Raw genomic sequence first — 112986 nt, forward strand, 5'->3', positions numbered from 1 at the left:
TTCGATGTCGCGTACCGCCCACAGTCGGTCGGCGTGCACACCCCGCTCGTCGATCCGCAGCTCGTCGACGCGGGTGCCACCCATCGACTTGACCGGAAAGCGCCAGAGCTCAGTGACTTTCATGCATTTCCCTCCGCGAGATGATCCGCAAGTGCGATACCGAGGCGCTGCCCGGACAGCCACGCCGCTTCGACACGTGGCGCGCCGGACGGGCACCAGGAATCACCACACAACCCGAGGGGCCGTGCGGTGGTGTCGAGGTGGAACTCGGCGTCGGCGTGGGTGTCGGCGGGCTTGGCGAACGTCCACCGGTGGACGTGGGTCCAGTCGGGGTCGCCCGCGATGTCCAGAAGTCGGCGCATGGCCGCCACCATCGGCGCGACGGCCCGCTCGGGGTCCTCGAGGTGCCGGCGCGCCCGGTCTGCCGTGCTGTGCGCGACGAGCACGGCGGCGCCGTCGCCGCGGCGCGATCCGTCGTCGGCGAGAAACGACAGATCCGGGTCGTCGTTGACGAAGGCAGCGTCGGTCGACCAGCTGCGCTGCGGCCAGCCGGCGGCGACGGCGATGACGGGGTCGTAGGCCACCCAGTCGCCGGGCGGCGCGGCGATGAGCCGCGCGGCCTGCGGATCGGGCATTGCCAGCACCACGGCGTCGTGGGGTAGGTCGTCGAGGGTCTCGATCAGGGTCTCGTAACGGACATCGTCGGGCAGCAGGTCGCCGACGAGTGAGCGCAGTCCCCCGGCGGCGGCGAAGCGCATCGGGCCGGAGGTGCTGTTGCGGGCACCGGGCGCGAGCACGTCGAAGGTGTCGGTCCAGGGTCGGGCAAGTCCGCGGCGCTCCCAGTCGTCGACAATGGCGTGAAACGCCGGCTCCTTGACGGTGAAGTACGCCGCCCCCAGGTCGACGCGGCGCCCGTGCACCGTGGGTGAAGCCATCCGGCCGCCGGGGCCGCGGCCCCGCTCGACGATCTCGACGGTGATGCCGCGTTCGCGTAGCGCCTGCGCGCAGGCCGCCCCGGAGAGTCCCGCTCCGAGCACGGCGACGCGCGAGCGGGGCATCTCGGTCATCAGGCCACGGTAGCCCGGCCACGCGCTCGACACCCGAGTACCTCACTACGCATGTGTGCGGGCCGGGACCGGCGTTGGCTGGAGCCGACGGCCCACACGGGGCCGGGGATCAGGAGCAGACATGACTCACATCGCCGCCCGTTTCGCGCGGAGCACAGATGTCGACATCACCGACACGTTGAGCGACGAGACGGTCCACGACGACTTCTCGCTCGGGCACGACATCAGCGACATGTTCGGTCTCGATCACCATCCGGAGCGCAGCGCCACCACCAAGACGATCAAGATGCGCGACCGCGACATCCTGGCCACCGACAACACGGTGCTCGCGTCGCTGACCGGGATGTCGACCACAGTGACGAAGATGACCGACCCGCACGATGGGACGCACTGGTTGTTCATCGCGTTCGGCTATCGGGTGACCTCACGCGGCTGGCGGACCGGCCGGGGCTCGCTTGCCGGAGAGACGCTGGGGGTGCCGCACGGTCTCCATTTCCTCAATCGTGACGGCGGCCCGATGTTTTCGTGGGGCTTTCCCTATCAGGACTTCACCACCGACTGCGGATGGGACAACCACGAGGCCTACTACGTGATCCGCGACCGCGACTACGTGTCGTGGTTCGAGAACTGGCGCAAGGTGTCGTGGCGGTTGGCGGGCGGCGGCTTCTTCTACCCCTGCTGACCACGCGCCGGCGCGGGTCGGTTTCTGCGTCCCGCGGCGTGGGCATACCTGGGCGCATGGGTGACAGATCCCGGCTGGTGTGGCCGCTCGCGGCCGTGGCGGCCTCTGTGGTCGGCGGGGTGGTGTGGTCTGCGCGTCGCCGATCAGCCGGTGGTCGTCACGAGATGCCGGATCTTCCCGGCGCCCACGAAGACGGCACGGTTCACGTCACCCCGGATGGTGAGATCACGCCGTCGTGAAACGCTCGGTTAGGAAACCGGTTCAGCGGGCCGTCACCTGACGGGCCGGCCGGGGGCGGACGTTCTGCGGCCACCAGAACCACCGGCCCATCAACGCCGCGATCGACGGCGTCATGAACGACCGGATGATCAGAGTGTCGACGAGGAGTCCGAGCCCGATCGTGGTCCCCACCTGAGCCATCACTTTGAGGTCGCTGATCGCGAACGACATCATCGTGAACGCGAACACCAGGCCGGCCGAGGTCACCACGCTGCCGCTACCCGCGATGGCACGGATGATCCCGGTGTTGAGTCCCGCGTCGCGTTCCTCCTTGAACCGTGAGACGAGCAAGAGGTTGTAGTCCGACCCCACGGCCAGCAGGATGATCACCGACATCGCCAGCACCAGCCAGTGCAGTTCGAGCCCGATGATGTGCTGCCACAACAGAACTGCCAAACCGAACGACGCGGCGAGGGACAGCACCACCGTTCCGACGATGACCAGCGCCGCGATCGCCGACCGGGTGATGATCAGCATGATGATGAAGATCAGACAGATCGCCGAGATCGCCGCGATGACGAGGTCGTAGTTCGAGCCGTCCCGCATGTCCTTGTAGGTCGCCGCGGTGCCGCCCAGGTAGATCTTGGAGGTCTCCAGCGGGGTGCCCTTGATGGCCTCGAACGCCGAGTTCTTGATCTGGTCGATGTGCGAAATGCCTTCTGGCGTTGCCGGATCCCCCTGGTGGGAGATGATGAACCGCACCGCCTTGCCATCGGGTGAGACGAACTGCTTCAGACCACGCTTGAAGTCGGGGTTGTCGAACACCTCGGGAGGTAGGTAGAACGAGTCGTCGATCTTCGACTGGTTGAACGCTCGGCCCAACGCGGCGGGGTCGGACTGCTGCCGATCCTGCAGATCCTGTTGATCCTTCTGCGTCGCATAGTTCGTCATGATCTGATCGCGGTTGCGTTCCTGGCTGGCGATCTGCGGCGGGATCAGCGCGAGCAGCTTGGGTTGGAGGGCATTGATCTTGTCGAGGCTGATCGTGGTCTCGGCGAGGAGCCCGGAGAGTTGATCGATACCGTCGAGCGCGTCGAACAGCGAGCGCAGGGCGTAGCACGCGGGGATGTCATAGCAGTGCGGTTCCCAGTAGAAGTAGTTCCGGATGGGCCGGAAGAAGTCATCGAAGTTGGCGATCTTGTCGCGCAGTTCGTTGGTGACCGCGACCGTCTGCTTCAGGACGTCCGTCTGCTCCTGCTGCGCGTTGGCGCTCTGCTTCTGCAGCTCCAGTTGCCGGCGCAGGACGTCGATCTGATTGTTGATGTCGCTCGCCTGCCGGAGCAGGTCGGCGGTGCGCGCTTCGGCGTAGGACTGCGTGAGCTTCTGATTCACGCCCTGCTGACCGACGATGTACGGAATCGAGGAACCTTCGATCGGCGTGCCGAGTGGTCGCGTGATCGTCTGCACCCGCGCGATTCCCGGCAGGTGGAAGACCTCCTTGGCGACGCGGTCGACGATGAGCATGTCGGTCGGATTGCGCAGATCGTGGTCGGCGACGAGCATCAGCACCTCGGGATTGAGCCGCGCCTGTGGAAAGTGTTTGGCCGCAACCTGATAGCCCACGTTGGCCTCGACGTCTGACGGCAGGTACTTCTTGTCGTCGTAACTCGTGGTGTAGGACGGCAGGGCGAGTAGGCCGACCAACGTCACTGCGAGCGAGGCCACCAGGATCGGTCCGGGCCATCGGACGACGGCGGTTCCGACGCGTCGCCATCCCCGGGTCCGCTGGCTGCGCTTGGGATCGAGGAGCCCGAACCGGGAGGCGACCGTGATGATCGCCGGCGCGAGCGTCAGCGCAGCCACCGTGACGACGAACATGCCGATCGCCAGCGGAATGCCGAGGGTCTGGAAATAAGGCAGCCGGGTGAAGTGCAGGCACAGCGTTGCTCCGGCAATCGTCAGACCGGACCCCAGGATCACATGCGCGGTGCCGTGATACATGACGTAGAAGGCGCTTTCCCGGTCATCGCCGGCGCCGCGCGCCTCGTGATAGCGCCCGACCAGGAAGATGGCGTAGTCGGTCGCCGCGGCAATGGCCAACAGTGTCAACAGGTTCACCGCGAACGTCGACAGCTCGATGATGTGGTGATAGCCCAGGAACGCCACCACACCCCGCGCCACCGCGAGTTCGAGCACGACGGTCACCAGCACGATGAGGACGGTGACGATCGAGCGGTAGACGAGGAGCAGCATCGTGATGATCACGAGGAACGTCAGTGCTGTCACGAGTTGCAGGCTCTTGTCGCCGGCGTGTTGCTGGTCGGAGAGCAGCGGTCCGGCGCCGGTGACGTAGACACGCAGACCTTGTGGTGGCGGGTTGGCGGCGACGATGTCGCGCACCGCCTCGACGGACTCGTTGGCGAGCGTCTCACCCTGGTTGCCGGCGAGGTAGAGCTGGACGTAGGACGACAGGTTGTCCGCCGACTGCGAGCCCGACGACGTGAGGGGGTCACCCCACAGGTCCTGGATGTGCTGGATGTGCACCGTGTCCTTGCGCAGCGCGGCGATCAGCCCGTCGTAGTACGTGTGCGCTTCGGCGCCCAGTGGCTTGTCGCTCTCGAGCACGATCATCGCCGAGCTGTTGGATGTGTACTCCCCGAACAGTTTTCCCACCAACTGCGTGGCCTGCAGCGACGGCGCGTCATTGGGTGTCAGCGATGTGGAGTTGGCCGCCCCCACTGCTTCGAGCTGGGGAACGACGACGTTGAGAAGGGCGGTCAACGCGAGCCAGCCCAGCAGGACGGGAACGCAGAAGAGTCGCAGGAAGCGGGGAATCCGGGCGTGGCCGGTGTGCGGCGCGCTCACAGTGACTTCACCAGGCAGGAGGTCTGGGCGTTCACGCCGTCGTAGGTCTGTTGGTCTCGGACTTCGTTGTCCACCAGGATCTTGCAGCTGATCGAGGCACCGTCGCCCTGGGCGATGATCGTGGCGGCGGCTGAGGGCTTGGTGGTCTCCAACGTGAGCGACCACGGCAGCGGAGCATCGTCGACGCGGTGCGGATTGGCGTCCAGGTCGAGGTAGTTGATGGTCGCGACAGCACCTGAGTCGCCGGTGATCTCGTAGGTGACAGCCTTCGGGTTGAACGGTTCGGCATCCTGGGCCAGACCTGCCCCGGGCCGGGTCGTCTCGTTGTTCGATCCGAAGAACCCGTGCATGCGGTACACCACGGTCGCTGCTATCGCGATCACCGCCACGATGACGAGTGGTATCCAGGCCCGCTTCAAGATCCCGACCATGCACGCCCCTTATGCGCCGCGCGACACCATGTGTGTCGGCCAGGCAAACATAGATGTACTGAATAATTTCAGCAAGCCGATCGGCTAGCTCTAATTGAGTGATCGGTATAGGACGAAGAGGGAGCGCGGGTAAGCTGGGCGTTTATTGTGAGGCGCGTCTCGCGGCGGGACGGAGAGGGTGAACGGATGGCACGACCGACGGCACCACGCGGCCTGGCCCGGCAGCGGGTACTCGACGCCGCTCTGGCGCTGTTCGCCGAGCACGGCGTCCACGGAACGTCGCTGCAGATGATCGCGGACCGTATCGGCGTGAGCAAAGCGGCCGTCTACTACCAGTTCCGCTCGAAGGAAGACATCGCTCTGGAAGTCCTGCGGCCGTCGATCGACGACATGGCCCGGGTCATCCGGATCGCTGAAGTGCTCCCCGATATGCAGCGCCGCCGCGAGGTCTTGGTCAGTGGCCTCATCGAGATGGTGGTCCGACACCGTGAGTTGTCGGTCCTGTTCTACGGCGATCCGGGTATCGACCAAATGGTGCGTGACGAACCAGAATTCAGCGTCGTCACCGGCCGCCTGCAGGAGCTGCTCGAGGGACCGCAACCATGCGCCGCCGACCGCATCGCCCTGCGGGTGTTCCTCTCCGGCGTCTGCAGGGTCGCCGCAGATCCCGACATGTCCGACATCGACGACGGCGAACTGCAGCGAAACCTCGTCGAGCTGTCGACCCGCCTTCTCGCGCCGGCACCCGTGCCCTGATCCAGGCGTAACGGCGGCGTGACGCCGTTTTACCAGCTCAACACACGCGATCGCGATACTCGAGGGCATGCCGGAACTGAACCACGTCCCCGCCACCACCCCGCCCGAGGAGATGTCGGATCTGCTTCGTCGCGACGGCTACGTGATCGTCGACAACCTTGTGCCCACCGAGTTGATGGACGACATCGGCCGCGAACTCGCGCCTTACCTCGATGCCACCCCGCTCGGCTACAACGCGATGATCGGACGGCGGACGCGTCGCACCGGCGCGCTGGTCGCGCGGTCTCCCGCGTGCCGCACGCTGATCCAGAACCCCACGATGATGGGCGTCTGCGCCGACTTCCTCGGCCACGCGTCGGCCTTTCAGCTGATGCTGACGCAGGTGATCTCGATCGAACCCGGCGAGTCGGCGCAAGCACTGCACCGCGACCAGAACGCGTTCGACTTCTATCCCTTCCCCGACGACTACCACGTGCAGTGCAACACGCTGTGGGCGCTGTCGGACTACACCGCCGAAATGGGCGCCACCCGAATCGTTCCCGGCAGTCAGGTCGGCGACAAGAAACCCACCGACTACCGCGACGACGAATGCCTGCAGGCCGAGATGACACGCGGTTCGGTGCTGATCTACACCGGCAAGATCGTGCACAGCGGGGCCGCGAACCGTTCCGATCGGGTTCGGCGCGCGATCAACGTCAACTACTGCGTCGGCTGGGTGCGCCAGGAGGAGAACCAATTCCTCTCGGTGCCCATCGATGTGGCGCGGACCCTCGACGACGATCTGCTGAAGCTCATCGGCTACCAGGAGGGCGCCTGGGCGATGGGATACTTCCGGGACTTCGAGGATCCGCTGCGTGCAATCCGCGGTGACGCTGTCGAGTACGGCTTCGACGACAGCCGACTCAACGGCGCGGCGAACGCGGCCTTCACCGACTCGCTCACGCACAGCGAGTAATCGTCGTCCTCTAGTCCGCGTCCGTGGGGTGTGGTTCGTAGGGCTGGTACCACCACCAGTTGGCGCGTTCGCCGGTGGGCCCGGAACAGGGTGCGACGTCCGGTGGGGGTTGGGTGGGTGGTCGGGCCAGGGAGGCTGAGGTGAGGGTGTGGCCGGCGGCGTCGGTGACGACGAGGTGGTCGGCGGGCCCGGTGATCGTGACCAGGCCGCGGTGATGCGCCCGGTGGTGATACGGGCAGACCAGCGCGAGATTCCACAGTTCGGTGGGTCCGCCGTCCTCCCAGTGCACCAGGTGATGGGCGTGCAGTGCGCGGGTCGCCCCGCACCCGGGGACCACGCAGACACGGTCGCGATGCTCGAGCGCCCGGCGTAGGCGCCGGTTCACCGTCCGGCTCGAACGCCCGGCCCCGATCACCTGCCCGCCGCGGTGAAACCACACCTCGCAGGTGGCATCACAGATCAGATACCGGCGCTCCGCGTCGGTGAGCACCGGGCCCAAGTGCAGGCTCGCGACTCGGCTGGCTACATCGACGTGCACGACCACGGTGGTGCGTTGCCCGTGCGGACGCGCCGCTGCCTCGGCGTCCCAGCTCGCGTCGACCAACCGCAGGAACGCCGCGGCGTTGCCGGGCATCGGCGCGCGCCCGTCGGGGTCGGTTGCCTTCCAGTCGGTGATCAGTGCATCGCGATGCGAGGCCAGCGCCGCCTCGAACGCGGCGGCCTCGACATGGGGCAGCGCGATCTGCCAATAGGTGTACTGCTCATCGGAGGTCGAGCTGATCGTGGGCTGCGGCCCCGGATCGACGGCAGGCGCGTCCCCGTCCTCGTCGTCGTCGTCGTGGTCCGGCTCGGGCACACGGTCGCGGGTGGGTTTGGGTTGCATCTTCAACGCGGTCCGCAACTGAGACACCGTCGCGCATCGGGCCATGGTCGCGAAATGGGCGTCGGAGCCGGGAAGACCGTGTTCGGCGATCACCCCGACCTGATCCACGGAGAACCGACCCTGTGCCAGACCCTCGACACACTGCGGGAATTCGTCGTAGCGGGCCGCAATCGCGGCGATCGTCTGCGCCCGCGATGGAGACACTGCGGCTTTCCACGCCGCCAGACCAGCGGTCGATTTCGCCCCGGCCGCCGCCCACAACTGATCACGGTCGACCTCGGCGAAGATCTCCACGATTCGCCCGTCGATCGCGTTACGCTGACCGGTCAGCTCGGCAAGCTCGTCGAAGAGCACCGACAACCGCTCATCGATGGCCAACGAACTGCTCGGGAACATGACCCCACAGAACCACAAGGCACCGACAACTCGGCTCCTCGGACTCAGCGCACCCGAAAATCGTTGCCGCCCAGCACTGTCGGCAGCTGCTCGAGATCCTGCTCGTGCGGCTGACCCAGGCTGATGCGACTGACGTCGTCGAGGCTGTCGTAGCGGGTTCCGAGATCGAGATCAAGCGCTGCCAGGTAATCGTCGAGCTGCTCGACGGTGCGCGGACCGATGATCGGCACGATTCCGGTACTCGACCGCCGCGCCCGTTCGACGAGCCACGCGACCGCGACCCGTGCCGCCGGCACCCCCAACTCGTCGGCCGCAGCGAGCACCGCGTCGACCACCGCGGCCTTGCGCGGGTCCTCGTCGGTGTGCACCACTCGATTCCAGGCCTGTAACCGCCCGGATTCACCGCTGCGATACTTGCCGGTGAGCAGCCCTCCGCCCAGAGGAGACCACAGCGCGGCACCCAATCCGAGCGCCTCGACCATGGGGAGGTTGTCGCGGTCTGCGCTGCGCTCGACGAGGCTGTACTCGATCTGTACGGCTGCGATAGGCGCCCACCCCCGCACCTCGGCCAGCGTGGCGCCTCGGGCGGTCAGCCACGCCGGGAAATTCGACAGCCCCGCGTAGAGCACCTTCCCGGACGCGATCAGATCCTCATAGGCACGCACGATCTCCTCGATGGGTGTCACGAAGTCAGGCCAGTGAACCCAGAGCAGATCGATGTATTCGGTATCGAGTCTGCGCAGGCTGTTCTCCACGGACCGCACCATCGCTCGGCGGTTGTTACCGGTCTGCAAGACACCGCTGCCCTCAGCAGTTCCGCCGACGGCGAATTTCGTGGCGATGGTGAAGTCATCACGCCGGCCCGCCAGGATGCGACCCAAGATCTCTTCCGACTCGCCGACCTGGTAGGTGGCTGCGGTGTCGATGAAGGTGCCGCCGGCCTCGGCGAAGCGATCCACGATCGCCCGCGCGGCCGGTTCTTCCGCGCCATAACCCCAGCGGGTACCGAAGTTCCCCGCACCGAGCGCAAGCGCCGAGGTGCGGAGACCGTTGTTGCGGCCAAAGGTGAAGTGCTCCATGGAGAGCACAAGTCACGATACGAGGGCTTTATTTCACATCAGCGCCGCAGTCGCCACCGCGTGACACCGGCGAAGGTCGCCGCAAGCGCCAGCAGCACAGCCATGTTCGTCAACCACGTGCTCGCGGTGTGGTGCCAATGCGCGTCGTCGGCGATCCCGGCGACCAAGCGCGTCAGGTCCGCCGTCGACGCGGTGGCCGCGAAACCCCACCGCCCCGGGGCGAACCAGGCCAGCGCCTCCATCAACGGCCGGCCTGTCACCGGGATGAACCCGCCGGCGAGCACCAGCTGCGCCATCAGCGTGATCGCCAGCAGCACGATCACCTGATCACCCGTACGCGCGATCGCCGAAATGGCCAGTCCCATCAGCACAGCCACGCACGCCGTCACTGCGATGCCGACGAAGAACTCCACGGGGGCGCTGCCCAGAACGACCGCACTCGCCGGACCCGGCTTGCCGATGCCGGGCGACAGAACGATCGCCACGAGGACCGCCGACTGCAGTACGGCGATCGCGCCGAACACCACCGCCTTCGCCGCCAGGTACGCCGAGGCGGACAGCCCCGCCGACAGTTCGCGCTGATACACGCGCCGTTCGCCAACCAGATCGCGCACGGCCAGCGTCGCGCCCATCAGGATCGCCGCGAAGCTCGTCAACGCGACCACGTGCTTGGCCTCGAATGGGGGCGCGCCAGGCGCCGGCACCCCAGCCAATCCGGCGTCGCCGGCCACCGTCAGCGGCAGCAGGCCGACGAGAAACGGAAGCACCGCGAGGAAGGCGAGATATCCGCGGTTGGCCAGAAGCAACACGATCTGGCGGCGCAGGAGCGTCGCCGTCTGGCGCCACAGCCCAGGGCGCCCGCTGAAGGTCGGCGGCACCGCGTCGAAGCAGACCGTCTCGGCCTCCGGTCGACGATGACGCTGCAGAAATCGCTGATGCAGGCCGTCGGGGTCAGTGCAGACGGCAGCGAAGATGTCCGCCCAATCCGACCCGCCCAGAACGGAATTGACCTCACCAGGTGGTCCGACGAACACTGTCTTGCCGCCGGGTGCGAGCATCACCACCTGGTCGCAGACGTCCAGGAACGCCAGTGAGTGCGTCACCACCACGATGACACGTCCGGCGTCGGCGAGGCGGCGAAGCATCGCCATGACCGCGCGATCGAGGGCGGGATCGAGACCGGTGGTCGGTTCGTCGAGCACGAGAAGGCCGGGATCGGTGAGCAATTCGATGGCGATCGACACACGCTTGCGCTGTCCGCCCGACAACGACTCGACGCGGGTATCCGCGTGCGGCACGAGTTCGAGCTCGTCGAGCACCGCTGCGATCGCCCAGGCCCTGTCCCCCGCCCCGGCGGGCATGCGCAGTTCCGCGGCGAACCGAAGTGCCTCTTCGACGGTGAGGCGGCCGTGGACGACGACGTCCTGCGGCACCATCCCGATCTCGTTGCGCAGGCCGCGCACGTCGCGGGCGTGGAATGCTGCCGTGCCGGTGGTAGGTCGCATCGCGCCGGCGATGACCGCAGCCAGCGTCGACTTCCCCGCACCGGACGGGCCGATCACCGCAGTCAGTGTTCCGGGCCGGGCCTGCAACGAAACCTGTTCGAGCAGAACGGTTTCGTCTACGACAACGGTGACGTCCCGGACGTCGAGGCCGCGGGTGGTCACCCGGCGCATCATCACACAATCGGTCATGGCAGTTCTCTCATCCGAGGACAAAGGCGAGGGGCAGAACGACGAGCAGGGAATCGATGCGGTCGAGCAAGCCACCGAATCCGGGCAGCCAGCCACCGGCGTCTTTGACCCCGGCCTGGCGCTTGAGCATGGACTCGAGCAGATCGCCGAAGAGCCCGCCGAGCGCGACCGCCATGAGCAACCCGACCGTCACAGTGCCGAGCAGCGTGAGGATCAGAAAGGCACCGATGATCGCGCCCACCATCCCGCCGACCGTCTTGTTGGGGCTCAGCGGAGACAACGGCAGGCGAGCCCACCGCATGCGGCGCAATCCTTTTCCGCCGCACCAGGCGGCGACGTCGGTCGCCGCGACGGCCAGGCACAGCAGGTAGGTGTCCGGCCACACCATCACCAGGTGAGCGAGCGACCAGCAGACCCACACCGATCCGAACGCCGCGAAGGCCGTTCGGCGCGAACCGTTGTCGACGTCGCCGGCCAGGACCGACGGCACCGCGCACAACAGCATCAGGACGGGCGCGACGTACAGCAGAGACGGGCGCAGCCACGCTGCCAGCGGGTACGCCACGGCCAAGGCGAGCAACACCGCGGCGTCGGCCCGGCCCAACTTCACCAGCCGGGCGTACTCGAGGACGGCGACAGCAGCCAGTGCCGCTGCCAGCACCGCCGTGGTGCCGGGCCCGAACCAGACGGGCAACCCGACCGCGGGGGCAATGAGCACCCAGGTCCGCCACTTCTGCACCAATTCCGTTCTGCGGGAGGCGATCAACGCGACACCGGCCACAGCGAGGACAGCCACCGTCACCCACATCAGGAACACGGCGCGCGAGTACAGGTGCACCTGCAGGGGGCCGAGATCGATGTCGAGCGCCATCCGGCGATCGAGATGCAGGAACCACAGGTAGTGGTCGACGAGTGTCATGACGTCAGGCCGTCAGTGCGTAGCGGTCGGTGACGACGTCGCCCCGCAACTCGAGCACGTACTCGCGTAGGTGCGCCGCTGTGACGAAGAAGGGGTCGACGGGCGCACCGAGGCGCACGTGCATCGGCGCGCGGGAGAAGTGCCCGTCCTTGGGCAGCACGTCCGCCGTTCCCGCGATGGCGACGGGGACGATCGGCACGCCGCAATCGCGTGCCAACCGCACTGCACCGGAGCGGAATGCGCCGATGGTGCCGTCGGTCGACCGGGTGCCCTCGGGGTAGAGGACGACGGTACGTCCCGCGCGCAGGGCCGGGCCGGCGGCGGCGAGTAGCGCGTCGTAGGTGGCGTCGCCGGTGCGGCGCACCGGCAATACGCCGATCAGGGAGGTCGCGACGACGCGACGCGACGGGACCGCGAACCAGTAGTCGGCGGCGGCACCGAAGACGGGGCGGGCATGGGCGGGAAGCGCGGCCACCAGGACCGCGGTGTCGGCGTGCGAGGCGTGGTTGGCGACGACGACACAACCACCCTCGACGCTCCACTGCCCCGTGACGGTGAGCCCGCCCGAAGCAGCGCACACCGTGCGCCAAAGCCGGTGCCGCAGCATGCTTGCAGCGGTCATGCGCCGACCTCCGCCATCGGCCGGGTCACGGCGTCGCGGGTGGGGACGGCGATGCGCTGGGTCACCGCGGTGAACCTGCGATGCGCGACGGTGAAGGGTGCTGTGATGGCGTCGAACTGGGCGTCGACGAGTTCCTGGGCACGCTGGGCTTTGAGCTCTCGGTGCGCGGCCCGCAGCCGCAGGATCGTGGTGAGCACCGAGCCGTTCACGAGTTGCGTCAACAGGATCGGCATGATGACGGGGAGAGCGGTCGCGAGCACCAGGAACAGGCAGCGCTCGGTCTTGCCGAGCGGGCCGCCGTTGCGGCGCGTGAGTCCGGCGGCCGCCACGGCCAGCGAGGCGAAGGTCGGCAGGGTCGCGGCCAGGGCGGCCAGCAGCACCTGCAGGACCGGCCAGGACAACCAGTCGAATTCCGGCCCGTGCAGGCGCGCGGCCCACACTGCGAGGCCGGCGAAGGCGAGCAGGTCGGCGGTGCGGTCACCGAGTTCGTTGACGACGAAACCCCACGGCCTGCTGACGCCGCGGGCGCGGGCGACGGCTCCGTCGAGATTGGCGCCGGCCAGTCGCAGCACCATGAAGAGCGCAGCCAGCGGCCAGGAGCCGAAGGCGATCGCGGTTCCCGCCGCGCCGGCCGCGACGACTCCAGCGGCGGTGAACACGTCCGGGGAGATGCGTCGAGCGACCGCGGTGTCGATGACCGGGGTCAACCGTGCCGTGAACCACGGCTTCAGCGCGTAGAGCCCCGTGAAGCGGGTGCCGCGGACCGCCCTGGGGAGCAGGGTGCGGCGGATGGAGGTGATGCTCATGCGCCGAGTACATCGAGGCCGACGAGCTACCGATCCCAACTCCGCGCTCGGTACGTCAGCACACGCGCCGACCCCCTCCCCGCCATGTGACACCATCGTCTCAGCAACGAGCGGAGGGTCATGCCGGTATCGATCTCGGTGGTCAGGGCGACGCAGCCCGGCACGCTGGTCGATGCGGCCACCGAGCTGGGTAGCCAGTACGCCGAGGTCCAGACCGTCATCGCCGGCGAACGGGAGACGCTCTCGCATCTGCAGGATCACTGGACCGGGGCGGCCGCCGCGGCCGCCATCGCCCGCGGGCTCAAGGACATCGCGATCCAGGAGCGGACCGCGATGCGCCTGCAACATCTGCAGTCGGCGCTGCAGAACGCGGGCCTGCAGATGGGCGCGCTGCGCGACACGTTGCTGAACCTGGTCTCGTCGCTGGAGAACATGGGTTTCTCGGTCGCCGATGACGGCACGGTGACCCCCCACCAGTGGCTGGTGGGCCGGTTCCTCGACAGCATCGCCGCCAACTGCAGCACCGTGCTCAAGAAGATCTTGCAGCTGTTCACCGATCTCGACGAGAACACGGCGGCCGCGATCGATCAGGCCGACGGCCCCAATCTGGACAACCCGACCGTGAACGTCGGCGGGCAGGACGTACAGATCCCGTCGATGGACACCGCTCCCGCGGACGTCAAGCAATGGTGGGACAGTCTGACCGAGCAGCAACGCCAGGAGCTGATCGCCAAGCATCCGCCGATCCTGGGCAACCTCAACGGGCTGCCGGCCGAGGTGCGCGATCAGGTCAACGTCGCGGTGATGGACGACGATCTGGACCGGGTCGAGCACACCGCCCAACAGAACGGCGTGTCCGTCGACGACGTGAAATCAGACCCGAGCAGGTTCGGACTCTCACGTGATGACGTCGTGCGTTACGACAACGCCAAGAAGACGCAGGACGGTCTGCTGCACCAGATGGGCATCGACGGCGACGAACGCAACAATCGCCGCTACAGCGATATCAGCCCGCAGGAGCGGATGGACCGCAACCTCCGCCCGACGATGTTGTGGGCATACGAGCCAACGGCTTTCGACGGCAAGGGGCGGGCGGCGGTCTCGATCGGCAATCCGGACAAATCCGCCAACACCGCGGTCATCGTTCCCGGCACCGGCTCGAGTGTGCGCGACGGGTGGCTTTCCGACGGCCACAACGACGCCCGCAACCTCTACGACCAGGCGCGGGCCGCCGACCCGAACAGCCCCACCGCGGTGATGTCGTGGATGGGTTACGACACCCCCGAGAGCTTCACCGATCCCAACATCGCTACTCCCGGCCTGGCACGCACCGGCGGCGACGCGCTGGCCTGGGACGTCAACAGCTTCGGGGTCACCCACGACCCGTCGGTGCCGCAGCACACGACGGTCATCGGGCATTCGTACGGCTCGACGACGGTGGCGGATGCGTTCGCGCGCAGCGGGATGCAAGCCAACGATGCGGTCTTGCTCGGCTGCCCGGGCACCGACGCCGCCCGCAGCGCCGCCGACTTCCACCTCAACGGTGGCCAGGTCTACGTCGGGGACGCCTCGACCGATCCGGTCGGCATGCTCGGCGAAGCCGGGCCGGGACTGCCGAACGCGCTCAACGACAAACTGGGCAACATGATGGGTGTGTCCGCCGGCCTGGGCACCGATCCTGCGGGGCAGGACTTCGGGTCAGTGAGGTTCCGGGCCGAAGTCGCCGGCGCCGACGGGATCGACCCGGCCGACCACTCGAACTACTACAAGGTCGGCAGCGAATCATTGCGCGGCATCACCGACATCGCGTCCGGCAACGCGGATCGCCTGGTCACAGACAACCTGATCGCCGAGCACCGCCACCCGATGACCGTGAGTACTCCCCGCGAGGTCGACGTGCCCATCATCGGCAAGGTGCCGATCCCGGGCGTCGACGTCCAGACCCCGATCATCTACGACCCAGAATGGGACCGAGAGAACGTCACCAATGACCACAGATACTGATAAGCGGTTACGCGTCTGCGCGGCAGCGTTGTTCAGTGCCCTTGCTGTCCTCGCCGTCTCAACAGGAGGTTGCTCATCGATGTCTCCCCCACCCAAGGACACCGCGTCCGCAGGCCCGACGGCGCAAAGCCTGCCCGACGATCAGGCCCGAGCACAGGTCGTCGATGCTGCCAAGGAGATCGCCCGGGCGGCGAATCTTCGCGTCACCTATGCCACATTCGAGTGGGAGTGGTGCAACGACCAAGGAGAGCCGCCGTATCACGGCCGTGTCGACGTGGCGTACGAAGTGCCGAGGAGCACCGACAGCGCGACGATGGCCAAGCAGGTCGCGGCGGCGGCAGCACAGCAGCCGGGCTGGGCGCCCGGTCCGCCGCCGGGGCTCAACCCGTACGGCGAGGTCGCGCACAAGGGCGGTGTGATGGCCATTGCTGCGCCGGGGAACTATCCCGAGCGGGGTTCGCTGCAGATCTTCGGTGAGTGCCGGAACATGACCGACCACCGCGACGACAGCGCGCTGCACGACATCACCGGTGAGGTGCGTGACCGCTGAATACGCGCTGCTCGATCTGACCGCGCCAACGGCGAAGCGGCGCGATGGATCGACGAGTCAGCGCCGGAAAAGCCTTGTCCTGGAGCGCTTCTGGTCACCCTCGACACCGATCCACTGCGTCGCGGTGTAACTCAGAGTTTCGGCACCGGTACGAAACACCTCGAGACGACCGTCGGCGTGCTCGGTGTACGTGTCGCCGAATCGCATGTAGTCGTCGAATTCATTGTTGGGCAACGCGACTTTGACAGTCATCGGATCAGCGCACCTTTTCCGGAATGGTGTTGATCGTGTGCAGGATGTGAACGGCGAGCTCGCGCGCGGCGTCATTCTTGAGTTTCGTGTGCTCGGCGATGGTTCCAGCGACGAGGTCGACGCGGGCGTCATAGGGTGAGCGGATCGACTGTTGCGATGCCATGGGAATCCCTTTTCAGCCGGGCCTGTTTCGCTCGTTGACCGAGGCGCCCGACGTTCGTCAGCGTACGCGCAATCGGCCGCCCCCGGAGTCGAAGTGAGTCCAGCGCACATTCGAGGAGTACGGTCGGGGCGATCGGGACCATCGAGGCCTCGCGAAGCAAGGGGCTCGTCATGTCCGATAAATCTCCCCGGCAAGCCATGTCCAAGAGTTCGGGCAAGTCGCTCAAGGAGAAACGTGCGGCCAAGCACGCCAAGGAAGACGCGAAGAAGTCGACGACGGAGGCGGCGTTCGACAACAAGAAGCGCTGAGGCGAGATCCCCTCTCGCTATGTGATGCGCATCACTTAGGCGTACGTTGGGGGTCTGGGTTTCCATCGGCGTTAGAGGTCCCCCGTGAACGCGACACCCACCCTGAAGAAGGCGCTCAACCAGCGCCAGCTGACGATGATCGCGATCGGCGGTGTGATCGGAGCGGGCCTGTTCGTCGGTTCCGGCGTCGTCATCGGCGCCACCGGACCCGGGGCCTTCCTCACCTACGGCATGGCCGGCGTGCTGATCATCATGGTGATGCGGATGCTGGCCGAGATGGCCGTCGCCAATCCTTCCACCGGATCGTTCGCAGACTATTCGCGCACCGCATTGGGGCACTGGGCGGGATTCTCTGTCGGCTGGTTGTACTGGTACTTCTGGGTCATCGTGGTCGGCTTCGAAGCCATCGCCGGCGCGAAGATCATCCAGTACTGGATCGATGTCCCCCTCTGGCTGTCCGCCCTCGTCTTCATGGTGCTGATGACGGCGACCAACCTGTTCTCCGTCGCCTCCTACGGCGAGTTCGAATTCTGGTTCGCCGGAATCAAAGTGGCCGCCATCATCGCGTTCATCGCGCTGGGCGGCGCGTACGTCTTCGGGCTGTGGCCGGACAAGTCAGCGGACTTCTCGAATCTGACCAGTCACGGCGGGTTCACGCCATTCGGATTGAGCGCGATCACCGTTGGAATCGTCACGGTGATCTTCTCCATGGTGGGCGCCGAAATCGCGACGATCGCCGCCGCGGAGTCCTCCGATCCAGAGCGCGCGGTGGCCAAGGCCGCCAACTCGGTGATCCTGCGCATCCTGATCTTCTACGTCGGCGCGGTGTTCCTGCTGGTCACCATCTTGCCGTGGAACGACGACGCCGTGTCCGCATCACCATTCGTCGCCGCGTTCACCCAGATGGGGATTCCCTACGCCGATCACGTGATGAACGCGGTGGTGTTGACGGCGGTGCTGAGCTGCCTCAATTCCGGGATGTACACCGCGTCGCGGATGTTGTTCGTGCTGGCGGCGCGGCGGGAGGCCCCGCCTGCTCTGGTCAAGGTGACCCGTCGCGGCGTGCCGGCGAACGCCATCCTCGCGTCGTCGGTCATCGGGTTCCTGTGCGTCATCGCCGCTGCTCTGTCACCCGACACGATCTTCGCGTTCCTGCTCAACTCCAGCGGCGCGATCATCCTGTTCGTGTACCTGCTCATCGCGATCTCGCAGATCGTGCTGCGCTACCGAACCCCGGATTCCGAACTGCGCGTGAAGATGTGGCTCTTCCCGGTGCTGTCGATTCTCACGGCTGTGGGGATCGTGGCCATCCTGGTCCAGATGTTCATCGACACAGCGCTGCGGTCGCAGCTGGTGCTCAGTCTGCTGTCGTGGGCGGTCGTCATCGTGCTGTTCGCGGTGAACAAGTGGTTCGTGAAGAAGCGTCCGCTGTCGCCCGCCGAGGCACCCTCCGCCGCGCCGCATCGCGTACTCGTGCTGGCGAATCAGACCCTCGATTCACAGGAGCTGCTTGCGGAGCTGTCCCGTATCGGTGCAGATCGCGACGCGCAGTACCTCGTGGTGGTGCCTGCCAGCCCGGTCGACACGGGAGCTGCGGCCACGCACGGACCGCGTGACGTCACCGAGGCCACAGAGGAGGCGGCGCAGGCTCGGCTCGACGCCACGTTGGCGACGCTCCGGAGCGAGAACCTCCAAGCCCAAGGCGAATTGGGTGACTATCGCCCCCTGCGGGCACTCGATCACGCTGTCAGCACGTTCGATCCCGACCAGATCGTGATCGCTACGCTGCCGCCCGAACTGTCGATCTGGCAGCGCTTCGACGTGGTGGACCGCGCCCGGGCACAGTTCGAAGTGCCGGTGACACACGTCGTCGCCAAGTCGATAGCGGGAGAACAGGCTCGGAGATGACGATCGTCGCGGGCGTCAACCCCAGCGGTCAGGCGTCGGCGCCGCTGCATCTGGCGGCCCAGCTGTGTCGATGCACGGGTGACCGGATGGTCGCGGTGGCGATCGTCGAGCGGCCGTGGCCCCCGAAGCTGGATCCCGTCGAGAACGAGTACCTGAATTACGTTGCAGTGCAGGCGCAGAGATCTCTCAAGCAGATGGTCGACCAACTGCCCGCCGACGTGGACGTGTGGCAGGTGGTACACCACGCCGCGTCGGTCCCCAAAGGCCTGACTGAGCTCGCCATCGAATGGAGCGCTGAGGTCGTGGTGGTCGGCTCGTCATCGACGGGCCTGCTCGGCAGGGTCGCGCTGGGTAGTGTGACCGATCGCCTTGTGCACACCGCTGCGGTTCCGGTCGCCATCGCACCGAGGAGCTATCCCGCGCAGCGCGGACGTATCGAGCGGTTGACGGCGGCCTACGGCGGGCAAGCCGACGCGGTCGGATTGGTCGCCACCAGCGCAGAGATGGCACGCGAATGGTCGGCGCATCTGCGCATCGCGTCCTTCACGGTCCGCCCGGTCACCATGTTCAGCGGCGCCATCGAGACCGGCGCTGAGGACCTCGTCGTCACCCAGTGGGCCCGGCGCACCCAGGACCAGATTGCCGCTCAACTGGAGAAAGCACGCTCGGACATCGACGTCGTCGACGCCGACATCGTCATCGGCGCCGGGGCGACGTGGCGTGACGCGGTGGATGCTGTCCCGTGGGCGGCCGGCGACATCCTGGTGCTCGGCTCCGGTGCGGCAGGACCCGCTGCACAGGTGTTCCTCGGCTCGGCTGCGGCCCGCATCCTTCGGCACGCCCCGGTGCCGACAATGATCGTGCCGCGACGGCAAGCTGCCTGACCGAGAGGACTAGGCTGTGCGGTATGGCTGGCAGGATGTCCGACAGGAAGACCGCGGATGTGGTGTCGAACTTCCTTTCTGCGCAACGATATACGCGCGACGAGGTGTTCTCCGACGCTGATCCCGTGCCGGCTCAGCCGGGAGCGCACGGATGGTGGTTCCGGGAGATCCCTGGCGCAATCGACGTCTCCGGATGCGAAGAGCGCGACGGCTGGACCCTGCTCTACGTCGGGGTGAGCCCCGGCCCGCCGCGAGCCGACGGAAAGCCGCAGACTCCGCAGGATCTGCGTAAGCGCATCAGATACCACTTCGGCGCGGGGACCGCCGGCGCGGACGGCTCGACGTTGCGCAAGTCGCTGGGCGTGCTGCTGGGCGGAGAACTGGGCTTTGGGCTGCGCAGGGTCGGGTCGGGTAAGCGGCAGACGTTCGCCGGTGGAGAGGCGATCCTGACTCAGTGGATGGCGGAGAACGCGATGGTGTCCTGGGTGCTGCACCCGGAGCCCTGGCACATGGAAGCCAGGCTGCTCACCGCGTTGGTGCTGCCGTTGAACCTGCAGGGCAACGAGCGCAACGCTTTTGCGCCGGAGTTGAAGCGGCTGCGGCGGGACGCGGCGGTCAAGGCCGGCAAGATGCGGGTGCTCGCGGAGTGGTCCTGAGCGGTTCTGCAGCATCAGCGCGCTATGACGCGGTGCTCTTCGATCTGCTGACCGCGCTGCTGGATTCGTGGACAGTGTGGAACGACGTCGCAGGCGATCCACGCACCGGAGCCCTGTGGCGGAACAAGTATCTCGAGATCACCTACGGGCAGGGGTCGTATCGCGACTACGAGACCCTCGTCGGCGAAGCGGCCGAGGCGCTGCACCTCGATCGAGGCGTGGTCGCCAAGCTCTCCGCCCGCTGGGCTGAACTGCAGCCGTGGAGTGAAGCTCCCGGGGTCCTGACCGAGTTGGCCTCGGCCGGCGTCAAGCTCGGCGTCGTCACGAACTGCTCAGAACGTCTGGGACAACTCGCCGCCGCGCGGATGGGCGTTCCCCTCGACGTCGTCGTCACGGCCGAAGCGGCTGGTGCATACAAGCCGCAGCCGGCGCCCTACCTGCTCGCCGTGCAGCAGCTGGGGCTCGAACCGCATCGCGTCCTCTTCGTTGCCGGCTCACGCTTCGACATCGCCGGCGCGGGCAACGTCGGCATGTCCGTTTGGTGGCACAACCGAGTGCACATGGACCGCGGTGACCAGCCCGCGCCGATGGCCGAACACAACACCCTCATACCGCTCGTCGGCGATGTCCTGAGAAATCCGTGATCTTTTGCAACAGCAAAAATTTCGAATGCCATTTTACGATGGCGGCGGCAACAGTGTTCGGACGAATACACGTCGAATACGCCAATAACCTGGCGATCGCCACGTCAGAACTTATCCTGGATCAGCGGCACAGGACTCCGCTCACCGGCCGCGCGAGGGGACAGCAGACATGAACACATTCGCAGATCGACTGAACAGGCTTTTCGACACCGTGTATCCGCCTGGACGCGGACCGCACACGTCCGCCGAAGTGGTCACGGCGCTGAAGGCAGAGGGGTTGACGATGTCGGCTCCCTACTTGTCGCAGCTGAGATCGGGAAACCGGACCAATCCATCCAGTACGACTATGGCCGCCTTGGCCAACTTCTTCCGCATCAGACCCGAATTCTTCACCAATGACTCCTACTACGCGAAGCTCGACAAGGAGCTGACCCTGCTGGCCGGCCTTCGCGACGAGGGGGTACGACGTGTGGCCGCACGGTCCATCGGACTGTCGCCCCAAGCGCAGCGCGATGTCGTGGAGAAGGTGGACGAATTGCGGCGCAGGGAACACCTCGCCGACGATGGATCGGTGTGATCGGGACGCATCGAGCCACCTAGCCCGGATACAGCTATGGCGCCACCAGCGGGGAAGCCCAGTAACCGCACCGTGCCCACGTGGCGGTACGTCGCCGCGGGCGGCGCAATCTCGTCGATTCTCGTCGTGTTCGGCGGAGGCGGAGCCACCGCGTACGCCGACGATCGAGCACCGAACACCGCCGACTCGGGCAGCCGGGACAGTTCCTCCATCACGAACCGCCCGGAAAGCACGCCACCCCGGGAACCGGACACGGAGGCGCCACCGACGTCATCGTCGTCATCGCGGACAGAGACCGTGGCCGCGGACGGCGACGACGCTGATGGTTCCGATGAGTCTCCGCGGACCGCGGATGCTGAGGTTTCGCCTGGAGAGCAGGGCACTCCCACGGACAGCACTGTGGATCCGTCGCCTGAGGTGCCAGGCGATGCAGCGCCAGAGGACAGTCCGACAATCGACCCACCCGCCGAGGACACCGGGTCCGAGACCACGCCGTCGACGACGACACCAGATTCGCCCTCGGATTCGCAGTCCATCGCCACCCCGATCATTGCTACCCCGATCACTACTGAGCCGACTGCAGGCGACGCAGACCCGGTCAGCACCGATGCGCCGATCACCTCCGCGCCCGCTGTCGACCCCGACTCAGTCGCCAGCGCTTCCCCCGTCGTGGACAACTCCCCCGTCACCGTCGATGCACCGATTGCTCCTGTCGCCGAACCGAACACCGTTCTGGCCGTGCCGGTTCCGGCAGCCACGACCACGGTCCCGCTCGTCTCGGTGGCAGCGGCGATCGCACCCCCCAGCATTCTGCAGTGGTTCGTCTTGTTGACGTGGGTCCAGCTCCAGTGGCTGTTGCAACAGCAGCTGAGCGGCCCGGGTACGACGCCCGTTCTGGGTCGCCTCGGCGCCGCAGAGTCGCGGCTGATGAGCGCGGCGCTCCCGAATTCCTCCACGACGGCTTACCTGCCGACGCAGTCTCAATGGCTGAGAGACGCCCTTGAGGGGATGCGACTACTCGGCCTTCCGATCGATCCTGCTCTGCTGGAGAGGACGTCGGCGACCTTGGCGGCCGGGACGGCAACGCTACCTGCGATCGTGAAGGCGCTCACCGATCAGGTGAGCGCTCGCTCGGGACTTCCGTCGGGCTCCCCCTGCGTCGGCGCGTTCATCCGCCACGTTTCGGTCTGGGCGCTGTTCACCGCTGCCGCCCTCGGAATTTTCGGCATGATCGGCATGACCGGTCTCGGCGCCATGGTCGGCTTCCGCCAGGCCAAGGCGAGCTACGCCCTGAGGGCAGCCGGCCTGGCTCGGTTCAGCGGCCCCGGCCCATTGGGACTCGTGCGGGAAGCGGGATTCGTTCAGATCGGGTCGCGGCGCTCCAGTGCTGGACCGTCGCCCCTGCGCGCCGTGGCCACGCATCTGCGGGACAGCGCCTGACACGGGGCAGCTTCAGCTCTTGTCCAACCGCGTCGTCTGCGCCTGATAGAGAGCCGGAAGCTGTTCTGCCAGAGTAGAATCGAAGGCACCACCGTGTGGCCCCGGGGTGTACTCCGCCGTCACCAACAAGCCACGGTGGGTGCCGAGGATCATCGCGATGTCCCACGCCAGCGACTGCGTCGTGGTGGTCGTCCGCGTGTGCAGCTGCACGCTGATCGCGTCGGGCGGGATCGGACCGAAGTCGGCGGTCTCGATGAGGGCGGCGGACTGCAACTCCGGTGTGGCCAGTGAGAACGACGCGCACTGCTCGGCGAGGCCGTGCACATGGACCGGCTGTGGTGTGACGGCGAGTTCGATGCCGATTGCCGCACCGCCCGAGGAGCGCATCGCGAGCGCCTTCTGACTGACCTCACCTTGGGAGAGAAACACACCGCACTGCGGCGGCTCCACCGGGGCGGGGCCGCCCTGGGGAACGGCGATGATCGTGCCCCACCGCGTGCCGGGCAGCGGCGGCACAGCGCTCTCGTCGACGGGCATCGACTCGGTGAGGACGTGGAGGTCGGGCAACACAGGCGGTCCGGCGGCACGGGCTTCCCGCCGCGTCAGGTCGGACGCCACCAGCGAGCCGACGACGACGAGGACGACGTTCACCAGCGCAAGGAGGAGTCGCAGCCTGTCGAGGCTACCCAAGCGATTCGCCACCAAAGGCATTCGGTGCGAACCCTGAGGCGGACTGCGTGTCATGCCGGATGGCGGTCGACCCGCTCGACGAACACCGGGACACTGACGCTGCCGCCGCCTTCGATGCTGGCGATCAACGCCATGCGTCCGCCCGCCCTGGTGGTCAACCCGAAGTCACTGATCCAGAAGTGATTCTCTCCGTCACGGTGCCCGCCCGGAATCTCCTGGTCGCCCAGCACGATGATGTCGCCGTTGGACGAGACCGCCTCCAGCTTCATTCGGTAGGGCCGCCCCTCGTCATCAGGCCCGGCCTGCATCAGCGTCACCAGGCTCAGCGGGAGGGCCAACTGCTCACCGTTCTCGTTCGTCAGGCCCACCGCCGGAGCCTTGACGACGTCGAGAACGCCTCCTGTCACGTTGAGCTTGCCGTCCACGATCTCAGCGTGCTCGGCGAGAAAGGCGCCTGTGATCTGCATATTTCGAGAGTAGCGATGGACTCGGCCGGCGTTTCGTTCGATTTCGGCCACTACTCGTGGCCGGCGAACACCTTGCGATAACTCGACGGCGACATACCCAGGCCGCGGCGCAGGTGATGCCGGAGATTGCCCGCGGAACCCAGGCCTGATCGTCGGGCGACCTCGTCGACACTGAGGTCATGGCTCTCCAGGAGTTCGCGAGCACGGTCGACGCGGCGGTGGCGGATCCATTCTCCGGGCGGCTGGCCGGTCTCCTCGCGGAAGCGACGGATGAACGTGCGGGTGCTCATGCCCGCGTGCTCGGCGAGCCGATGGATCGTCAGTGGCTCCTGCAGATTCTCGGTGACCCAGTGTCTGGTCGCCGCTGTCGACGCGAAATCGTCGACGGGGACATGACTTTCGATGAACTGGGCCTGGCCACCCTCACGCCAGGGCGGCACGACGCAGTAGCGCGCGACCGCGTTCGCGACCTGCGTTCCATGATCGCGCCGGATCATGTGCAGGCACAGGTCGATGCCTGCGGCGAGGCCCGCGGAGGTCAGCACGTCGCCGTCGTCGACGAAGAGCACGTTCTCGTCGACCAGCACCCGCGGATACATCGCGCGCAGCGTGTCGGCGTGCTGCCAGTGGGTCGTGGCAGGGCGGCCGTCGAGCAGCCCCGCGGCAGCGAGCACGAAGGCGCCCGTGCAGATCGAGACGACGCGGGCCGTGGACGGGATCGTGGCCAGCGCCGCAGCGACGTCTGGTTCGAGCCGGCCATCGACGCGGGCGGGCCGATATCGCGTGCCGGGGACCACCACGGTGTCAGCGGTGGCCAGGGCGTCGACTCCTGCCTCCGGGATCATTGCGAATCCGGCCGTGGTGGGGACCGGGTCGCTGGTGACCCCGCACGTGATCACGTCGTACAGCGGCTCGCCGTCGGGGTTTGCGGCCGCGCCGAACAGCATCGGGGCGATCGTCGCATCGAAGCCGATGACCGGCTCCAGCAGCAACACGGCGACGCGGTGAGCGGACACGACGCCATGATGGCATGTTTTTGACGAACAACGGCAGTCTTGCCACTGGCCACGGCGGCACGATGACGCCATAGTCGACCGGTGACCGTGACCGACCGCTCTGCGCGCCGCATCGTCCGCCTGCACTGGGCGTGGGTCGTGGCGGCCGTCAGCTTCGTCGCTCTGCTCGGCGCCGCCGGCTTCCGCTCCGTGCCCGGCGTGATGATGAACCCACTGCATCACGAGTTCGGCTGGTCTCACGGCACGGTCGGGTTGGCGATGTCGGTGAACATGACGTTGTTCGGCCTGACCGCGCCGTTCGCGGCGGCGCTGATGGACCGCTTCGGTATCCGCCCGGTGCTGACCGTCGCGCTCGCGATGATCGCGACCGGCAGCGCGCTGAGCGTGACGATGACCGCGAGCTGGCAGTTGATCCTGCTGTGGGGAGTACTCGTCGGCGCCGGGACCGGCGCGATCTCGATGGGATTCGTCGCGACGATCGCCACCCGGTGGTTCGACGCACATCGCGGACTCGTCACCGGTGTGCTGACCGCTGCCAGCGCGACGGGTCAGCTCATCTTCCTGCCCGTGGTCGCCGCCATCACGACGGATCACGGGTGGCGATGGGCCTCGCTGCTGGTGGCCGCCGCCGCGCTCATCGTGATCCCCCCGATCCTGCTGCTGATGCGAAACTGGCCGCAGGACAAGGGCCTTGGACGCTATGGCCAGGAACCGTCCGCCGATGTCGGGCCGGCGCCACGTCCGCCCGGCAGCAGTTTCGGCGCGGCCTTCTCGGGACTGGTACTCGGTGCGCGGGTGCCTGCCTTCTGGCTACTGGCGGGCAGCTTCGCGATCTGCGGCATGACGACAAACGGGTTGATCGGCACCCACTTCATCCCCGCGGCCAACGACCACGGGATGCCGACGACCGTGGCCGCCGGCCTTCTCGCCGTGGTCGGCGTCCTCGACGTCGCGGGCACTGTGTTCTCGGGATGGTTGACCGACCGCGTGGATGCCCGCCTGCTGCTGGTCATCTACTACACGGGGCGGGGGCTGTCGCTGCTCGCCCTCCCGGTCCTGCTGTCCCCACACGCCGAGCCCGGAACGTGGGTGTTCATCATCTTCTACGGCCTGGACTGGGTGGCGACGGTGCCACCGACCATTGCGCTGTGCCGCAATTATTTCGGCGACAGGGCGCCGATCGTCTTCGGCTGGGTGTTCGCCTCGCATCAGCTCGGCGCGGCCGTCGCCGCGGCGGGTGCCGGCTGGATTCGCGACCTGCGTGGCGACTACGACCTCGCCTTCTACATCGCGGCCGGCCTTTGCGCCGTCGCGGCGGTCATGTGCCTGTCGGTGCGGCCGGTGCGCGCGATGACGGCAACCGAGATAGCCGTGACACATATACGTCGACCCTGACGCCAGGTTTCGCTTTGCTGTTGACGGGCACTCCGACGGGAGGCAGCGAGCGAAGCAGGTGACGCGGTGACTGACGACTCGAGGGTGAGCGACTCAGCAGAGACCGAGAGCTGCGACCTGTGCATCGTCGGAGCAGGTCTGGCCGGGATGAACGCACTCGCGGTGGCGTCCGAATACCTGGGCCGCGGGCAGCGGGTGATCCTCGTCGACCGGCGCCAACGCGTCGGCGGCATGTGGGTGGACGCCTACCCGTACGTCCGCCTGCACCAACCACACCCCTGGTTCACCGCCGGCGACATCGGGTGGGCCCAGGGCCATGACCGCAGCCATCTCGCCACGCGCTCCGAGGTGCTCGACCACTTCGCCCACTGCTTGGATGTCGTTCGGCGGCAGGTCACGGTCGACACCCTCTTCGGCTGGGAGTTTGACGGCTTCACTGAGGCCGACGGCATGGCCACACTGCATGTGAGTTCCGCAGACGGCCGCACGCGCACGATCACCACACCGCGGCTGATCAACGCGGCCGGCTTCGCCGTCACCCCGAACAACCCGCTGCCCGTTCAGTCCGAGCAGGTGCGCTCGGTCTCGCCGAACTTCTGCGACGTCGACGAGATCGCCTCAGACGGTGCGCCTGTGTGGGTGATCGGCGGCGGAAAGACCGGGATGGACACCGCCCAGGCGCTGCTCGCCGCCGACCCGCGCCGAGAGGTGTCGATGGTCGCCGGATCCGGGACCTACTTTCTCAGCCGCGACGAGACCTTTCCGCGCGGCCGCAAGCGGTGGTGGTCGGGCACCATGGCGAGCGTCTCGGGAGCGCAGATGCTCAGCCACTTCGACGGCACCAACGAGAACGAGGCGAACCGCTGGTTTCGCGACACCTACGGCGTCTGGCCCACCGAGCGCGCCGACACCTACGTGTTGGGCATCATGTCGGGCGAGGAGAGCCGGGCCATCGCGGCGGGTCTGCGAGAGACCGTGATGGACCGCTTCACCGACGTGACCGATGGTCCGGACGGCCCGGTGATGACGTTCGCCCGTGGCCGCAACCGCGGGGTCATGCCCGGCAGCTGGATCATCAACTGCACAGGCTACGTCCTACGCGACGCGGGGCCTTATCAGCCGTACCTCTCTCCCGGCGGGTCGGTGCTGTCCATTCAACCCCGTTCGGCAACAATGCATTTGACGTCATTCATGGCGTACTTCATGACGCACATGCTCTACCGCGACCGGCTGGTGGACGCTCCGCTGTATGAGATGGACGCCATCGACCTACGGGCGAAATCGAAGGTCATCCTGCCGTTCGGCATCCTGTGCCTCTCGCAGTACAACCTCAGCGTGATGTTCGAGTGCTTGCCGAATTCGGTATTCCTGCGGTGTGGGTCCAACGTCGATTCCTGGTATCCGCTGACCCGCCGGTTGCGGGGATCTGTGACCTTCCTGCTGCGGCACCGCCGCGACCGCGACAGCGCGCGCCGGACGCTGGACACGTTGCGCGAGCGCTTCGATCTACGCTGCGGCCCGTTAGCCGCTTCACCTGTTCGGTGAGCGCAAGCCATCAGCTCGGCCGGGCTGCCGCCGAGGCAATCGGCCTCGTGGTGATTTGCTGTGATTGCGGCAAAGTGCCGAACTGACTGCATCGTCGGACGTAGCATCCTGTCGGGCAGTTGTCGGCCGTTGGTCGGGGACGCAATCGAGGGGGATGAGTAGATGTTCGATCGTATGGGGTTTGCCGCAGGCTGCCTACTTGCCGCCGGCGCGCTCGCCGTGTGTGCGCCAACGGCTCTTGCTGACGATCCATCGTGCGATCAGCAGCCGCCAGATCAGCAGCAGCAATGTCAACAGCAGCAGGGGCCGGGTGTTCCGCAGCTGCCGCAGAACCGTGATTCCGGCAACGGCAGTTCCCCACCGCCACAGCAGCCCAATCAACCACCCCAGCAGCCTCCCCAGGCCCCGCAGAACAACCCCCAGCAGAACGGGATTGATCTCTCGGACAAGAACTGCTGGGTGATCAACGGCGTTCCCGTCATGTGGAACCCCGCGCTCGCCACCGGTCCCGGTGACGTCGTCGGATGGTGCCCGCAGGTCTACGGCCTCCAGCCGCATTGAGGACCTTGCTGCCAATTGTCCTTCTCCCCCGGCGGGTGAGTGAGCGACGTCGACACGATGCGAGGACACTTGCCACCAGTGCACCGACTCCGGAGATGACCGGCCTCAGCCGACCGCGGTGGGTTCAGGTGTGACGTCCGAGGTTTCCGGCGGATCGTCGGACGGCGTGCGGGTCTCCGGAACGGCGAGCACCAGCAGGACCAGGGCCGCCACGGCGATTCCCGTTAGTGCCCACATCGCGGCGCCGTACCCGGCGGCGGCGTCGATGGCACCGGCCAGCGTGGGGCTCAGCGCGCCGCCGATCCCCTGCACCATCGTGGCCGCGCCGAACGCGATGTTGTAGCGGCCGCTGCCGCGGGTCAGGTCGGCCACCATGATCGCGAACAACGCGCCCTGCAGGCCGGCGCCGATACCGTCGAGGGCCTGCACGGCGATCACCTCACCCGGGTACTGCGCCAGGATGAACAGCACGCCGCGCACCGGTAGTACCGCAAAGGCCAGCACCATCAACGGTTTTCGTCCCCAGCGATCGCCGCGACGGGCCACCAGCATGGCCATCGGGATCATCACGACCTGCGCGACGATGATCAGCGCGGCCTGGTACAGCGCACCGTTGTTGGCGTCCCCGACGGCCAGCTTCTGACCCGTGATCGGCAGCATGGCGCCGTTGGCGAGCTGCCAGAGCCCCACGACGGCCGCGAGAATGAGCAGTGGGCGATTACGTAGCAGCACAGCAAAACCCGACGGTTTGTCGTCGCCGCCGTCGGTGTCGTCTTTGGGTTTCATCCCGCGGGCCACATCGTGGTTGATCAGGTTCGGTTTGATCATCAGTGTGGAGAGGACCACGAAGATGCCGAACAGGCTGGCCAGCCAGAAGCCCAGCCTCAGGCTGATGAGGTAGCCGGCCAGCCCGGCGACGGCGGAGCCCACCACATTCCCGGCGTGGTTGAACGCCTGCATGCGACCGGTCTGCGCGGCATACCGTTTCGGCCCGACCATGCCCAGCGCGATGGCGGCGATGACGGGACCCAGGACCACCCCGGCTACTCCGGTCAGCAGCTGGGCCGCGGTGACGACCGCGAACGTCGGCTTCAGCGTCACGATGAACGTGCCGAACGACGTCAGCGCGGCGGCCCCGGCCAGGAGGGCCCGCTTGTACTTCGTGGCGTCGATCAGGGCGCCGGCCGGGGCGTTGAGCAGCAACCCGACCGCGCCGCCGAGGGTGAGGATGAAACCGATGTTGGCCGGGTTCCAGGTCTCCTTGTTGATCAGGTAGACCCCGAGGAACGGGCCGAGGCCGGCCTGGACGTCGGCGAGGAAGAAGTTGACGCCGTCGAGCGCCCAGAGCGACCGCGTGAGTTCGGGACTGTCGGAGGTCACACCGGATCCCCGGTCAAGGTGCAGGAGCCGTAGCGCCGGGTGGTCACGCAAGTGATGTTGACCGCGCGGCCTGAAGCCAACCTGAAGAAGCCGGGATATCACCTGTGAGTTTGGCTGACAGTTGCTGTGAATGGGGTTGCGTCGCAAACGGATCTGACACGGGTCGCTGTAACGAGGCAGATGCGGCGACCGACTTCACCTGTGACTGCTGTGGCCAAAGGTGCCGCAGCTCGTGATTCGCGGAGGTCGCTGATGACGCGCCACAGCAGCTATCTGACCTCGTTCGCGCGAACGCACTGCCTCCGGTTACCCCCGCCGACCGAGGACGCGTGGAGCTGGCAGTTGCAGGGAAGGTGCCTCGGATATCCGGCAGAGGTGTTCTTTCCGGAGGACTCGTCACGGGCGGTGGTCCACAGAAAAGAGAAGGCCGCCAAGGTGATCTGTCGCCAGTGCCCGGTCCTCCAACAATGTCGTGACCACGCGCTGCGGACACCCGAGCAGCACGGAGTGTGGGGCGCGATGACTGCCGGTGAGCGTGCACGTCACCTTCTCCACCGGTCCGCTGTCTGAGCGACCGCGAGCGGGCACAGGCACGGCCTACCGCGGAGCATTCTGGCAAGTGCACAGCTAGCGTCGCCACGATAGAGGGATGCCGCCGCCGACGCCGACGCCGCCACCACCCTTGCCGCAGCTCCCGGCTCCCGACTTTCACGAATTCCAGCGAGGGATCTCGCTGCTCGGCGGCTGGTTCCCGCTCACCGTCGAGATCGTCGCCGTCGTGGTGTTGATCGCCGTCATCGGCTGGCGGACCCGACGGTGGCGGGTGATCTGGGTGCCGATCTCGATCATCGTCGGGATCCTCGTCGCGCTGGCGGCCCGCACCTACATGAATTCCGAGGGGCTGGCCTCGGACCCCGCACCGTTCGTGCTGTGGGTGTGGACGGCGGTGTTCGGGGCGGCGGTCGCGATCGCGGTGCTGGGCTGGCGCAACACCAGATGGTGGCGGCGGGGGCTGTCCGTGCTCGCCGTACCGCTGACGTTGTTGACCGCGGCGATCTCGCTGAACCAGTGGGTCGGCTACTACCCGTCGCTGCAGTCGGCGTGGGGGGCGATCACCGCGGGGCCGCTCCCGCATGAGGTCGACGTCTCGGCGCTTCCTTCCCTACGCAACACCACGCCAGATTCGGGGAAGCTGGTGAAGGTCGACATTCCCGACACGGCAAGCGGTTTCACGCATCGGAGCGAGTACATCTATCTGCCGCCCGCTTGGTTCGCCGGTGACACCCCGCCACGACTGCCGGTGGTCATGATGATCGCCGGAGAGTTCAACACTCCGGCGGACTGGATGCGTAGCGGTAATGTCATGCCGATCCTCGACCAGTTCTCCAGCCAGCACCACGGTCAGATCCCGATCTTCGTGTTCGCCGACGTCGGCGGCAGCTTCAACAACGACACCGAATGCGTCAACGGGCCACGCGGCAACGCCGCCGACCACCTCACCGAAGACGTGCGCCCCTACCTCGTCGCGAACTACGGAGCATCCGACGCCGCGATCAACTGGGCGGTCGTCGGCTGGTCGATGGGCGGCACGTGTGCGGTGGACCTGACCGTGATGCACCCCGATCTGTTCGCGACGTTCGAAGACATTGCGGGCGACCACGGCCCGACCGCGGGTACCAAGCAGCAGACGATCGACCGGCTCTACGGCGGTGACGCCGCGCAGTGGGACGCCTTCGATCCGCGCACGGTGATGGCCGCGCACGGCCCCTACACCGATGTCGCGGGCTGGTTCGAGGACACCGTTGCACCGGCGAACGCCGACCAACTGATGAAGAACGCCGGGCTGCACCGGCCACAGTCGAATTCCCCATCGGGATTCGGCGGCCATGACGGTGAACGCGACACCGATGAGTTGGGCGCGGCCGAGGACCTGTGCGCGGCAGGTCAGGCCGTGAAGATCTCATGCTCAGTGCACAAGATCATCAGCTTTCACACCTGGCAGTTCGCCGAGCGGTCGTTCTCCGACGCGCTGCCTTGGCTCGCTGAACGGGTGCAGACGCCTGGAACCACGAATTCGTAACCGGAATTTCGGCGGGGCCGCTAGGGAACGAGTTCGTGAATGTCGTCGAGCGAGGCGTCGCGCGTCTCGCGCATCACCAGGAGCGCGATACCGGTCAGCGCGGCGGCGCACATCAGGTAGACGCCGACCCACGCCACGCCGTAGGTGGTGGCCAGCCACGTCGCGACGAACGGTGCGATCGCCGCGCCCAGGATGCTGGAGACGTTGTAGGCGACGCCCGACCCGGTGTAGCGCACATTGGTCGGAAAGAGTTCGGGCAGCACGGCACTCATCGGCCCGAACGTGAGTCCCATCAGCGTCATGCCGATGATCAGGAACGCCAGGGTCGAGGTGGTCGTCGCCGACGCCGGGTTGAGCAGCAGCCCAAAGGTGGTGCCGTAGATCATGATCGCCACCGTGATCACCAGCAGCGTCACCCGGCGGCCGAACTTGTCGGCGAGCAGCCCGGTGACCGGGAGCATCGCCGCGAAGAAGAGCACCGAGATCAGCTGCAGCTGGAGGAATTCGAGGTACGGAATGCCCAATCCCCCACCGGTGGGGGTCTTCTTGCCGGTGCCGAAGCTCAGTGCCCACGTCGTGACGACGTAGAACAGCGTGTAGGTGGCCAGCATGACGAACGTGCCGATGATCAGTTGACGCCAGTGGTTGCGGAACACCTCGGCCAGCGGTGCGCGCACCCGCTCGCCGCGGGCGATCGCGCGGGCGAACACGGGGGTCTCGGTCAGCCGCAACCGCACGTAGAGCCCGATGGCCACCATCACCGCGCTGAGCAGGAAGGGGATGCGCCAGCCCCATGTGAGGAATGCGCCGTCCAGGTCGGGGCTGGCGGTGTTGAAGCCCAGCCACAGCACCAGGATGAGGAAGACGCCGTTGGCCAGCAGGAATCCGAACGGGGCGCCGAGCTGCGGCCACATCGCCGCCCACGCGCGCTTGCCGGGTTTGGCGGTCTCGGTGGCCAGCAGCGCCGCGCCGCTCCATTCACCGCCCAGCGCCAGGCCCTGGCTGAATCGCATGATCGCCAGCAACGCCGGGGCGAGCAGCCCTACCTGGTGGTAGGTGGGCAGCACGCCGATGAGGAAGGTCGCGATGCCCATCACCAGCAGCGAGGCCACCAGCGTGGTCTTGCGTCCGATCCGATCACCGAAGTGTCCGAACAAGATCGACCCGAGGGGACGCGCCACGAACGCGAGGCCGAAGGTCGCCAGTGATGCGAGCAGCGCCGTCGTCGGGTCGCCCTTGGGGAAGAAGAGATGCGGGAAGACCACGACCGCGGCGGTGGCGTAGGCGTAGAAGTCGTAGAACTCGATCGTGGTGCCCACCATCGAGGCGACGACGATCCGCCCGCGGGGCACGCCGTCGACCAAGTCCGGTTCGCGTGTGGTCATGGGTGAACATCCTTGCATTCGCCGCGCGTGACCGGAGCGTGTCCGGGCCCGTGGCTACCCTCGGCGAAGTGGAGTCGTTCGCGGTGTCTCGGCAGGACGTGCTGGAGCGGGTGTCGCGAATCGATGCCGCGCGCTATGCGCGGACGCGCAATTTCACCGACGGCGGCACGCAGCTCTCGCCCTACCTGACCCGTGGATTGGTGACGTTGCCCGAGGTGCGCGAGCTGATCCTCGAGCGGCACACGCCGGCGCAGGCGTACAAGTTCGTCTTCGAGTTGGCGTGGCGGGAGTACTGGCAGCGGGAGTGGACGTTCCTCGGTGACCGCATCTTCACCGACGTCAAGCGGCCACAGCACCCCGTCAGCTCGCGGCGGATACCCCGGGCCGTGCGCGACGGCGACACAGGAATCGACGCGCTCGACGCCGCCGTCGGAACGCTCTACGACACCGGCTACATGCACAACCACGAACGCATGTGGTTGGCGGGCTTGACGTGCAATCTCGGCCGCACCCACTGGTGGGAACCCAGCCTGTGGTTGTACTACCACCTGCTCGACGGCGATCCCGCCAGCAACAGCCTGTCGTGGCAGTGGGTGGCGGGCACCAACAGCCACAAGAAATATGTGCCGGCCCAGCAGAACGTCAACAAGTACTCACCGCTGACGCAGCACGACACCGTCATCGACCACGGCTACGGTGTGCTCGCCGAGATGGCGGTTCCCGACGTCCTCACCGAACGGGTGGAGCTCGACCTCAGGTGGACGCCGCCGCCGAGCGACGAGTCGGTGGTCGACCCGGCCAAGCCCACGGTGCTCTATCACTCGTTCTGGCTGAACGCCGCATGGCGCCAGGACGTCGACGCCAACCGGATCGTCCTGCTGGAACCCAGTTGGTTCGACCGCTTCCCCGTCTCGCCGATGGTCACCGACTACGTGCTCCGCTGCGCGCGGGAGATCCCGGGCGCCTGTGTGGTGGTCGCCGAGTTTGACGACCTCGACCTCGGAGACGACGTCATCTATATGCGACATCCCTCGGTGCCGCACTGGCGCGGCACCGCCGACCAGATGCCGCGGATGTTTCCCGACGTGCCGGAGAAGTCGTACGCGTCGTTCACCAGCTTCTGGAAGCAGTGCGAGCGAACGAGCGGTAGGCATCCGCGTCACCAGCGGTAATCGAGGAATTTTCCGTCCAGGGTGACCACAACACGGTCGCCGTCTGGATCCGCGCGGCGTTTGATGTCGACCTTGAAGTTGATGGCGCTCATGATGCCGTCACCGAACTCCTCATGGATCAGCTCCTTGAGCGCGGGCCCGTAGACAGCGAGCGCCTCGTGGAACCGGTAGATGGTCGGATCGGACATCAGCGCGGGGTCCAGACCACGGCTGGGTTGCAGCTGCAGGCTCTCGGCCACCGCACCGTCGAGGTCGAGCAGCGCGCACACACGCTCGGCTTGAGCAGCCTGCATGGGGTGCTGGCCGAGTAGGGCTGCCACACACCACACCAGTGGCGCGTCGATCTCCGCCGCAATCTCGGACCATTCGAGCTTCTTGCGGATGCGAGCGGCCTTGATCAGTTCTGCGGCCTCACCTTTCGGCATGATTGGGGTCATCGCGCACTCCTATCTGTCATCGACTCGCCAGCGTCGATCACCGTGCCGACGAACTCGTTCGGGCTCATATAGGGCATACAGAAACTTCCGGGAGGACCGCTGCCCGAAGGTTTCCCGGATCGTATTGCCGATTCGCAACAGCGCATGAACAGTCGTGTTGCCGCCACCTCACAGCCCCCAGATTGTGTGAGGGCGCGTCAGCGGGACGGGACGGCTGCCCTTTCGATGGGGAAATCGAAAAATGTGTCGGGGTACGGCTCGTCGGCGAGGGTGAAGTGCCACCACTCGCTGTCGTAGAACTCGAACCCCTGTGCCTCGAGCGAATCCTTGACAAGGAGTCGATTGGACAGTTGCGCGCCCTGAACGCGTGGGTCGAAGGTGTGACTGAGCGTGTCGAAGCAGTCGAAGCCGGTGCCCATGTCGATGCTGTTGTCGGGGAAGCGAACCGCTTGTGGTGCAGCACAATCCACCAGGGGTTGGCCGACGACGTAGGGCGCGGTCGTTGCTGCCGGCAGCCGGACCAACGTCAGGTCGACGGTGCTGCCGCGGCTGTGACCGGATTTGTCGGCGATGTAGCCGTCGGCGAAAAGGGTGGTCTTGTCCACCCGGGGGTAGAACTCGGGCTTCATCCGCTGATCAGGGATGTCCTGGGCCCAAGAGACGAAATCGTTGACGGCGCGCTGGGGCCGGTAGCAGTCGTACACCTTCAGCGAATAGCCCTGCGGCAGCAGGACCTGCTGCGCTCGGGACAGCGCGTCGGCGGCCGCTCGGGTCAGGATGCACAGCGGCTCCGTGTAGCCGGTGACCGGTTCACCCGTGAAATTGTGCGGCGTCGAGTAGCGGATGTCCTGCAGGATCGTCGGGTCGACGTCGGAGAGCACGACGAAATCGGCTGGCGCGGTAGGGCCCTGCGGAGTGCCGGGCTGCGCTGCGGTTGTCGCGGGCGACGCGACGGCGGCGATGACGAGTGCCGAACATATGGCGAGGAAGCGGATCATGAGGCCGGGGTACCCGCGGAGGGGTGGATTCCCTCCGCTGACGACATGTGCTGGTGGGGCGGGCCGGCGCTGCCCACCGTTCGAGCTATCGTCGCTCTCGGAGGCAGGCCCCCGTCCGTGCCCCAGTCGGACTCGAACCGGCGCGAATGCCCGCGGAATCAAGCGTTCGCGACCGACTTCACTTTGCGGTGCTCGTTGCACCGCCAACAGTCGAAGGCCCTGTCTGCGTTCGGCACGTCGTTCTCGGCGCCGCAACGCAGGCACACAAACCGTTGTCGACCAGGTGCCGGAAACGTGTTCGCATGCACCGACGCTGACACGGGCACGCCGCCGTCCTCGCGCTGCGCTGGAAGTGCGAAGCCGGGACCGAGTGGGCCAAGAAAGAAGAACGTCACGGCGAAGAAACCGCCCGCGCTGCGGCCCCGGTGATACGCGATGGCGGCTGCCACGCCAGCGCTGATCAGCCAAATGAGGAGCAAATGATCAGCGGGATTAAGCCCAGCCCTAGCAGGAGCCACCCCGTCCCCTCGCTTTCGCTCACATCGCCTCCCCCGGTTTGCGCCTGAGTATCCGAATTATCGTCGCAGCCCCCACCGACAGCGCCGCGCCGACGCGGCCTTAAATGCCTGCCGATGCGAGGTTCATTGGCGGGGGCTGCCAGGGCGACGGGTTTACGGTGAGCTGTCACAGCTACTCCCCATTCTGGTTCGTGGGCGTAAATACCAGCGCTGCGCGCAGAGCGGCAAACCATCCTTTGCGCCAGGCCCCCAGTCGGACTCGAACCGAAACTTGGCGGATCTGGGAAACCTACAAGCGGCCAATTCGACCTGCAATGAACAATCGATAGATTGGTGAACTACCCAGCTAGAGAGGCGCTCTGGCGACATCAGCTACCGAAGCAGGCGACACCCTTTCAGGGCTAACTCCCTCAGGGATGCACAACGAATGAACAACTGAAGCGCCTCGGATAACCGCTTGCTGTCTGCACGTAGCACGGTCCAAGAAAAGGGGAACTATCACAGCGGTCGCGCCGTAATGCGAATTGCGCGCAGAACGCAATGCCGCAGAGACCAGGGATGCGCAATATCCTGGTGGTAGCGCATGGGATGCGCGCGGGATTACCGCGACCCGAAAGACTGGGCAGATCCGCCCAGTAGCGACGTCCACCGCTGTGCAGCAGCTTCGCTTCTTAACGCAGGTGCCGCCGATGACGACGATTTCCAGAACACGCTTCACCATTTCGGACGCGACAGAGCAGATGGGTAGCTACGGTTCGCCGACGGCATCGGCGTTGCAACCTCATAAAATCTTATGGGCCTCTGTAGACAGCGGCGGAGCTCAGCGTTTTCATGCGCGACATTGTGGATAGACGAGAGTTGGCTTTCAGCAAGCGATGACCGGTAGCTGTCACCTGTTCTTCTTAATCTGCTCGAACATCTCCTCGGCCTGCCTACGGCGCTCGCGGTCGCGCTCACCATCGCGCGGTTCCCGGATGCCTCCTTCACGTGCGCGGACGAGGTCTCGGAAGCCGTAAACCGCCCGCTCAATACGCGGCCATGGGTCAGGCGGCTGGCTGCGGTCTGGTTCGACAATTATCGGAATCTGTACGTCCCGAAGATTCCAAATCAGCTCGATCATCGCCGCGTTGTCTCGTACGAGCGCCTGATCCTCTGTGCTGTCGGGGAACCAGCCTTCGAATGGCCACTGGTTCGTTCCCCAGAAGTCACGCGGAACGTCGACTGCGTATCCGATCTCGCGTGCGAAGTTGGTCGGGAGTGCTCCCACGATTGCTTGAACACGGATCTTGTTTCCCGAACTCGGGTCCACTTGATAGCTGGCCCACGCTTCGGCCAGGTCTATGAGCAGCCGCCTGCACTCGGCGCGGTAGCGATCAGTTGCGGCGCGGTCCGCCGCGTATCGCTCATCCAACTTCGTCCGTTGATTGGCTTCGTACTCGGCGATGCGATCTGGCGTTGGCTGTACGACATCGTTGTGCAGTTGACGCTCGGTCTCGCCCTCCGGGAGCCAGTCCACCTGAATCTCGGTCCCACGACTGGACCATGGGAAGTTGGCACGGAAGCCCTTGGACTGATTCGGTCTGATCGTCGGTCCGTTGGCACCGTCGTGTTGTAGAAACGCTGCGGCAGCGTGCTGCCCGGGGACTACGAGTTTGACGTCAGTAGCGTTGAGCGTTCCTGTGTTCCGCAAAACGTACGAACCGCCATCCGGGTGCAGCACGATCGACCAACCGTATTTCTTCCGATCCTCATTCATCTGGGCGAGTCCGGTGTTGATCGTTGTGGCAGACAGAGAAATCCAGTTCTGCACTAGCGCGACCAAAGCAATCGCACCGACACCTAAGGTCATGTAGTCACGCAGCTCGGCGGAGGTGTACAGCCCCAGCAACAGTGCGATCAGCACGGCGAGCAAGACGATCAGAATCGTTACTAGTCTTCGGTGCTGCTTCGCGAACTCCACTGCGGGGCGTCCCCTTAATTGCTGTTACCGCGTGCACAACGAGCTTATCGACTAGTACCTGCGTTTCGAGGCAGTCCTCCAGTTCAGGATTCGCTTGGTGGCTTAGATGTGCCTAAGGCGAGGCCAAGCCGGAACTACGAAGCGGTAATCCGTTCAGGCGTTGGCTGTGTATCAAAGTACCGGTACACGTGGCGCGAGAGGCCCCGTGCATCTTCGCGATGTCGGTCGCGTTGATGCCCTCCTCCCGCATGCTGCGTGCCTTCGCGGCGTCGGTGTCGTCGACCTTGCGGAGCGCCAACGCTTCGCCTATCAGGAGGGCAAATCTCGCTACGAAGAACGCCGATGTAATGAAGCGGGCGGTGGAGGGCGAGCAGGAGCCGTCTGCGCACAAGCGTCGCGCGGCGCCGCTGCATCGCGTTTGTCCTCGAATGGCACGGCCCGGGTGCGTCGGACAGCCGCCGTAGACTTCCGCTAACAAGATTCCGGGAGGGGCGATCGTGCCGAAACGATCCAACGAGTTCCAGCGCCTGGTTGCGATGCTCACCCAGATGTCCAGTGGCGACGCCATTGTTGGCGAGTCTGTCGAGCTGTTGGAGATCGTGTCCGGCGAGCCGCGTGAAGTCGATGTTGTAGCGGTGGGCAAGGTCGCTGGACACGGGACCATCGTTGGCATCGAATGCCGAGACTGGAAGCGAAAGCAAGACGTCCAATGGGTCGAGCAGGCTGACAACAAGTTCAGGGACCTCGGTGCGAACGTGAAGGTGCTTGTCTCGTCAAGTGGGTTCACGAAGGGTGCGCTTGCGAAGGCTATCCAGTACGGCATCAAGGCGATTACCCCAGGTGATGTCACCTCGGAGTTCGTAGGGCGACTAGTCAATAATGCTGAGCGGCTTGAGTACCACCACTGGGTCTCCCTGACGTTGAAGGCGGAGGCGGTCATTACCCAAGACGGCCTTGAACAACGGCTGGAACTTCCCGGCAACGTCCCGGTTCTACTTGCGGACGGCTCGCAGGCCTCCATGTTCGAGGACTTGGTGAACCACGTCATGCGTAGCCATACGCGGGTGCACGACGACGAGTGGAACGAGATATTTCGGAAGGGCGAGGAGACCTACGGCAAGGGCAAGGTGAAGTACGTCGCCACCGGCGATGGTCCGCAGCCGCTGTTCGACGGTCAGAAGGTCTACCTGGAGGGCGTCTCGTACAAGACTGGCGAGAAGGAACTATTCGAGATCGCCAACGTGATCGTCGAATTCGAGACGCATCGGACCATTGCGGACGTACCCCTGACGCATGGTGAGTACGACGGCAGCTACTTCGCAACCGGCACCGCTGCAATCGGTGAAGGCAACACGTTGCAGCTAGCGTCCAGGGAAACCGCCGACGGTGAGTTCGACTTGATGGGTCGGATAGACGGTACGGTCGGCTCTCTTGCGCCGCTGCTCACGGTCACCACCGATGCGGGTGGAACGGAGCCACCGAAGCCGCAGAAGCTTGTCGACTGAGATGACCAAGGACGTTGGTCCGCCGGAGGTCACGAGCACCGCCAAGCAGACTAAAAAGCGGTCGAGCCGCTCGGCAAACAGCTTCCGGCTTTTGAGGCTATTGTAAAGTACGTGAGGCTATGCGTAGACTGATATCCTGAAGGCGACAGGAGGTCAGGATGAGTGATCAGCCATCTACAGTCACGGTAGCGCCGAAGAAGCGCGGTATCGGTTTTCCGCAGCTCGCATTAGAACCGTCGGTCGAGGCGATTCTCGCTATGGGCCAGCACGGCGCGGACCATAGTCAAGATGCCGCTGCCGCTTACATGGGTCACTCCACTACGAATAGTGGAGCCTTTCGCAATAAGCTGGCGGCGTTGCGGGACTGGGGTCTGATTGTCCGCGGCGAGAAGGATCGCGTAGTACTAAGCGAGCTCGCGAGAGAACTGGTCTTGGCGGGGGCAGCCAACGAAGAAACGCGACCGCTTCTGTTGGAGGCGTTCAGGTCTTGCCGGGTCTTCGATCAGCTCTACGAAGACAGCGCGAAGAGCATCCCTCAAGAGTTGCAGCGGTTCAGGACCGTAGTGGTCATGCGGCACGGGGTAGCCACCGACCAGGCCGACAAATTTCTCGACTCTTTCGTCGAAAGTGCAGTCTTCGCGGGATTGGCGACTGTCGAAGGGAATCAAGTCACGCTTCTCCCTCGCAGCGAAAGCGTTCCCGTCCCAAGTGAACCGCCGTCAGAGCGGCCTGACGTCTACGCGGCCTTCAGGGTGCCTGATGCGAAGCCGCCGATTCCCCCGCTGGAACAATTGGAGCGTGAGGCCGCAATTGCCGAGGCCGCTCTAACTCCCCAGCGGCTGGGCACCCCTACAGCGTTACGGCAAAGCTGGCCTATCGACGGCGGCGAGATCGAGTTTATCATCAGAACCCCGAAGGCGCTGCCGCCCACCATTTACGCCATGGTCGCAGAGATGGCCGAGGTCGCGGCGAAGATGGAAGCCCTGCTGAAACCCGCAACTGTCGACGCGTTCGCGGCAGCGCCGGTCGGCGACGACTAAGTCCAGGAAACAAGAGACTAGTGGAGGCCGCGATGTGGCTGGGGTTGGCAGCGGCAGCTGTGCCGGTGACGGCTGGTCTCTGCTTCCTCGCTTACCTCGCGTTCATGTCGTTCGTAGTGATCAAAACCGGCAGCACGGAGGGGTTGAAAGACGTGGCTACGGCTATGCGCGCCTACAAGGTTCCGCTACTCAGCCGCACCGGCAAGCGACCCACCATCGAGAGCAGAGGCGCAGGTTAGCTAGCGGCGGGCATCGCCGCCTGGCCACCGGGATTTCACCGGGTTTTTCGGTCCGCCGAGCGAGCGCCTCGCAAAGAAATAGCCTCTCAGCAGGACAAATAGAGTGCCCCCAGTCGGACTCGAACCGACACTGTGCGGATTTTAAGTCCGCTGCCTCTGCCAATTGGGCTATGGGGGCGTATGCCTTCAGAACATACTTCAGGCCGCCTTTGGCCTTGATGGCGCGCTCCGATGTAAGACTGGTCAACATGGCGGCGAGCTCGTATCACCACGGCAATCTGCGTCAGGCCTTGCTCGAGCAGGCCGTCGAACTCGCCCGCGTCGGCGGCCCCGACGCCGTCGTCATGCGCGACGTCCAGCGCGCCGTCGGTGTGAGTAATGCTGCGGCATACCGGCATTACTCCGACCGTCACGCACTTCTCGCCGCCGTCAAGGAGTACGCGATGGGCCTTCTCGGCGACGAGATGCTAAACGCGCTATCCCAAGTACCCAATCGCGGACCCCGCGGTCCCCGCGCCCTGGCCCGGCTGCGCGCGACCGGTCAGGCCTATGTCGATTTCGCGCTCGCCGAACCGGGCCTGTTCCGCGCCGCGTTCACCCCCGGCGGGCCGACCCGCACCGACGACGTCATCCCAATGAGTCGCCATCCATTCCGCATCCTCAGCGGCTGCATCGACGACCTCGTGACTGTCGGCCTCCTCGACGAGCGCAAGCGCGACGGGCTGGACGAAGCCGCGTGGGCCTCGGTTCACGGCCTCTCCGTCCTCTATCTCGACGGACCGTTGGCGACGACCGACGACGCACGCAAGAACGTGATCACCGACCGCCTGCTCGAAGTCATCGGGGCGGGCCTCCGCTAGCCACCCACCGCTTGATGTTGACATCGATAACTTCCACTGCCATGCTCGACAAAGTTATCCGCGTCAACATAAGGCGGCTCTTCCATGGCTTCTCACACGCTGGACCGTTCCACGGCCTCCCACCGGTTGAAACGTGTCCGACCCGGCGCAGTGCTGGCGGTCGTCCTCGTCGCCGCTCTGGCGATCAACATCGAGACCACCATCGTCAATGTCGCTCTCCCCACGCTGAATTCGTCCCTCGACGCATCAACGCGCGGCCTTCAGTGGATCGTCGACGCCTACAACCTGGCGTTCGCAGCACTGGTCCTGGCCGGGGGCACCATCGGCGACAAATTCGGCCGCCGCCGCACGCTGATCGCCGGCCTCGTCCTCTTCGCGGTAGCTAGCATCGGCGCGGCACTGTGCACCACCACCAGCGAACTCATCGCGATGCGGGTGGTGATGGGCGTGGCCTCGGCGATGATCTACCCCACCACGCTGGCGATCATCACCGACACCTTCCGCGACCCCCGCCAACGCGCTGCAGCGATCGGGCTGTGGGGCGCCGTCACCGGCCTCGGCGTGGCCATCGGCCCGATCCTCGGCGGCGCTCTGCTCGAAGTGTTCTGGTGGGGCAGCCTGTTCCTCGCGCTCGCCCCGATCGCTCTCGCAGCGGCCGTCGCAGCGCCCCTCGTGATCCCCGCCGCGAAAGCTGACGCGTCGTCGCGCCTCGATCGCGGCGGACTGCTCCTGTCCGTTGTCATGCTCGCTGCACTCGTCTACACGATCATCGAGGCACCCGAGCGTGGCTGGACCTCGCTTCCGACTCTCGCCGGCTTCGCCGTGGCCATCCTCGCTGCCATCGCCTTCACAATCTGGGAGCGCCGCCAAACCGAACCGCTCATCGACGTCAGCCTTTTCACCAACCTGCGCTTCAGCGCGGCCAGCGGAGCGGTCACCGTGACGTTCTTCGCACTGTTCGGCTTCATCTTCCTGATCACACAGTTCATGCAACTGCTGCAGGGCTTCGGCCCGCTGGAGACCGGCGTACGGATACTGCCGGTGGCGCTGTCGATCGCCGTCGGTTCGGTGCTCGGCACCCGGCTCGCCGTCGGCCGCATCGGCACCAAAGTCATTGTGGCGCTGGGCCTGGTCCTGATGGCCGCATCGTTCGCCTGGATCAGCGCCGCCGACCTGAGTATTGGCTATCCGGAGATGGCAGCCCAGATGCTGCTTCTCGGCGGCGGACTCGGCCTGACCAGTGCGCCGGCGACCGAGTCCATCATGGGTGTCGTACGTCCCGAGCAGGCCGGCGCCGGGTCGGCCGTCAACGACGCGACCCGCCAGGTGGGAGGCACCCTCGGTGTCGCCGTGCTCGGCAGCATTTTCTCGACGCTGTACCTCACCCGACTGAATGACGCTGCGGCCGTGCAGATATTGCCGGAACCCATCCGCGCCATTGCCGGAGAAGGCCTCGCGCAAGGCCTTGCTGTCGCGGCGCAGTCCCCCGCGCCGGTCGCCGGCCCCGTTCGCGGCGCCGTCGCCGACGCATTCCTGTCCGGCCTGAGCGCGGGGTGCCTCACCGCGAGCGGGGTGTGCCTCGCGGGAGCACTCTTCGTGATTCTCGCCCTCCCCTCGCATCCGCTGAAGGAGCGGTCATGAGCCGCATCGAGAAGTACGGACCGTGGGCGGTCGTGACGGGAGCCAGCGATGGCATCGGCCGCGCGATGGCGCACCGCCTCGCCCGCGAGGGCATCCACCTCGTGCTCGCCGCGCGGCACATCGAGAGGCTGCGCGGCGTGGCCGACGAGCTCGGAGCCCAGCACGGCATCCAGACACGGATCGTGGCCGTCGATCTCGGAGATCCCGCCGGCGTCGCCGAGCTCGAAGAGTCCGTCGACGGACTCGATATCGGATTGACTGTTCTGGCAGCAGGTTTTGGCACGACCGGACAGCTCGCTGACGCGGACTCCGCCGCCGAAGACGACATGATCGCCGTCAACGTCTGTGCGGTGGCTGAACTCTCGCGGTTCTTCGCCGCCCGGATGGTCGAGTGCGGACGAGGCGGCATCGTGCTGTTCGGTTCGATCCTGGGATGGCAGGGGGTACCTGGACAGGCCAACTACGCGGCGACGAAAGCGTACGTGCAAGCACTCGCCGAGGGCCTGCACGCCGAGCTCGCCCCGCACGGTGTCGATGTCCTGTCGGTCGCGCCGGGTCCGGTACACACCGGATTTGCAGCACGTGCCGGCATGACGATGTCGTCGGCCACGTCACCCGACGTCGTCGCGGCCGCGGCCCTGGCCGCGCTCGGCCGCCGCGCCACTGTCATCCCGGGTGCCCGAGCGAAATTCCTGACGTGGTCGCTCGCGTTCCTTCCGCGAGTCTGGCGGACGAGGATCCTCGGGCGGGTGACGGCGTCGATGCGGACGTCAGTCCCGGCCTGATCCAGCACGCCGCCAGAACGCCAACGAGGGCCACCGCCGACTGCCGCTGTCGTACCGTTGTCGCTGATGCGCATCGCGGTGGTGGAGGACGACGACGGCGTCGGTGAGGCGCTCGTCGACGCCCTCGCCGAGGTCGGACACTCTCCGATCCGCATGCGCCGCGGAGCCGATCTGCTGCTCGGCCATCGCGATGTCGACCTCGCCCTCCTCGACCTCGGCCTGCCCGATGCTGATGGGCTGACCGTCCTGCGGCAGCTGCGCGCCGTCAGCCACATCCCCGTCGTCGTCCTGACCGCCCGCGACGACGAACGCTCCGTCGTACGTGCCCTGCGCACCGGCGCCGACGACTACGTCGTCAAACCCGCCCGCCTGGGCGAGCTGCGCGCCCGCATCGAGGTCGCCGCCCGTCGACGTATCGCAGACGAACCCGAACCCGAGCTCGTAGAGGCCGGAGACATCACCGTCGACCTCAACGCCCGCCGCGTCGAGGTCGCCGGCGAGGAGATCTCGCTGGCTCCCAAGGAGTTCGACGTACTGGCCTACCTGGTGGCCCGCCGCGGTGAAGCCGTCAGCCGCCAGGAACTGATGGACGCCATCTGGGGTGACGCGTACGTCGCGATCTCGCGCAGCCTCGACGTCCACATGACTTCTCTTCGCGCCAAACTCGCCCGCCCCGACGCCATCGCGACCATCCGCGGCTACGGCTACCGGTGGAGTTGCTGAGGTGTGGCGTCGCGTCTTGCTGGTGCTCGTCATCTACTCCACCATCGCCGTCGTCGGGCTCGCGATTCCGCTCGCCGTCACGCTGAGCCGCGAACGGCTGCAACGGTTCAGCGAGAGCAGGTTCTCCGCCGCTGCTTACTTCGCTGATCTGGCTGCCCGGCAGGATGATTCGCACGCCGTCGATCTGCAGCAGGCTGTCGACCGGTACTACAGCCTCTACGGCGAACCCGTCGTGGTCGTCGGTCGCGACGGCACCTCGCGGGCCGCCGCCGGGGTCACCGGCTCTCAGGAGAACATCGCCGACGCGGTCTCGGAAGCTCTGCGCAACCAGCGCAGCCGTGTCCCCGAATCGGTGACGCCGTGGTCGCCGTCGGACGTCCTGGTGGCCGTCCCGGTGGGCACCGGCACCCAGGTCGACGGCGCCGTGGTCCTCACGGCCTCCACGGCCGCGGCGAAGAAGGACGTCACCAGGGCCTGGTTGACCATCGTCGCCGGCGCCGGAGCGCTTCTCGTCGTCGCATCCCTGATCGCAGTTGCGCTGTCACGCTGGACCGTTCGACCACTGACCGACCTCGCCGCCCGGGTGTCCGCCCTGACGAACCGCGTCCTCGAACCCGCCCCCGCGGCCGCCCACCCCGACAACGGCAAAGCTCGCTACGCCGGTCCGGAAGAGGTGCGTCACCTCTCGGCAGCCTTCGACACCACGGCACGTGACGTGGAGGCTGCCGCCTCGGCGCAGCGGCGCTTCGTCGCCGACTCCGCACACGCGCTGCGCAACCCGTTGGCCGCGTTGCGTATTCGGCTCGACACCCTCGGCATGGCGGTCCCGGAATCTGCCGCAGCTGCCCACCGCAAGACCACGGTCGAGGTCGACCGCCTGGAAGGCATCGTCGCCGATCTGCTCGCACTGGCCAGCGCCGAGACACGCCACGACGACGAATTCGCCGCCGCCGACGTCGGGGCCGTCCTCACCGAACGCCACGACTTCTGGTCGACCTCCCTGGTGGACTCCGCCATCGACGCCACCGTGACCGCGCCCGAGGGACTGTACGCACACATCCCCGACACCGACCTCACCCAGATCCTCGACACCGCACTGAGCAATGCCGTCAAGTACGCCGGCTCGGGCGCCCACCTCGACATCGGCGCTCGCCGTGACGGCAACCAGATCGCCCTCTGGGTCGACGACGACGGTCCCGGCGTGTCCGAGGAGGATCTGCCGTTGATCGCCACCCGGTTCTTCCGCGCCACGAACACCGTGGGCCAAGGCACCGGACTCGGGCTGTCCATCGCCCGCGCCCTCACCGAGCGTGCGGGCGGAGACTTCCAGGTGAGCGCCAGCGACACCGGCGGGCTGCGCATCGAGCTGCGTCTGCCCTGGGCTGAGGGCCCGTCCACCGACGCGGAACTTCCGTCCTAAGGGACTGTTAGGGTTCGCCGCCGCGCCTTCCACACGGGCTGTGACTGCCTTCACAGTGAAGACACGACGGCGATGTCGACCACGGGTCAGGCGCCGCCGCTCACGGACAAGGAGGCACAGCCATGACCTACTCGACCACGCGAGACCCCCACCCTGACGGGGCCGCATCGCCGGCTCCCACATCGTCGCGGGCCGCCACGCGGCGAGCCGTTCTCAACACGTTGCGCGGGTCCTCGGGCAACCTCGTCGAGTGGTACGACGTCTACGTCTACACCGTATCCGCCACCTATTTCGAAAGTCAGTTCTTCGATTCGGCGGACAAGAACTCGACCCTCTACGTGTACGGCATCTTCGCAGTCACGTTCCTGATGCGCCCCGTCGGCTCGTGGTTCTTCGGCCGATTCGCCGACCGACGCGGCCGACGCGCTGCGCTGACGTTCAGCGTTTCGCTGATGGCCGCGTGCTCCCTGGTGATCGCGCTGACCCCGGGCCGGGAGAGCATCGGCGTGTGGGCCGCAGTGATCCTCGTGCTGTGCCGCCTGGTCCAAGGCTTCGCCACCGGCGGTGAGTACGGCGCCTCGGCGACCTACATGTCCGAGGCGGCCACCCGCGAACGGCGCGGCTTCTTCTCCTCCTTCCAGTACGTGACGCTGGTGGGCGGGCACGTGCTGGCCCAGCTGACGCTGCTGGTGATGCAGACGTTCCTCACCCGAGAGCAGATCCAGGAGTTCGGTTGGCGCATCGCGTTTCTCATCGGCGGTGTGGCTGCGGTGGTGGTCTTCTGGTTGCGCCGAAGCATGGACGAGTCACTGACCCCTGAACAGCTCGAGGCCATTCGCCGCGGTGACGATCAGGGTTCGGGTTCGATGCGCGAGCTGATGACGGCACATTGGCGGGCGCTGCTGACCTGCTTCCTGGTCACCATCGGCGGCACCATCGCGTTCTACACCTACAGCGTCAACGCTCCGGCGATCGTGAAGTCGACGTTCGAGGACCAGGGCATGACCGCGACGTGGATCAATCTGGCCGGCCTGACCTTCCTGATGCTCATCCAGCCGATCGGCGGATTGATCAGCGACAAGGTCGGCCGCAAGCCACTGCTGGTGTTCTTCGGCGTCGGCGCGCTCGTCTACACCTACGTGCTGATCACCTACCTTCCTCAAACCACCTCGTGGGCAACGGCATTGACGCTGGTGTGCGTCGGCTACATCATCTTGACCGGTTACACGTCGATCAACGCCATCGTGAAGGCCGAACTGTTCCCGTCCCACATCCGCGCGCTCGGTGTCGGTCTCGGTTACGCACTGGCCAACTCCGCGTTCGGCGGCACAGCGCCGCTGATCTACCAGGCGGCCAAGGGCGGCGGCCACGTCGGGTGGTTCATCCTCTACGTCACCGTCGTGGTGGCCATCTCGCTGCTGGTGTACCTGTTCGTGTTGAAGAATAAGTCGGAGACAGCCCTGGACCGCGAACAGGGCCGCGCCTTCGTCTGAGTCTCTACGCTGGCCGGTTATGACGTCGATGTCCCCGCTGATGGACCGCAGGTCCGTCATGCGGGGCATCGCGCTGTTGCCGGTCGCGCTCGCGGCCGCATCGTGCCGCAGCACCGGTGAACCTCGTGCTCGGCTCGCCGCCGGGGAGCTCGGCGGATTCTTCTGGGAATTCTCGGGTCTACTCGCCGCCGCCGCGGGCCGGTCGAACATCGCGACCCTCGAGCCGCTGCAGAGCGGCGGCTCGATCGCGAACCTGCAGATGCTGCGGTCCGGCCGCGCCGACCTGGCCATGAGCCTCGGTGACATCGCCCAAGACCTCGCCGTCGCCGACGACCTAACCGCCATCGGCCGCGTCTACGAGAACTACTTCCAGGTCGCGGTCCGCGGCGACTCCCCTGTCACCACACCGGAGCAGTTAGCGGGCCGCGTCGTCAGCATCGGTGCACCGGGATCGGGTGCCATCACGCTGTCGACCCGAGTGCTCGACATCGTCGGGATCTCCGGGCAGGCACGCCGGGTGGAGCAGTCGATGCAGAGTGCCGCAGCACAACTCGCCGCAGGTGAGGTGGACGCGGCGATGTGGGCGGGTGGCCTGCCCACCCCGGCCTTCGCTGCTGCCAAGGCCGACATCAGGTTGCTCGACCTCGGGCCGGTGGTCGGGGCCCTGCGGCAGCGATACGGCACCATCTACGAACCGGTTTCGGTGCCGGCCAACGTGTACGGCTCGCACCCCGCCGTCACCACCGTGGGCGTGGCCAACCTGCTGCTGGCCCGCCGCGATGTCGCCGACCCGCTCGTCGCCGGAATGGTCGACGTCCTTCTCGACGATCCGTCGTCACTCGTACCGGCGCAGGCGATCGGAAGTCAGTTCCTTGACGCGCAGTCGTTGATCCAGACCGGCACTGTTCCGCTGCATCCGGGTGCGGCTGCGGAGTACCGGCGTCGGCACGGCTGAGCCGCGCCGAACCGATCAGCTGGAGCCGATCCGTAGCGTCCGGCGGCCGAATGCGCGATGATGCCGCGCATGCATCGCCTCACTGGTGTCCTCTGCGCGCTCGCTCTCGTCCCCGCGGCCATGACGGCCTGCGCCCCGGCCGACGAGCAGCCCGCCGCCTCGTCGTCCGCCTCGGCCAGCGCCGACACCTGCACCAAGGACAACCTGACGACCCTGAAGCCGGGCACCTTCACCTTCGCCACCGACCAGCCGGCCTACGCCCCGTGGTTCGACAGCGACGACCCCACGAACGGCAAGGGTTTCGAGTCGGCCGTCGCCTACGCCGTCGCGAACGAACTCGGCTACGCGAAGGAGAACGTCACCTGGATTCGCGTCCCGTTCAACGCCGCGATCGCGCCCGGTCCCAAGCAGTTCGACGCCGATCTCAACGAGTTCTCCATTACCGACGAACGCAAGCAGGCCGTCGACTTCTCCTCCCCCTACTACGACGTCACCCAGACTGTCGTCGCGCTGAAGTCCTCTCCCGCAGCCAATGTCACCACCGTCGACGGCCTCAAGGGGCTCAAGCTCGGCGCGCAGGTGGGCTCCACGAGCTACACCGCCGCGCAGAAGATCGACCCCGGCGTCGCCGTGTTCAACAACAACGACGACGCCAAGGCCGCGCTCGCCAACGGCCAGATCGACGGTCTCGTCGTCGACCTGCCCACCGCCTTCCAGATCCAGGCCGAGCTGACCGACGGCAAGATCGTCGGCCAGCTGCCCGCCGGCTCGGACAAGCCCGAGCAGTTCGGCATCGTCCTCGACAAGGGAAGCCCGTTGACGGCCTGCGTCTCCCGTGCCGTGGACCAACTCCGTGAGCGCGGCGAGCTCGCAGAGCTGCAGAAGACCTGGCTCGCTCAGGCGGGGAACGCACCGGTCCTGTCGTGACGACCGTCGGCATCGACCGCGTCGCCTACCGGCAGGCGCGGGCGCGCCGCTCGACGCTGGTGGCGCTGCTCTCGACGCTGGTGTTCGCCGCGGTTCTGCTGTTCGCCGTGACGTCGGCGCCGGGCTGGCCGCGGGTGCGCGATTCGTTCTTCAACTTACGCATCGGCTGGGACAGCCTGCCCGCCCTGCTGAACGGCCTGTGGCTGAACATCCGCGTGCTCATCGTCTGCCAGATCCTCGTGCTCATCGTGGGCCTCACCCTCGCTGCTCTGCGCACCCTGCGCGGGCCCGTGTGGTTCCCGCTGCGCGCCATGGCCACCGGCTACGTCGACCTGTTCCGTGGTCTCCCGCTGCTGATCTGCCTGTACCTCGTCGGCTTCGGCCTGCCGGGTCTGCGCCTCACCGGCCTGCCGACCAGCCCCGTGATCCTCGGCGGCCTCGCTCTGGTCCTGGTCTATTCGGCCTACGTCGCCGAGGTTCTGCGGGCCGGCATCGAATCGGTGCATCCCTCGCAGTTCGCCGCGGCACGATCGCTGGGCCTGACGTATCGCCAGACCATGCGCCTGGTCGTTCTTCCGCAAGCCACCCGCCGCGTGACCCCGGCGCTGCTCAACGACTTCGTCGCGCTCCAGAAAGACTGTGGTCTGATCTCCGTGCTGGGCGCCGTCGACGCTGTGCGCGCCGCGCAGATCCAGTCCGCTACCACCTACAACTTCACCCCGTACGTGGTGGCCGGTCTGCTGTTCGTCGCGCTTGCGGTGCCGTCTGCGAGGTTGGCCGACTGGGTCGCGCGCCGGTCGGCGACACGGCAGGGCGCCCTGTGAGTCCGCTGCTCCAGGTGCAGGGCCTGGTCAAGGCGTACAACGACCGGACGGTGCTCGCCGGGGTCGACCTGGACGTGGCTGAGCACGAGGTGGTGGTGCTGATCGGCGCGTCCGGGTCGGGAAAGTCGACGCTACTGCGGTGCATCGATCTGCTCGAAGACATCGACGACGGCCGGATTCTGCTGAGCGGCCGCGATATCAGCGATCCGCGGATCAACGCCGAAGAGGCGCGCCAAGCCGTGGGGATGGTGTTCCAGTCATTCAACCTGTTCCCGCACATGACCGCGCTGGGCAACGTCGCCCTTGCCCCGCGGGTGGTGCACGGCAGCAGCAAGCGCGAGGCCGAGCAGCGGGCACGCGAACTACTGACCCGGGTCGGCATGGAGTCACACGCGACGTCCTATCCCGACAAGCTCTCGGGCGGCCAGCAGCAGCGTGTCGCCATTGCCCGCGCACTGGCCTACGAGCCGAAACTGCTTCTGCTGGATGAGATCACGAGCGCGCTCGACCCTGAGCTGGTCGGCGAAGTGCTCACCCTCGTCGGAGAACTCGCGGCGTCCGGGGCGACGATCGTGATGGCCACCCACGAGATGGCCTTCGCCCGCGACGTAGCCGACACCGTGTGCTTCCTCGACGGCGGTCAGATCGTCGAATCAGGCTCAGCTGCAGCAGTATTGGATACGCCACGCGAAGAGCGCACGCGACAGTTCCTGCAACGCTTCACCTCTGGGCGCTGACCCTCAGCTCGTGGGCGGCTCGTATGGCACCTCGGGATGCTCCCGGTGCCACTCCACCGTCTTCTGCACGACCTTGCGGTGCCGGAACGTGAGCCACGCGAATCCGGCACCTGCCAGCACGACAGCCAGGATTACCGCGACCACTCCCGTGGTCCGCGAGCCGTTGGCGAACGAGAACAGGGCGATCACCAGCGACAACACCCCGAGGCCGACACCGATCAGGCCCAGCGCGTTCTTTCCTGCCTTCATCGTTTCGCCGGCGAACTGGCGGTTCGTGCGGGCGTGGTCGACGGGATCTCTTGAGGTGTTCGGCATGTTCACTCCTCTCACTCGACGGGCGAAAATCGGGACGGGTGCGCCGCACAGCCCGTTGTCGCTGGTCATCGTGTCGGGTACGCAGCAACGAGCCGCCGCGTGACCATGGAGAAGCGATACCCGAGGGTCTACCCACCAAACGATGATCGACAGCCGGTCACAACTCAGTCATCGTTCGCGGGGGTTTGGTCACGGGCCGTCCGGGCATGCCGTGCGAAACCGATCAGGAGGCACAGATGAGCAATCCGGAGTCCGAGAAGGCCGAGTCCGACGTCGAGCCCGACTCCAAGGTGGCCGGTTCACGCGCCAGTGAGAACGACGATGATCAGGCCGATGGCCCATACGTCGGACGCGCCGGCTCCGATGACGACATCGACACCGAGGAGTCCGGCGCAGAGGCGCGCGCCCAGCAGGGCTAGCGGGCCCCGACGCGTGCGACGTGCTCGGCGATCTGGGCGTATACCCGCTCCGTGACCGACGCGGCCTCGCTCATGATGTTGTACCCGTGGTCGACTCCGGGCACTTCGATGTAGTCGACCAGCGACCCCACCGCAGCCAGACGGTCGGAGTACCACCGCGCCTCGTCGCGTAACCGGTCGTACTCCGCGGTGACCACCACCGCGGGCGCGATGCCATCGATGTCGTCGGCATTCGCGCCCCAGGCGGGTGACACCAGCCGGTCGCGGCGTCGGAGCCGGTCAGGCACATAGGCGTTGTCGAACACCTGCCCCATCCACGGTTTCATCACCGCCCGCGCACCCAATGGTGACGGCTTGTCCTTCACCGCGGTGATGAGATCCAACGGCGGATAGTGCAACACCTGCAGTCCGATCGCAGGGCCTCCGTCCTCGAGCGCTTGGCGCGCTGCCGCCGCGGCGAGATTGCCGCCCGCACTCTGGCCACCCACCGACAACCGTGCGCCATCCCAGTCCCGGGCCTCGTCGGCGACCCAGCACACCACGTCGTAGACCTGTTGCGCCGCAACGGGAAAGCGATACCGCGGGGCGAGCAGGTAATCGGTGTTGACGATCACCACTCCTGCGGCGGCGGCCAGGTACCGACACCACGGATCGTCTTGCTCGCGGTGCCCGACCACGAAGCCCCCGCCGTGGATGTTGACGTACACCGGCGGGTGATGCACCCGCTGGTCCGGTCGGTACACGGTCGCCTCGACCGGCCCGTGTCGCGTGGGGATGTCGACCAGCGACGTGTGTGCCTCGATGCCGGGGAAGCGCACCGCCGGCTTCGGAGAGGGGTTGACCGTTGCAGCGAACAGGCGGGCCAACGGATCGGTGATCACGTGATGCACAGCAACACCTTTCCTTCAGACCGCCGAGAATCCACCGTCGACGGTCACGATCGCGCCGTGGATGTTCGAGGCATGCGGTCCGGCGAGGAACAGGACCGCGGAAGCCACTTCGTCGATGGTGCTCATCCGGTTCGACGGTACCCGGGCCAGAACGGGATTCACCGCGTCACCGAACTCCACCATGCGTTCGGTGGCGATGGGCCCGGGCGCCACCGCGTTCACACGCACACCGGACGGTCCGTACTCATCGGCCCAGGCCTTCGTCAGGATGTGCACACTCGCCTTGGTGGCGCCGTAGAGGGCTGACCCCGACGAACCGAACAGTGCGCTGATCGAACCGATGTTGACGATCGCGCCCTCACCGCGCGCAGCCATCGCAGGTGCGACGAGACCCGTCAGCAAGAACGGAGCGGTGACGCTGACAGCGAATGCGTCGCTGATCTCGTCTGCGGTGACGTCTGCCGTCGGAGCCGGAAACACCAGCGTGGCAACGTTGTTGACGAGGATGTCGAGCACACCCCCGACAGCCTCCGTCGCCAGCGACGCGACTTCGGCGACCGCCTGCGCGGGATTCGAGAAGTCGGCGGCGACGAACGCGGCTCGACCGCCGGAGGATTCGATACTCGCGACGACCTCCTCACCGCGACTGCGGGTGCGTCCGGTAATCACGACGTGCGCACCAGCTTTCGCCAGCGTCGCGGCGATTCCCGCGCCGAGTCCTGATGTCGAACCGGTCACCAGGGCGGTGCGCCCGGCCAACGGGGTTGATGTGGTCATGATCGTCCTCACTGTCGGGTCACGTCGGCGATCGCCGCCGCGAAGTCTCGGGGAGCCTCCTGCGGCACGTTGTGTCCGATGCCGTCGAGGACGCGGTGTTGGTAGCGGCCGGTGTAGCGCGCGCGATAGGTGGCGCCGTCCTTGGCGGGGCCGTCGAAGTCGGAGCCGATGGTGATCGTCGGAACCGTGATGGCGGGTGTGGCGGCCAGACGTCGTTCGTCGTCGTCGTACCGAGGCTCTCCCTGTGCCAGGCTCAACCGCCACCGGTAGTTGTGGATGACCACGTCGGTGTGGTCTGGGTTGGCGAAGGCGGCGGCCGTAAGGTCGTAGGTGGGTTCGTCGAAGTGCCACAGCGGCGAGGCGTTGCGCCAGATCAGTTTGTTGAAATCTGAAGTGTTGCTTCGGTAACCGCGTTCGCCCCGATCAGTGGCGAAGTAGTACTGGTACCACCAGCCGTATTCGGCCTGCGGTGCGAGCGGTGCCTGGTTGGCCTCCCTGTTCACGATGATGTAGCCGCTGACCGCGACGAGTCCGGTGCACCGCTGCGGCCACAGTGCGGCGACGACGTTGGCGGTGCGACCACCCCAGTCGTACCCACCGAGGATGGCGGCAGGGATACCAAGCACATCCATCAGCGCGATGACGTCGTGGGCCAAAGCGGCCTGCTGGCCGTTGCGGGGGGTGCGCTCCGAACGGAACCGGGTGCTGCCGAAGCCGCGAAGGAAGGGCACGATGACACGGAAGCCCTGCCCGGCGAGGATCGCGGTCACGTCGGCGTAGCTGTGGATGTCGTAGGGCCACCCGTGCAACAGGACCACGGGCCGGCCGTCGCGAGGCCCGGCGTCGACGTAGCCGACGTCGAGATCGCCGGCGGTGATCTGCCGGACGGGACCGATCGGGTGAGCGGGTGCGGGCGGCGGAGTGGCGCCGGCCGGGGTGGACGAACCCGCGGCCAGCGTCGCCGCGCCCGCCGCGGCCGTCACCAGGAATCCGAACTGCCGTCTGCTCACGCTGTCGTTCATGACCCCATCACAGCGCTCGAGAGCGATCGACGCCAACGATTGTTGTGGATGATTGTCATCAACAATGGAGATAGGTTGGGCGAATGGAGTTCCGTCAGCTCGAGCATTTCCTCGCGGTCGCCGGGGAGATGAGCTTCACCCGCGCCGCCGAGCGCGCGCGCGTCGTGCAATCCGCACTCTCGACGTCAGTGGGCAAACTCGAACGCGAGCTCGGGGTGACGCTGTTCGATCGCTCCCGCCAGCAGATCAGCCTCACCCCCGCGGGCGAACGGTTCCGTACCCACGCGCACGAGGTGGTGCGCGCCGGCCGGGCCGCCGTCGACTCCGTCGTTGAATTCCGGGGCACCTTGATGGGGACCGTCGAATTCGGTTCGCTGATCGCCTTCGGTCCCCTGGACGTCGCGCAGGCCCTCGGCGACTTCCACCGCGAGCATCCGCACGTCCGACTTCGACTGCGGCTCAGTCAGACTGGCGCGTCGACCTACCTGTCTGCACTTCTGGAAGGCTCACTCGACGTGGCGCTGGTCTCTGTACCTGACCGCTTTCCCACCGCACTGAGGCTGCAGAAGTTGTTCGACGACCCACTGGTGTTCGTGTGCCGCGACGACCACCGAATCGCGAACCGCCAGCAGGTGGCGATCGGCGACCTGGCCCACGAAGAGCTGATCGGGTTTCCTCCGGGTTTCGGGTTGCGCCGCCTGGTCGACGACGCCTTTCACGCTGCAGGGAGCCAAGCGCGAACCCTGTACGAGGTCCCGGCGGGCTTCCATGCCGTTGCCGACCTGGTCAGTAGCGGTTTGGGCACCGCGTTCATGCCGCATTCCGAGGCCACACGGTATCCCGCACTACGGACGGTCCACCTGACCACGCCGGTGCTGTGGTCGGTCTATCTCGCCACGCCAGCCAACGGTCGCATGACCCCGCCGGCGGCCCGACTGGCGCAGGCGCTGCTCGAGGCGGCAGACGGGTCAGTGGCTCCGTAGTTCGGAGATCAGTTTGTCCTTGGTCATTCGCGAATACCCGCTGAGGCCAAGCTCTTTGGCGCGTTCTTTGAGCTCGTCGACCTTCCAGTCGTCATAGGAGCCCGATCGGCCCCCTTTTCGACCCACAGCCGACGCGCCCCGGGCTGCCGCGGCGTTGGAAATCCGTGCGGCCTTCTCTTTCGAGTTGCCCTCGCGCCGAAGATCCTCGTACATCTTCTCGTTCTTGATCGACGAGTTCGGCATGTGTGCGACCTCCTTCACTGTGCACGATGCATGTAGGCTTTCCGCGCTCGTCAACTGCCAAACACATCACTTTCCCCTCGCCACCCGACGGATCAGCTGGCGGGTTGCCTTCTCCATCAGCTCCTGGGCCTTGTCGAGGTCGCGCATCGTGTCGGCCCGCTTGGTCGCCGCGGCGATCGTCAACCCGTTCTCGTATCCGGTGACCACCCTCGGATCGACATAGGAGGCCCGCGCGACGGCCGGGGTGTTACCCAGCTCGCTCGATACCTCTTTCATCACCGCCGACGTCTCACGCTTGATCGCGGTCTTCGAGGTGGGCGGCTTCGCGGCGGCGAACGACGCGGCGGCCAGCACGGTGCCGTGCCAGGTGCGTAGGTCCTTGACGGTGAATTCGTCACCGACGATCTCTTTGAATCGCGCATTCAGATCGTCGGCCTTGACGTCGACCCAGTCGCTGTTTCCGCTGCGGCACACCAGCAGCCGCTCGGTGCGTTCTGTGCGGCGCATCAACGACCGCACCGCACGCACCACCTCTGGGTCGTCGATCTCGACGGTGCGCTGCACCCCGCTCTTGGCGGGGTAGTCGAATTCGACCGCGTTCTTCTTCACGGTGACGTGTTCACACAGCAGGGTCGCCAAGCCGTAGTGCTCGAAATCCTCGGCCGACTGCTCACCGCCGGCCCGGAAATACCCCCGGTCCAGCAGCTGCAGGGCCAGCGCGAGCACACGGTCCCGGGTCAAGCCGCGGCCAGCCAGGTCCCGCGCGATGCGGGACCGCCACTCCGGCAACCGCGTCGAGAGCTCGAGCACCCGGTCGAACTTCTCTTCAGCCCGTTCCTGCTGCCATCGCTCGTGATACAGGTACTGCCGCCGGCCCGCAGCGTCGGTTCCCACCGCCTGGATGTGGCCGTTCGGCCGTGGGCTGATCCATACGTTCTTCCACGCCGGTGGGATGACCAGGTCCTTGATCCGCTGGGCCGTATCGGGATCGGCCAGTAGTTCGCCGTCGGGCCCGTAGTAGGCGAAGCCCTTGCCGCGCCGCTTGCGGACGATCCCCGGCGTGTCCAGCTTGCTACGTGCCAGGCGCATCCCGACGTACCCCTTGTTGCCGACCCATACGTGCGATCGGGGGTACCCACTCAGGGCTTGAGGATCACCTTCACGGCGCCGTCCTGCTTCTTCTGGAAGATGTCGTAGGCGTGCGGCGCTTGATCGAGCGGCAGCACGTGAGTGGCGAACGAGTCGACGCCCAACGGGTCGCCGTCGGTCAGCAGCGGCATGATGTCGTCAACCCATTTCTTGACGTTGGCCTGACCCATCCGCAGCTGGATCTGCTTGTCGAACAGCGTCAGCATCGGCATCGGGTCGGCCATGCCGCCGTACACGCCACTCAGCGAGATCGTCCCGCCGCGGCGCACGCAGTCGATCGCCGAGTACAGCGCGCCGAGCCGGTCGACGCCGGCCTTCTGCATGAACGGTTTCGCGACGAAGTCGGGCAGGAACGCCGCAGCCGTCTGCGCGGCCTGGGCGATCGGTGAGCCATGCGCTTCCATTCCCACCGCGTCGATGACCGAGTCGGTGCCCCGCCCATCGGTCAGGTCGCGTACCGCGTCGCCGACCGAGCCGCTGAGCCCGGCCATGTCGATGGTCTCGATACCCCGCGCGGTGGCTCGCGCCAGCCGCTCCGGAACGCGGTCGACGGCGATCACGCGGTGCCCGAGATGGGTGGCGATGCGGGCCGCCATGTCGCCGATCGGCCCCAGTCCGAGCACCGTCACCGATCCGCCGTCGGGAATGCCGGCGTAGGCCACACCCTGCCATGCGGTGGGCAGCACGTCGGACAGGTAGACGAAGCGCGAATCGGGCGGCCCCTCAGGCACTTTGATGTGCGTGAACTGGGCCTGCGGGATGCGCAGATATTCGGCCTGCCCTCCGGGTACCTCGCCGTAGAGCTCCGAGTAGCCGAACAGTGCGGCACCCATGCCCTGGTCGCGGACCTGCGTGGTCTCACACTGTGTGTAGAGCTGCTGGTCGCACATGAAGCAGTGACCGCAGGAGATCTGAAACGGCACCACGATGCGGTCCCCGACCGCGAGATTCGATACGCCTGAGCCGACCTCGCGCACCACTCCCATCGCCTCGTGACCGAGGATGTCCCCGGTGTTCATGAATGCGCCGAGCACCTCGTAGAGGTGCAGATCGGAACCGCAGATGTTGGTGGACGTCACCTCGATGATCGCGTCCGTCGGTTCCTCGATGCGGGGGTCGTCTACGGTGTCGACGCGCACATCGCGCCGGCCGTGCCATGTCACTGCTCTCATGAGAATTCGCCGTACCCGCGCGGATGCGGTCGAAACGCGATCAGCCGCACCGCGTCAGCCCGGCAGTGTCTCCCCGCCGATCGGAGCCAGCACCTCACCGCTGTAGTAGGACGAGAGTCGGCCCGCGGCGAAGAACACGTACGACGGTGCGATCTCGTCGGGTTGGGCCGCCCGCCCCATCGGCACCTGTTCGCCGAAGGACTCGACCTTCTCCGCAGGCATGGTCGCCGGGATCAACGGAGTCCAGACCGGGCCGGGGGCAACACAATTGACCCGGATGTTGCGTTCGGACAGAGACTGCGCCAGCGAATACGTCAGCGCGATCACCGCACCCTTGGTCGCCGAATAGTCGATGAGCGACTTGTTGCCGCGCAACCCGTTGATGGATCCGGTGTTGATGATCGCCGACCCGTCGGGCAGATGCGCCAGAGCGGCCTTGGTGACGTGGAAGAAGCTGTCGATGTTGACCGCGAAGGTCCGCCGCCACTGCTCGTCGCTGATCTCCGTCAGGTCGGACACCGGCGACTGGAAGGCGACGTTGTTGACGACGATGTCCAGCCCGCCGAGCTGTGTCACCGTCTGCGCGACCACGGAGCGGCAGTGCGCGGGGTCGGCGAGGTCACCCTCGAGCGAGATGGCCTGTCGGCCCGCCGCCTCGACCAGCGACACCGTGTGGGCGGCGTCGTCGAGCTCCTCGAGGTAGGCGATCGCGACGTCGGCGCCTTCCTTGGCGAACGCGACCGCGACGGCGCGCCCGATACCGGAGTCACCGCCGGTGATCAGTGCGCGTTTGCCCTCGAGCAGTCCCGTGCCGATGTAGTCAGCCATCTCATCGCGTGGCCTGTCGGCCATCTCGGCTGTCTCGCCGGGGTAGGGAATCACACCGTCGGGCATTGCGCCTCCTGTGTCTCGTGGACCGTCAGGGCGTCGAGGTACCCGGCGGCCGGGCGGCGAAACTACGCGCCGGTGCGGCGCAGCGTCAGCGGCAGCACGACCCAGAACGAGGCGAACAACACGAGCGCAGCCACCCCGGCGGCCAACGCAGCGGTCAGCCCGGCGACAGCGTCGAAGATGATGACCGTCATCCCGGTGATCGCCGCGCCGAGGAGCAGCAGACCGGCGTAGGCGCACCGATGGGCGAAGGTGACCAACGTGCCGAGGCGGTGGCGGCGGAACAGCACGCGGTGCATGCCGACAGGGGCGATGAGCAGCGCGGTGGACAACACCGCCGTACTGACCGTGGCCAGGTAGACCATCTGCATGTTGTGGCCCAGCATCGTGAATCGCTGCTGGAACGGCAGCGTCAGCAAGAACCCGGTGAGCAGCTGCACGCCGGTCTGCACGACCCGCAACTCCTGCAGCAGACTGGCCCAATTGCGGTCCAGCCGTTCGGTTTCCGTCTCGTGCCGGGCGCGTCGGTCCCACCCTCCGTCGTCGTCGAGCGGATGCGCGTCCACCCGTCGATCTTCGCACCCGCCCCGCCGCACCGCACCGCGTTTGACCACCGCACGCTCGGGTAATCACCCGGCCATGAGCAGGCTGTCGAGAAAGTTGTACACCCCTCTGTCGGTGGCCACCGGTGTTGGCGGCGGGCTGCTGGCTGGACAGATCTTCGGTCAGATCTGGAAGCGCGTCGGGCAGAACGATCCCGAACCCCCGGACCCCAAAGACCTCAGCTACTCGACGTCGTCGGTGTTGATCGCCGGCGCCATCCAGGGTCTGATCGTCGGGCTGGTGCGAGCGAGCCTGCAGCGGGCTGGTGCCCGCGGGTATTTGGCGCTGACCAACGAACCGCCGCCCGGCTGAGCAGCGAACTCATAGCCTTTCCACAGCCACCGATAGGCATGTTCTTAAGCGCCGGTCGGACTGTGGAGGCATGTCCCGCACGATCGACACCCGGCTGCTGGGGTACGCAGCTGCCCTCGCGCTTCCCGCCAGCCTCGCGGTGATGCTGATGGCGACGCCAGGCGCGGTCTCACCGATCCTCTACTGGACGGTGTCGACTTTCGCTTTGGTGATCGCCCTGGCCGTACTGGTCGTCGGCGAATGCGCGTGGGAAGACACCGTCGCCGAAGCCCAGGCCGCGGGGCTGGTCGCCAGCGAACCCGGGCACTGACCCGTCACACCGCCGGACCGAGCATTATCGACGGGCGCGGCAGGCGCCACCGCGCGCACCCGTCGGTGAGAGCGTTGTCCACCTCTGCCGCAACCGCGCCGCTGACCTGCCCGTCGCCGTAGACCCACTCGGAGATGTCGCCGCCGGTCAGACTGATCCGCGCCAACGGCAACCCGCAGGTGCGAAGGACCGCGGTGCGGCACAGCAGCCGCTCGGCGGCCGTTCCCCACTCCACGGCACCGGCGGAATCGTCGACATCAGCATGCACGCCGACCACCTGCAGTCGACGCTCCCCGATCACCGCGGGTCCGCGGTCGTCGAGATACACCGCGATGTCGGGATGACCGGTCGAGGCGAGGACGTCGACGTGCCGGTCGGAGCTGACCACGAACCGCGTGACCCCGCCCGCCACCGCTGCCCGGATCGGGGGCGTCGTCGCGCCGCACCGCACCAGGATGTGCTCGGTCCGGATGCCGCAGTGCCCGGTCTGCTCGAGCTCGTCGACCCCCGCCACGGACACCGTGATCCCGTGGGCGCGCACCCAGCCGGCCACCACCGGATCGCGCAGTGCACGCGCGGGCACGCTGGGAGTGGACATCGGCAGCGTGCGCCGCATGCGGCGAATCGACGTCGACAGGTGGTGAGCGGGACGGTGAACGTCGAGAACAGCCATGACTTCGGTCTACGCCGCTACGGTCCGCCCGAGCGCGATCCTTGCGACATCTTGACGCCCGCCGGCTGATCTTTGACGCCGAGCAGACGCGAACTCCTGCTTTCAGAGCCTGAAAAGCACGAGTTCGCGTCTGCTCGCGGGGAAACTCAGCGGGTCGGGATCTCGTCGGCGAGCGCGATCAGCCTGGCGCGCACCAACTCCGGCTGCTCGTCGAGGATGAAGTGGCCACCGTCGACCAGCTCCAGGGTGTAGTCGTCGGCGCGGGCGCTCTCGGCCGCGGCCAGCGACGGGTGGATGGCCGTGTCGTCCTTGCCGAACAGCGCGCGCGTCGGGACCGTCGACCAGCGCCGCTCCGGGTTGCGCGCGCTCTGTCGAGCCTCGCGCAGCAGGAACGTGCGGTACGTGTCGCGCGCGGTCCGCGCCACCATGGGATCCCGGAACGCATCGGCGTAGACCCGCGCCGTCTGGCGATCGATCTTCGGGGCGGCGACTCCGAAGATCACCCGCTCCAGATACGGCGTGCGCCGCTGCAGCGGCACCCCGATCGACGCCACGAACGGCTGGTACAGCAGGAATCGCCACAGGTGCGGCGCCAGCGCCTTCGCCGACACCCACGGGTGCGGAATGTTGAGCACCAGATAGCCGTCGATGCGTTCCGGCACCCGCAGCGTCAGCAGGTGGCCGATGAAACCACCCCAGTCGTGGCCCACCAGCAGCACGTGCTCCAGACCCATCGCGTCCATCAGCGCCACCAGGTCGCTGACCACGTCCTCCTTGGCCCACTTGTGCGGCGCAGGCCCTGACCAGCCGTAACCCGGCAGGTCGGGCGCGATGATCCGCAGCCCCGGCGGCGGATCGGCGAGCAGGTCGCGATAGGCCCAGTGGTGCTGCGGCCAGCCGTGCAGCGCGAGCACCGGCCTGCCGTCCTCGGGACCAGCCTCGGTGACGTGGAAACGGACACCTCGCGCGGTCACGTAACTGCGGCGGACCCCTCCGATCGGAGGGGGTTGGTTCGTCATGCCCCTGAGACTAACGGGGAAGGTTTACGGTGCTGATATGCCCGGGTACCGCGACCTGTTCGACGCCAGCATCTCCGATCCCGAAGCGTTCTGGGCCGACGCGGCCACCGACGTCACCTGGACCCGCGCGCCGCAAGCGGTCCTCGACGACAGCCGGCCGCCGTTCTACCGGTGGTTTCCCGACGCCGAGCTCAACACGTGCGCGAACGCGCTGGATCGTCACGTCGAGGCGGGCCGCGGAGAACAGCCGGCAATGATCTACGACTCGGCGGTCACCGACACACAGCGCACCTACACCTACCGCGAATTGACCGACCACACTGCACGATTCGCCGGTGCGCTGCGCGACCTCGGCGTCGGCCCCGGGGATCGGGTGATCATCTACATGCCGATGATCCCCGAGGCCGTCATCGCGATGCTGGCCTGCGCGCGGCTCGGTGCGGTGCACTCGGTGGTGTTCGGCGGATTCGCGCCGCACGAGCTCGCCGTCCGCATCGACGATGTGCACCCCGCCGTGATCGTCTCCGCGTCCTGCGGCATCGAGCCCACGCGCGTCATCGAGTACAAGCCCATGCTCGACGCCGCGATCGGCATGTCCAGCCACCCACCACGGAATTGTGTTGTCGTGCAACGAGATCGGCACCGTTGCGAGCTCCTCGAAGGTCGAGACCTGGACTGGGCCGACGTGATGGCCGCCGCGAGCCCCGTCGACCCGGTCCCCGTCGCCGCCACCGACCCACTCTACGTGCTCTACACCTCGGGCACCACCGGCAAGCCCAAAGGCATCGTGCGGGACAACGGCGGTCACGCCGTCGCGCTGCTGTGGAGCATGCGGCACATCTACGACATCACCCCTGGCGACGTGTTCTGGGCAGCCTCCGACGTGGGCTGGGTGGTCGGCCACTCCTACATCGTCTATGCCCCACTGCTTCTCGGCGCGACGACCGTGCTCTACGAAGGCAAACCCGTCGGCACGCCCGACCCCGGCGCCTTCTGGCGGGTCATCTCCGAACACCGGGTCAAAGCGCTGTTCACCGCGCCCACCGCGATCCGGGCGATCCGCAAGGAAGACCCGGAAGGCAAGTACGTCGACGAGTACGACCTCTCGTCGCTGCAGTATCTGTTCCTCGCCGGCGAGCGCCTCGATCCCGATACCTATCACTGGGCCGCCGACAAGCTCGGCATCCCGGTGATCGACCACTGGTGGCAGACCGAGACCGGCTGGCCGATCGCCGCGAATCCTATGGGAACAGAGGCCTTTCCGATCAAGGCGGGCTCGCCGACAGTCCCGATGCCCGGCTTCGACGTGCACATCCTGCGCGAAGACGGCAGCGACTGCGCACCCGATCAGGAAGGCGCCATCTGCATCCGCCTGCCCCTGCCGCCCGGAACCCTGCCGACACTGTGGCACGCCGATGACCGCTACGAGCAGTCCTACCTGTCCGAGTACCCCGGCTACTACCTCACCGGCGACGGTGGTCACTTCGACACCGACGGCTACCTGTTCGTGATGGGACGCATCGACGACGTCATCAACGTCGCCGGGCACCGCCTGTCCACCGGCGCCATCGAAGAGGTGCTCGCCACCCACCCCGCGGTCGCCGAGTGCGCGGTCATCGGGGTGCCCGACGAGATCAAGGGGCAGGCGCCGCGAGGCCTGGTGGTGGTCAAGGCGGGCGCCTCCACCGACGGACTCGCCGACGAGCTGGTGCAACTGGTGCGCGACGAGATCGGGGCCGTCGCCGCGTTCCGGCTCGTCGACGTCGTCCCCGCCCTGCCCAAGACGCGGTCGGGCAAGATCCTGCGCAAGACCATGCGGGGGTTGGCCACCGGCCGCGACGAACCGGTGCCGTCGACCATCGAGGACCCGGCCGTCCTGGAGAAGCTCGGCCCGATCCTGCGCCTCTGAGGGGTGTTATCCCGGCGCCGCGCGGGGTACTTCTTCCTGCACGCACGTCAATATGACGACGCGAAGGAGGACGGGATGGCGGACAGCCCGAAATACATGGCCGTACAAGGCGCAGCGTTGATCGTGGCGGTCGCGCTGACCGTCATCGGAGTACTCGGATTCGTCCCGGGCGTCACCTCCGGGGTCGACCGGCTGACCTGGGCCGGTCAGCAGTCCGGGGCCTTTCTGTTCGGGATGTTCGGAGTCTCGGCGCTGCTGAACATCGTCCACATCGTGGTCGGTGTCGCGGGGTTCGCCGGCGCGCGCAGCTACGCCGCCTCCCGCGCCTATCTGCTCGGCGGTGGGCTGATCTACCTGGGGCTCTGGATCTACGGACTGCTCGTCGAACGCGGAAGCAACGCCCACGTCCTGCCGCTCAACGGTGCCGACAACTGGCTACACGCGGGCATCGGCGCGGTGATGGTGCTGCTGGCCATCACCCTGGCCGGACAGCACGATCCGACGAAACGCCGCTCACGGGTGCGGCGCGCCGCCAGCCACTGACGGCCAGCCGTCAGCCCGCAATCGACAGCGCGATCCCGTCGAGGATGTCGTGCTCACTGACCAGCAGCCGATCGATGCCGGCACGGTCGGCGAGCACCGCGGCCAACTCCGTCACGATCAGCGCGCCGCCGCCGATCACGTCGACCCGACCCTCGTGCATCGGCCCCAGCACGGCGCGCTGAGCACGGGTCATCGCCAGTAGGTCCGCACACACCGGCAGCAGCTCATCGAAGCCCACCGAGGACAGGTGGATCGCATCGGAGTCATAGGTGGTCATCTTCCGCGCCAACGCGGCCAGCGTGGTCATCGTGCCCGCGACCCCCACCCAGGTCTTGGCGTGCTGCACCGGCACCACCCCGAGCACCGTGTCGAGAGCCTCGCGCACCACGGCACGCGCCGCGGCGACCTCCTCCTCTGTCGGCGGATCGGAATGCAGGCACCGCTCGGTCAACCGCACGCAACCGATGTCCGCCGAGTAGGCGGCCTCCACGTCGTCCGTGCCGAGCACCACCTCCGTCGAGCCACCGCCCAGGTCGACCACGACGAAAGGCGCTGCCGTGGAATCCAATTCACCCACCGCGCCGAGGAACGACAACCGCGCCTCCTGCTCGCCGGTGATCACCTCGGCCACCGCCCCGGTGACGACCGCACCGAGCACCTCGGACGTCATCGCGAAGAACTCGTCCCGATTGCCGGCGTCCCGCGCAGCCGACGTCGCCACCATCCGCACCGCCGACACCTCGTGGTCCCGCATCAACGCGGCGTAGGCCTCGAGCGCCGCGCGGGTGCGAGCCAGCGCCTCGGGCGCGAACTCCCCGGTCGCATCCACGCCCTGCCCCAGCCGGACGATCCGCATCTCCCGATGCACGTCGGTGAGACGCCCGTCGGTGACGTCGGCGATCAGCAAGCGGATCGAGTTGGTTCCGCAATCCACCGCGGCCACCCTGGCGCTCATGTCCACACCTCCGGATCGAGAATGCCGGCCATCTCCGGCTCGGCCGCCAGCACCGCCAACGCCTCGTCGCCGAACGGATTGACGCCCGGCCCCTTGGCCAGCGAGTGGGCGATCACCACGTGCAGGCACTTGACCCGGTCGGGCATGCCGCCGCCGGAGAACGTCGTGCCCAGCGACTCGATCGCGTCACGCTCGGCCAGATACGACTCGTGGGCACGGCGATACGCCGCCGCCAACTCCGGATCGTCGGCCAGCCGCTGCGTCATGTCTCGCATCAACCCCGACGATTCCAGCCGGCTCGCCGCCGCCGTCAAGGCCGGATGCGTCAGGTAGTACAGCGTCGGGAACGGCGTGCCGTCAGGCAATCTCGGCGCGGTCTTCACCACGGCCGGGTCCCCGTCCGGGCAGCGGTAGGCGATCTCGAGAACACCGCGCGGCTCACGCCCCAACTGCCGCGCGACGACCTCGAGATCCGTCGACTCAACCACCGGGCGCCGGCGGTGGTGGTGGCGGGCCTGGCGGCGGCACTGCAGGTAGCGGGGGCGGCGCAGTCGGCGAAATGCCGTGCGGCGCATCGGCGATCGTGTGCCACAGCGCGGTGTACCAGGGGTCGGAACTCGCCGCCGGGCCCACGCCCTGCGGCGCCTCCCCCGCCTGCGTTGCCCCGGCCGGCAACTGCACCTGATACGGGATCTCCCCCGGCATCACGAAACCCAGCCGCTCACGCGCCTGCGCGGCGATGAACACCGGATCGGCCAACTTCGCCTTCTGCGCCTCCAGATCCGCGATCTGGTCCCGCAGTTGGGACTCCGAGGCCTGCAACTGCTTCATCTCGGTGCGCTGGCCGAAGTACGTACGCACCGGCCCGGCGATGGTCAGCGTCAACACACACACCACCGCCGCCAGGATCGCCGCACGACGAGCCGTCGAACCGAAGCGCTGGTCGGCCGAGGCCTGCATCGACGCGGCGATCGAGGCACGAATCGACGTGCCAGGGGTGTCTGACTCTGCCTCGGTGACGGCGTCGCCCTCGGGTACCCGCGGTTCGGCCGCGCTGCGCTCACGGCGGCCCGACGTCGCGCCGGGCTTGGCCCGCCCGGGCTTACCCGGCCCGGCGGGCCGAGAGGTGCGACGCCGCGGATCAGGCCGTTTGGCTTCGGGCACAGGCTATTTCGCTCCGCCTTCGAATCGCGGGAAGGCCAGGTCGCCGGCGTAGCGAGCCGCGTCGCCGAGTTCCTCTTCGATGCGCAGCAGCTGGTTGTACTTGGCGACTCGCTCACTGCGGGCGGGAGCACCGGTCTTGATCTGCCCGCTGCCGACGGCCACAGCCAGGTCGGCGATCGTGGTGTCCTCGGTCTCGCCGCTGCGGTGGCTCATCATCGTCTTGTAGCCGGCGTTGTGCGCCAGCGACACCGCGTCCAGCGTCTCGGTCAACGTGCCGATCTGGTTCACCTTGACCAGCAGCGCGTTGGCGGCGCCGCGCTCGATGCCGTCCTCGAGGCGCTCGGGGTTGGTGACGAACAGGTCGTCGCCGACCAACTGCACCCGGTCGCCGATCGCGGTGGTCAGCGCGACCCAGCCGTCCCAGTCGTCCTCCGAGAGCGGGTCCTCGATCGACACCAGCGGGTAGGCGCCGATCAGCTGCTCGTAGAAGGCCGCCATCTGCTCGGCGGAGCGGGTCTCCTTCTCGAACGCGTAGCCGGTGCCGTCGGTGTAGAACTCGGTGGCCGCGACGTCGAGCGCGAGTGCGATGTCACTGCCGACCGTGAAGCCCGCGGCTTCGATGGCGGTGCCGATCAGATCCAGCGCCGCCTTCGTGCCGGGCAGGTCGGGGGCGAAGCCGCCCTCGTCACCCAGACCCGTCGCGAGGCCCTGCTTCTTCAGCACCGACTTGAGGGAGTGATAGACCTCCGCACCCCAGCGCAGCGCTTCCTTGAAACTGGGGGCGCCGATCGGGGCGATCATGAACTCCTGGACGTCGACGCCCGTGTCGGCGTGGGCGCCACCGTTGATGATGTTCATCATCGGTACCGGCAGGATGTGCGCGTTCGGGCCGCCCACGTAGCGGAACAGCGGCAGTGCGGCGCTGTCGGCGGCGGCCTTGGCCACCGCCAGCGAGACGCCGAGGATCGCGTTGGCGCCCAGCCGGGACTTGTCCGGCGTGCCGTCGAGGTCGAGGAGCGCCTGGTCGACGAGGCGCTGCTCATCGGCGCCGAGGCCGATGACCGCGGGCGCGATCTCGTCGAGCACCGCCTCGACAGCCTTCTGCACGCCCTTCCCGAGGTAGCGCGAACCGCCGTCGCGCAGCTCCACGGCCTCGTGCTCCCCGGTGGAGGCACCCGACGGGACGGCGGCGCGGGCGACCGTGCCGTCCAGCAGGCCCACCTCCACCTCGACCGTCGGGTTACCCCGGGAATCGAGAATCTCGCGGGCTCCGACCTGCTCGATGATGGGCACGACTGCCTCCTTGGTCATTCCGGGCGTAACTGCTCAGCGTGATGATCAGCACTGAGCCTAGAGGTTCTCAGAGCGGGTGTCCTTCGGCGTACGCGGTTGCCCAGTCGCGCACCGTCCGCGCGTATTGATCTGAGTGGTTGTAGGCGTGCAGCGCGTCCATCCAGCCGCGCGGTGTCGCCAGGTCCTTGCCGCTCCAACACAGGTATCCCGCGGCCGACAGCGCGGCATCGTCGATGTTGTCGGCACTGATCTTGCCGTCGTTGTTGGCGTCGACGCCGTAGAGCCGCCACGTCTCGGGGATGAACTGCATCGGCCCCATTGCGCGTGCGAACGGCTCGTCACCCCTGTCCTCGGTGGCCGGGTCGTGGCTGACCGAATCGTGGTCGAGGATCTCCAGATTGCCGCCCGTGCCGTCGAGCAGCACGCCTCGGATGGGCGGGGTGACATCCCCGTTGGGGCTGATCACCGCGCCGCGGTACGTGCCGTGGTGGCTTTCGACCTGGCCGATACCCGCCAGCGTCGTCCACTTCAGGTGACAGTCGGGGTTCTCCACGTCGGCCACCCGCGCGGCGTATGCGTAGGCCTCCAGCGCGGTCACCGGGATACCGAGCGCGGGCGCGCGGGCGGCCGCCCACTCGTGTAAGGCATCAGCTGGGCGGCCCTTGGCATAGGTGTCGATCTGCGGGACGGGATCCCCCGGCGGAGGTGGCACACCCTCGGGAATCGGGTTACCGAGCTGCCACGAACAGCTTGCCGCCAAGAGCAGCGCTGTCGCGCCGATCACGGCCACCGTTCGCAGCCAACGCACCCGTGTCACCGGACTCCTCAACCCCATCTGGTCTTAGCCATGCTGCCACGCACGACAGGACTTCAGACCTATCCCGGGCCCGACACAGGCGGTGTACATTCACTAATCGCATCACCAACCAAGGTGAGCCGAACCTTCCTTTGGCTAGCCAACGCTGAACACCAACGAGGACGACGATGAGCATCAGCACCGATCTGACGGTCAGCATGCATTCGGCCACACTGGCGGCCTCGCCCAACGTCACCTCCCAGCTGTTCGGCAGCGGACTGATCGGTGTGCGCGAAGGCCTCGAAGCCGCGATCGTCGTGTCGATCCTGGTCGCCTTCCTCGTCAAATCCGACCGCCGCGACGCCCTCAAGTGGGTGTGGCTCGGAGTCGGTGCCGCGATCGCGATGACGGTGACCGTGTTCCTGGTCATCCAGTTCGGCGAGAACACGATCTCCGGGCTGGCCGCCGAAGCCATCGCCGGAGTGGCCTCACTGATCGCTGTCGTCATCGTCACCACGATGGTGCTGTGGATGCGCCGCGCTGCCGCCGGCATGTCCGGCGAGCTGCGCAACGACATGGCGCAGGCACTCGAAACCGGCCCGCTGGCCGTCGCGCTGCTCGCCTTCTTCGCGGTCGGTCGCGAAGGCGTCGAGACCGCCTTGTTCATGGTGGGCTACGCCGAAGCGACGTCGAACTGGCCGTTGGTCGGGCTGATCATCGGCGTGCTGATCGCCGGCGCCATCGCCTACGGGATGTACCGCGGTGCGCTGAGCATCAACCTCGCGAAGTTCTTCACCTACACCGGCGTGTTCCTCATCGTCGTCGCCGCGGGAATCCTGTCCTACGGCATCGGCGCGCTGCAGACCGTTGGCTGGCTGCCCGGGCTGGGCTCCACAGCGTTCGACATCACCGCCTGGTTCAACTGGTCCTCCTGGTACGGCGAAGTACTGCAGGGCGTCTTCAACGTCACCCCGACCCCGACGGTGCTGCAGCTGTGCGGCTGGCTCGCCTACCTCGTCGTGGTCCTCACCCTGTTCCTGCGTCCCACCCCGGCGCCGACCCGCTCGGCGCCGTCATCTCCCCTCCCTGATCCCGAAAGGTCCACCACGTGAAGGTCTCCCCGTCTGTCGCCGTCCTCAGTACGGCCGTCGCCGCCCTCGCGCTGAGCGGCTGCCAGGCTAAGCAAGAGTCGGCCAACGCCGCCGAGGGCACCGACGCGCCGGCCCAGATCACGGTCAACGCCTCCGACAGCTCCTGCGAGCTGTCCGGCACCGAGGGCAAGACGGGCGCCAACACCTTCGTCGTCACCAACAACGGCAACAAGGTCACCGAGTTCTACGTCTACGGCGAGGGCGAGCGGGTGATGGGCGAGGTCGAGAACATCTCCCCCGGCCTGCAGCGCAAGCTGATCGTGCAGCTGTCCCAGCCCGGCACCTACCAGACCGCCTGCAAGCCGGGCATGATCGGCGATGGCATCCGCGCCGACTACACCGTCACCGGTGACGCCGTCGAGGTCGACACCGAGGGCAAGTTCAAAGAAGCCGCCGACAACTACAAGCGCTACATCAACAGCCAGACCGACGCGCTGATCCCCGCCGTCGAATCGTTCGTCGCCGCGATCAAGGCCGGCAACATCGAGGCCGCCAAGGCCCAGTACCCCACGGCGCGCACGTACTACGAGCGCATCGAGCCCGTCGCCGAGTCCTTCCCCGACGACCTCGACCCGCGCATCGACCTGCGCGAAGCCGACCTCGAGCCCGGGCAGAAGTGGACCGGGTTCCACCGGCTGGAGAAGGACCTGTGGGTCAGCGGCCTGCAGCCCGACACCAACGCGATCGCCGACCAGTTGGTTGCCGACGTCAAGGAACTCGACGCCGGGGTGAAGGCGCCCGACTACACGATCGACTCCACCCAGATCGCCGGCGGCGCACAGGGTCTGCTCGACGAGATCGCCACCAGCAAGATCAGCGGCGAAGAAGACATCTTCAGCCACACCGACCTGTGGGACTTCAACGCCAACCTGCAGGGCTCGCAGACCGCGGTTGCGTCGGTGCGGCCGATCCTCGACGAGCGCAACGCCGATCTGGGCAAGCGCGTGGATCAGCGGTTCGCCGAAGTGGAGAAGATGCTCGAGCAGTACCGCAAGGGCGACGGGTTCGTCAGCTACGACACGGTGACCGAGCCGCAGCGCCAGGAGCTCTCGCGGGCCATCGACGCGTTGAGCAAGGAAGTGAGCCAGGTGCAAGGTGTCATCGCTCCCCAATGATCCTGCGCCCCAGCGCGATTCGACGCGTCCGGGGTTGAGCAGGCGCAAGCTGTTCGGCGCGGCCGGGGTCGGTGCCGCGGTGGTCGGAGCGGCCGGTGCGGGGGCACTGGCCGGCCGCGCCTCGGCGGCTGCGACGGCCAGCCATCTGGACACCGCGGTCCCCTTCCGCGGTGAGCATCAGGCGGGCATCGTCACCGAGGCTCAGGACCGGATGCACTTCGCGACGTTCGACGTGACCACGAACAGCCGCGACGACATCATCAAGATGCTGGCCGACTGGACCGAGATGGCCGAGCGGATGACGCAGGGCGAGGAGGCCTTCACAAACGGTGCCACCGGCCAGAACCCGTACGCGCCGCCGACCGACACGGGGGAAGCGCTCGGCCTGCCGCCGTCACAGCTGACGCTGACGATCGGATTCGGCCCGTCGTTCTTCGTCAAAGACGGTGTGGACCGGTTCCGTATCGCCGACAAGAAGCCGGCACAGCTGGTCGACCTGCCCAAGTTCCCGAACGAGAAGATCGACCCTGCCCGCAGCGGCGGCGACATCGTCGTGCAGGCGTGCGCCAACGACCCGCAGGTCGCCGTCCACGCGATCCGCAACCTGGCCCGCATCGGCTTCGGTACCGTCGCGGTGCGCTACTCACAGCTCGGTTTCGGACGCACCTCGTCGACCACCCGCGAGCAGTCCACCCCGCGAAATCTGTTCGGCTTCAAGGACGGAACCGCCAACCTGCGCTCCGACGAAACCGACAAACTGAACCAGTTCGTGTGGGTTGCCGACGGTGACGGGCCCGCCTGGCTGACCGGCGGTAGCTACCTGGTGGCCCGCCGCATCCGGATGCGGATCGAGCAGTGGGACCGCACCACGCTGCTCGAACAGGAACGCGTCGTCGGCCGGCAGAAGGGCAGCGGCGCTCCGATGGGGTTGAACGACGAGTTCGACGAGCTGAACTTCACCCTGACGGACAAGAAGGACAAGCCGCTGATCGACGAGCAGGCCCATGTCCGGCTCGCGTCGAAGGAGAATCTCGGCGGCATCGAGATCCTGCGGCGCGGTTACAACTTCACCGATGGCTCCGACGGGTTCGGCCACCTCGATGCCGGATTGTTCTTCATCGCGTTCGTGCGGGACCCGATCAAGCAGTTCGTGCCGATGCAGAATGCGATCTCTCGCAGCGACGCGATGAACGAGTACGTGACGCCGACGAGCTCGGCGGTGTTCGCGTGCCCGCCGGGAATCCGCGAGGGCGACACGTCGACGTTCTGGGGCTCGACGCTGTTCGACTGAGCGCTCCCCCTTTCCGCCCAAACCGACGTTTGGGCGAACTTTCGCGAGACCACGCCGCCATTTCGTCGAACTCGACGACCATTGCGCGCACTCGCCGTCACCGCTAGCCTGTCTGGAACGATCCTTACAGAGAGGCGAACGCGGTGACATCCGCCCGGAACAAGCGCCAGCAACAGGGAGACACGTCGCGAGAGCAGATTCTCGACGCCACCGAACGGTTGATGTCGGCGCAGGGCTACGCCGCGACGTCCATCAGCCACATCCGCAAGGAATGCGGGCTCCCCGCGAGCTCGATCTATTGGCACTTCGGGTCCAAAGAGGGTGTGCTGGCCGCGGTCATGGAACGCGGCGCCGATCGCTTCTTCGCTCAGCTGCCGCGACGCGAGCCGGGCGATCCACACGAACCCGACATCGAGACCCGACGCGCCGCCGCAGCGAAACTGCTTGCGCAACATCCGGATTTCCTCCGGCTGACCTACATGCTGTCGCTTGAGCGGAGCACCGACCCCGCGGTCGATGCAGCCATCCGGCGGGTGCGCGACACCGCCATCGCCGGCTTCCGCGAGGCCATCGCGCCGATGATCCCGCCCGGCGTCGCACCCGAGCGCGCCGAGGAGGTCGTCCACGAACTCGCCGCATTCGCCACCGCGGTATCAGATGGGGTGTTCTTTGCCGACCACCTCGAACCCGAGACGACGGACGTCGACCGCATGTACGTCCGCATGATCCAAGCCGTGCAAGCCCTCATTCCCGTTCTCTTGGAGGAGACATGACATCACGATCGGTCGTCATCACCGGCGCGAGCGCGGGACTCGGCCTCGAATGTGCCCGCGCCATCCTCGCCGACGACCCGACCTGGCATCTGGTGTTCGCTGTGCGCGACCCGGCCCGCGGAATGGCCGCCGTGGACGCGCTCGGCGCCCTCCATCGATGCACCGTCCTCCCTTGCGACCTCGCCTCGCTGCGATCAGTCGACGAATTCGTCGACGCATTCACCCGCGCCGATCTGCCGCCCTTGCACGCCATCGTCTGCAATGCAGGCCTACAGGTGGTCGACGTCAGCCAGAGCACAGCCGACGGAGTGGAGATGACGTTCGGCGTCAACCACCTGGGCCACTTCGCCTTGGTCACAAGCCTTCTCGACCAGCTCGCTGCGCCCGCGCGCATCGTGATCGTCAGCAGCGGCACCCACGATCCGACGAAGTTCACCGGCGGCATGCCCCATCCGCTGTACACCTCGGCCAAGGAGCTGGCACGACCGGGCGACCCGGACGACAAGGACGGGCGACGGCGGTACACCACGTCGAAGTTGTGCAACATGCTGTTCGCCTACGAACTCGACCGCAGGCTCGGCCAGGGCGCCCGCGGTGTCACCGTGACGGCGTTCGACCCGGGCCTGATGCCAGGATCGGGGTTGGCACGGGAGTACTCCCCCGCACAAAAGCTGCTGTGGCGCTACGCCTTTCCGGCTCTTCGCGTCCTACCCAACGTCAACAGCATCGCGACGTCGGGCCGGCGGCTGGCGGCCCTGGTGCACGACGCGCGCTACGAGGGCGTCACCGGAACCTATTACGAGGGCAAGCGCCCCATCCGGTCATCGGCGGACTCCTACGACACGGCCAAGGCGCTGGACCTGTGGACGACGAGTGAGCAGTTGGTGGCCACCGCGAGTGCGTGATCGAACTCGACGAAATGGCGTGATCTACTCGGCGTCTTGCGCCCGTTCGTCGGTTTGGGCGTCGAAGACTTCGTGGGGCCAGTGGGCGCGCCACTCGTCGGGGGAAATGGCACCGCGCGGGCCACCGTCGAGCTCCTCGGCCACATCATCACCCCGGCGGGCAGCCGCGGCCGCACGCTCGGCGGTCCGCACGTCGTCCATGAACTCCAGAACCGCTGTGCGCAAGGCGTTCTCGGCATCGAAGTCGGCGCTGACAGTGATCCAGGTGAGCTCGTCGGGCACCAGCTCGGCCGGGAAGCCGGCACCCTCGACACGCGCGAGAACCTTCTGCGCCAACGCCAACGCGGGCTGGGCCGTCGGGATGTCGTCCATGATCGACTCCCGCGCAGACTTCTCCAACGCCTTGCGCGCTTCCCACTGCGCCAGCTGATCTTCCAGCGAGATCGACTCGCCCGCCAGCACAGCCGGCACGCGGTTGCCGAGCTTGCGCACCAACGCGTCGGCGACATCGTCGATACCGAACGCATCCTGTGGCGCGTCCTCGGCGATGCGCGCGTGAAAGAGAACCTGCAGCAACACATCTCCGAGCTCGTCGCGCAGCTCGGTCAGATCGCCGCCGTGCACCGCGTCGAACAGCTCGTAAGTCTCCTCGAGCAGATAGCGCCGCAGCGAGTCATGGGTCTGCTCGCTCTCCCACGGCCCGGCGGTGCGCAGCTTGTCCATCATCACGACCGCATCCACCAGGTGCTCCCCGGGCTGCGGCGCCGGCGCGGCGATCACCCGCTCCCCCGCCGCGATCCGCGCGGCGACCGACGGGTGCTCACGGTCGGACGACAGCAGCGTCGGCGCGGGATCGCCGCTGTAGGCGGGGCGTGCCGACGGCAGCGACCACGGCACCTTGACCGGCATCTCCTCGGTGTACTGCACATCCCCGGCCAGCAGATCGATGGCCTCGATCGGCACCAGCGATGGGCGGCGCGGATCCACCAGCACGACCGTCATGCGCCACCTCCGAATTTCGCGATGTCGACCGGCGCCTGCCCGTCCCCCGCGATGGCCACGAGCAGCCCCGCCACGAACGCGATCAGCTCGAGATCCCGGATGCGCGGCGCCCCCACCCCGCTGCCGGCCCGCGGAATCGGGACCTGCACGGTCGACGTGGTGGCGCGATAGTTGGCGCCGGAGTAGAGCCGCTTGAGCCGCAGCTGCGCCGAATCCGGAAGCGTCAGAGGCGAAATACGCACCGTCGAACCCGACGGCGCGCCCACCTCGGTCACCCCGAACGCCCGGGCCAGCAGCCTCAGCCGGGCCACCGCGACCAGCAGAAGGGCCGGCTCGGGCAGCGGACCGTAGCGGTCGACGAGCTCCTCGATCACCGAGTCGACCGCCGCATCGTCGGCGGCAGCGGCCAGCCGGCGATACGCCTCCAGACGGAGCCGATCACTGCCGATGTAGTCCGGCGGCAGATGCGCGTCGACAGGCAGATCGATCCGGACCTCCTTCGGCTCTTCCGGTGAGAGAACGGTTTTCCCGTCTGCCGCGGCGCGGTAGGCCTCGACCGCCTCGCCGACGAGCCGCACGTACAGGTCGAACCCCACGCCCGCCACGTGACCGGACTGCTCGGCGCCCAGCACGTTGCCCGCGCCGCGGATCTCGAGGTCCTTCATCGCGACCGCCATGCCCGCCCCGAGGTCGTTGTTCTGCGCGATGGTGGCGAGCCGGTCGTACGCCGTCTCGGTCAGCGGAACCTCCGGCGGATACAGGAAATACGCGTAACCGCGCTCGCGGGAACGGCCGACGCGGCCCCGTAGCTGGTGCAGCTGCGACAGACCGAACGTGTCGGCACGCTCGACGATCAACGTGTTGGCGTTCGAGATGTCCAGGCCCGTCTCGACGATCGTCGTGCACACCAGGATGTCGAACTCGCGGTTCCAGAACCCCTCGACCGTCTTCTCGAGCTGCTCCTCGGGCATCTGACCGTGCGCGACCACCACCCGCGCTTCGGGCACCAGCTGGCGCACCCGCGCGGCGGCCTGGTCGATCGAGCGCACGCGGTTGTGGATGTAGAACGCCTGCCCGTCGCGCAGCATCTCGCGACGCAGCGCCGCGGCCACCTGCTTGTCGTCGTGCGGGCCGACGTACGTCAGCACCGGATAGCGTTCTTCCGGCGGGGTCAGGATCGTCGACATCTCGCGAATCCCGGCCAGGCTCATCTCCAGGGTGCGCGGGATCGGGGTCGCACTCATCGTCAGCACGTCGACGTGCGTGCGCATCGACTTGATGTGCTCCTTGTGCTCGACACCGAAGCGCTGTTCCTCGTCGACGACGACCAAGCCGAGGTCCTTCCACGTCACCCCGGTCTGCAGCAGCCGGTGGGTGCCGATCACGATGTCGACCGAGCCGTCCTTCATGCCCTCCATCACGGCCTTGGATTCAGCTCCGGATGTGAAGCGCGACAGTCCTTTCACCGTGACGGGGAAACCGGCCATGCGTGCACTGAACGTCTGCAGGTGCTGATCGGCGAGCAGCGTCGTGGGCACCAGCACCGCGACCTGCTTGCCGTCCTGCACCGCCTTGAACGCTGCACGCACCGCGATCTCGGTCTTGCCGTATCCGACGTCGCCACAGATCACCCGGTCCATCGGGACCGGCTTCTCCATGTCCGACTTCACCTCGGTGATCGCGGTGAGCTGATCCACCGTCTCGGTGAACCCGAAGGCGTCTTCCATCTCGATCTGCCACGGGGTGTCCGGCGCGAATGCGTGACCAGGTGAGGCCTGCCGCTTGGCGTACAGCGTGACCAGTTCCGCGGCGATCTCTCGAACCGCCCGGCGCGCTTTGGTTTTCGTGTTCGCCCAGTCGCTGCCCCCGAGCCGCGACAACGTCGGCGCTTCTCCGCCGACGTAGCGCGAGAGCTGGTCCAGCGAATCCATCGGCACATACAGCTTGTCCGTGCCACCGCCGCGTTTGGCCGAGGCGTACTCCAGCACCAGGTACTCGCGCCGGGCACCACCGACCACCCGCTCGGTCATCTCGACGAAGCGTCCGATGCCGTGCTGGTCGTGCACCACGAGATCACCGGCGGTCAGCGCCAGTGGGTCGACGACGTTGCGCCGTTTGGCGGCGAGCTTCCTGCCTTCGGTCGCCGCGACGCGGTTGCCGGTCAGGTCGGCTTCGGTGATCACCACCAGATTCGCGCCCGGCATCACCACACCGTCGTGCAGCGGGCCCTTCATGACCCCGACCACTCCCTCGCGCGGCACTGCGCCGGGCTCGAGAATCGTTGCGGCCGTGTCGGCTTCGCCGAGCTGCTCGACCACCCGCATGCAGGTTCCGCTGCCCGGGGTGACGACGACGCCGTAGCCGCCGGTCGCGACGTGAGCGCGCAGCATCGCGAAGATCTCGCTGAGGTTGTGCTGTTGGCCCCGCGCCGACGGTGCGGGGCGGATGTCGAGGCGGACCGGCTCGTCGGCGCCGCTGTCGAGCTGGCTCAACGTCCACCATGGGTGCCCACCCGCGCGCGCGGTGTCGCGGCCCTCGTCGAACGGGACGAACCCGGAAGCACCCAGCGCCTCGAGGTCAATCGGGGCGTCACCGCCGACGGCAGCCGTCGACCACGACGCCTCGAGGAACTCTTGACCCGTCTTGATCAGATCGGCGGCACGACTGCGCACCTTCTCCGGATCGCAGATCAGCAGCGGCGTCCCCGGGGGAAGCAACGAGGGCAGCGTCACCAGACCGACCGGCTTCAGCAGCGGCAGCAGCGCCTCCATCCCGTCGACGGGGATGCCCTCGGAGAGCTTGGCCAACATGTCGGGCACGCTGCCCGGCACCCCGTTCTCCAGCACCGGATGCTCCACGGCCAGCACCGCGGCCCGCTCCCGCACCTCGGAGGTCAGCAATACCTCCCGGCACGGCACGGCGATCACCGTCGAGACGTCGATCTCGGGGATGGACCGCTGATCGGCGACCGCGAACATCCGCATCTCGGAGACCTCGTCGCCCCAGAACTCCACGCGCACAGGGTGCTCGGCTGTCGGGGGGAAGAGATCGAGGATGCCGCCGCGCACGGCGAACTCCCCGCGCTTGGCGACCATGTCGACACGCGTGTAGGCCAGATCGACCAGCCGCGCGACGGTCCCGTCGAAGTCGGAGTCCTCCCCAACCGTCAGCGTCACGGGTTCGACCGCGGCCAGATCGGGCGCCATCGGCTGCAGCAGCGAGCGAGCCGTCGTCACGAGCACGCGCAGCGGCGGACCCAGCCTCGCGTCTTCGGGACGGGTGAGCCGGCGCAGCACCATCATCCGGGCGCCGACGGTGTCGACGCCGGGTGAGAGCCGCTCGTGCGGCAGCGTCTCCCAGGACGGGAACATCGCGACGGCGTCGCCGAAGACGCCCGTGAGTTCGGCGGTCAGGTCGTCGGCCTCGCGGCCGGTTGCGGTGACGGCCAGCACCGGGCCGGTCTGCGCGAGCGCAGCCGCCACGAAGACCCGCGCGCTGGCTGGTCCGACGAGGTCGAGATCGGCGGGCCGGTCGGCGGCGCGGCGGGTGACTTCCTGCAGAGAGGGGTCGCGCAGTGCCAGGTCGACGAGGCCCGCGATCGGGGTGTGGACATGAAGGGTCCCCGATACGGTCATGATGGCTTCCATCGTAGGCCCCGGCGGCGTCGCGACCGAACCGGCCGAGGCGGCTACTCCCCCCGCAGTTGCGGGTCGGCCTCGAGATGGGTCAGGCCGTTCCACATCAGGTTCACCAGATGCGCGGCCACCACTTCTTTCTTCGGCTCGCGGGTGTCGAGCCACCACTGCGCCGACATCGACACCGAGCCGACGAGCGCCTGCGCGTACAGCGGCGCGAGGTCGGCATCGAGGCCGCGGCGCGAGAAGTCTCCGGCCAGTATCGACGACACCTGGTTGACCGCGTCGTTGAGCAGAGTCGAGTACGTGCCCGCGGTGATGCTCGCCGGCGAGTCGCGGATCAGGATGCGGAACCCGTCCGTGTGCTCCTCGACGTAGGTCAGCAGCGCCAGCGCGACCCGCTCCAGGCGCACCCGGGACCGGTTGTTGGTCAACGACGAGGTGATGCCGTCCAGCAGCGCCGACATCTCACGGTCGACGACGACGGCGTACAGACCCTCCTTGCCGCCGAAATGCTCGTAGACGACGGGCTTGGAGACGTTGGCCCGCAGCGCGATCTCCTCGATCGACGTGCCGTCGAAACCGCGCTCGGCGAACAGCGACTTCGCGATCTCGATGAGCTGCTGACGACGCTCGCTACCGGTCATCCTGGCGCGCGGGGCGCGCACGTCCTTGTCGGGAGCTGGCACGCCGTTCAGGGTAAACCGCGGCACCTCCGCGTACCGTCAAGCTCCGTGATCACGCTGGATCGGCTGATCAACGTTCTCGGCGGGTACGGCGTCCGCTGGCACGCCGGCTCGGCGGACCGCTCGACCGAACTGCGCAGCGTCGTGCTGCCCGAGACCGTCGACGGTCGCACGGTGCGCGGCGACGTGCTGCTCGCCGTCGGTGCGACGACGGGCGCCGAGGCGCTGCGGTGGGCCGGTGCCGCGGGGTCGGTCGTCGTCCTGACCCGCCGCACGGACGCCGGCGACGCCGAGGGCATGGCGGTGCTGGTGGTCGACGCGGCGGTGCCGTGGAGCGACGTCGCCGCGATCGTGTACGGCCTCGTGCTGGAAGGTCGCGAAACGGAGTCCGGACGCGGGCCGACCGACCTGTTCGCCCTCGCCGACAGCCTGGCCGCAGCGGTGGGCGGCGCGCTCGTGATCGAGGACCGGCGCTCGCAGGTGCTGGCGTTCTCCCGCGATCAGCGCGGTGCCGATCCGCCGCGGGTCGCGACGATCCTGGCCCGGCAGGCGTCGGCCGATGTCCGAGAGACCTTCGCCGGCGTGTTCGAGCATCTGTCGACCTCTGACGAACCGGTGTTCGTGCCCGCCGACCCGAGCACCGGCCGTACGGGACGCATGGTCGTGGCGGTACGCGCCGGCAAGGACCTGCTCGGCTCCGTGTGGGTGGCCTGTCCCGAGCCGTTGACCGGCGCGCGGCTGCGCGCACTCAGCGATGCGGCGCACACCGTCGCGCTGCACCTGCTGCGATCGCGTGCCAGCGCCGACCTGGAACGTCAGGTGGAGTCCGAGCTGGTGATCCGGCTGCTCGAGGGAACACCTGACGCGGCGACGCTGGCCAGCCGGCTGGGGCTGCCGCCCGCGGCGCTGCGGGTGATCGCGCTGCGTGCCCACGACGGCGGCCGGCGACACGCGGCGCTGCTGCAGGCCTTCGAGCGGGCGACATCCGGTTTCGGCTGGTCCCGTCCGTCCCGTAGCGCGCTGGCCGCCACCACCGTCTACACCGTGCTCGCCGCGGACGAGGCAGCCGTCGCCCGCGCCTGGGTGCAGGAGCTGATCAGCGCGTTGCCGCCGCAACTACGCGTGCAGGCCGGGATCAGCGCGCCCGCGACTGCCAGCGACCTGGCCGCGGCACGCACCGAGGCCGACGAATGCCTCGCGCTGCAGGAGAACACCGGCTCTGCCGTCGCACCCGCCTACGACGAATCGTGGAACGACGTCGTTCTGCAGCGCCTGCGCTCGGCCGCGAATGCGGGCCGCAATCCGCACCGCGGCGCCGTCGCCGAACTCCGGACCCACGACGCGGAGCACGGCACGGCGTACGAGGCGACGTTGCGGGCGTGGCTGCAGGAGCGCGGCGATCCGGCCCGCATCGCGGCGCGGCTGGGCGTGCACGAGAACACCGTGCGCTACCGCATGCGACGGATGGCCGAGCTCACCGATCTGCATCTCGACGACGCCGACAAGAGGTTCGCGATGATGATCGAGCTCGCTGTGCACGACTGACTCGCTTGTCGAGCGCCGACAATTCGGCGCTGCCCGATTGTCGCCCCAGCACAACACCCGGCTGTCCTTTCCGGCTGACCATGGACTCACGGTCATCGAACAGGAGGACGTCATGTGGGCCAGGTCAGGGATGGACGGCGGTCCCCGATCGGTCGTGGTCGTCGGTGCGGGCATCGTCGGCCTGTCGACGGCGTGGTTCCTGCAGGAGCGAGGCGTCGACGTGACGGTCGTCGACCGCACAGGGGTGGCCGCGGGCGCGTCGTGGGGTAACGCCGGCTGGGTCTCGCCCGCGCTGACCACGCCGCTGAACTCGCCGTCCGTGCTGCGCGAGGGACTGCACGCACTGGCCGACCCCTCGGCTCCGCTGCACATCCCGCTGCGGGCCGACATGTCGCGGGCGCGCTTCCTCGTGCGGTTCGCCGCGCACTGCCGTCCCGGCCCCTGGCAGCGCGCCGCGGATGCCGGTGCGGTGCTCAACGACGAAGCGATCGAGACGTTCGACGTGCTGGTGTCCAACGGTGTCGACGCCCCGGTCACCGATACGTCGATCTCGGTGGCGTTCCGCGACGCCGATCGCGCGGCCGCATTCGGCCGCGATCTGCACGGCTGGCTGACCGGTCGACCGACCGCGGTCGAGATCCTGACCGGCGCCGCGCTGCGCGAACGCATGCCGCTGGCCTCGCCGAACGTCGCGACAGTGGTCGACATCGCGGGTCAGCGCTTCGTCGACCCCGGCCGTTTCACCACCGCGCTCGGCCGCGCCGTCGCCGCGCGGGGCGCCGTGCTGCACACCGCAGAGACCCTCGGCGTCTCGCCCGACGGCGCCGGGGTGCAGGTGCACCTCAGAGGGGCAGAACCGCTGCGGGCCGACGCCGCGGTGCTCGCCGCCGGCGCCTGGCTGCCCGCGCTGACCGACCGTCGGGTGCGGGTGGCGCTGCAGGCAGGGCGCGGCTACTCGTTCACCGTGCCGGTGGAGCGGCCGCTGCCGGGACCCATCTACCTGCCCGAGGCGCGGGTGGCGTGCACGCCCTACCGGGGAAGGCTGCGGGTCGCCGGGACCATGGAATTCCGTCGTCCCGACGAGGCGCTGTCGATCCCTCGCGTCGACGCGATCGTCGCGGCAGCCGCACCACTGCTCGACGGGGTCCGCTGGCACGACCGCACTGATGTGTGGGTCGGCTCGCGGCCTGTGACCGACGACGGCATTCCGTTGATCGGCCAGCTCGACCGCGGCGTGTACGTGGCCGGTGGGCACGGCATGTGGGGGCTGGCGCACGGCCCCGCCACCGGACGTCTCCTCGCCGAACAGATCGTCACGGGCAAGGTGCCCGAGGCGGCGCGCGCCTTCGACCCGCTGCGCAGACGCTGACCCACCCTCGTCACGAGGGTTCCACCGGTCGTCAGGGGCGGTGCCGTGACCCGCCCCTGACGACGATCCCCCACCTCCGGAAGGACACCCCATGACCAGCACTGTCTGGATGACGCCACACACCCGCACCGCCCTGGAGGCCGAGTTGGCCGAGCTGCTAACGGTGCCACGCTCCGGCTCCGACCGCACCGGCGAGCTCGTCGACGCCTGGCTGGCGCGCAAGCAGCGCATCCGCGACATCCACGAACTGCTCAGCCGATCGGCAGACGCCCAGACCCCGCCCGACGACGGAGTCGCCGAGCCCGGCATGGTGCTCACCGTCCGCTTCGATGACACTGACGAGAACGAGACGTTCCTGCTCGGCACCGTCGGCACCACCGACGACGAGCTCGATGTCTGCACCGCCGCGTCGCCGCTCGGCAGCGCTCTGCTCGGCGCGACACCCGGCAGCCGCTGCATGTATCGGCTGCCGACGGGACGCACTGTCGGAGTCACTCTGTTGGCGGCCGTTCCGTTCGGTCAGCACCGCTTCGCAGGGCAGGGGGCCGACCACGCGATGGGCTAAAGTCGCACGCGTATCTCGTCACCGATCCGTCGTGGTGTAATCGGCAGCACCTCTGATTTTGGTTCAGATAGTTCAGGTTCGAGTCCTGGCGACGGAGCGTCACGAGAGCTCACCGCTGCGACTGTGCGGATCGATACGGCGCAGCCGGCGTGTCCCGGATGAACCTGCACACTCGACAGGCAGGAGCCGCGATGACGCGTGACGCAGCCGTCCTCATCCTCGCCGCGGGAGCCGGCACGCGGATGAAGTCCGACACACCCAAAGTGCTACACGCCCTCGGCGGGCGCAGCATGCTGTCCCACGCCCTGCACGCCGTCGCCGGGGTCGGGCCGACGCACCTGGTGGCGATCGTCGGCAAGGATCGCGAACGGGTCGCCCCGGCCGCGCTGCAGATCGGCGAGACCATCGGCCGCCGGGTCGAGATCGCCGTGCAGGAGGAACAGCGGGGCACCGGGCACGCTGTCGCCTGCGGGCTGTCCGCGCTGCCCGAGGACTTCACCGGAGTCGTGGTCGTCACCTCCGGCGACGTGCCGCTGCTGAACTCCCACACGCTGGACCAGCTGATCGCCGCCCACAGCGCCGCCGGAGCCGCGGCCACCGTGCTCACGACGACACTGGCCGACGCCACCGGCTACGGCCGCATCCTGCGTACCCAGGACGGCGAGGTGATCGGCATCGTCGAGCAGGCCGACGCCACCCCGGCACAGCAGGCCATCCACGAGGTCAACGCCGGGGTGTACGCGTTCGACGCGGAAGAGCTGCGCTCGGCGCTGAGCCGGTTGCGCTCCGACAACGCCCAGCACGAGCTCTACCTCACCGACGTGTTCGCGATCGTGCGCGGCGACGGCCTGCCCGTCCTCGGCCAGCACATCGACGACGCAGCGTTGGTGGCCGGCGTCAACGACCGCGTGCAGTTGGCCGCGCTCGGCGCCGAACTGAACCGGCGCGTCGTCGCGGCCCACCAGCGCAACGGAGTGACCGTCGTCGATCCGGCCACGACGTGGATCGACGTCGACGTCACGATCGGGCTCGACACCGTGGTGCGCCCAGGAACCCAACTATTGGGGGCGACTGCGGTCGGCGCGCGGTGCGAGATCGGACCCGACAGCACACTGACCGATGTCACCGTCGGCGACGGAGCCTCGGTGGTGCGCACCCACGGCTCGGAGTCGGTCATCGGGGCCGGCTCCACCGTCGGGCCGTTCACCTACCTGCGCCCCGGCACGGTCCTGGGCGACGACGGCAAGCTGGGCGCGTTCGTCGAAGCCAAGAACGCGACGATCGGCACCGGCACGAAAGTGCCGCACCTGACCTACGTCGGCGACGCGGACATCGGTGAGCACAGCAACATCGGCGCCTCGAGCGTGTTCGTCAACTACAACGGCGAGACCAAGAGCCGGACGACGATCGGCTCCCACGTGCGCACCGGCTCGGACACGATGTTCGTCGCTCCGGTCACGATCGGCGACGGGGCGTACACGGGCGCGGGCACGGTGGTGCGCGACGACGTGCCGCCGGGCGCACTCGCGGTGTCGGCGGGCCCGCAGCGCACGATCGAGGGTTGGGTGGAACGGAAACGACCCGGCAGCGCGGCTGCGAACGCGGCAGCAGCAGCGCGCGCAGCAGCCGAAACTACCGGCGAGTAGCAATTCGTCGCCGATTATTGGCATTCTGGTAACCCGCCGACGTGCGCGCGACCCCGCTACGTACGATGGCCCGAGAATCGACTGCGAGAAGCCGAGGGCAGCCCGTGAGCCACGACTGGACCGACAACCGCAAGAACCTGATGCTCTTCTCGGGTCGGGCGCACCCCGAACTCGCCGAGCAGGTCGCCAAGGAACTCGACGTTCCGGTCACCGCGCAGACCGCACGCGACTTCGCCAACGGCGAGATCTTCGTCCGCTTCGACGAATCGGTGCGAGGCAGCGACGCGTTCGTGTTGCAGAGCCATCCCGCGCCGCTGAACACGTGGCTGATGGAACAGCTGATCATGATCGACGCGCTCAAGCGCGGCAGCGCCAAGCGGATCACCGCGATCCTGCCGTTCTATCCCTATGCGCGTCAGGACAAGAAGCACCGCGGCCGCGAGCCCATCTCCGCACGTCTGGTCGCCGACCTCTACAAGACGGCCGGCGCCGACCGCATCGTCACCGTCGACCTGCACACCGACCAGATCCAGGGCTTCTTCGACGGTCCCGTCGACCACATGCGAGCGCAGAAGCTGCTGTGCGGCTACATCGGTGAGAACTATGCCGACCACGATATGGTCGTCGTCTCCCCCGACTCCGGCCGCGTCCGCGTCGCCGAGAAGTGGGCCGACAGCCTCGGCGGTGTCCCGCTGGCCTTCATCCACAAGACGCGCGACCCGCTGGTGCCCAACCAGGTCAAGTCCAATCGCGTGGTCGGCGACGTGCGCGGCAAGACCTGCATCCTGACCGACGACATGATCGACACCGGCGGCACCATCGCCGGGGCGGTGAAGCTGCTCAAGCAGGACGGCGCGGGCGACGTGATCATCGCCGCCACCCACGGCGTGCTCTCCGACCCGGCGCGCGAACGTCTCGCCGACAGCGGGGCCCGTGAGGTCATCGTGACCAACACGCTTCCGATCGGCGAAGACAAGATGTTCCCGCAGCTGACCGTTCTGTCCATCGCTCCGCTGCTGGCCAACACGATCCGCGCGGTGTTCGAAAACGGCTCGGTGACAGGGCTCTTCGACGGATCGGCATGAGCGCGCGCATCCTGCACAACCCGCGATGCACCACGTCGCGCAAGGCGCTGGAGATGTTGCGCGACGGCGGAATCGAACCCGAGGTGGTGCTCTACCTCAAGAACCCGCCGACGCGCAGCGAGCTGGCGGCGATGATCTCCGACGCCGGCATCGACGTCCGCGCGGCCGTGCGCACCCGCGAATCGCTCTACACCGAACTCGGGCTGGCCTCGGCGTCCGACGACGAGCTGCTCGACGCGATGGTGGAGCATCCGGTCCTGATCGAGCGGCCGTTCGTCGTGACCACCAAGGGCACCCGGCTGGCCCGCCCGCTGGAGCGCGTTCGCGAGATCCTGTGACAGCGCGACGAGTGTTCGCGGCGGCCGCCGCAGCGCTGACCCTGACCGCGTGCACGCCGGAAGCCCCTGACTACCAAGCGGTCTGGTCGACGACGAGCGCACCCGCCCCGTCCCCGCAAGCGTCGAACGGGCCCGCGGCGCCGGTCCCCATCGCCGCGTTCCTCGAACAGGCCGGGGTGACCGGCCAACCTGTCGCCCCCGACAGGGTGACCGATCTGACGGTGACCATGCCGACCCCGCCGGGCTGGCATCCCTACCAGAACACCAACCTCGCGCCCGGCACCCGGATGATCGCCAAGGGCGACACCTACCCGACCGCGATGCTGATGATGTTCGAGCTGACCGGGAATTTCAACATCGCCGAAGCGCTCACCCACGCGAACGTCGACGCGCAGATGAGCCAGAACTTCCGCCAGCTGGGCGCCGCCACGACGGACTTCGACGGCTTCCCCTCATCGATGATCGAAGGCAGCTACGACCTCAACGGCGCGCGGATGCACAGCTACAACCGCATCGTCATCGCCACCGGGGCCGCGCCGAAGAAGCAGCGCTACCTCATCCAGTTCACCGTGACGGGATTCGCCGACAAGGCGGCTGAGGAGGCGGCCGACATCGAGGCCGTGATCAGGGGCTTCACGGTGAAGGTCCCCGCACCGCCCGCACGCTGAGTGCGCCTGGAGACTTCCTAGAGTGTTGCCATGAGCGACTGGACCGCAGCCGACCTGCCCTCGTTCGCCGGCCGCACCGTGATCGTGACGGGCGCCAACAGCGGACTGGGCCTGGTGACCGCCCGTGAACTCGCCCGCGTCGGGGCACGCACCATCCTCGCGGTGCGCAACGTCGACAAGGGCCGCGACGCTGCGGCGACGATGTCCGGCGACGTCGAGGTGCGCCGGCTCGACCTGCAGGACCTTTCGTCGATCAGAACGTTCGCCGACGGCGTCTCCGGCGTCGACGTGCTCGTCAACAACGCCGGCATCATGGCCGTCCCCTACGCGCTCACCGTCGACGGATTCGAGAGCCAGATCGGCACCAACCATCTCGGCCATTTCGCGCTCACCAACCTGCTTCTGCCGCGGTTGACCGACCGGGTGGTGACGGTGTCGTCGTTCATGCACATCTTCGGCTACATCAGCCTCGCCGACCTCAACTGGAAGTCGCGGCCCTACCTCGCCTGGCCCGCCTACGGTGCGTCGAAGCTCGCGAACCTGCTGTTCACCAGCGAGCTGCAGCGCAGACTCACCGCCGCCGGCTCCGCGGTCCGGGCAGTGGCCGCCCATCCCGGCTACTCGGCCACCAACCTGCAGGGCCACACCGGCAACCGGTTCGGCAGCCGGGTCTGGGACGCGGGCAACGCATTCTTCGCCACCGACGCCGACTACGGGGCGCGACAGACGTTGTACGCGGTCGCCGAAGACGTGCCCGGCAACACGTTCGTCGGCCCGCGGTTCTCGATGCGCGGCCCCACCGGGGCCCACTGGCGCACTCCGCTGGCGCGAAACAGCGGCAAAGCCGCCGGCTTGTGGACGCTGTCCGAGCAGCTCACCGGGGTGGAATTTCCGCTCTAGCCGGGTGCTGGGCTACCCTGGTCGACGCATCACGGCGAGGGTGGTCTGCCAGACCGCCGTTATCGACGGGACGATCATCTGCAGTTCGTGTCGCCCTTGCCGTGTCCATCACCACCGGCACAGGAGTACCGACATGGCGCGCAACGCCCCGAACAATCTGACCGCTCAGGTCCGCAGCACCACCGGCAAGGGCGCATCGCGCCGTGCCCGCCGTGAAGGCCGCGTGCCCGTGGTGCTCTACGGCCACGGCACCGACCCGCAGCACCTCGAGCTCGACAGCCGCGACTTCGCCGCCGTGCTGCGCAACGCCGGCACCAACGCCGTGCTGACACTCGACATCGCCGGCACCGAGCAGCTCGCGCTGACCAAGTCGCTGGAGATCCACCCGATCCGCCGCAACATCCAGCACGCCGACCTGCTCGTCGTGCGCCGCGGCGAGAAGGTGACCGTCGAGGTCAACGTCGTCGTCGAGGGCGAAGCGGCACCCGGCACGCTGGTCACCCAGGAAGCCAACGCCATCGAGATCGAGGCCGACGTCCAGTCGATTCCCGAACAGCTCACCGTGTCGGTCGAAGACGCCCAGGAGGGCACCCAGGTGCTCGCCAGCCACGTCGAGCTGCCCTCGGGTGTGACGCTGGTGTCCGATCCCGAGCTGCTGGTCGTCAACGTCATCGCCGCGCCGACCGAGGAAGAGCTCGAGGCCGAGGGTGGCGGCGAGTCGCTCGAAGAGCAGGCCGAAGAGGCCGAGGCTGAGACCGAGGGCGGCGAGGACGCGCCCGCCGACGGCGACTCCGAGTAGTCGCCGACATGGCCGAACCCCTGCTGGTGGTCGGCCTGGGCAACCCGGGGCCTCAGTACGCCCTGACCCGGCACAACCTCGGTTTCCTCGTCCTGGACGTCCTCGCCGACCGTGTCGGCGAGACGTTCAAGGTGCACAAGAAGTCCGGGGCCGACGTGGCCACCGGGCGGCTGGCCGGCCGCCCGGTGGTGCTTGCCAAGCCGCGTGTGTACATGAACGAATCCGGGCGCCAGGTCGGACCGTTGGCCAAGTTCTATTCGGTCCCGCCGCGCGATGTGATCATCGTGCACGACGAACTGGACATCGACTTCGGCCGTATCCGGCTCAAGTACGGCGGCGGCGTGGCCGGCCACAACGGCCTGCGGTCAGTCGGATCGGCGTTGAGCACCAACGACTTCCAGCGAGTGCGGGTCGGCATCGGCAAACCGCCGGGCCGGCAATCGGGGGCGTCGTTCGTCTTGGAGCCGTTCAACGCCCGAGAGCGACCCGAGGTCGCCGTGATCTGCGAGCAGGCCGCTGACGCGGTCGAACTGCTGATCACCCAGGGCCTGAAGCCGGCCCAGAACGTCGTGCACGCCTGGGCTTAACCGCTGCGCGTACCGCGAATCCCGCTGCCGACGTGCTTCACCGGCTTGTGCGGGAAACGCTTGAGCGCATGCTCTTCGGCTGCCGAACCCGGGATGACGTAGAGGTTTTCCTGCTTGTCCTGTAGCGGTTTGAGTACCAGGTCCATGAACGCCTTGCGGTCGTCGAGGTAGGGCTCGATGACCTCCTCCCCCGCCGGACACACCGCCAGGCAGTAGGCGGCCTTGTAGTTCGCTTTGAATGACAAGCTCTGCCACATCGAGGCGTTCTCGGAATCGGTGACCCGGGAACGGAAGTCGTCGCCGTCGGCGCTGTCGGCGACGGTTTCCACCCAGTCGGTGAAACCGCCCATGAACTCGCGGTAGTTGTGCACCGAGCACGCGACGAAGTCGAACCCGCCGTCCTTCTTGATCGCCCCGACCGGGCATGCCGCCACGCACAGCTTGCACTCGAGACACGGCGAATAGTCGAGCGGCGTGTCGTAGGAGGAGATGTCACTGGCGACCAGGATGGTCCCGAGCAGGATGAAGTTGCCGAAGCGGGGATGGATCACGTTGCGGTGGATGCCCATCACCCCCATACCTGCGGCGACCGCGACGGGTTTGTGGGCCACCACCCAGATGCGGCCCGGGTAACGGTCCATCTCCATCGGGAAGGTCGCCGACGGATTGATCACCCGATGGCCGGCGTCCTGCAGCAGTCGTGTGATGCGGTGGGCCGCCTCGTTCATGATCTCGCCGCTGCGGTGGAATTCCTGGTTCGCGACGCTGCGAGCGGTGGAGCGCACGTTGTCGCGGTTCATCTTCACCACCAGCGACAGATAGCTGACTGCGCCCGGCAGCGCCGCCTGCACGTGCTCGACCTCCGAGGCCAGAGCGGGGTTGTCGACGCGAGCGAAGCCGACGTCGTCGACGCCGGCCTCACGGCAGACCGTTCGCAACCAGTCGGCGTCGATCACACCGGGCGGCTGGGACGGCCGCTCTCGCACCGCACGGACGGTCGGGTGCGCGGCGAGCCGCGGCGGCAACTTCTGCACCATGCTGAGTATGCTACACAATACTCAGCGTGGTGGTCAGTCCGTGGTGCGCCGCCGGTAGGCAGCCAGCGCGAACGGCGCGAACACTGCCGTCAGCGCCAGCGACCACAGGATCGTCGACAGCACCGGATGATGTAGCGGCAGTTGGGCATCCGGTGCCGCCGGACCGCCGTTGCCCCACAATTCACGCATCGCCTGCGCCAATGACGACACCGGATTCCACTCGGCGATGACACGCAGCCAGTGCGGCATCGGTTCGGTGGGGACGAAGGTGTTGGCCAGGAACGTCACCGGGAACAGCACGGTGAACATCACCCCGTTGACCGCCTCGACCGTGCGCATCAGCGACCCGATCAGGATGCCGAACCAGATCATGCCGAAGCCGAAGATCAGGATCAGCGCGAAAGCCAACACCGCTTCGGCGACGCTGCCACGGATGCGCCAGCCGATGGCCAGGCCCGTCAGCGCCATCACCAGCACACCCAGCGACGAGTGCATCAAGCTCGCGATGCTGCGCCCGATCAGCACCGACGACCGCGAGATCGGCAGAGAGCGGAAGCGGTCGATGATGCCCTTCTCGACATCGGCGGTGATGCCCGATGCCACGACGAACGCCGAGAACACGATGGTCTGCGCTTGAATGCCAGGCAGCAGGAACTCGCGGTAGGACGCGCCGCCGGTGTTGGTGATCGAGGCACCGAACACGAACGCGAACAACAGCACGAACATGATGGGTTGCGCGGTGACGTCACTGAGCATCTCCGGCATGCGCTTGGTGTGTATCATGTTGCGCTTCACCATGATCCACGACTGCTGCGCGATGTTGGTGGGATGTGTGCGCACCGCCTGGGCGTCGCCTTTCGGGCGGTGGGTGTCCAACGCGGTCATGCGCCGACCTCCTCGGTGTCGTCGGTACGGTGCCCTGTCAGGTTCAAGAAAACGTCATCGAGGCTGGGCCGCGACAATCCGATGTCGTCGACGGCGATACCTCCGTCGCGCAGCCAGCCGGCGACGGCGATCATGTCGTCGAGCCCGTCCGCCGAGGCGGTCAGCCTACGGGCGGGCGCGTCGACGTGGACCTCGGCGCCCGTGCGACGCAGGACATCCTGCGCCGCAGACAGATCCGCCGCGTCACCGACGGTGATCACCAGGCTGGCGCGCCCCGCCTGCTGCTTGAGCTGCAGTGGAGAGCCTTCGGCGATGATGCGGCCCCGGTCGATCACGACGATGTTGTCGGCCAGTTGATCGGCCTCTTCGAGATACTGCGTGGTCAGTAGCAGCGTGGTTCCATCAGCGACCAACTCGCGCAACACCTCCCACAGTTCACTGCGGCTTCGGGGATCCAGTCCCGTGGTCGGCTCGTCGAGAAAGAGCACAGGAGGAGAGGCGAGCAGGCTGACCGCGAGGTCGAGGCGCCGCCGCATACCGCCCGAGTAGGACTTGACCACCCGGTCACCGGCGTCGCTGAGCGAAAACTGGTGCAGCAGTCGGTCACCGAGCTTGTCGAGCTCTTTGCGGCGGATGCCGTAGAGGCCGCCGATCATCCGGATATTCTCCCGCCCGGTGAGCAGCTCGTCGACGGTGGCGACCTGTCCGGTGAGGCCCATGTGGCGGCGGACCTGATCCGGCTGAGTGCGCACGTCGTACCCGGCCACGCGCGCCGTACCGCTGGTGGGCTCGGTCAGCGTCGTCATCATGCGCACCGTGGTGGTCTTGCCGGCGCCATTGGGGCCGAGCAAGCCGAGCACAGTCCCGGGCGGAACGGCGAAGCTGACGCCCCCGACCGCGGTGTTCTCGCCGAAGCGTTTGACCAGCTCGATGGCTTCGATGGCCGATTCCATACCCCGACGGTATCCGCGGGCCCCGACATCCGGCCAATGCTTTAGGCCGCGAACGTACGCGTCGCGGGAGAGAGGTGTCGCGGGAGAAGGAGCTAGGTGACCAGAGAGACGGAGGTCGAGCGACGCAGCTTGCCCGACGACGTCTTCGGGATGCTGCCCGGGCCCAGCACGACGACGTTGCGCGGCCGCATCTCGACCTCGGCGACGACCTCGTGTGCGACCTGATGCTCGATGCGGCGCACTTCGGCCGGGTCCTGCCAGGCGTTGGACTCGACGGCGACGGCGAACGTCTCGCGGGAATGTCCCGCATCGAGGCGCACGGCCACCGCACAACCGGGCCGTACCCCTTCGACGCGTCCGGCCGCCCGCTCGATGTCGGTCGGGTAGATGTTGCGACCGGCCATGATGATGACGTCCTTGACGCGGCCGCAGACCACGACGTGGCCCTCTTCGGTCAGGTAGCCGAGGTCACCGGTGTCGTACCAGCCGTGCTCGTCCTGCGCCGGGATGAACCCGCCCATCGTCATGTAGCCGGGCGTGACGCACTCGCCACGCAACTCGATCACGCCGACCCCGCGGGGCGGCATCACGTTGCCGTGATCGTCGATGACGCGGGCTTCCAGATCGGTCAGCAGAGGCCCCAGGTCGGCGAGCCGCTTGGTGTTGCCCTTGGTCGCCGGCACAGCGCGGCGCAGCGCGGCCAGCAGGTCGGCGTCGACCTCGTCGACGACCAGGCCGGCGTTGCACGGCGAGAACGACACGGCAAGACAGGTCTCGGCCATGCCGTAGGCCGGCAGGATGGCCGACGGCTTCAACCCGAACGGCTTGCCGGCGTCGATGAGGTCTTCGACGTCCCCGGGCTCGACGGGCTCGGCGCCCGAGAGCGCGAACCGCAGCGTCGACAGGTCGAAATCGCCCTGCTTTGCCTGGCGACGCAGGCGCTTGGCCAGCAGCGCGTAGGCGAAGTTCGGCGCCGCGGTCATCGTGCCCTTGTACTTGTCGATGAGCTTGGCCCACAGCAGCGTGTCGCGCAGGAAGTCCATCGGCGTGACCTTGACCAGCTCGGCGCCGAAGTACATCGGGATGGTCAGGAAGCCGACCATGCCCATGTCGTGGAAGCAGGGCAGCCAGCTCACCATCACGTCTTTGTCGACGTCGTACTGCGCGCCGATGAACATCGCCTCGGCGTTGGAGTGGATGTTGCGGTGCGTGATCTGCACGGCCTTGGGCGAGCCCGTCGAACCCGACGTCAGCTGCATCAGCGCCAGCTCGTCCTCGCCCACCTCGATCGGATCGATCGGGTCGGCGGCGAGCAGATCGGTGACGGTGAGGACGGTGATGCCTTTCTCCTCCAGCACCGGGATCGCCACGAGGAACGGATCGGAGACGATCACGGCCTTGGCCTCGATCATGCTGATCACGTTCATGGTGTCTTCGGACCACATCACCAGATCGGTGCGGGGCGTGGGCTGGTGCAGCATCGTCAGGCTGGCGCCGCGCATCCACAGGCCCTGGGCGGTCGGGGCGATCTCCACCGGAAGGCCGGCGAGCACGCCGACTGCGTCGCCGAGTCCGACACCCGCTGCGGCGAGGCCGCCGGCGATGCGCCGTGCGCGCTCGTGCACCTCACCCCAAGTGTGGCGGACCGGCTCGTGGGGCTCGCCGGTCACCATGCCCCGGGTGCTCGTACGGGCGTTGAAGTACATCTTCTCGGTGAATCTGCTCACGACGACCTCCTCGCCGACATCTGCTGATGTGCACATGCCCGTTTGCCATGTTCCGCCTGTTGAGCGGCCTTTTCATGCAGGCGCGCACACAGTAATGCAGCGGTTGTGTCTCGAATCGGTGATGGTCCGTTCCGGCCATGCGCGCGGCGGCCTGAGCCTCGGCCGCGTCCAAGGTGGCGCCCTGCGTCGATGACGACGAGGGAACCTGACGCGTCCACTGCTTGACCGCTAGCTCTCACCGTCGATCATCTTAGAAGACTCTTAAGTAACTGCCAAACGGGTGTCGAGTTTGAGGGATTAGTCACAGCTGTCGGCGCCGGTCACTCAGGCCGACGGTGTCGCACTCGGCACCACCCGAGCGCCGTGCACCGGCCCGCTGGCCACGCGCACCGTCCGGCACACACCAGCTCCGGCCAGCTCCGTACCGACGTCGACGGCCGACCCCGCCGACGTGCACAGGAATGCGCACGTCGGCCCGGAGCCGGAGACCACCCCGGCCAACGCGCCGGCCTCCACGCCCGCCCGCAGGGTGCGACGCAAGCCCGGATCCAGCGTCAGCGCTGCGGGCGCCAGATCGTTGCCCAGCAGCGGGGCCAGCGTTGCTGGGTCACCCGTGGCCAGCGCCGCCAGCACCGGCTCTGCGGACTCCAGCCGGGGCGGCAGGGCGTGCTCCTGCGCCTCGCGCAGCCGATCGATCTCGCTGAACACCTTTGCGGTCGACAGCCCACCGTCTGAGAACGCCAGCACCCAGTGAAAAGTGTTGCGAGTCAACACCGTTGCCAGTTCCTCGCCGCGTCCGGTGCCGAGCGCGGTACCGCCGTGCAGCGCGAACGGCACATCGGAGCCCAACTGGGCAGCCAGGGCGTGCAGGTCCCGGCGGGGCACTCCCAGCTCCCACAATTCGTTCATCGCGACCAGAACGGCGGCGGCGTCGGCGCTGCCGCCCGCCATTCCGCCGGCGACCGGGATCGTCTTGTCGATGGCGATCGCGACGTCGGGCGCGCGCCCGACGTGCTCGGCCATCAGCTCGGCCGCCCGCCACGCGAGGTTGCGCTCGTCGGTCGGCAGTGATTCCGCGCCCTCCCCACTGATCTGGAGGCTCAGCACATCGGCGGTCGTCACCGTCACCTCGTCGAGGAGCGAGACGGCATGGAACACCGTGGACAACTCGTGGTAACCGTCGGGCCGGCGATCGCCGACCTCCAGGTACAGGTTGACCTTGCCGGGCACCCGAACCGTGACCGAACCGGTGGGAACCCACTCGGGGGCGGTATTACCGTCGCGCGCGGACACCGAACGACCCTAACGCCGCGGCAAAGCGCGGGTGAACCCTACTCTGGGAACGTGCTTTCGCCGGGGGACCGCTTCGAGGGCTACACCGTGGATGCGGTGGTGGGTCGCGGAGGCACGTCAACCGTCTACCGGGCGCGCGAGATCCGGCCCCCTGGGCGCACCGTGGCACTCAAGATGCTGACCGATCATCCGCCCCACCCCGGGGACGCCGACCGACTGGAGCGAGAATTCGCGCTCGGCCGCAGGCTCGTCCACCCCCACATCGCGACGGTGCTCGACCACGGACCTGGGTGGCTGGCGATGGAGTTCATGGCGGGCGGTCCTGCCACGAATCTGCCGACGCGGCCCGACCGCCTCACCGCCTTGGCCCAGATCGCGGGAGCGCTGGACTACCTGCACGAGCACGGTGTCGTGCATTGCGACGTCAAGCCCGCGAACATGCTGCTGCGCGCGGAATTCGGCGAGCACGGGGCGGCGCTCGCCGACCTCGGCTCGGCCCATGAACTCGGCGAGGCGGTGCCACCGCGCACCACCCACGTGACCGCGTCGCTGCCGTATTCTGCGCCCGAATTGCTACTCGGGCACCCGGTCAGTGCGGCCACCGACGAGTACGGCCTGGTGTGCAGCGCTGTCGAGCTGTTGACCGGAGCGCCGCCGTTCATCGCTGCGACCGCGATGGGCCTCACCGCAGCCCAGCTGTCCAGTCCACCGCCCCGGTTGTCACGCCGGATCGCTTGGCTACCTCACGCTTTCGACTCCATCGTCGCCAAGGCACTGGCCAAACAACCGGCCATGCGCTATCCCACCTGCGCCGAGCCGATCGCGCTGATTACCCGCCTGCTCCGGCCGTGAAACCTGAAAATCATTCCCGCTCTTCGTAACCCACGCTTAACGTCGGCGAATTCTGCTGTGACACGCCTGGGGCTAGCGTCCTCGTCCATGACTGCCGTAGAGTACGACAATTCAGCCCTCGCCCACGAGGAAGAGGGCTACCACAAAGGATTGAAACCGCGCCAGCTGCAGATGATCGCGATCGGCGGCGCCATCGGTACCGGCCTCTTCATGGGCGCCGGAGGCCGACTCAACTCAGCCGGGCCCGGCCTCTTCATCGTCTACGCCGTCTGCGGCGTATTCGTCTTCTTCATCTTGCGCGCCCTGGGCGAGCTGGTGCTGCACCGTCCGTCGTCAGGATCGTTCGTCTCGTACGCGCGCGAATTCCTCGGTGAGAAGGCCGCTTTCGTCGCCGGATGGATGTACTTCTTCAACTGGGCCTGCACGTCGATCGTCGACGTCACCGCGATCGCGCTCTACATGCACTACTGGGGTGCGTTCAAGGCGGTCCCGCAGTGGACGATCGCGCTCATCGCACTGGTGATCGTGCTGGCGGTGAACATGATCTCGGTCAAGGTGTTCGGGGAGATGGAGTTCTGGGCCGCGCTGATCAAGGTCATCGCACTGGTGACCTTCCTCGTCGTCGGCATCGTCTTTCTCGCGGGCCGCTTCGACATCGAGGGCCAACCGACCGGCTTGTCCGTCATCTCAAACAGCGGCGGCATCCTGCCGACCGGCGCGCTGGCACTGGTCCTCGTCACGTCGGGCGTCATCTTCGCTTATGCCGCAGTGGAATTGGTGGGGACGGCCGCAGGCGAGACGGAGAACCCCGAGAAGGTGATGCCGAAGGCCATCAACTCGGTGGTGTTCCGCATCGCGATCTTCTACGTCGGTTCACTGATCCTGCTGGCACTCATGCTGCCCTACACCACCTACAAGCAGGGCGAGAGTCCGTTCGTCACGTTCTTCTCCAAGATCGGCGTGCCCGCGGCCGGGGACATCATGAACTTCGTCGTGCTGACCGCAGCGATGTCGAGCCTCAACGCGGGCCTGTACTCCACGGGCCGCATCCTGCGCTCGATGTCGCTCAACGGCAGCGCGCCGCAGTTCACCTCGCGCATGACCAAGCGGGGCGTGCCCTTCGCCGGCATCGCGCTGACCGCGGTGTTCACCGTGGTCGGCGTGTTCCTCAATCTCGTCGTGCCCGCCGAAGCGTTCAACATCGCACTCGACCTCTCGGCGCTGGGCATCATCGCGTCCTGGGCCACGATCGTGATCTGCCAGATCCAGCTCTACCGCTGGTCGAAGAAGGGCATCCTCGAGCGACCGTCGTTCCGACTGTGGGGCACGCCCTACACGAGCTACGCAACCCTGGTGTTCCTGTTCGCCGTCACGGCACTCATGTGCTACGAGAACTACTGGAACCTGGTGGCGCTGGTCGTGCTGGTGCCCGCGCTGGTCATCGGCTGGTTCCTGGTGCGCACACGAGTCATGGCGATCGCACGTGAGCGGATCGGCATCACCGGTAACTACCCGATCGCCGCGCAGACACCACTGATGAACGAGTACCTGGAACGCGACAATCCGAAGCCAAAGACCGACGACGGTCCCGGTACTACTGAGAGGTGACCTGGGCGTCGAGCTCGTCGGAGGTGGCCTCGGCGGAAACCGCCGGGGCCTCCTTCGGCACGACGTGCCAATCAGCATTGCGCTGCAGCAGCCGCACGAAGTCCGCGATGGCCAGCGTCTCGCCGCGACGAGACGGATCGATGCTGGCAGCCAACAGACGGCTCGCAGACTCGTTGCCCGAGCCCGCCCACTCGGCGAACGCGTTGCGCGCGGTCTTACGACGCTGGGCGAACGCGACGTCGACGAGCTCGAACACCTGCTCGCGGAACTCGGTGTCGGTCGGCCACTGCGAGGTCTCGTAGCGGTCGATCCGCACCAGCCCGGAGTACACGCGCGGGATGGGCCAGAACACGGTGGGCGACACCATGCCGTAGCGCCGCACATTGCCGAAGAACCGCACCTTGGCGCTGGGCACGCCATAGTCCTTGCCACCGGGCTCGGCGGCAAGACGCTCCGCGACCTCGGCCTGCACCATCACCATCACGGTGCGAATGGACGGGAACTCGGCAAGGAGGTGCAACAGTGCAGGTACAGCAACGTTGTAGGGCAGATTGGCGACCAGCGCGGTAGGCTCGTCATCGAGGTCCTCGCGGCGGAACGTGAGGATGTCCCGGTTGAGCACCTTGAGTCGATTGATCTCGCTGTGCGAATGGCTGGCGATCGTCTTGGGCAGCTGTTCTGCCAGCACCGGATCGATCTCCACGGCAGTCACCCGCGAGCCCCGGTCGAGCAGGGCCAGCGTCAACGAACCGAGACCGGGGCCGACCTCCAGCACGTGATCGTTGCGATTCACGCCCGACGCGGACACGATGCGGCGCACCGTGTTGGCATCATGAACGAAGTTCTGACCGAACGATTTGCGGGGGCGGAAGTCTATCGACTTTGCCAAGTGACGAATCTCAGTTCGCCCGAGCAGCCGAATTGTCATGACGCACCGATCCTTCCACTACAGACCGGCCACGCACCCCATCCCTGGCGCGCCCTGGTCACTTCAGCAATTGCGATCTGCTCTTCCCTCGTTGCCAGATCTGCACGCTGAGCATACCTCAGACCACCGTTGCGTTCCCAGGTGTTTTGATCAAATTGCACACCACCAAAAAATCCGTTGCCTGTGTTGATCCCCCAATTACCTCCGGCTTCGCACCGGGCGAGGGCATCCCACTGGCCCGGATTGGACACCGGCGGCACCTCGGTCCCGGGCTTCGCGCCGATACGCAGGACCCCGTCGCGGGCAGGAACGACGATGACATTGGCTACTGGCATTCTGCCTGTTTCGGCGCCGTTTACGCGGGCAACGGCGAATGTCACGTCCTGGGTGCCCGGCATTCCGGGATCCTCCACGACCTGCCGGCTCATGTTGAGCGTGACGTCGGGAATCTGCTGATTGTTCGGGGCGAGCGGCAGCCGCTCGGTGACTTTCTCGATACGCACCCGGGTGACCGTGATCCGCATGCCGTCGACGATGGCAGCCGACGGTGCTGGATTCACGATGTCACTTTGCTGAAGCGGCGCCCCGGCGGCATCGAGCAGCGCCGCGACATTCGGCGCCGCAAGGCGTACGGTGCGCACCGCGCCGCCGTCGTCGAGCTGAACTGTTTTGGGGCTCACCACCGGAAGCGCCATCCCGCCGAGGGGAACGCGGCTGCCGCGGGAGGCGGCCAGCGGCGCCTTGTCGGTCATCCGCAGCTGGGCGAGCGCCTCCTGCACCGTCGACGCCGTTGTCCACACCTGCTCGGTGCCGCCGCCGTCGGTGGAAATCTCCAGCGGGCGGCTGCGCCGCAAAACGATGGTGTCGGCCTGGTGGACAGGCGTGTCGGCGGCCGGGAACAGGTCGTCGCGCTCCCCGACGTCGAAGCCGTTTTCTTTCACGACATCGATGACGCGGCTCTTCATCGTCGGCACCGTCATCGACGCACCATCAATGGTGAGCGTGACCGTCTTGTGCATCGCAACGGCTGCACTGCCCGCGAAGACCAGGGCTAGCAAAGTCGCCAGGACAAGTGCTCGCAAGACAGGCGAGCGCGTCTGATGAAGTCTGGTGATGGCATTCACGATGTCGTCGACCCCAACTTCTTCACCGCGCGCAGCTGCTCTGCGCGCGCGTGCATTATCACAGGACGGTAACGAATAGGCCTACGCGCAGCAACTTTGCAGGCCGTAGACACGCTCCGCCGTCACCGAAGAGCTGTCGGCGACCACTTCAGGCGCCCTGCCGACGACGTCGGCCAGCGCACGAACAGTGTAAGGGAGGCAATAGGGCTCATTCGGCGCCCCACGGAAGGGGTGCGGGGTGAGAAACGGTGCGTCGGTCTCCACGAGCAGCTGGTCGCCGGGAATCAGCTGAGCGGCTTCTCGCAGCGCATAGGCGTTTTTGAAGCTGACCGTGCCCGACAGGCTCAGCAGCCAGCCCTCGCCGACACAGGTCCGCGCCATCGCCGCATCGGAGGAAAAGCAGTGGAAGATCACACTCTCGGGTGCGCCTTCGGCCCGCAGGACGTCGAGCACGTCGGCATCGGCGTCGCGATTGTGGATCATCAGCGGCTTACCCACGCGTTTGGCGAGATCGATGTGCCAGGCGAAGGCCTCCCGCTGCACCGAGGGCTCGGCGCAGCCCTCCAGACGTCCCGGCCAGTACAGGTCGAGCCCGGTCTCGCCGATCGCCACGACCCGCGGATGCCCCGCGAGCGTCTCGAGCTCCGCCCGCGCGTCCTCGGTCAGCGCGCTGGCGCGGGTCGGGTGCAGCGCGACCGCGGCGTACACCCGCGGGTCCCACCCGGCCGCGTCGACTGCCCACCGTGCCGAATCCAGATCGTCGGCGATCGTGACCACAGCGCGTACGCCCACGCTCTCGGCCCGGTCGAGGATCGTCCGCACGTCGTCAGGCGTGCGTGCTCCGCACGCGTCGAGGTGGGTGTGCGCGTCGACCAGCGGGGACAGAGGCTCGGGAAGCGGCGGCGGCTCGCGCCGCTGTCGGGAGGAGGAGCTCACTGTCCACACCTTAGGGTGAAGCACAAATGAGCGAGCCTTACTACGTCACGACGGCGATCGCGTACCCCAACGGTGACCCGCACGTCGGACATGCCTACGAATACATCGCCACCGACGCCATCGCCCGCTTCAAGCGGCTCGACGGCTTCGACGTCCGCTTTCTCACCGGCACCGACGTGCACGGACTGAAGATGGCCGAGACCGCCGCGCGGGAAGGCGTACCGACCGTCGAGCTCGCCCGGCGCAACTCCGACGTCTTCGAACAGCTGCAACGCAAGCTGAACGTCTCGTTCGACCGCTTCATCCGCACCAGCGACGCCGATCACTACGAGGCGTCCAAGGCGATCTGGCGCCGCATGGTCGACGCGGGCGACGTCTACCTTGACGCGTACGCGGGCTGGTATTCGGTGCGAGACGAGCGCTTCTTCGCCGAGAACGAGACCGTGGTCGGCGACGAAGGGGTTCGCACCTCCATCGAGACCGGCACGCCGGTGACGTGGACCGAGGAGGAGACGTACTTCTTCCGGCTGTCCGCCTACACCGATCGACTGCTCGCGCTCTACAGCGAGCACCCGGGGTTCATCGAGCCGGACGTACGCCGCAACGAGATCGTCAGCTTCGTCTCGGGTGGTCTGCGCGACCTGTCGATCTCGCGCACGACGTTCGACTGGGGCGTTCCTGTGCCCGATCACCCCGATCACGTCATGTACGTGTGGGTCGACGCGCTGACCAACTACCTGACCGGCGTCGGATTCCCCGACACCGAATCCGAGCTCTACCGCCGCTACTGGCCGGCCGACCTGCACATGATCGGCAAGGACATCATCCGGTTCCACACGGTGTACTGGCCCGCGTTCCTGATGTCGGCGGGGATCGAGCTGCCGAAGAAGGTCTTCGCGCACGGCTTCCTGTTCAACCGCGGCGAGAAGATGAGCAAGTCGGTCGGCAACGTCGTGGACCCCCACGACCTGGTCGACACGTTCGGTGTCGACCAGGTGCGCTACTTCCTGCTCCGCGAGGTGCCCTTCGGCCAGGACGGCAGCTACAGCGAGGACGGCATCGTCGCGCGGATCAACGCCGACCTGGCCAACGAGTTCGGCAACCTCGCGCAGCGCTCGCTGTCGATGGTGGCCAAGAACCTCGACAGCGTGGTGCCTGAACCCGGCGAGTTCACCGCCGAGGACCTGGAGTTGCTGACCGCCGCCGACGGGCTCCTGGAGCGGGTGCGCGGGCACTACGACGCCACGGCGATGCACCTGGCGCTGGAGGCGATCTGGTCGGTGCTCGGGGCGGCCAACCGCTACTTCTCGGCGCAGGAGCCGTGGGTGTTGCGCAAGACGGACCCGCAGCGCTTCGCGACGGTGCTCTACACCACGCTCGAGGTGGTCCGGATCGCGACGCTGCTCAGCCAGCCCGTGATGCCGGAGTCGATGGCACGACTGCTCGACCTTCTCGGCCAGCCCGCCGATCAGCGGTCCTTCTCGGCGGTTCCCGTCAGGCTCACGCCCGGTGTCGTTCTGCCGGCGCCGAGCGGCGTCTTCCCGCGCTACCAGGCCGACGACAAGGTGTGATACGCATCACGTCGTGTCACACGGAGGCGGTCAGCGGTGTCTCGAGGTCACAAGCCCTCGGACCAAGGAGACACCATGACCGAACCCCAGCCCCGCATCGTCGTGATCGGTGGCGGCTACGCCGGCGTGATGGCCGCCAACCGGCTGATGTCACGTGACGATCTGGCGGTGACACTGGTGAACCCGCGGCCACGATTCGTGGAGCGGATCCGGCTGCACCAAATGGCCGTCGGAAACCACGACGCGGTCCTGCCGTTCGACCGCGTGCTCAACGCCGGCGTGCGCGTCGTCGTCGACAGCGTCATGCACATCGACGCCGCCACCCGCAGCCTCGCGCTGTCCTCGGGCGGCCAGCTCGAGTACGACTACCTCGTCTACGCCGCTGGCAGCACCGGAGCGGCGCCGGCCTCGGTGCCGGGTGCGGCGGAGTTCGCCTACCCGATCAGCGAGTGGGAACAGGCGGACGCTCTGCGCGCACGGCTCGCCGACGTGGCCCTGCCGGCGCCGATCGTCGTGGTCGGGGCGGGCTTGACCGGCATCGAGGCAGCGGCCGAACTCGCCGAGGCCGGTCGTGCCGTCACACTGGTGAGCACCCAGATCGGGCCGTCGCTGAGCCGGCCCGGCCGCCGCTCGGTGACCACCCGCCTGCGCCGGCTGGGCGTGACGATGATCGACGGGGCCGCGGCGTCGGTCGCCGCGGTGGGGCCCGACCACGTGGTCCTCGCCGACGGCCGGCGGCTCGCCAGCGCGGTGACCGTGTGGAGCGCCGGCTTCGGAGTTCCCGCGCTGGCCGCCACCAGCGGGCTGACCACCGACGGGGCGGGTCGGTTGGTCACCGACGAGACGTACACCAGCGTCGACGACGACCACATCGTCGGCGCCGGAGACGCCGCCGCCCCGTCGCGGCAGCCGTACCGGATGAGCTGCCAGGCGAGTCTTCCGATGGGTGTGCTGGCCGCCGACACCGTGCTCGCTCGGCTGGCAGGCTCCGAGCCCGCAGAACGGTCGGTCCCCATGACCGCGCAGTGCATCAGCCTCGGTCGGCGCGCGGGAACCCTGCAGCTGCAGCGCAAAGACGACACACCTCTGCCGCTGTTCATCGGGGGACGCGCGGGCGCGGTCATCAAGGAGCAGGTGTGCCGGTGGACGGTGAAGTGGATGGCAGGAGAAGCGGGTGATCCCGGCTCCTACCGGTCGCTCAACGGTCCCTCACGGGAGGCCGAGCCTCTGACCGAGACGGCCGGCAGCCGATGACCGAACACGCTGAGCGGTTCACCGCGCTGCGCCCGCTGCTGTTCACGATCGCCTACGAAATCCTGGGCAGTGCAACAGAATCCGATGACGTTCTACAGGAGAGCTATCTGCGGTGGGCGCAGGTCGAGCTGAGCGGGGTGGCCGACACCAAGGCCTACCTCGCCCAGCTCGTCACCCGGCAGGCGCTCAACGCGCTGCGGGCCCAGTCCCGGCGCAAGGAGACCTACGTCGGCCCGTGGCTGCCCGAGCCGCTGCTGACGGAGGCCGACCCGTCGGCGGATGTGGTGCTGGCCGAGTCGGTGTCGATGGCGATGCTCGTGGTGTTGGAGACGCTGAGCCCCGACGAACGGGCAGTCTTCGTGCTGCGCGAGGTGTTCGGCTTCGACCACGACGAGATCGCCTCGACCATCGGTAAGTCGACGGCCGCGGTGCGCCAGATGGCCCACCGCGCTCGGCAACACGTGCAATCCCGACGGAAACGCTTCGAGCCCGTCGACCCGCAGTACTCCGCGGAACTGACCACTCAGTTCTTCACTGCGGCGGCGACCGGTGACCTCGACGGCCTGATGGCGATGCTCACGCCGGACGTCGTGTGGACCGCCGACAGCGACGGCAAGGTGAGCGCGGCGCGCCGCCCCGTGGCGGGTGCCGAACGCGTCGCCCGGTTGGTCATGGGCCTGGTTCGGCTGGGCGGGCCCGAAGGCCGCGTCGAACCGGCCGTGTACAACAGCGCGCCGGCGCTGGTGCTCTACACCGGCGACCGGCTCGAGGGCGTGGTGCTGATCGAGGTGAGCGACGGCAAGATCGCGAACTTCTACGCGATGCGCAACCCCGAGAAGCTCGCCACGGTGATGGTGCCGCGACGCATCGGCAGATAATGAGGCGGTGCGTACCGACCGGCTGGGCCCCCTCGGCGCTGCGCCGTCGGTGCTGCGCGCCCTCGCGATCGCCACTGCACAGCGCGGGCTGGCTCCACCGGCTGCCCTGATCGGCGACTGGTTCGGCTCCCGTGCCGTGATCGCGCCCAGCGTGATCGTGTCTCCGGTACCCGCCGGCTCGGCATTCGACGTGGCGTCCGGATCGCGCGGTGACGGCCCCGTGGGCGGCGGGTGGTTCGGGTACCTGTCCTACCCCGATCCGGGTGCGGACGGGTGCGGACCGCGGCTGCCCGAGGCGGCGGGCGGCTGGTCGGATTCCGTGTTGCGGTGCGACGCCGACGGTACCTGGTGGCACGAAAGCCTCAGCGGGGCTTCGGTATCCACGTGGGTGGTCGATGCTCTGCGAACGCGCCCCGACGCGAGGCCGGCCACCGTCACGTGGCGCGACGCCGATCGAGAGGCCCACCAACGCGGGGTGCACGCGTGCCTGGAGGCGATCGCCGCGGGCGAGGTCTACCAAGCGTGCGTGTGCACGCAATTCCGCGGCGCCCTGCACGGCGAGCCGGTGGACTTCTTCGTCGACGCGGTCGCGCGCACCGCGCCTTCGCGGGCCGCGTTCATGTCGGGAGACTGGGGTGCCGTCGCGTCGCTCTCCCCGGAGCTCTTCCTGCGTCGATGCGGCGAGGCCGTCACCTCGAGCCCGATCAAAGGCACGCTGCCCCGTCACGCGGATCCGGCCGCGCTGCGCGCGTCGGTCAAAGACGTCGCGGAGAACATCATGATCGTCGATCTGGTGCGCAACGACCTGGGCCGAGTCGCCCGCACGGGCAGCGTCGTCGTCCCCGAGCTCCTCGCCGTCCGACCTGCACCGGGAGTGTGGCACCTGGTGTCGACGGTGTCGGCGCAGGTTCCGCTCGACGTGTCGACGGCGGCGATCCTGGCGGCGACGTTCCCGCCGGCCTCCGTCACCGGTACGCCAAAGACCCGGGCTCGGGAACTCCTGCGGCAGTGGGAACCGCACCGCCGTGGAATCTACTGTGGCACAGTCGGTTTGGCATCGCCCGAGGCGGGATGCGAGCTGAACGTCGCGATCCGCACCGTCGAGTTCACCGCGAACGGCGATGCCGTGCTGGGCGTCGGGGGCGGCATCACCGCGGACTCCGATCCCCTTATGGAGTGGGAGGAGTGCCTCCACAAGGCGGCACCGATCGTGGACGCCGATCTGCGCGATGAGCCGCCGGTGGTCTCGACGCGCTGATCAGCGGCTGTTGAAGAAGCCATCGATCAAGGCTCCCAGGCCGGCCGCCAACCTCCCCCGCCGCGACGGCGCGGGCACCTCTGCGACCACAGGCTCGGCGCGGCGCGATGCCCCACGGAACCACCCAGAACCAATGGGTGGAATAGCCCGGCTTGCACTCCACCGAGGCGATGGCACCCAACGGAACAACCAACGGCGACAACGCTTTCTGTTCCGCGGTCGCCACGGAGCCGACGTGTTCGAAGGTGAGCGTCTGAGCCGCCACATCGAGCACCACGCTGCCCGATGAACTTTCGAGCCTGCACAGGTGGTCGTGCGTCATCCGCTGATCGTGCCCCGTTCTAGCTTCGGGAGCGCAGCACCGCGTCGTAGAGCTCCCGTCGTGACGGTGCACCGGGATGAGCCGCCACCACCTGGGCACACGCGTCCTTGACCCGCAGGCCGTCCTCGTCGACGAGCCGGATCACCTCGGCAACCAGCGCCTCGGGATCAGCCGTCGGGGTGGCCCCGGCGAGCACCACGGTGATCTCCCCGAGCACCGGATCGGCGGCCCAGGTCGCGAGCTCACCGAGTGTCCCCCGCACGATCTCCTCGTGGGTCTTGGTCAGCTCACGGCACACCACCGCCCGCCGCTGCGCACCGAGCACCGCGACCGCGTCCTGCAGACACTCACCGAGCCTGCGAGGGGATTCGAAGAACACACAGGTGCGCGTCTCGTTCGCCAGGCTCTGCAACCACGTCGTGCGCGCCGCCGTCTTGCGCGGCGCGAAACCCTCGAAGCAGAACCGCTCCGACGGCAGCCCGGCGACGGCCAACGCCGTCGTCACCGCCGACGGTCCCGGCAGGCAGTGCACCGGCAGGCCGGCGTCCACGCAGGCTGCCACCATCCGGTAGCCCGGGTCGCTGATCAGCGGCATCCCGGCGTCGCTGACCAGCAGCACCGTGGCGCCGCCGCGGATGTCTTCGAGCAGCGCGGGCACCCGCGACGCCTCGTTCTGGTCGTACAGGCTGACGATGCGCCCGATCGGCCGAACCTCGAGCGCGGTCGCGAGCGTACGGACCCGCCGCGTGTCCTCGGCGGCGATCACATCGGCGCTGGCCAGCGCGCGGATGAGCCGGTTCGAGGCATCTGACGGCTGACCCAGCGGCGTCGCGCCGACCAGCAGTCGTCCGACGGTCATGCCCCACAGCCTACGATCGCAGGCGTGACCGCCCCGCCCGACGAGCTCGTTGTCGCGCGCCGTGCGGTGCCGGTCGTCTCCCCCGGGCCGCTGGTACCGGTGGCCGACTTCGGGCCGCTGGACAGGTTCCGCGGCTGGGCGATGACCCTGGTGATCACCGCGCTGGCCGCGGTGACACGGTTCCTCAACCTCGGCTCCCCCACCGACGCGGGGACCCCGATCTTCGACGAGAAGCACTACGCGCCGCAGGCCTGGCAGATGCTGCACAACCACGGTGTGGAGGACAACCCGGGCTATGGCCTGGTGGTGCACCCTCCCGTGGGTAAGCAGATGATCGCCCTCGGTGAGGCGATCTTCGGCTACACCGGGATGGGGTGGCGGTTCACCGGCGCGCTGTGTGGCGTTGTCATGGTGCTGCTGGTCGTGCGCATCACCCGCCGGATCAGCCGCTCCACGCTCGTCGGCGGCCTCGCCGGACTGCTGCTGATCGCCGACGGCGTGTCGTTCGTGATCGCCCGCACCGCGCTGCTGGACATCTTCCTGGTGTTCTTCGTCGTCGCCGCGTTCGGTTGCCTGATCGTCGACCGCGATCAGGTCCGAGAACGCATGCACGTCGCGCTGATGGCCGGCCGGGTCGCCGAGACGCGGTGGGGGCCGCGACTCGGCGTGCGCTGGTGGCGTTTCGGCGCGGGGGTGCTGCTCGGCCTGGCCTGCGCCACGAAGTGGTCGGGGTTGTACTTCGTGCTGTTCTTCGGGGTCATGAGCGTGGCGTTCGACGTGGCCGCGCGCAAGCAGTACCGGGTGCAGCGGCCGTGGCGCGGCACGCTGCGCCGCGACGTCGGGCCGTCGCTGTATGCGCTGGTGGCCATCCCGTTCGGCGTGTACCTGGCGTCGTATGCGATGTGGTTCGCCTCCGAGACCGGGGTGAACCGCTACGAGGTCGGGCGCTCGATAGGGCCCGACAGCGTGGTTCCGCTGCCCGATGCGATCCGCTCACTGTGGCACTACACCTACGCGGCCTTCCGCTTTCACTCCGGGCTGACCAACGCCGACGGCAACCATCACCCGTGGGAGTCCAAGCCGTGGACGTGGCCGATGTCGCTGCGCCCGGTGCTGTACGCGATCACCAACCAGGACGTCCCCGGCTGTGGCGCACAGTCGTGTGTCAAGGCCGTGCTGCTCGTCGGCACACCGGCGATGTGGTTTCTCGCCGTCCCCGTTCTGGTGTGGACGCTGTGGCGCGCCTTCGTCAGGCGCGACTGGCGGTACGCGGTGCTGCTGGTCGGGTATGGCGCCGGCTTCCTGCCGTGGTTCGCCGACATCGACCGGCAGATGTACTTCTTCTACGCCGCGACGATGGCGCCGTTCCTGATCATGATGATCGCGATGATCCTCGGCGACATCCTGCATGCGCCACGGCAGAACGCCGAACGGCGAACGCTCGGACTACTCGTCGTCAGCTGCTATGTGGCGCTGGTGATCACGAACTTCGCGTGGCTCTACCCGGTCCTGACGGGTCTGCCCATCTCGCAGGGCACATGGAACATGCAGATCTGGCTGCCGTCCTGGCGTTAGAGCGGGTCGCGGGCGGCCGGGCACGACATACAGCGAGGCCCGCCGCGGCCGGTACCGAGTTCCGACGCCGAGATCGCCAGCACCTCGATACCCGAATCCCGCAGCCGCGCATTGGTTTCGGTGTTGCGCTCGTAGGCGACCACCACCCCCGGCGCCAGCGCCAAGGTGTTGTTGCCGTCGTCCCACTGCTCCCGCTCGGCGGTCACCGGGTCGAGTCCGGTGTCGATGACGCGTAGCTTGCCGATGCCCATCGCGTCGGCGGCGACGTCGACGAACGGGGCAGCGCGGTCGATGCGCACGCCGTCAGCGGACTGGCGGATCGGGAACGCGGTCAGCGAGTCGACGATGTTCGGGTACATCACCACCGCATCCTTGTCGACCATCGTGCACACGGTGTCCAGATGCATCTGCGCGCGCTCCTGCGCGATGGGAACCGCCAGCACGGTGTGTGCCAGACCGTCGTCGAACAGGCTGCGCGCCAACGCTTCTGCACCCGCGGGTGTGGTGCGCTCCCCCACTCCGACCGCCACCACACCTGGGCCGAGCAGCAGCACGTCGCCGCCCTCGACCGGGGCCGAGCGGGATTCGTAGGCGCGACGCACCCCGAGGAAGCGCGGATGGTGTGCATAGATCAGATCGGTCAGCGACGTCTCCCGCACACGCGCGTGCATCGACAGGGATGTGATCGCGACCCGCGGCCCGATCCAGAACGACGAATCGCGGGTGAACAACAGGTTGGGCAGCGGGTCGATCACGAAGTCCCCGCCGTGATGCATGCGCCGCACCAGGGACAGCTCGTTCTCCCCGAACGGCAGCTCGTCGAACGTCATGCCCGCCATCAGCACATGGGCCAGCGCACCGGCGTCCAGGGTGCGCAGGTACATCGAGAGTTCCTGCGCCAGAGGCGCTCCCAGCCGCCGCGCATCGACGGCCGCGGAGATGCCGTGCATGCGGGCCGCGCCGCTGTGGGCGAGCGCCTGGCTGAGCAGATCCCCCAGCAGCAGCACCTCGACCCCGCGCGACCGCAGCAGATCGGCGAACGCATCGTGTTCTTCCTGGGCTCGCCCCACCCACGGCAGCCCGTCGAACAGCAGCGTGTCGTTGTTGCGCGGCGTCAGCCGTTTCAGTTCGGCGCCGGGCCGGTGCAGGATCACCGTCCGCAGCGTGCCGACCTCCGAATTGCACCCGAGCACCGCGTCTGTCACAACTAGCACCGTAGCGGGAAAGCGACCTCAACTAGGGTTTACCTATGACCAGGGCGCAAGAGCTCACACCGGGTGAGATGTCGGTGCGCAGCGGCGTGGCGGTCTCGGCGCTGCACTTCTACGAACGCGAGGGCCTCATCTCGTGTCGCCGGACGAGCGGCAACCAGCGCCGCTACGCCCGGGAGACGCTGCGCCGGGTGGCGTTCATCCGGATGTCGCAGCGCCTCGGCATCCCGCTGGCCCGCATCCGCGAGGCGCTGGCGACACTGCCGAACGACCGCACGCCGACGAGCAAGGACTGGGCACGGCTGTCCGCGGGTTGGCGCGACGATCTCGACCAGCGCATCGTGCACCTCGAGAGGCTCCGCGACAATCTCGCCGGCTGCATCGGGTGCGGGTGCCTGTCGTTGAAGACGTGCACGCTCGCCAACCCCGACGACATGCTCGCCGCCCAGGGTCCGGGCGCCGCGCGCCTGTAGGCGGGATCGAACGTCTGTGCGATAAGGTGGCGGCCATGGAGCAGGCGGTGCAGAGCTCTCTGTTCGACCAGGCCGACCGGCGCGAGCTCGGCAACGGGGCGTGGCTGGAGGTGCGCTCCGGCTGGCTCGCGCAGGACGGCGTCAGCGACGACGGGCTCTTCGCCGAGCTGCGCGAGACGATCCCGTGGCGGTCCGAACGGCGGCAGATGTACGACCGGGTGCTCGACGTGCCACGGCTCGTCAGCTTCCACCACCTGCTCGACGAACCGGCGCCTCATCCGCGCCTGAAGCAGCTCCGGCGGCGGCTCAACGACGCGTACGCCGGCGAGCTCGGCGAACCGTTCGTCACCGCGGGCCTCTGCCTGTACCGCGACGGCAACGACAGCGTCGCGTGGCACGGAGACAACATCGGCCGCAGCCGCACCGACGACACCATGGTCGCCATCGTCGGCCTCGGTGCGACGCGCGTGTTCGCGTTACGTCCGCGCGGCGGCGGGCCGTCCCTGCGCATCCGCCACGGCCACGGCGATCTGCTGGTGATGGGCGGTTCCTGCCAACGCACGTGGGAGCACGCGATTCCCAAGACCGCTCGGCCGACGGGCGCCCGGATCAGCATCCAGTTCCGGCCTCACGACGTTCGCTAGCCCTTGACGAGTGAGACGGCCCGGGTGACGAGGTCGCGCGCGCGCCCGGTGTCGATGTGCGCGACGGGCCGATCGGCCTGCACGAGCGGGTTCGCGGTGACGATCACGATGAACGTGCCGAAGTGGGCGACGTAGTTGTAGAGCTCGCCGGTGCGCGGCCCCTCGGCGGTGATCGTCTGCAGCACTCGATGGGTGCCGACGGTCTGCACGCCGTCGATGTCGGGCGCATCCACCACTTCGACGAGCCCGCGGATTCCCGCCCCGGCGAGTGTGACCTTGCGGCACTGGTCGCTGGGTGTCGGCACCGGAACCTGCTCGGAGGTCTCGACGGCGATCACGACGTAGCGGACACCCTCGCCCTCGGCGGTCAGCGCGGCCATGTTGCCCTTGACGTCGGCAGGAACGGTCTGCTGCTGGGCGACCTTGCCGCAGTCGGCGGGGTCGAAAGTCAGTCCGGCAGGCAGCTTTTGGCCGCCGAGCAGGCGCGGGTCGATTGCTGCGGGACCGGCGTCCTTCACGGTGAACGGCGCGGGGAACTCGCTTTTGAGTTCTTTGACGCGAGTGATGTCGGCGTGGGAGTAATCCTCGGAAGTCCCTCCACCGCACGATGCCAGCAGGCCCGCGCACAGCAGCAGGGGCACTGACTTCGAGTACGACATCGCTCGTCAATGTACCCGCCGCCACTGCACCCGGGGCAGTCCGCTCAGCCGCGCAGCGCAGCCACGGTTTCGGTGAGCAGGTGCGCTGCGAAGTCCGGCGGCAGGGCGGGTTGCGGCGAGCCGGGATCGGTGACGACCGACACCAGGCACACGTGCCGCCCCAGAACGGCGACGAATGTCTGTGCATGCAAGCGTGTTTCGGTGCCGCCCTCGACGACGGTGACCGCGTCGGTCCGCATCCCGACGACGTCGGAGTCGGCGACGACGGGGGCCGGCACGCCGACGACGGTGGCCGTCGTCGGACCCGCGGTCACGGTCCATCTGCCGCAGTCCCGCGGCAGGGCGTGCCCGCCCGCTGGCACACCGGCGATCACGGCGTACGCGATGCCCCCGGGCCCGGAGGCCGACCACCCCCGCGTGGTCGCCGGATCGGCGGACGGGGCGCCCAGCGCGGCGCACTGCGGCGGGTCCGTTACAGCGGGCATCCGCATGCCCCACAGCGACACCGGTGCCGGCAGGCCCTGGTAGGCGGTGATCTCGTAGCCGTCGGGCAGGGTCGCTCGGCTGCGTTCGATGCGCGCCGGGTTGATCGACGCCGCGGCCTTCGCCGCAAAGGGTGTGACCGCGGTCGGCGCGGGGGCGGAACCGCAGGCGGTCAGCACCGCCGTCATCGCCACAGCAACCACGCCGGACGCGAACCGCACGGGCTGTTGATACCACGCAGGCGAGCCGGCGAGAACGAGCGACACCACCTCGCCGGGCGACAATCGACTCGATCGGCAGCCCTGGCGGTTATGCTCGCGCTGCCCATCGGCCGACAGGAGACAACATGACCACCACTGCGCGGGCCGGGCTCATCGCGCTGGCCACCCTCACTCTCGGCGTCGGACTGTCGGCCTGTTCCAACGACACGTCGGGCAGCGCGTCCAGCGCGTCGTCGTCGGCGACATCGTCGTCGGCGTCATCGTCCTCGTCTGCGGAGGCTGCCCCGCCCACGTCGTCGACACCGCCCGCGCCGATCGTGACTCTCGCCGACTACATCCGCGACAACAACATCGTCGAGACCCCGGTGATGCCCGGCGATGCCGGCTCGCCGACGATCGAGCTGCCCACCCTCGAAGGCTGGGAGGACATGGGCGGCAACGCCCCCGAGGGCTCGTACTCGGCCGTGGCCTTCACCGGCGACCCGGCCGCCGCGGCCGACCCCGCGACCGTCATCACCAAGGTGGTCAAGCTGACCGGCAACGTCGACCCCGCGAAGGTGCTCGAGGTGGCGTCTGGTGAACTGCGCGCCCTGCCGGGATTCGACGGTCCCGACGCCGGGCAGCCCAACAAGCTCAGCGGCTTCGACGCGACGGTCATCGGCGGGACCTACACCAAGGACGGTGCGCCGCGGATGGTCGCCCAGAAGACCGTGGCCATCCCCGGCCAGGAGGGCCTCTACGTGCTGCAGATCAACGCCGAGGGCACCCCGGACGAGGCGAACGCGCTGATGGATGCGACGTCAGCGATCGACGACCAGGCGAAGATCACGCCCTAGCTGGTCAGGCCCGGGAGATCGCCGAGGCTTCCGCGATCTGCTCCGGCGTCGGGCGCACCCCGGTGTAGCGCTCGAACTGCTCGGCGGCCTGCAGCGCGATCACCTGCGCTCCGGTGATCACCGCGACCCCGGCGCGGCGCGCGGCCGCGATGAGCGGCGTCTCCGACGGCAGCGCGACCACGTCGAAGACGGTGTGCGCGTTGCGGATAGCGTGCTCGTCGAACGCCAGGTGGTGTTCTTCGGCACCGCCGGCCATCCCGATGGGCGTGACGTTGACGACGATGTCGGCGATGTGCGCCGCGGCGCCGCCGGATTCACCGTCGGGTGCGTGGGAGTAGCCCAACCGGTCCGCCAGCGCGCGGCCGGCGTCGGCATTACGCGCGACGAT

At 67.5% G+C, this 112986-nt stretch carries 114 protein-coding genes and 2 tRNA genes (2 of these 116 only partly in view); 63 read left to right on the forward strand and 53 right to left on the reverse strand.

Translation table 11 applies throughout. The annotated features are described in order from the left end of the window. Both ACZY1G_RS06715 and ACZY1G_RS06720 read right to left on the reverse strand, forming a co-directional pair. Nucleotides 1-123: the beginning of an MOSC domain-containing protein gene (locus tag ACZY1G_RS06715; protein ID WP_463821938.1), read on the reverse strand. Its footprint begins 858 nt before the window's first position; 123 of the gene's 981 nt are visible here — the first part of the coding sequence; the start codon lies at nt 121-123; its stop codon lies beyond the left edge, outside the window. Next, the gene (locus tag ACZY1G_RS06720; RefSeq protein ID WP_463815377.1) at nt 120-1067 is read right to left on the reverse strand and encodes an NAD(P)/FAD-dependent oxidoreductase; all 948 of its coding nucleotides are present in this window, start codon (nt 1065-1067) and stop codon (nt 120-122) included. Before ACZY1G_RS06720 ends, ACZY1G_RS06715 begins: the two co-directional genes overlap by 4 nt. A 121-nt stretch (nt 1068-1188) precedes the next feature. Here ACZY1G_RS06720 and ACZY1G_RS06725 point away from each other — a divergent pair, with 121 nt between their 5' ends. Both ACZY1G_RS06725 and ACZY1G_RS06730 read left to right on the forward strand, forming a co-directional pair. After that, nucleotides 1189-1749, forward strand: coding sequence for a hypothetical protein (locus ACZY1G_RS06725; protein WP_463821939.1), 561 nt, complete (start codon nt 1189-1191; stop codon nt 1747-1749). A gap of 56 nt (nt 1750-1805) precedes the next feature. After that, a complete protein-coding gene (locus ACZY1G_RS06730; RefSeq protein WP_463815375.1) occupies nt 1806-1988 on the forward strand; it encodes a hypothetical protein in 183 nt (60 codons plus the stop codon). A gap of 22 nt (nt 1989-2010) precedes the next feature. On the opposite strand, the gene ACZY1G_RS06735 is transcribed toward ACZY1G_RS06730, so the two are convergent. Together ACZY1G_RS06735 and ACZY1G_RS06740 are read right to left on the reverse strand one after the other, a co-directional pair. Next, nucleotides 2011-4833, reverse strand: coding sequence for an MMPL/RND family transporter (locus ACZY1G_RS06735; protein WP_463821940.1), 2823 nt, complete (start codon nt 4831-4833; stop codon nt 2011-2013). Beyond that, the gene (locus tag ACZY1G_RS06740) at nt 4830-5264 is read right to left on the reverse strand and encodes an MmpS family transport accessory protein (protein WP_463821941.1); all 435 of its coding nucleotides are present in this window, start codon (nt 5262-5264) and stop codon (nt 4830-4832) included. Before ACZY1G_RS06740 ends, ACZY1G_RS06735 begins: the two co-directional genes overlap by 4 nt. 186 nt (nt 5265-5450) lie before the next feature. Here ACZY1G_RS06740 and ACZY1G_RS06745 point away from each other — a divergent pair, with 186 nt between their 5' ends. Together ACZY1G_RS06745 and ACZY1G_RS06750 are read left to right on the forward strand one after the other, a co-directional pair. Continuing rightward, entirely contained in the window at nt 5451-6020 is a 570-nt protein-coding gene (locus ACZY1G_RS06745; RefSeq protein ID WP_463815372.1) for a TetR/AcrR family transcriptional regulator, read from the forward strand. Nucleotides 6021-6087: 67 nt separating this feature from the next. Continuing rightward, a complete protein-coding gene (locus tag ACZY1G_RS06750) occupies nt 6088-6975 on the forward strand; it encodes a phytanoyl-CoA dioxygenase family protein (protein WP_463821942.1) in 888 nt (295 codons plus the stop codon). A 10-nt stretch (nt 6976-6985) separates the two neighbouring features. Here the strand turns inward: ACZY1G_RS06750 and ACZY1G_RS06755 are convergent, their stop codons facing one another. The 6 genes from ACZY1G_RS06755 to ACZY1G_RS06780 are packed head-to-tail and all read right to left on the reverse strand — an operon-like array spanning nt 6986 to nt 13374. Beyond that, the gene (locus ACZY1G_RS06755; RefSeq protein WP_463821943.1) at nt 6986-8254 is read right to left on the reverse strand and encodes an HNH endonuclease signature motif containing protein; all 1269 of its coding nucleotides are present in this window, start codon (nt 8252-8254) and stop codon (nt 6986-6988) included. Between the two features lie 44 nt (nt 8255-8298). Next, nucleotides 8299-9333, reverse strand: a complete 1035-nt coding sequence (locus ACZY1G_RS06760) for an aldo/keto reductase (RefSeq protein ID WP_463821944.1) — start codon at nt 9331-9333, stop codon at nt 8299-8301. A 38-nt stretch (nt 9334-9371) separates the two neighbouring features. Beyond that, entirely contained in the window at nt 9372-11027 is a 1656-nt protein-coding gene (locus tag ACZY1G_RS06765; RefSeq protein WP_463821945.1) for an ATP-binding cassette domain-containing protein, read from the reverse strand. Nucleotides 11028-11037: 10 nt separating this feature from the next. After that, the gene (locus ACZY1G_RS06770) at nt 11038-11946 is read right to left on the reverse strand and encodes a phosphatidate cytidylyltransferase (RefSeq protein ID WP_463821946.1); all 909 of its coding nucleotides are present in this window, start codon (nt 11944-11946) and stop codon (nt 11038-11040) included. A 4-nt stretch (nt 11947-11950) separates the two neighbouring features. Beyond that, the gene (locus tag ACZY1G_RS06775; RefSeq protein ID WP_463815364.1) at nt 11951-12568 is read right to left on the reverse strand and encodes a lysophospholipid acyltransferase family protein; all 618 of its coding nucleotides are present in this window, start codon (nt 12566-12568) and stop codon (nt 11951-11953) included. Beyond that, on the reverse strand, nt 12565-13374 hold the full coding sequence (locus ACZY1G_RS06780) for a CDP-alcohol phosphatidyltransferase family protein (protein WP_463821947.1): 810 nt from the start codon (nt 13372-13374) through the stop codon (nt 12565-12567). The genes ACZY1G_RS06775 and ACZY1G_RS06780 overlap by 4 nt, the downstream gene beginning before the upstream one ends. A gap of 120 nt (nt 13375-13494) precedes the next feature. On the opposite strand from ACZY1G_RS06780, the gene ACZY1G_RS06785 reads away from it, so the two are divergent. Both ACZY1G_RS06785 and ACZY1G_RS06790 read left to right on the forward strand, forming a co-directional pair. Beyond that, entirely contained in the window at nt 13495-15378 is a 1884-nt protein-coding gene (locus ACZY1G_RS06785; protein ID WP_463815362.1) for an alpha/beta hydrolase, read from the forward strand. A gap of 79 nt (nt 15379-15457) precedes the next feature. After that, entirely contained in the window at nt 15458-15928 is a 471-nt protein-coding gene (locus tag ACZY1G_RS06790; protein WP_463815361.1) for a hypothetical protein, read from the forward strand. Nucleotides 15929-15985: 57 nt separating this feature from the next. Here the strand turns inward: ACZY1G_RS06790 and ACZY1G_RS06795 are convergent, their stop codons facing one another. Then, complete coding sequence (locus tag ACZY1G_RS06795) at nt 15986-16180, reverse strand: hypothetical protein (RefSeq protein WP_463815360.1); 195 nt, start codon at nt 16178-16180, stop codon at nt 15986-15988. Between the two features lie 4 nt (nt 16181-16184). Next, nucleotides 16185-16343 carry a DUF6307 family protein gene (locus tag ACZY1G_RS06800; protein WP_463815359.1) on the reverse strand — a complete coding sequence of 53 codons (159 nt, stop codon included), beginning with the start codon at nt 16341-16343 and terminating at the stop codon, nt 16185-16187. 170 nt (nt 16344-16513) lie between these two features. Between ACZY1G_RS06800 and ACZY1G_RS06805 the strand changes: the two genes are divergently transcribed. From ACZY1G_RS06805 to ACZY1G_RS06835, 7 genes are all read left to right on the forward strand, one after another. Continuing rightward, on the forward strand, nt 16514-16651 hold the full coding sequence (locus ACZY1G_RS06805) for a hypothetical protein (protein ID WP_463815358.1): 138 nt from the start codon (nt 16514-16516) through the stop codon (nt 16649-16651). Nucleotides 16652-16735: 84 nt separating this feature from the next. Beyond that, nucleotides 16736-18559, forward strand: a complete 1824-nt coding sequence (locus tag ACZY1G_RS06810) for an amino acid permease (protein ID WP_463815357.1) — start codon at nt 16736-16738, stop codon at nt 18557-18559. Next, a complete protein-coding gene (locus ACZY1G_RS06815) occupies nt 18556-19443 on the forward strand; it encodes a universal stress protein (protein ID WP_463821948.1) in 888 nt (295 codons plus the stop codon). Before ACZY1G_RS06810 ends, ACZY1G_RS06815 begins: the two co-directional genes overlap by 4 nt. Before the next feature lie 23 nt (nt 19444-19466). Further along, entirely contained in the window at nt 19467-20099 is a 633-nt protein-coding gene (locus ACZY1G_RS06820) for a GIY-YIG nuclease family protein (RefSeq protein WP_463821949.1), read from the forward strand. Beyond that, nucleotides 20090-20743 (forward strand): HAD-IA family hydrolase, encoded by a 654-nt coding sequence (locus ACZY1G_RS06825; protein WP_463815353.1) that lies wholly within the window; start codon nt 20090-20092, stop codon nt 20741-20743. Before ACZY1G_RS06820 ends, ACZY1G_RS06825 begins: the two co-directional genes overlap by 10 nt. Nucleotides 20744-20912: 169 nt before the next feature. Further along, nucleotides 20913-21320: a transcriptional regulator gene (locus ACZY1G_RS06830; RefSeq protein ID WP_463821950.1), complete on the forward strand. Its 408-nt coding sequence runs from the start codon at nt 20913-20915 to the stop codon at nt 21318-21320. A gap of 399 nt (nt 21321-21719) precedes the next feature. Beyond that, nucleotides 21720-22760: a hypothetical protein gene (locus ACZY1G_RS06835; protein WP_463821951.1), complete on the forward strand. Its 1041-nt coding sequence runs from the start codon at nt 21720-21722 to the stop codon at nt 22758-22760. A gap of 12 nt (nt 22761-22772) precedes the next feature. Here ACZY1G_RS06835 and ACZY1G_RS06840 read toward each other — a convergent pair whose 3' ends face one another. Genes ACZY1G_RS06840 through ACZY1G_RS06850 form a run of 3 tightly spaced genes read right to left on the reverse strand, consistent with a single transcriptional unit; the run spans nt 22773 to nt 24864 of the window. Beyond that, complete coding sequence (locus ACZY1G_RS06840) at nt 22773-23471, reverse strand: hypothetical protein (protein ID WP_463821952.1); 699 nt, start codon at nt 23469-23471, stop codon at nt 22773-22775. Between the two features lie 29 nt (nt 23472-23500). Then, nucleotides 23501-23917, reverse strand: coding sequence for a hypothetical protein (locus tag ACZY1G_RS06845; protein WP_463821953.1), 417 nt, complete (start codon nt 23915-23917; stop codon nt 23501-23503). A gap of 50 nt (nt 23918-23967) precedes the next feature. Continuing rightward, the gene (locus ACZY1G_RS06850) at nt 23968-24864 is read right to left on the reverse strand and encodes a GlxA family transcriptional regulator (RefSeq protein ID WP_463822218.1); all 897 of its coding nucleotides are present in this window, start codon (nt 24862-24864) and stop codon (nt 23968-23970) included. A gap of 150 nt (nt 24865-25014) precedes the next feature. On the opposite strand from ACZY1G_RS06850, the gene ACZY1G_RS06855 reads away from it, so the two are divergent. From ACZY1G_RS06855 to ACZY1G_RS06865, 3 genes are all read left to right on the forward strand, one after another. After that, nucleotides 25015-26328: an MFS transporter gene (locus ACZY1G_RS06855; protein ID WP_463821954.1), complete on the forward strand. Its 1314-nt coding sequence runs from the start codon at nt 25015-25017 to the stop codon at nt 26326-26328. A gap of 84 nt (nt 26329-26412) precedes the next feature. Next, nucleotides 26413-27873 (forward strand): FAD-dependent oxidoreductase, encoded by a 1461-nt coding sequence (locus ACZY1G_RS06860; protein ID WP_463815347.1) that lies wholly within the window; start codon nt 26413-26415, stop codon nt 27871-27873. Nucleotides 27874-28035: 162 nt separating this feature from the next. After that, the gene (locus tag ACZY1G_RS06865) at nt 28036-28434 is read left to right on the forward strand and encodes a hypothetical protein (RefSeq protein ID WP_463821955.1); all 399 of its coding nucleotides are present in this window, start codon (nt 28036-28038) and stop codon (nt 28432-28434) included. A 105-nt stretch (nt 28435-28539) separates the two neighbouring features. On the opposite strand, the gene ACZY1G_RS06870 is transcribed toward ACZY1G_RS06865, so the two are convergent. Next, a complete protein-coding gene (locus ACZY1G_RS06870; RefSeq protein WP_463815345.1) occupies nt 28540-29814 on the reverse strand; it encodes an MFS transporter in 1275 nt (424 codons plus the stop codon). A 252-nt stretch (nt 29815-30066) separates the two neighbouring features. On the opposite strand from ACZY1G_RS06870, the gene ACZY1G_RS06875 reads away from it, so the two are divergent. Beyond that, nucleotides 30067-30384: a WhiB family transcriptional regulator gene (locus tag ACZY1G_RS06875; protein WP_463821956.1), complete on the forward strand. Its 318-nt coding sequence runs from the start codon at nt 30067-30069 to the stop codon at nt 30382-30384. Between the two features lie 79 nt (nt 30385-30463). Next, entirely contained in the window at nt 30464-31894 is a 1431-nt protein-coding gene (locus tag ACZY1G_RS06880; protein ID WP_463821957.1) for an alpha/beta hydrolase, read from the forward strand. Nucleotides 31895-31914: 20 nt separating this feature from the next. Here ACZY1G_RS06880 and ACZY1G_RS06885 read toward each other — a convergent pair whose 3' ends face one another. After that, nucleotides 31915-33279, reverse strand: a complete 1365-nt coding sequence (locus ACZY1G_RS06885) for an MFS transporter (RefSeq protein WP_463821958.1) — start codon at nt 33277-33279, stop codon at nt 31915-31917. Between the two features lie 50 nt (nt 33280-33329). Between ACZY1G_RS06885 and ACZY1G_RS06890 the strand changes: the two genes are divergently transcribed. After that, on the forward strand, nt 33330-34451 hold the full coding sequence (locus ACZY1G_RS06890; RefSeq protein WP_463821959.1) for an FAD-binding domain-containing protein: 1122 nt from the start codon (nt 33330-33332) through the stop codon (nt 34449-34451). Here the strand turns inward: ACZY1G_RS06890 and cynS are convergent. The 3 genes from cynS to ACZY1G_RS06905 form a co-directional block, all read right to left on the reverse strand. After that, the gene (gene cynS / locus ACZY1G_RS06895; protein WP_463821960.1) at nt 34439-34888 is read right to left on the reverse strand and encodes a cyanase; all 450 of its coding nucleotides are present in this window, start codon (nt 34886-34888) and stop codon (nt 34439-34441) included. The genes ACZY1G_RS06890 and cynS overlap by 13 nt on opposite strands. A gap of 197 nt (nt 34889-35085) precedes the next feature. Further along, complete coding sequence (locus ACZY1G_RS06900) at nt 35086-35886, reverse strand: M15 family metallopeptidase (RefSeq protein WP_463821961.1); 801 nt, start codon at nt 35884-35886, stop codon at nt 35086-35088. 1407 nt (nt 35887-37293) lie between these two features. After that, nucleotides 37294-38364 (reverse strand): hypothetical protein, encoded by a 1071-nt coding sequence (locus ACZY1G_RS06905; RefSeq protein WP_463821962.1) that lies wholly within the window; start codon nt 38362-38364, stop codon nt 37294-37296. Nucleotides 38365-38861: 497 nt separating this feature from the next. On the opposite strand from ACZY1G_RS06905, the gene ACZY1G_RS06910 reads away from it, so the two are divergent. After that, nucleotides 38862-39869, forward strand: a complete 1008-nt coding sequence (locus ACZY1G_RS06910; protein ID WP_463821963.1) for a restriction endonuclease — start codon at nt 38862-38864, stop codon at nt 39867-39869. A gap of 158 nt (nt 39870-40027) precedes the next feature. After that, complete coding sequence (locus ACZY1G_RS06915) at nt 40028-40909, forward strand: hypothetical protein (protein WP_463821964.1); 882 nt, start codon at nt 40028-40030, stop codon at nt 40907-40909. Nucleotides 40910-41252: 343 nt separating this feature from the next. Here the strand turns inward: ACZY1G_RS06915 and ACZY1G_RS06920 are convergent. Then, nucleotides 41253-41326: transfer RNA gene (locus ACZY1G_RS06920), tRNA-Leu, on the reverse strand. A gap of 70 nt (nt 41327-41396) precedes the next feature. On the opposite strand from ACZY1G_RS06920, the gene ACZY1G_RS06925 reads away from it, so the two are divergent. The 10 genes from ACZY1G_RS06925 (at nt 41397) to ACZY1G_RS06970 (ending at nt 51513) form a co-directional block, all read left to right on the forward strand. Continuing rightward, nucleotides 41397-42008, forward strand: coding sequence for a TetR/AcrR family transcriptional regulator (locus ACZY1G_RS06925; protein ID WP_463821965.1), 612 nt, complete (start codon nt 41397-41399; stop codon nt 42006-42008). An 84-nt stretch (nt 42009-42092) separates the two neighbouring features. After that, nucleotides 42093-43649, forward strand: coding sequence for an MFS transporter (locus ACZY1G_RS06930; RefSeq protein WP_463821966.1), 1557 nt, complete (start codon nt 42093-42095; stop codon nt 43647-43649). Next, nucleotides 43646-44434, forward strand: coding sequence for an SDR family NAD(P)-dependent oxidoreductase (locus ACZY1G_RS06935; protein WP_463821967.1), 789 nt, complete (start codon nt 43646-43648; stop codon nt 44432-44434). Before ACZY1G_RS06930 ends, ACZY1G_RS06935 begins: the two co-directional genes overlap by 4 nt. 66 nt (nt 44435-44500) lie before the next feature. Beyond that, complete coding sequence (locus ACZY1G_RS06940; RefSeq protein ID WP_463821968.1) at nt 44501-45157, forward strand: response regulator transcription factor; 657 nt, start codon at nt 44501-44503, stop codon at nt 45155-45157. Between the two features lies 1 nt (nt 45158). Then, the gene (locus ACZY1G_RS06945) at nt 45159-46577 is read left to right on the forward strand and encodes a sensor histidine kinase (protein WP_463821969.1); all 1419 of its coding nucleotides are present in this window, start codon (nt 45159-45161) and stop codon (nt 46575-46577) included. A 122-nt stretch (nt 46578-46699) separates the two neighbouring features. Continuing rightward, the gene (locus tag ACZY1G_RS06950) at nt 46700-48070 is read left to right on the forward strand and encodes an MFS transporter (RefSeq protein WP_463821970.1); all 1371 of its coding nucleotides are present in this window, start codon (nt 46700-46702) and stop codon (nt 48068-48070) included. Between the two features lie 19 nt (nt 48071-48089). Continuing rightward, entirely contained in the window at nt 48090-49025 is a 936-nt protein-coding gene (locus tag ACZY1G_RS06955; protein WP_463821971.1) for a TAXI family TRAP transporter solute-binding subunit, read from the forward strand. Between the two features lie 69 nt (nt 49026-49094). Next, nucleotides 49095-49952, forward strand: a complete 858-nt coding sequence (locus tag ACZY1G_RS06960; RefSeq protein WP_463821972.1) for an ABC transporter substrate-binding protein — start codon at nt 49095-49097, stop codon at nt 49950-49952. Then, on the forward strand, nt 49949-50776 hold the full coding sequence (locus ACZY1G_RS06965) for an amino acid ABC transporter permease (protein WP_463821973.1): 828 nt from the start codon (nt 49949-49951) through the stop codon (nt 50774-50776). The genes ACZY1G_RS06960 and ACZY1G_RS06965 overlap by 4 nt, the downstream gene beginning before the upstream one ends. Then, entirely contained in the window at nt 50773-51513 is a 741-nt protein-coding gene (locus ACZY1G_RS06970) for an amino acid ABC transporter ATP-binding protein (protein WP_463821974.1), read from the forward strand. The genes ACZY1G_RS06965 and ACZY1G_RS06970 overlap by 4 nt, the downstream gene beginning before the upstream one ends. A 3-nt stretch (nt 51514-51516) precedes the next feature. On the opposite strand, the gene ACZY1G_RS06975 is transcribed toward ACZY1G_RS06970, so the two are convergent. Further along, nucleotides 51517-51828 carry a hypothetical protein gene (locus tag ACZY1G_RS06975; protein ID WP_463815325.1) on the reverse strand — a complete coding sequence of 104 codons (312 nt, stop codon included), beginning with the start codon at nt 51826-51828 and terminating at the stop codon, nt 51517-51519. Between the two features lie 236 nt (nt 51829-52064). On the opposite strand from ACZY1G_RS06975, the gene ACZY1G_RS06980 reads away from it, so the two are divergent. Further along, entirely contained in the window at nt 52065-52247 is a 183-nt protein-coding gene (locus ACZY1G_RS06980; RefSeq protein ID WP_463821975.1) for a hypothetical protein, read from the forward strand. Here ACZY1G_RS06980 and ACZY1G_RS06985 read toward each other — a convergent pair. The 3 genes from ACZY1G_RS06985 to ACZY1G_RS06995 all read right to left on the reverse strand — a co-directional run bounded on the left by ACZY1G_RS06985 (nt 52244) and on the right by ACZY1G_RS06995 (nt 54936). Continuing rightward, on the reverse strand, nt 52244-53065 hold the full coding sequence (locus tag ACZY1G_RS06985) for an alpha/beta hydrolase (RefSeq protein ID WP_463822219.1): 822 nt from the start codon (nt 53063-53065) through the stop codon (nt 52244-52246). The two genes, ACZY1G_RS06980 and ACZY1G_RS06985, sit on opposite strands and share 4 nt — an antisense overlap. Nucleotides 53066-53152: 87 nt before the next feature. Next, nucleotides 53153-53917 carry an SDR family NAD(P)-dependent oxidoreductase gene (locus ACZY1G_RS06990; protein WP_463822220.1) on the reverse strand — a complete coding sequence of 255 codons (765 nt, stop codon included), beginning with the start codon at nt 53915-53917 and terminating at the stop codon, nt 53153-53155. A 5-nt stretch (nt 53918-53922) separates the two neighbouring features. Continuing rightward, entirely contained in the window at nt 53923-54936 is a 1014-nt protein-coding gene (locus ACZY1G_RS06995; RefSeq protein ID WP_463821976.1) for an alpha/beta fold hydrolase, read from the reverse strand. Nucleotides 54937-55019: 83 nt separating this feature from the next. Between ACZY1G_RS06995 and ACZY1G_RS07000 the strand changes: the two genes are divergently transcribed. After that, the gene (locus ACZY1G_RS07000) at nt 55020-55919 is read left to right on the forward strand and encodes a LysR family transcriptional regulator (protein ID WP_463821977.1); all 900 of its coding nucleotides are present in this window, start codon (nt 55020-55022) and stop codon (nt 55917-55919) included. Here the strand turns inward: ACZY1G_RS07000 and ACZY1G_RS07005 are convergent. From ACZY1G_RS07005 to ACZY1G_RS07025, 5 genes are all read right to left on the reverse strand, one after another. Further along, nucleotides 55905-56162: a DUF7218 family protein gene (locus ACZY1G_RS07005; protein WP_463815321.1), complete on the reverse strand. Its 258-nt coding sequence runs from the start codon at nt 56160-56162 to the stop codon at nt 55905-55907. The genes ACZY1G_RS07000 and ACZY1G_RS07005 overlap by 15 nt on opposite strands. Nucleotides 56163-56228: 66 nt before the next feature. Next, nucleotides 56229-57251 carry a DNA topoisomerase IB gene (locus ACZY1G_RS07010; RefSeq protein ID WP_463815320.1) on the reverse strand — a complete coding sequence of 341 codons (1023 nt, stop codon included), beginning with the start codon at nt 57249-57251 and terminating at the stop codon, nt 56229-56231. A gap of 50 nt (nt 57252-57301) precedes the next feature. Beyond that, nucleotides 57302-58483 carry a zinc-dependent alcohol dehydrogenase gene (locus tag ACZY1G_RS07015; protein WP_463815319.1) on the reverse strand — a complete coding sequence of 394 codons (1182 nt, stop codon included), beginning with the start codon at nt 58481-58483 and terminating at the stop codon, nt 57302-57304. 54 nt (nt 58484-58537) lie between these two features. Next, nucleotides 58538-59377 (reverse strand): SDR family oxidoreductase, encoded by an 840-nt coding sequence (locus tag ACZY1G_RS07020; protein ID WP_463815318.1) that lies wholly within the window; start codon nt 59375-59377, stop codon nt 58538-58540. A 62-nt stretch (nt 59378-59439) separates the two neighbouring features. After that, nucleotides 59440-59940, reverse strand: coding sequence for a DUF6328 family protein (locus tag ACZY1G_RS07025; protein ID WP_463821978.1), 501 nt, complete (start codon nt 59938-59940; stop codon nt 59440-59442). Between the two features lie 73 nt (nt 59941-60013). Between ACZY1G_RS07025 and ACZY1G_RS07030 the strand changes: the two genes are divergently transcribed. Both ACZY1G_RS07030 and ACZY1G_RS07035 read left to right on the forward strand, forming a co-directional pair. Further along, nucleotides 60014-60289: a DUF4235 domain-containing protein gene (locus ACZY1G_RS07030; protein ID WP_046363112.1), complete on the forward strand. Its 276-nt coding sequence runs from the start codon at nt 60014-60016 to the stop codon at nt 60287-60289. Nucleotides 60290-60359: 70 nt separating this feature from the next. Beyond that, on the forward strand, nt 60360-60599 hold the full coding sequence (locus ACZY1G_RS07035) for a hypothetical protein (RefSeq protein WP_463815316.1): 240 nt from the start codon (nt 60360-60362) through the stop codon (nt 60597-60599). Nucleotides 60600-60603: 4 nt separating this feature from the next. Here the strand turns inward: ACZY1G_RS07035 and ACZY1G_RS07040 are convergent, their stop codons facing one another. Both ACZY1G_RS07040 and ACZY1G_RS07045 read right to left on the reverse strand, forming a co-directional pair. Beyond that, on the reverse strand, nt 60604-61272 hold the full coding sequence (locus ACZY1G_RS07040; RefSeq protein ID WP_463815315.1) for a hypothetical protein: 669 nt from the start codon (nt 61270-61272) through the stop codon (nt 60604-60606). Between the two features lie 146 nt (nt 61273-61418). Beyond that, on the reverse strand, nt 61419-62291 hold the full coding sequence (locus ACZY1G_RS07045; RefSeq protein WP_463821979.1) for an alpha/beta fold hydrolase: 873 nt from the start codon (nt 62289-62291) through the stop codon (nt 61419-61421). A gap of 37 nt (nt 62292-62328) precedes the next feature. Between ACZY1G_RS07045 and ACZY1G_RS07050 the strand changes: the two genes are divergently transcribed. Then, the gene (locus tag ACZY1G_RS07050) at nt 62329-64200 is read left to right on the forward strand and encodes a propionyl-CoA synthetase (protein WP_463821980.1); all 1872 of its coding nucleotides are present in this window, start codon (nt 62329-62331) and stop codon (nt 64198-64200) included. Between the two features lie 75 nt (nt 64201-64275). Then, nucleotides 64276-64743, forward strand: a complete 468-nt coding sequence (locus ACZY1G_RS07055; RefSeq protein WP_463821981.1) for a DUF4383 domain-containing protein — start codon at nt 64276-64278, stop codon at nt 64741-64743. A 10-nt stretch (nt 64744-64753) separates the two neighbouring features. On the opposite strand, the gene ACZY1G_RS07060 is transcribed toward ACZY1G_RS07055, so the two are convergent. The 5 genes from ACZY1G_RS07060 to ACZY1G_RS07080 form a co-directional block, all read right to left on the reverse strand. Continuing rightward, on the reverse strand, nt 64754-65698 hold the full coding sequence (locus tag ACZY1G_RS07060) for a Ppx/GppA phosphatase family protein (RefSeq protein ID WP_463821982.1): 945 nt from the start codon (nt 65696-65698) through the stop codon (nt 64754-64756). After that, nucleotides 65695-66186, reverse strand: coding sequence for a DUF501 domain-containing protein (locus ACZY1G_RS07065; RefSeq protein WP_463821983.1), 492 nt, complete (start codon nt 66184-66186; stop codon nt 65695-65697). The genes ACZY1G_RS07060 and ACZY1G_RS07065 overlap by 4 nt, the downstream gene beginning before the upstream one ends. Then, a complete protein-coding gene (locus ACZY1G_RS07070) occupies nt 66179-66862 on the reverse strand; it encodes an FtsB family cell division protein (RefSeq protein WP_463821984.1) in 684 nt (227 codons plus the stop codon). The genes ACZY1G_RS07065 and ACZY1G_RS07070 overlap by 8 nt, the downstream gene beginning before the upstream one ends. 3 nt (nt 66863-66865) lie before the next feature. Next, complete coding sequence (gene eno / locus ACZY1G_RS07075) at nt 66866-68155, reverse strand: phosphopyruvate hydratase (RefSeq protein ID WP_335328991.1); 1290 nt, start codon at nt 68153-68155, stop codon at nt 66866-66868. 67 nt (nt 68156-68222) lie between these two features. Next, nucleotides 68223-68972 (reverse strand): lytic transglycosylase domain-containing protein, encoded by a 750-nt coding sequence (locus ACZY1G_RS07080; RefSeq protein WP_463821985.1) that lies wholly within the window; start codon nt 68970-68972, stop codon nt 68223-68225. Between the two features lie 167 nt (nt 68973-69139). Between ACZY1G_RS07080 and efeU the strand changes: the two genes are divergently transcribed. The 5 genes from efeU (at nt 69140) to ACZY1G_RS07105 (ending at nt 74186) form a co-directional block, all read left to right on the forward strand. After that, a complete protein-coding gene (efeU, locus tag ACZY1G_RS07085; RefSeq protein ID WP_463815307.1) occupies nt 69140-70063 on the forward strand; it encodes an iron uptake transporter permease EfeU in 924 nt (307 codons plus the stop codon). Then, nucleotides 70060-71217 (forward strand): iron uptake system protein EfeO, encoded by a 1158-nt coding sequence (efeO, locus tag ACZY1G_RS07090; protein WP_463821986.1) that lies wholly within the window; start codon nt 70060-70062, stop codon nt 71215-71217. Before efeU ends, efeO begins: the two co-directional genes overlap by 4 nt. Before the next feature lie 34 nt (nt 71218-71251). Further along, nucleotides 71252-72508: an iron uptake transporter deferrochelatase/peroxidase subunit gene (gene efeB, locus ACZY1G_RS07095; protein ID WP_463821987.1), complete on the forward strand. Its 1257-nt coding sequence runs from the start codon at nt 71252-71254 to the stop codon at nt 72506-72508. Nucleotides 72509-72651: 143 nt separating this feature from the next. Beyond that, nucleotides 72652-73281 carry a TetR/AcrR family transcriptional regulator gene (locus ACZY1G_RS07100; protein ID WP_463821988.1) on the forward strand — a complete coding sequence of 210 codons (630 nt, stop codon included), beginning with the start codon at nt 72652-72654 and terminating at the stop codon, nt 73279-73281. Then, nucleotides 73278-74186 (forward strand): SDR family NAD(P)-dependent oxidoreductase, encoded by a 909-nt coding sequence (locus tag ACZY1G_RS07105; RefSeq protein ID WP_463821989.1) that lies wholly within the window; start codon nt 73278-73280, stop codon nt 74184-74186. The genes ACZY1G_RS07100 and ACZY1G_RS07105 overlap by 4 nt, the downstream gene beginning before the upstream one ends. 24 nt (nt 74187-74210) lie before the next feature. Here the strand turns inward: ACZY1G_RS07105 and ACZY1G_RS07110 are convergent, their stop codons facing one another. The 3 genes from ACZY1G_RS07110 to ACZY1G_RS07120 are packed head-to-tail and all read right to left on the reverse strand — an operon-like array spanning nt 74211 to nt 79470. After that, complete coding sequence (locus ACZY1G_RS07110) at nt 74211-75188, reverse strand: nucleoside triphosphate pyrophosphohydrolase (RefSeq protein WP_463821990.1); 978 nt, start codon at nt 75186-75188, stop codon at nt 74211-74213. After that, nucleotides 75185-78823: a transcription-repair coupling factor gene (gene mfd, locus ACZY1G_RS07115; protein WP_463821991.1), complete on the reverse strand. Its 3639-nt coding sequence runs from the start codon at nt 78821-78823 to the stop codon at nt 75185-75187. Before mfd ends, ACZY1G_RS07110 begins: the two co-directional genes overlap by 4 nt. Nucleotides 78824-78876: 53 nt before the next feature. Further along, nucleotides 78877-79470 (reverse strand): TetR/AcrR family transcriptional regulator, encoded by a 594-nt coding sequence (locus ACZY1G_RS07120; protein WP_335330772.1) that lies wholly within the window; start codon nt 79468-79470, stop codon nt 78877-78879. Nucleotides 79471-79557: 87 nt separating this feature from the next. Here ACZY1G_RS07120 and ACZY1G_RS07125 point away from each other — a divergent pair, with 87 nt between their 5' ends. The 11 genes from ACZY1G_RS07125 (at nt 79558) to pth (ending at nt 89011) form a co-directional block, all read left to right on the forward strand. Further along, on the forward strand, nt 79558-81054 hold the full coding sequence (locus ACZY1G_RS07125; protein WP_463821992.1) for a PucR family transcriptional regulator: 1497 nt from the start codon (nt 79558-79560) through the stop codon (nt 81052-81054). A 112-nt stretch (nt 81055-81166) separates the two neighbouring features. Beyond that, nucleotides 81167-82423 carry an NAD(P)/FAD-dependent oxidoreductase gene (locus ACZY1G_RS07130; protein ID WP_463815299.1) on the forward strand — a complete coding sequence of 419 codons (1257 nt, stop codon included), beginning with the start codon at nt 81167-81169 and terminating at the stop codon, nt 82421-82423. A 91-nt stretch (nt 82424-82514) separates the two neighbouring features. Beyond that, complete coding sequence (locus ACZY1G_RS07135) at nt 82515-82988, forward strand: GreA/GreB family elongation factor (RefSeq protein ID WP_463815298.1); 474 nt, start codon at nt 82515-82517, stop codon at nt 82986-82988. A gap of 25 nt (nt 82989-83013) precedes the next feature. Then, nucleotides 83014-83085 (forward strand) — tRNA-Gln (locus tag ACZY1G_RS07140). A 94-nt stretch (nt 83086-83179) separates the two neighbouring features. Further along, a complete protein-coding gene (glmU, locus tag ACZY1G_RS07145; RefSeq protein WP_463815297.1) occupies nt 83180-84634 on the forward strand; it encodes a bifunctional UDP-N-acetylglucosamine diphosphorylase/glucosamine-1-phosphate N-acetyltransferase GlmU in 1455 nt (484 codons plus the stop codon). A 104-nt stretch (nt 84635-84738) separates the two neighbouring features. After that, nucleotides 84739-85719 carry a ribose-phosphate diphosphokinase gene (locus tag ACZY1G_RS07150; protein ID WP_335330756.1) on the forward strand — a complete coding sequence of 327 codons (981 nt, stop codon included), beginning with the start codon at nt 84739-84741 and terminating at the stop codon, nt 85717-85719. After that, nucleotides 85716-86057 carry an arsenate reductase (glutaredoxin) gene (arsC, locus tag ACZY1G_RS07155; RefSeq protein ID WP_463815296.1) on the forward strand — a complete coding sequence of 114 codons (342 nt, stop codon included), beginning with the start codon at nt 85716-85718 and terminating at the stop codon, nt 86055-86057. Before ACZY1G_RS07150 ends, arsC begins: the two co-directional genes overlap by 4 nt. Next, on the forward strand, nt 86054-86725 hold the full coding sequence (locus ACZY1G_RS07160; protein ID WP_463815295.1) for an LpqN/LpqT family lipoprotein: 672 nt from the start codon (nt 86054-86056) through the stop codon (nt 86723-86725). The genes arsC and ACZY1G_RS07160 overlap by 4 nt, the downstream gene beginning before the upstream one ends. 30 nt (nt 86726-86755) lie before the next feature. After that, the gene (locus tag ACZY1G_RS07165; protein WP_463815294.1) at nt 86756-87625 is read left to right on the forward strand and encodes an oxidoreductase; all 870 of its coding nucleotides are present in this window, start codon (nt 86756-86758) and stop codon (nt 87623-87625) included. Nucleotides 87626-87758: 133 nt separating this feature from the next. After that, nucleotides 87759-88424 carry a 50S ribosomal protein L25/general stress protein Ctc gene (locus tag ACZY1G_RS07170; RefSeq protein WP_463815293.1) on the forward strand — a complete coding sequence of 222 codons (666 nt, stop codon included), beginning with the start codon at nt 87759-87761 and terminating at the stop codon, nt 88422-88424. 8 nt (nt 88425-88432) lie between these two features. After that, nucleotides 88433-89011, forward strand: a complete 579-nt coding sequence (gene pth / locus ACZY1G_RS07175; protein ID WP_463821993.1) for an aminoacyl-tRNA hydrolase — start codon at nt 88433-88435, stop codon at nt 89009-89011. Here pth and ACZY1G_RS07180 read toward each other — a convergent pair. The 5 genes from ACZY1G_RS07180 to ACZY1G_RS07200 all read right to left on the reverse strand — a co-directional run bounded on the left by ACZY1G_RS07180 (nt 89008) and on the right by ACZY1G_RS07200 (nt 94906). Beyond that, the gene (locus ACZY1G_RS07180; protein WP_463815291.1) at nt 89008-90048 is read right to left on the reverse strand and encodes an epoxyqueuosine reductase; all 1041 of its coding nucleotides are present in this window, start codon (nt 90046-90048) and stop codon (nt 89008-89010) included. The two genes, pth and ACZY1G_RS07180, sit on opposite strands and share 4 nt — an antisense overlap. A gap of 33 nt (nt 90049-90081) precedes the next feature. Further along, nucleotides 90082-90933, reverse strand: a complete 852-nt coding sequence (locus ACZY1G_RS07185) for an ABC transporter permease (protein ID WP_463815290.1) — start codon at nt 90931-90933, stop codon at nt 90082-90084. Then, nucleotides 90930-91886: an ATP-binding cassette domain-containing protein gene (locus tag ACZY1G_RS07190; protein ID WP_463821994.1), complete on the reverse strand. Its 957-nt coding sequence runs from the start codon at nt 91884-91886 to the stop codon at nt 90930-90932. The genes ACZY1G_RS07185 and ACZY1G_RS07190 overlap by 4 nt, the downstream gene beginning before the upstream one ends. Nucleotides 91887-91978: 92 nt before the next feature. Next, complete coding sequence (locus ACZY1G_RS07195; protein WP_463815288.1) at nt 91979-93613, reverse strand: fatty acyl-AMP ligase; 1635 nt, start codon at nt 93611-93613, stop codon at nt 91979-91981. Between the two features lie 324 nt (nt 93614-93937). Further along, nucleotides 93938-94906, reverse strand: coding sequence for a 4-(cytidine 5'-diphospho)-2-C-methyl-D-erythritol kinase (locus ACZY1G_RS07200; RefSeq protein ID WP_463815287.1), 969 nt, complete (start codon nt 94904-94906; stop codon nt 93938-93940). Nucleotides 94907-94957: 51 nt separating this feature from the next. On the opposite strand from ACZY1G_RS07200, the gene ACZY1G_RS07205 reads away from it, so the two are divergent. Both ACZY1G_RS07205 and ACZY1G_RS07210 read left to right on the forward strand, forming a co-directional pair. Then, nucleotides 94958-95758 (forward strand): serine/threonine-protein kinase, encoded by an 801-nt coding sequence (locus ACZY1G_RS07205; RefSeq protein WP_463821995.1) that lies wholly within the window; start codon nt 94958-94960, stop codon nt 95756-95758. Nucleotides 95759-95845: 87 nt separating this feature from the next. Beyond that, nucleotides 95846-97366 carry an amino acid permease gene (locus ACZY1G_RS07210; protein WP_463815285.1) on the forward strand — a complete coding sequence of 507 codons (1521 nt, stop codon included), beginning with the start codon at nt 95846-95848 and terminating at the stop codon, nt 97364-97366. Here the strand turns inward: ACZY1G_RS07210 and rsmA are convergent. The 3 genes from rsmA to ACZY1G_RS07225 form a co-directional block, all read right to left on the reverse strand. Then, nucleotides 97353-98294 carry a 16S rRNA (adenine(1518)-N(6)/adenine(1519)-N(6))-dimethyltransferase RsmA gene (rsmA, locus tag ACZY1G_RS07215; RefSeq protein ID WP_463815284.1) on the reverse strand — a complete coding sequence of 314 codons (942 nt, stop codon included), beginning with the start codon at nt 98292-98294 and terminating at the stop codon, nt 97353-97355. The genes ACZY1G_RS07210 and rsmA overlap by 14 nt on opposite strands. Next, a complete protein-coding gene (locus ACZY1G_RS07220) occupies nt 98291-99418 on the reverse strand; it encodes a transglycosylase family protein (protein WP_463821996.1) in 1128 nt (375 codons plus the stop codon). Before ACZY1G_RS07220 ends, rsmA begins: the two co-directional genes overlap by 4 nt. Nucleotides 99419-99499: 81 nt before the next feature. Then, nucleotides 99500-100363 carry a TatD family hydrolase gene (locus tag ACZY1G_RS07225; protein ID WP_463821997.1) on the reverse strand — a complete coding sequence of 288 codons (864 nt, stop codon included), beginning with the start codon at nt 100361-100363 and terminating at the stop codon, nt 99500-99502. A gap of 17 nt (nt 100364-100380) precedes the next feature. Here ACZY1G_RS07225 and metG point away from each other — a divergent pair, with 17 nt between their 5' ends. From metG to ACZY1G_RS07245, 4 genes are all read left to right on the forward strand, one after another. Beyond that, entirely contained in the window at nt 100381-101925 is a 1545-nt protein-coding gene (gene metG, locus ACZY1G_RS07230) for a methionine--tRNA ligase (RefSeq protein ID WP_463821998.1), read from the forward strand. A gap of 75 nt (nt 101926-102000) precedes the next feature. After that, a complete protein-coding gene (locus ACZY1G_RS07235) occupies nt 102001-103179 on the forward strand; it encodes an NAD(P)/FAD-dependent oxidoreductase (protein WP_463821999.1) in 1179 nt (392 codons plus the stop codon). Continuing rightward, complete coding sequence (locus ACZY1G_RS07240; RefSeq protein WP_463815278.1) at nt 103176-104057, forward strand: RNA polymerase sigma-70 factor; 882 nt, start codon at nt 103176-103178, stop codon at nt 104055-104057. The genes ACZY1G_RS07235 and ACZY1G_RS07240 overlap by 4 nt, the downstream gene beginning before the upstream one ends. 7 nt (nt 104058-104064) lie before the next feature. Next, a complete protein-coding gene (locus ACZY1G_RS07245; protein WP_463815277.1) occupies nt 104065-105315 on the forward strand; it encodes an aminodeoxychorismate synthase component I in 1251 nt (416 codons plus the stop codon). A 341-nt stretch (nt 105316-105656) separates the two neighbouring features. Here the strand turns inward: ACZY1G_RS07245 and rsmI are convergent, their stop codons facing one another. Further along, the gene (rsmI, locus tag ACZY1G_RS07250; RefSeq protein ID WP_463815276.1) at nt 105657-106496 is read right to left on the reverse strand and encodes a 16S rRNA (cytidine(1402)-2'-O)-methyltransferase; all 840 of its coding nucleotides are present in this window, start codon (nt 106494-106496) and stop codon (nt 105657-105659) included. Between the two features lie 66 nt (nt 106497-106562). On the opposite strand from rsmI, the gene ACZY1G_RS07255 reads away from it, so the two are divergent. After that, a complete protein-coding gene (locus tag ACZY1G_RS07255; RefSeq protein ID WP_463822221.1) occupies nt 106563-108071 on the forward strand; it encodes a dolichyl-phosphate-mannose--protein mannosyltransferase in 1509 nt (502 codons plus the stop codon). Here the strand turns inward: ACZY1G_RS07255 and arcA are convergent. After that, entirely contained in the window at nt 108068-109276 is a 1209-nt protein-coding gene (gene arcA, locus ACZY1G_RS07260; protein ID WP_463815275.1) for an arginine deiminase, read from the reverse strand. The genes ACZY1G_RS07255 and arcA overlap by 4 nt on opposite strands. A 44-nt stretch (nt 109277-109320) precedes the next feature. Between arcA and soxR the strand changes: the two genes are divergently transcribed. Both soxR and ACZY1G_RS07270 read left to right on the forward strand, forming a co-directional pair. Beyond that, entirely contained in the window at nt 109321-109755 is a 435-nt protein-coding gene (soxR, locus tag ACZY1G_RS07265; RefSeq protein WP_335330734.1) for a redox-sensitive transcriptional activator SoxR, read from the forward strand. Nucleotides 109756-109790: 35 nt separating this feature from the next. Then, a complete protein-coding gene (locus ACZY1G_RS07270; protein WP_463815274.1) occupies nt 109791-110399 on the forward strand; it encodes an alpha-ketoglutarate-dependent dioxygenase AlkB in 609 nt (202 codons plus the stop codon). Here the strand turns inward: ACZY1G_RS07270 and ACZY1G_RS07275 are convergent. Both ACZY1G_RS07275 and ACZY1G_RS07280 read right to left on the reverse strand, forming a co-directional pair. Next, nucleotides 110396-111058 carry a DUF5642 family protein gene (locus tag ACZY1G_RS07275; RefSeq protein WP_463822000.1) on the reverse strand — a complete coding sequence of 221 codons (663 nt, stop codon included), beginning with the start codon at nt 111056-111058 and terminating at the stop codon, nt 110396-110398. The two genes, ACZY1G_RS07270 and ACZY1G_RS07275, sit on opposite strands and share 4 nt — an antisense overlap. Nucleotides 111059-111102: 44 nt before the next feature. After that, nucleotides 111103-111762, reverse strand: a complete 660-nt coding sequence (locus tag ACZY1G_RS07280; RefSeq protein WP_463822001.1) for a DUF5642 family protein — start codon at nt 111760-111762, stop codon at nt 111103-111105. A 125-nt stretch (nt 111763-111887) separates the two neighbouring features. Between ACZY1G_RS07280 and lpqN the strand changes: the two genes are divergently transcribed. Continuing rightward, nucleotides 111888-112598 (forward strand): envelope biogenesis lipoprotein LpqN, encoded by a 711-nt coding sequence (gene lpqN, locus ACZY1G_RS07285; RefSeq protein WP_463822002.1) that lies wholly within the window; start codon nt 111888-111890, stop codon nt 112596-112598. Between the two features lie 4 nt (nt 112599-112602). Here lpqN and ACZY1G_RS07290 read toward each other — a convergent pair whose 3' ends face one another. Further along, nucleotides 112603-112986, reverse strand: partial view of a shikimate 5-dehydrogenase gene (locus tag ACZY1G_RS07290; protein ID WP_463822003.1) — the final stretch only. It continues 477 nt past the right edge of the window; the window shows 384 of its 861 coding nt (coding positions 478-861); its start codon lies beyond the right edge, outside the window — the gene reads right to left on this strand; the stop codon is at nt 112603-112605.

Source organism: Mycobacterium sp. IDUB_5 (assembly GCF_055419565.1).

Bases quoted from the DNA above. Each gene is read 5' to 3' on its own strand.
- ACZY1G_RS07270 (WP_463815274.1), top strand. From the start codon at position 109,791: ATGGAGCAGGCGGTGCAGAGCTCTCTGTTCGACCAGGCCGACCGGCGC.
- ACZY1G_RS06935 (WP_463821967.1), top strand. From the start codon at position 43,646: ATGAGCCGCATCGAGAAGTACGGACCGTGGGCGGTCGTGACGGGAGCC.
- ACZY1G_RS06725 (WP_463821939.1), top strand. From the start codon at position 1,189: ATGACTCACATCGCCGCCCGTTTCGCGCGGAGCACAGATGTCGACATC.
- ACZY1G_RS06780 (WP_463821947.1), bottom strand. From the start codon at position 13,374: ATGAGCATCACCTCCATCCGCCGCACCCTGCTCCCCAGGGCGGTCCGC.
- ACZY1G_RS06820 (WP_463821949.1), top strand. From the start codon at position 19,467: ATGGCTGGCAGGATGTCCGACAGGAAGACCGCGGATGTGGTGTCGAAC.
- ACZY1G_RS07170 (WP_463815293.1), top strand. From the start codon at position 87,759: ATGGCGCGCAACGCCCCGAACAATCTGACCGCTCAGGTCCGCAGCACC.
- ACZY1G_RS06960 (WP_463821972.1), top strand. From the start codon at position 49,095: ATGCATCGCCTCACTGGTGTCCTCTGCGCGCTCGCTCTCGTCCCCGCG.
- pth (WP_463821993.1), top strand. From the start codon at position 88,433: ATGGCCGAACCCCTGCTGGTGGTCGGCCTGGGCAACCCGGGGCCTCAG.
- ACZY1G_RS06915 (WP_463821964.1), top strand. From the start codon at position 40,028: ATGAGTGATCAGCCATCTACAGTCACGGTAGCGCCGAAGAAGCGCGGT.
- ACZY1G_RS06930 (WP_463821966.1), top strand. From the start codon at position 42,093: ATGGCTTCTCACACGCTGGACCGTTCCACGGCCTCCCACCGGTTGAAA.
- ACZY1G_RS06745 (WP_463815372.1), top strand. From the start codon at position 5,451: ATGGCACGACCGACGGCACCACGCGGCCTGGCCCGGCAGCGGGTACTC.
- ACZY1G_RS06760 (WP_463821944.1), bottom strand. From the start codon at position 9,333: ATGGAGCACTTCACCTTTGGCCGCAACAACGGTCTCCGCACCTCGGCG.
- ACZY1G_RS07000 (WP_463821977.1), top strand. From the start codon at position 55,020: ATGGAGTTCCGTCAGCTCGAGCATTTCCTCGCGGTCGCCGGGGAGATG.
- ACZY1G_RS06980 (WP_463821975.1), top strand. From the start codon at position 52,065: ATGAGCAATCCGGAGTCCGAGAAGGCCGAGTCCGACGTCGAGCCCGAC.
- ACZY1G_RS06720 (WP_463815377.1), bottom strand. From the start codon at position 1,067: ATGACCGAGATGCCCCGCTCGCGCGTCGCCGTGCTCGGAGCGGGACTC.
- ACZY1G_RS06865 (WP_463821955.1), top strand. From the start codon at position 28,036: ATGTTCGATCGTATGGGGTTTGCCGCAGGCTGCCTACTTGCCGCCGGC.
- ACZY1G_RS07185 (WP_463815290.1), bottom strand. From the start codon at position 90,933: ATGACCGCGTTGGACACCCACCGCCCGAAAGGCGACGCCCAGGCGGTG.
- ACZY1G_RS06815 (WP_463821948.1), top strand. From the start codon at position 18,556: ATGACGATCGTCGCGGGCGTCAACCCCAGCGGTCAGGCGTCGGCGCCG.
- ACZY1G_RS06900 (WP_463821961.1), bottom strand. From the start codon at position 35,886: ATGATCCGCTTCCTCGCCATATGTTCGGCACTCGTCATCGCCGCCGTC.
- ACZY1G_RS07110 (WP_463821990.1), bottom strand. From the start codon at position 75,188: ATGACGGTCGTGCTGGTGGATCCGCGCCGCCCATCGCTGGTGCCGATC.
- ACZY1G_RS06775 (WP_463815364.1), bottom strand. From the start codon at position 12,568: ATGACCGCTGCAAGCATGCTGCGGCACCGGCTTTGGCGCACGGTGTGC.
- ACZY1G_RS06880 (WP_463821957.1), top strand. From the start codon at position 30,464: ATGCCGCCGCCGACGCCGACGCCGCCACCACCCTTGCCGCAGCTCCCG.
- efeU (WP_463815307.1), top strand. From the start codon at position 69,140: ATGAGCATCAGCACCGATCTGACGGTCAGCATGCATTCGGCCACACTG.
- ACZY1G_RS07120 (WP_335330772.1), bottom strand. From the start codon at position 79,470: ATGACCGGTAGCGAGCGTCGTCAGCAGCTCATCGAGATCGCGAAGTCG.
- ACZY1G_RS06885 (WP_463821958.1), bottom strand. From the start codon at position 33,279: ATGACCACACGCGAACCGGACTTGGTCGACGGCGTGCCCCGCGGGCGG.
- ACZY1G_RS07210 (WP_463815285.1), top strand. From the start codon at position 95,846: ATGACTGCCGTAGAGTACGACAATTCAGCCCTCGCCCACGAGGAAGAG.
- ACZY1G_RS06790 (WP_463815361.1), top strand. From the start codon at position 15,458: ATGTCTCCCCCACCCAAGGACACCGCGTCCGCAGGCCCGACGGCGCAA.
- ACZY1G_RS07240 (WP_463815278.1), top strand. From the start codon at position 103,176: ATGACCGAACACGCTGAGCGGTTCACCGCGCTGCGCCCGCTGCTGTTC.
- ACZY1G_RS07050 (WP_463821980.1), top strand. From the start codon at position 62,329: ATGCCCGGGTACCGCGACCTGTTCGACGCCAGCATCTCCGATCCCGAA.
- glmU (WP_463815297.1), top strand. From the start codon at position 83,180: ATGACGCGTGACGCAGCCGTCCTCATCCTCGCCGCGGGAGCCGGCACG.
- ACZY1G_RS07180 (WP_463815291.1), bottom strand. From the start codon at position 90,048: ATGGTGCAGAAGTTGCCGCCGCGGCTCGCCGCGCACCCGACCGTCCGT.
- ACZY1G_RS07005 (WP_463815321.1), bottom strand. From the start codon at position 56,162: ATGCCGAACTCGTCGATCAAGAACGAGAAGATGTACGAGGATCTTCGG.
- ACZY1G_RS06845 (WP_463821953.1), bottom strand. From the start codon at position 23,917: ATGCAGATCACAGGCGCCTTTCTCGCCGAGCACGCTGAGATCGTGGAC.
- ACZY1G_RS06955 (WP_463821971.1), top strand. From the start codon at position 48,090: ATGACGTCGATGTCCCCGCTGATGGACCGCAGGTCCGTCATGCGGGGC.
- ACZY1G_RS06875 (WP_463821956.1), top strand. From the start codon at position 30,067: ATGACGCGCCACAGCAGCTATCTGACCTCGTTCGCGCGAACGCACTGC.
- ACZY1G_RS07020 (WP_463815318.1), bottom strand. From the start codon at position 59,377: ATGCCCGACGGTGTGATTCCCTACCCCGGCGAGACAGCCGAGATGGCC.
- ACZY1G_RS06830 (WP_463821950.1), top strand. From the start codon at position 20,913: ATGAACACATTCGCAGATCGACTGAACAGGCTTTTCGACACCGTGTAT.
- ACZY1G_RS07040 (WP_463815315.1), bottom strand. From the start codon at position 61,272: ATGGCTGTTCTCGACGTTCACCGTCCCGCTCACCACCTGTCGACGTCG.
- ACZY1G_RS07105 (WP_463821989.1), top strand. From the start codon at position 73,278: ATGACATCACGATCGGTCGTCATCACCGGCGCGAGCGCGGGACTCGGC.
- ACZY1G_RS06755 (WP_463821943.1), bottom strand. From the start codon at position 8,254: ATGTTCCCGAGCAGTTCGTTGGCCATCGATGAGCGGTTGTCGGTGCTC.
- ACZY1G_RS07130 (WP_463815299.1), top strand. From the start codon at position 81,167: ATGTGGGCCAGGTCAGGGATGGACGGCGGTCCCCGATCGGTCGTGGTC.
- rsmI (WP_463815276.1), bottom strand. From the start codon at position 106,496: ATGACCGTCGGACGACTGCTGGTCGGCGCGACGCCGCTGGGTCAGCCG.
- ACZY1G_RS07235 (WP_463821999.1), top strand. From the start codon at position 102,001: ATGACCGAACCCCAGCCCCGCATCGTCGTGATCGGTGGCGGCTACGCC.
- ACZY1G_RS07275 (WP_463822000.1), bottom strand. From the start codon at position 111,058: ATGTCGTACTCGAAGTCAGTGCCCCTGCTGCTGTGCGCGGGCCTGCTG.
- ACZY1G_RS06765 (WP_463821945.1), bottom strand. From the start codon at position 11,027: ATGACCGATTGTGTGATGATGCGCCGGGTGACCACCCGCGGCCTCGAC.
- metG (WP_463821998.1), top strand. From the start codon at position 100,381: ATGAGCGAGCCTTACTACGTCACGACGGCGATCGCGTACCCCAACGGT.
- ACZY1G_RS06800 (WP_463815359.1), bottom strand. From the start codon at position 16,343: ATGGCATCGCAACAGTCGATCCGCTCACCCTATGACGCCCGCGTCGAC.
- ACZY1G_RS06940 (WP_463821968.1), top strand. From the start codon at position 44,501: ATGCGCATCGCGGTGGTGGAGGACGACGACGGCGTCGGTGAGGCGCTC.
- arsC (WP_463815296.1), top strand. From the start codon at position 85,716: ATGAGCGCGCGCATCCTGCACAACCCGCGATGCACCACGTCGCGCAAG.
- ACZY1G_RS06840 (WP_463821952.1), bottom strand. From the start codon at position 23,471: ATGCCTTTGGTGGCGAATCGCTTGGGTAGCCTCGACAGGCTGCGACTC.
- ACZY1G_RS07015 (WP_463815319.1), bottom strand. From the start codon at position 58,483: ATGAGAGCAGTGACATGGCACGGCCGGCGCGATGTGCGCGTCGACACC.
- ACZY1G_RS07135 (WP_463815298.1), top strand. From the start codon at position 82,515: ATGACCAGCACTGTCTGGATGACGCCACACACCCGCACCGCCCTGGAG.
- ACZY1G_RS07055 (WP_463821981.1), top strand. From the start codon at position 64,276: ATGGCGGACAGCCCGAAATACATGGCCGTACAAGGCGCAGCGTTGATC.
- ACZY1G_RS06850 (WP_463822218.1), bottom strand. From the start codon at position 24,864: ATGCTGTTCGGCGCGGCCGCAAACCCCGACGGCGAGCCGCTGTACGAC.
- ACZY1G_RS06925 (WP_463821965.1), top strand. From the start codon at position 41,397: ATGGCGGCGAGCTCGTATCACCACGGCAATCTGCGTCAGGCCTTGCTC.
- ACZY1G_RS06750 (WP_463821942.1), top strand. From the start codon at position 6,088: ATGCCGGAACTGAACCACGTCCCCGCCACCACCCCGCCCGAGGAGATG.
- ACZY1G_RS07165 (WP_463815294.1), top strand. From the start codon at position 86,756: ATGAGCGACTGGACCGCAGCCGACCTGCCCTCGTTCGCCGGCCGCACC.
- ACZY1G_RS07030 (WP_046363112.1), top strand. From the start codon at position 60,014: ATGAGCAGGCTGTCGAGAAAGTTGTACACCCCTCTGTCGGTGGCCACC.
- ACZY1G_RS07035 (WP_463815316.1), top strand. From the start codon at position 60,360: ATGTCCCGCACGATCGACACCCGGCTGCTGGGGTACGCAGCTGCCCTC.
- soxR (WP_335330734.1), top strand. From the start codon at position 109,321: ATGACCAGGGCGCAAGAGCTCACACCGGGTGAGATGTCGGTGCGCAGC.
- ACZY1G_RS06740 (WP_463821941.1), bottom strand. From the start codon at position 5,264: ATGGTCGGGATCTTGAAGCGGGCCTGGATACCACTCGTCATCGTGGCG.
- mfd (WP_463821991.1), bottom strand. From the start codon at position 78,823: ATGACCGTATCGGGGACCCTTCATGTCCACACCCCGATCGCGGGCCTC.
- lpqN (WP_463822002.1), top strand. From the start codon at position 111,888: ATGACCACCACTGCGCGGGCCGGGCTCATCGCGCTGGCCACCCTCACT.
- ACZY1G_RS06995 (WP_463821976.1), bottom strand. From the start codon at position 54,936: ATGAACGACAGCGTGAGCAGACGGCAGTTCGGATTCCTGGTGACGGCC.
- ACZY1G_RS07190 (WP_463821994.1), bottom strand. From the start codon at position 91,886: ATGGAATCGGCCATCGAAGCCATCGAGCTGGTCAAACGCTTCGGCGAG.
- ACZY1G_RS07060 (WP_463821982.1), bottom strand. From the start codon at position 65,698: ATGAGCGCCAGGGTGGCCGCGGTGGATTGCGGAACCAACTCGATCCGC.
- ACZY1G_RS06805 (WP_463815358.1), top strand. From the start codon at position 16,514: ATGTCCGATAAATCTCCCCGGCAAGCCATGTCCAAGAGTTCGGGCAAG.
- ACZY1G_RS07045 (WP_463821979.1), bottom strand. From the start codon at position 62,291: ATGACGAACCAACCCCCTCCGATCGGAGGGGTCCGCCGCAGTTACGTG.
- ACZY1G_RS07010 (WP_463815320.1), bottom strand. From the start codon at position 57,251: ATGCGCCTGGCACGTAGCAAGCTGGACACGCCGGGGATCGTCCGCAAG.
- rsmA (WP_463815284.1), bottom strand. From the start codon at position 98,294: ATGACAATTCGGCTGCTCGGGCGAACTGAGATTCGTCACTTGGCAAAG.
- ACZY1G_RS06730 (WP_463815375.1), top strand. From the start codon at position 1,806: ATGGGTGACAGATCCCGGCTGGTGTGGCCGCTCGCGGCCGTGGCGGCC.
- ACZY1G_RS06795 (WP_463815360.1), bottom strand. From the start codon at position 16,180: ATGACTGTCAAAGTCGCGTTGCCCAACAATGAATTCGACGACTACATG.
- ACZY1G_RS06785 (WP_463815362.1), top strand. From the start codon at position 13,495: ATGCCGGTATCGATCTCGGTGGTCAGGGCGACGCAGCCCGGCACGCTG.
- cynS (WP_463821960.1), bottom strand. From the start codon at position 34,888: ATGACCCCAATCATGCCGAAAGGTGAGGCCGCAGAACTGATCAAGGCC.
- ACZY1G_RS06770 (WP_463821946.1), bottom strand. From the start codon at position 11,946: ATGACACTCGTCGACCACTACCTGTGGTTCCTGCATCTCGATCGCCGG.
- ACZY1G_RS06975 (WP_463815325.1), bottom strand. From the start codon at position 51,828: ATGCCGAACACCTCAAGAGATCCCGTCGACCACGCCCGCACGAACCGC.
- ACZY1G_RS06950 (WP_463821970.1), top strand. From the start codon at position 46,700: ATGACCTACTCGACCACGCGAGACCCCCACCCTGACGGGGCCGCATCG.